Genomic DNA, 96009 nt, shown 5'->3' with positions numbered 1-96009 from the left:
GACGACGATCTTGGCGGAGGTGGTGGCGCGGCTGGGGGCGGCGGCCGCGTTAGAGCTTGCGAAGTCCACTGAGGACCCTTTCGAGCAGCGTGACGTCAGGCGTACCGCCCGACTCGCCCGCGGCGGCGGGCTGGTGGATGGCGACCAGACCGGCTTCCGCCAGGTCTGCGACGAGGATGCGGGCGACCCCGAGCGGGACGCCCGCCAGCGCGGAGATCTCGGCGACCGACTTGACCTCGCGGCACAGCGACACGATGCGGGCGTGCTCGGGGAGCAGCCCGCCCGGGGCGGCGGTGCTGGTGGTCGAGATCAGCGCCTCGATGGCCAACTGGTAGCGGGGCCGGGTGCGTCCGCCGGTCATCGCGTACGGGCGGACCAGCGGCTGCTGCTCGTAGCCGTCCGACTGCTGGCCGCCGTACCCGCCGGCCTGCTGGCCGCCGTAGCCGTTTCCGTACCCGTTGCCGTACGAGCCGGCGGGTGTCGGGGGCGGGGTCATGCGTCCTCCTTGTGCTGCAGTCGTTCGCGGCCGGAGCCCACTGGGCCGTTGGCTGACGGGCTGTCAGCCACCGTACGACGAAGACCTGGGGTGGGGTGCCGGACCCGGGGGTCGGGTGGGGTCCGGCACGGTGAGGGTGGTGCTGAGGAGTCGGGGTCGGTCGGACCCGACCGTCAGTGCAGGAGACTGCCCTGGAGCTCGGCCCGCAGGGCCGGCGTGAGCACCGCGCCGGCCCGGTCGACCAACAGGGCCATCTCGTAGCCGATCAGGCCGATGTCGGAGTCCGGCGAGGCGAGCACCGCGAGCGCGGAGCCGTCGCTCACCGCCATCAGGAACAGGAAGCCGCGCTCCATCTCCACGACGGTCTGGTTGACCTCGCCGCCCTCGAAGATGCGGCTCGCACCCGAGGTCAGCGAGGTCAGTCCGGAGGCGACGGCGGCCAGCTGGTCGGCACGGTCCCGGGGGAAGCCCTCGGACATGCACAGCAGGAGACCGTCGGCGGAGACCACCACGGTGTGGGACACCCCGGGGGTGTTGTCCACGAAATTGGTGATCAGCCAGTTCAGGTTCTGTGCGGCCTGGCTCATCTGGATCAACTCAACGCTCCTGGTGCTCGGGGCCGAAGCCGTTGTTGCCCTCGACGTCGGACCGTCCGCCCCGGGCGCCCCGGTAGCCCTCGGACGTCCCGCCGAAGTCGAAGCCCGGCCGCTGCTGCGACGCGGGACCGCCGAAGCCCGGCTGCTGCGTCCCCGCCTGCCGGCCCTGCTGGATGCCGCGGCGCAGGTTGGTCAGCCGGCCGCGCACCTCCTCCGGGCTGCGCGAGACCTGGGGACCGGTCAGCGGACTGGCCTCGGCACTGCCGGAGACCAGGTTGGCCTGCGGGGTGCGGCGAGGCAGCCCCGAGGTGGTCAGGCCGTTGGTCTGCGGCTCGCGCATCTGCTCGGCCCGCCGCCAGCGCTCGTCGTTCGCCGACGGGCGCCACGGCGCGTCCGGGTCACCCTGCGGGTCCGCCGCCGGAGCGCCGCCGAACGGCGCCGCCTGCGGCCGGCCCTGACCCGGCTGCTGGCCCTGACCCGGCTGCCCCTGCGGACCGGCCGGACGCTGGGGCGCGGCCGGACGCTGCGGAGCCGCCGGACGCTGCGGGGCGCCCTGCGGCGCACCGCCCTGCACCGGACGCGGCGGCAGGCCCTGGCCCTGCGGACCCGGCGCCTGCGGACGCTGCCGCTCGGCCGGATCGGCCTGCGGACGCGCCGCCTGCGGAGCCGGCTGCTGGCCGAAGCCCGGCGCGGAGGTGCCGGGACGCTGCGGCTGGTACCCACGCGGGCGGAGCTGCTCGTGGCCCTGCGCCGGACCGGTCGGCCCGGACGGGCGCTCACCGGCCGTCGGCAGCGCCATCGGCTGCGGACGCTCCGCGAACTGCGACTGCTGCGGCGGCTGCTGAGGCTGCTGCTGGCCCTGCGGCGGCAGCGGCGGCACGCCCTGGCCCACCGGGTCCGGCAGCACCGGCTCCACCAGGCCGAGGCCCAGCGGGTCGCGCGGGTCGATGTCGGACGCCTCGAACCGGGGCCGGGCGAACGCACCGGACTGCTCGGCCGGCTGCGGCTGCTGCGGCAGCGGACGCCGCTGCGGCTGCTCGGCCCGCCCGTGCTGGGTGGGCTCACCGCCCGGACGCTGCTGGCCCTGCTGCGGACCGCCCTGCGGGCCCTGCGGCCCCTGCGGACGGCGCGGCCCCTGCGGACCGCCCTGCGGCGGCTGGCCGGGCTGACCCGGCTGACCCTGCTGCTGCGGACGGCGCGGCGGCAGCCCGCCACCGGGGCCGCCCTGGACGCCCGGCGCACCCGAGGCGCCCGGCACCCGCCGGGGCGGCAGCCCGCCACCGGCCGGCGCACCGGCACCGGCACCCGCGCCCGGACCGGCCGGGGCCGACGGCCCCTGCGCGCCCGGGCCCGCGTTGTCGCGCAGCGACTGGCCCACCGCACGGGTCGGCAGACCGCCGGAGCGGCCGCCCTGGGCCGGTCCGGTGCCGAACGCGCCGCCCGGACCGAAGCCGCCGCCGGCCGGCTGCGCCCCGGGCGCACCCTGGCCCGCACCGGGACCGCCCGGCGCGCGGCGCGGCGCGGACGGGCCGGTGGCACCGGCGGGGGAGAACAGGTCGGGGCTGCCGCCGACCGGGCCCTGGCCCAGCTGCGGACGGCCCGCGGGGTCGTTCGGGCCCGACTGGCCGAGCGCGGTGCGCCCGCCGGGCAGGTCGCCCGCCGGGCGGCCCTGCTGGCGCGGCGTCGGCGCCAGGCCGCGCTGCTGCTTGCCGCCGCCCTGGCCGGCCCCGGCGCCCGCACCGGGCCGGTTGCCGCGCCGTTCGGCGGAGTTGGTGACGTCGACCGGCAGCATGACCAGCGCGGTGGTGCCGCCGGAGTCGGACGGGCGGAGCTGGATCCGGATGCCGTGCCGCAGGGACAGCCGGCCGACCACGAACAGGCCCATCCGGCGGGAGACCGAGACGTCCACGACCGGCGGGTTGGCGAGGCGCTCGTTGATGTCGGCGAGGTCGTCCGGGGAGAGGCCGATGCCGGTGTCGTGGATCTCGATCAGCACCCGGCCGTCCGGCAGGGCGTGGCCGGTGACCCGGACCCGGGTCTGCGGGGAGGAGAACGAGGTGGCGTTCTCCAGCAGCTCGGCGAGCAGGTGGACGAGGTCGTTGACGATCCGGCCGGCCACCTCGGCGGTGGGCACCGAGGCCAGCTCGACGCGCTCGTACTGCTCCACCTCGGAGGCGGCGGCGCGCAGCACGTCGACCAGCGGGACGGGGCGGGTCCAGCGGCGGCCCGGGTCCTCGCCCGCGAGGACGAGGAGGTTCTCGCCGTTGCGGCGCATGCGGGTCGCCAGGTGGTCCAGCTTGAACAGCGAGGCCAGCTGGTCCGGGTCCGCCTCGCGGCTCTCCAGCTCGGAGATCAGCGACAGCTGGCGCTGGATCAGGCCCTGGCTGCGGCGCGAGAGGTTGGTGAACATCGCGTTGATGTTGCCTCGCAGCAGCGCCTGCTCGGCGGCCAGTCGGACCGCCTCGCGGTGCACCATGTCGAAGGCGTGCGCCACGTGGCCGATCTCGTCCGCGGAGTCGACGCCGACCGGTTCGACGGTGACGTCGACGTCGTGCGGGTCGCTCTCGGAGAGGATCTTGACCAGCTCGGGCAGGCGGCGCTCGGCGACGTCCTCGGCGGAGGTCTGCAGGCGGGTCAGCGAGCGCACCATCGAGCGGGCCATCAGGGCGGCGCCGGCGATGGCGACGATGAGCACCAGGGCGACCAGCGAGGCGTTGAGCACCGACTCGGTGTCGGCGTCGGACTGAAGCTTCTGGGCCTTGCCGTCCAGCTCCTCCAGCAGCGCGGTCTCGATCTTCCGCTCGGCGGTGATCTTGGCCGTCGACTTCTCGTACCAGGACTGGTAGCTGGTGCCGTCGTTGAGCCGGATGCCGTTGGTGTTCAGGGCCGCCTTGGCGAACCGGTCGGCCTCGGCGACCACGTTGTTGAAGCTCATCTCGGACTGCTTGCCGCGGGCCGCGGCCTCACCGTAGATGGCGGTGAAGTTCTGCAGCGCGTTGCCCTCGGCGACCATCAGCCGGGAGCCGAAGGTCTCGTCCGAGACGGAGAGCGTGGCACCGCCGGGGTGGGCGAGCGCGGCGGAGAGCAGCGCGCGCTGCATCGAGGTGTTCTCCTTGGACAGCGAGAACTGGTACAGCGAGCGGGTGGCGGTGATCAGCTCGGAGGAGTTCGAGGTGACCGCGATGTCCTGGGCGGCGCCGAGCAGGTCGGTGATGATCACGTCGTAGTTGGTGATCGTCGCCTGGATGTTGTCCAGGTCCTGGTAGGCGCCGGTGCGGGCCCGGGGCAGGCCGTTCAGGTCGCGGCGGACCTGCAGCAGCAGGGTCTTGGAGCCCGCGAGGTCGAGGTCGTCGAACTTGTCGGCCGCGTTGGTGAACTTCTTGGAGAGGGCGTTGGTGTCCTTGTAGGCCTGCTGGATCAGCGGGTCGGTGTCCGCCGTCGAGCTCTGGGCGGCCAGCGGTCCGGCCGCGACGTCGCGCTCGGTCTGCAGGGCGTGCGCGAGGTCGGTGGCGGTCCGGGCCAGTTCGGCCAGGTTGCTCATCTGCGACAGCTCGCGGGAGTTCTCCATCGAGCCCTGCACGCGCAGGCCGCCGAGCAGCAGTGCCACGGCCACCGGCAGGACGAGGAGGGCGATCAGCCGGGTGCGGATCCGCCAGTTGCGCATGGCGAGGCGGCTCAGGCCGGTGGCCCGGCGGCGGGTGAGCGTGCCGCGGAGTCTGGACCGCCTGCTCTTCTTGTCGGCGGCTTCGCCGCCCTGCTCCTGCGGCGCGCCGTTCACGCCCTGCGCACCGCTGTCGGCGGCGGGTTCGGCGGGGGCGCCGTGCTGACGCTCGCCTTGGCCCGTCGTCGCCGGCGCCGCCTGGTGGGGGCCGGCCGCGGGCTCGCGCGACTCCGGGTCACCCGCGGCGCCGCTGCCCCTCTTGAAACGTCCCTGCACTGGCGTCGCAACCTCTGGACCGGGCGCCCTTCCCCGCCGGGCGGAGATAGGGCGGTGTCGAGTTTTTCCGTGGCATTCCAGCACAGCGGGGGAAGTCCAACAAGGGCCGTTACGACACGGTGTCCTGGGCCACCCTCCGCGCGCGGGGCCTCACGTTCCGTCGTGCATCCGCGCCGGAATACGGTCCTTTTCGGACACTCGACGTGTCCGGGTCAAGGGAGGGGAAGATCGGCTTGTGGGTCGAATGTCCGGGATATCCCTAATGGCGCTTTCCGTCATTGGTCCCGAATCTCCGCACCCGCCCCCTTTGTTCCGGAAATTGTGAGCAAACTCACAGCGTGATGTGTAGCTTTGGTCACGGCCGCTGTGGAATGGGCTCCCTAACCTGGCAGGGTTGACCGGAGCCTGCCCAGCGGCGGGCCCGCGCAAAAGTCCGTTCGAGCGAAACAAGGGTGCTGACGCAAATGTCCGAGACGACCACCGGGGCCGCGCGCTCCACGGCCAACCCCCGCCGCACCACCCTGGCCTCCGTCGCGGACTTCCCCCAGCTGCCCGGCCGGACCACCCCCGCGTACGCCGCCGAGCTGCCCCCGGTCACCGCCAACCCGCGCCGCACGGTCCTGATGACCGCCCCGGCCCCCCGCCTGCCGCGGGACTGACCCCCGCACGGATAGCCTGGTGGCACCAGCCGGGCCCGGTACTGCGGGCTCGGCAGCCGCCCGGGAGCGTCCGGGCGGCCGACGAACCGAGAGGTTGCAGGGCTGTGCGTATCGCCAGGTTCTCCGTCCGTGAAGGGAGCCCCGCGGCGGGCTCGGTCTCCTTCGGAATCATCGAGGGGGACGCCGCGCAACCCGACTCGCTGGTGGTCCACGCGCTGGCCGGGCACCCCTTCGGCACCCCCCAGCCGACCGGCGAGACCCACCGCCTGCAGGACGTCCGGCTGCTCGCCCCGATGCTCCCCAGCAAGATCGTCGCGGTCGGCCGCAACTACGCCGCGCACGCCGCCGAGCTGGGCAACGAGGTCCCGGCCGTCCCGCTGACGTTCTTCAAGCCGTCCACCGCCGTGATCGGCCCCACCGAGTCGATCGCCTACCCGCCGTTCTCCTCGGACGTGCAGTACGAGGCCGAACTCGCCGTGGTGATCGGCCGGATGTGCCGCGAGGTGCCGCTGGACCGGGTCTCCGAGGTGGTCTTCGGCTACACCTGCGCCAACGACGTCACCGCCCGCGACGTGCAGCAGCGCGAGGGCCAGTGGGCCCGCGCCAAGGGCTTCGACACCTCCTGCCCGCTCGGCCCGTGGATCGAGACCGACCTCGACCCCGCCGACCTGGCCGTCACCTGCACCGTCAACGGCGAGCTCCGCCAGGCCGGCCGCACCTCCCAGATGGTCCGCTCGGTCGCCGAGCTGATCGTGCACGTCTCCGAGGCGATGACCCTGCTCCCGGGCGACGTCATCCTCACCGGCACCCCCGCGGGCGTCGGTCCCCTGAACATCGGCGACGAGGTCGCCGTCTCCGTCGAAGGCATCGGCACCCTCTCCAACAAGGTGATCAAGCGTGGCTGACAACGTGGCTGACAAGAAGAACCCCGCCGTCCGGGTCCGCTTCTGCCCCTCCCCGACCGGCAACCCGCACGTCGGCCTGGTCCGCACCGCCCTGTTCAACTGGGCCTACGCCCGGCACAACGGCGGCACCCTGGTCTTCCGGATCGAGGACACCGACGCGGCCCGGGACTCCGAGGAGTCGTACGGCCAGCTGCTCGACGCGATGCGCTGGCTCGGCTTCGACTGGAACGAGGGCCCCGAGGTCGGCGGCCCGCACGCCCCCTACCGCCAGTCGCAGCGGATGGACGTCTACGCCGACGTCGCCGAGCGCCTGCGCGCGGCCGGCCACGCCTACCCCTGCTACTGCACCACCGAGGAGCTCGACGCCCGCCGCGAGGCGGCCCGCGCCGCCGGCCGGCCCTCCGGTTACGACGGCCACTGCCGCGACCTGACGGACGGCCAGAAGGAGGCGTACGAGGCCGAGGGCCGCCCGTCGATCCTCCGCTTCCGGATGCCCGACACCACGCTCGCCTTCGACGACCTGGTGCGCGGCCCGATCTCCTTCGACCCGAAGGACGTCCCCGACTACGGCATCGTCCGGGCCAACGGCGCCCCGCTGTACACCCTGGTCAACCCGGTCGACGACGCCCTGATGGAGATCACCCACGTCCTGCGCGGCGAGGACCTGCTCTCCTCGACGCCCCGTCAGATCGCGCTGTACGCCGCCCTGGCGGAGATCGGCGTCGGCAACGGCACCACCCCGCAGTTCGGCCACCTGCCGTACGTGATGGGCGAGGGCAACAAGAAGCTCTCCAAGCGCGACCCGCAGGCCTCGCTCAACCTCTACCGCGAGCGCGGCTTCCTCCCCGAGGGCCTGCTCAACTACCTGGCCCTGCTGGGCTGGTCGCTCGCCGAGGACCGCGACATCTTCGACATCGACGAGATGGTCGCCGCCTTCGACATCGACGACGTCAACGGCAACCCGGCCCGCTTCGACCTCAAGAAGGCCGAGCACATCAACGCCGAGCACGTGCGCCGCCTCGCCCCCGAGGAGTTCGTCAAGCGCCTGGTGCCCTACCTGCAGGCCCCCGGCCTGCTCCCGGCCGAGCCCACCGCCGAGCAGCTCGACCTGCTGGCGAAGGTCGCGCCGCTCACCCAGGAGCGGATGGTGGTCCTCTCCGAGATCGTCACCATGGCCGGCTTCCTGTTCGTCGCCCCCGCCGACTTCGCGGTCGACCCGGAGGACGCCGCCAAGGTCCTCACCGCGGACGCCCGCCCGGTCCTGGAGGCGTCCGTCGAGGCGCTCGGCGGGCTGCCCGACTTCACCCCCGAGCCGATCCAGGCCGTCCTGCGCGAGGCGCTGGTCGAAGGACTGGGCATCAAGCCCAAGTTCGCCTTCACCCCGCTGCGGGTCGCGGTCACCGGACGCCGGGTCTCCCCGCCGCTGTTCGAGTCGATGGAGCTGCTGGGCCGCGAGGAGACGCTGCGCCGCCTGCGGTCCGCGCTGGAGCTGCTCCCGGCCTCCTGAGGCCGGTTCCGGGCGCCTCCCGGGCACCTGCGGGCCGTGTCGCTGACCTGGCCCGCAGGTGTCCGGCGCGCTGCCTGCGGTTATCGATTTTGGAGCGGGGCGGGGCGTCGGGTAATGTTCTTTCTGCGCCGCCCGGGCAGGGGGGCGCAAGACACCGAGGAAGATCCCGCAGAGGGGTTGAACTCTGGTGGGGTATGGTGTAATTGGCAGCACGACTGATTCTGGTTCAGTTAGTCTAGGTTCGAGTCCTGGTACCCCAGCGCAGCACATCACTGCAGTAAGCCCCCGTTGTGTAGTGGCCTAGCACGCCGCCCTCTCAAGGCGGTAGCGCCGGTTCGAATCCGGTCGGGGGTACGCAATTCTTGACAATTGCAGAACGAATGAGTCCCGCCCCCGTTGTGTAGTGGCCTAGCACGCCGCCCTCTCAAGGCGGTAGCGCCGGTTCGAATCCGGTCGGGGGTACTCGCTCATTCGGGCCCCCGTTGTGTAGTGGCCTAGCACGCCGCCCTCTCAAGGCGGTAGCGCCGGTTCGAATCCGGTCGGGGGTACTTATGGGGTATGGTGTAATTGGCAGCACGAGTGATTCTGGTTCATTTAGTCTAGGTTCGAGTCCTGGTACCCCAGCCAAGAAACGCTCCACACAGAACGAGCTCCGGGAGACCGGGGCTCTTTTTGCATGTCCGGACGCGGGCGCGGCGATGTCCCCCCGGCCGGTGGCCGGGGGGACGTCGTGCGGTGCGGGGCGGCTCAGCTGCGGCGCAGCGCCTCGGTGAGGCGGTTGGCGGCCTCGATGATGGCCTGGGCGTGCATCCGGCCGGGGTGCCGGGTGAGGCGCTCGATCGGGCCGGAGACCGAGACCGAGGCCACCACGCGGTTGGAGGGGCCGCGGACCGGCGCGGAGACCGAGGCGACGCCGGGCTCGCGCTCGCCGATGGACTGGGCCCAGCCGCGCCGCCGCACGCCGCTGAGCGCGGTGGCGGTGAACCGGGCGCCCTGGAGGCCGCGGTGCAGGCGCTCGGGCTCCTCCCAGGCGAGCAGCACCTGGGCGGCGGAGCCGGCCTTCATCGGCAGCGTGGAGCCGACCGGCACGGTGTCGCGCAGACCGGAGAGGCGCTCGGCGGCGGCCACGCAGATCCGCATCTCGCCCTGCCGGCGGTAGAGCTGGGCGCTCTCGCCGGTCACGTCCCGCAGGTGGGTCAGCACCGGGCCCGCGGCGGCCAGCAGCCGGTCCTCGCCGGCGGCGGAGGAGAGCTCGGCCAGCCGGGGGCCGAGGATGAAGCGGCCCTGCATGTCCCGGGTGACCAGGCGGTGGTGTTCGAGTGCGACGGCGAGTCGGTGGGCGGTGGGCCGTGCCAGACCGGTGGCGGCGACCAGCCCCGCCAACGTGGCGGGGCCCGACTCCAGTGCGCTGAGCACCAGAGCGGCCTTGTCGAGAACGCCGACGCCGCTAGTGTTGTCCATGTCTCGATACTGCAGTCTCAATCAGCGAGACGCAAGTTCAATCTTCCGAGAAAAGCGCCACTCTTGGAGTCAGCAGCCCGGGAGACAGCCAGGACGGCACCCCACCACGGTGTCCGCATCCTGGACGGTCCGGCGTGCAGGTCGCGACTCCAAGCGAGCCTCACAGGGCGGCACGGGACAAGACCTCGACGATCACGAGAAGGCCGGCAGAGCGGCCGGCTGGAGGGAATCCGATGGGACGGACACTCGCAGAGAAGGTCTGGGACGACCACGTCGTCCGGCGCGCCGAGGGCGAGCCCGACCTGCTCTACATCGACCTGCACCTGCTGCACGAGGTGACCAGCCCGCAGGCGTTCGACGGCCTCCGGCTGGCCGGGCGTCCGGTCCGCCGGACCGATCTGACGATCGCCACCGAGGACCACAACACCCCCACCCTCGACATCGACAAGCCGATCGCCGACCCGGTCTCCCGGGTCCAGCTGGAGACGCTGCGCAAGAACGCCGCCGAGTTCGGCGTGCGCATCCACTCGCTGGGCGACGTCGAGCAGGGCGTGGTGCACGTGGTCGGCCCGCAGCTGGGCCTGACCCAGCCGGGCATGACGGTGGTCTGCGGCGACTCGCACACCTCCACCCACGGCGCCTTCGGCGCGCTGGCCTTCGGCATCGGCACCAGCCAGGTCGAGCACGTGCTGGCCACCCAGACGCTGCCGCTGGCCCCGTTCAAGACCATGGCGATCACCGTCGAGGGCGAGCTGCCCGAGGGCGTCACCGCCAAGGACCTGATCCTGGCCGTGATCACCAAGATCGGCACCGGCGGCGGCCAGGGCTACGTCCTGGAGTACCGCGGCTCGGCGATCCGCAGCCTCTCCATGGAGGCCCGGATGACGATCTGCAACATGTCCATCGAGGCGGGCGCCCGGGCCGGCATGATCGCCCCCGACCGCACCACCTTCGACTACCTGCAGGGCCGCCCGCACGCCCCGCAGGGCGAGGACTGGGACGCCGCGGTCGCCTACTGGGAGACCCTGGCCACCGACGAGGACGCGGTCTTCGACGCCGAGGTGTTCATCGACGCCGCCGAGCTGACCCCGTTCGTCACCTGGGGCACCAACCCGGGCCAGGGCGCGCCGCTGGGCGCGAACGTCCCGAACCCGCAGGACTTCGAGGACCCGCAGGAGCGGATCGCCGCCGAGAACGCCCTGAAGTACATGGGCCTGGAGGCCGGCACCCCGCTGCGCGAGGTCAAGGTCGACGCGGTCTTCGTCGGCTCCTGCACCAACGGCCGGATCGAGGACCTGCGGGCCGCCGCGGCCATCGTCGAGGGCCGGAAGATCGCCGAGGGCGTGCGGATGCTGGTCGTCCCCGGCTCCGTCCGGGTCGCCCTGCAGGCCGTCGAGGAGGGCCTGGACAAGGTCTTCACCGCCGCGGGCGCCGAGTGGCGGCACGCCGGCTGCTCGATGTGCCTGGGCATGAACCCGGACCAGTTGGCCCCGGGCGAGCGCTGCGCCTCCACCTCGAACCGCAACTTCGAGGGCCGTCAGGGCAAGGGCGGCCGCACCCACCTGGTCTCCCCCCAGGTGGCCGCCGCCACCGCGCTGGTGGGCCGGCTGGCCGCACCGTCCGACCTGACCGACAACGTGGCCGTGGAGGTCTGACGCCATGGAGAAGTTCACCACCCACACCGGCCGCGCCGTCCCGCTGCGCCGTTCGAACGTCGACACCGACCAGATCATCCCGGCGCACTGGCTGAAGAAGGTCACCCGCTCCGGCTTCGAGGACGGCCTGTTCGAGGCGTGGCGCAAGGACGAGTCCTTCGTCCTGAACCTGCCCGAGCGCCAGGGCGCCAGCGTCCTGGTCGCCGGCCCCGAGTTCGGCACCGGCTCGTCCCGCGAGCACGCCGTCTGGGCGCTGCAGAACTACGGCTTCCAGGCCGTCATCTCCTCCCGGTTCGCCGACATCTTCCGCGGGAACTCGCTGAAGAACGGCCTGCTCACGGTGGTCCTGCCGCAGGAGACCGTGGAGGCGCTCTGGGCGCTGACCGAGGCCGACCCGACCGCCGAGATCACCGTCGACCTGGAGGCCCGCGAGGTCCGGGCCGAGGGCGTCACCGCGCCGTTCGAACTGGACGACAACGTGCGCTGGCGGCTGCTGAACGGCCTGGACGACATCAGCATCACCCTGCAGAACGAGGCCGACGTCGCCGCGTTCGAGGCGAAGCGGCCCTCCTACAAGCCGCGCACCCAGCCGGTCGCCTGAGACACCGCTTTCTGACGAGCCGACAACAAGACCCGCCCCCCTCCGGGGCGGGTCTTCGTTGTTCGCAGGGGAGTTCGTCAGCCGGGAATAGACCCTGGTGTAGCGCAACTCCGCACAGATGGCACAATCGTTGCATGCACCACAGTCCCGAACCCCCGTACCAGGACGGCGAACCGGCGTCCGCGGACGGCCGGGACGGTGCTGCCGACTCGGAAGTCACCCTGCTCTACGCACTGGTGGCCGAGCGGTTGAAGCAAGCCCACGCCCGCGTTCACGCGCTGAACGTGTCGACGGACGCAAAGACCGCTCTCACCCGACAACTGCTGATCGTCACCGAGACCGCGAAGCGCGATCTCCCGGAGGCGGCACGGCGGTTGAGTCGCTTTGTGCAGGACCTCGACGAGGGGCGGATGCCTCCCCGGTGAGCACCTCCATGCGCAAATCCATTGCGACACTAGGGTGATTCACGCGTTTGGTAATTGAAAGTCCGCAGATACATACCTAACGTGCGAAAAGAACGGATGGAATCATCCGGCGCCCGTTTCCGAAGGGGAAGACGTGAACAAGGCTCAGCTTGTCGAAGCGGTGGCCGAGCAGCTGGGCGGTCGCAAGGCTGCCGCAGAGGCCGTCGACGCAGTGCTCGACACCATGGTGCGTGCCGTCGTGGCGGGTGACCGCGTCTCGGTCACCGGTTTCGGCACCTTCGAGAAGGTGGAGCGCTCGGCGCGCTTCGCCCGCAACCCGCAGACCGGCGAACGGGTCAAGGTCAAGAAGACCGCGGTGCCGCGGTTCCGTCCCGGCCAGGGCTTCAAGGACCTCGTCTCCGGCAGCAAGAAGCTGCCGAAGGAGGGCCCGTCGGTCAAGAAGGCGCCCAAGGGCTCGCTCACCCCGGGCAAGTCCGGCGTGGCCGCCACCCCGGCCGCCAAGCGCGCCGCGACCAAGCGCGCCGCCGCCGCGGGCACCGCCGCGACCAAGAAGACCGCCGCCAAGAAGACCGCCACCACGGCGGCCAAGAAGGCGGCCCCGGCCAAGACCGCGGTCAAGAAGGCCACCACCGCCAAGACCGCGGTGGCCAAGAAGGCCAGCGCGGCGGCCACCAAGAAGGCGACCACCGCGGCCAAGAAGACCACCACCGCGGCCGCCGCCAAGAAGACCACCGCCACCGCCAAGAAGACCGCTCCGGCGAAGAAGACCGCCACGCGGAAGACCACCGCGCGCAAGTCCACCGCCAAGTAGTCGCCCGCCCCCGGCACCGGCCCGTCCGGTGTCCGGGGCGTCGGCCGCGCCGGTCCGGCCCGGAGGTCCCCCGGGTCCGGTCCGGCGCGTCCGCTTTTCCGGCCGGGCCGCCGCCCCCGCCGACCGCTCGTGCCGGCCGCTCCCACCGGCCGCTCCCACCGACCGCTCGTGCCGGCCGGTCACGCTGTCCGTTCGCGCTCTCCGTTCGCGCCGGCCGCGGGGGAAATCGCGGGGCGGGGGAATTACTCCGGTTCTTCCAGTGACAGCTCGTAGCGGATCTCCCAGCGGGAATCCGGAATGACGAGATCCGCGGTCTCCACCGGCCGCCCGGAGTCGTCCAGATAGGTCCGCTCGACCACCGTCACCAGGTCGTTCGGGCCGATTCCGAGCAGCGCGGCCTGCTCCGCCGTGGGCCGCGCCGGGCGCGGCCGTTCCACCGCGCGCACCACCCGGATCCCGAGCGAGGCCATCCGGTTCACCACCGTCCGCCCGTGGAACGGGCCGTAGCTGGGCAGCGTCACGGAGGTGCGGTCGGTGAGCGCCATCGGCTCCCAGGAGTCGGCGAGTTGGACGATCCTCCGCTCCAGCAGGAACTCGTAGAGGGTGTGCACCACCAGTTCGCCGGGCTCGATCCGCAGCCGCTGCGCGACCTCCTCGGTGGCCGGGACGAGGGCCGAGGACTCCGACTCCCACTCGCCGCCGGGCGCCGGGGCGGAGGGGAAGTCCGCCACCGCGCGCGAGCGCACCATCGGCAGCCGCGGCACCGGCGGCCGCAGGTAGGTGCCCGAGCCGGTCTTGCCCTCCAACAGGCCCTCGGAGATGAGGACTTCCTGGGCCCGCTGGATCACGTTCGTCCCCACCTCGTAGCTCTTGGCCATCTTGGCCCGGGACGGCAGCCGCTCGCCGAGCTTCCACTCCCCGCCCAGCACCCGGCGGCGCAGGTGGTCCGCGATGCGGAGGTACGGCGGGTCCTGCTTGGGCATCTGGCTTCTCCCGGTGGAGGACGGGGGCCCGCCGCGGTCGGCGGCGGGCCGGGTGGTTCAGCTTGACAATCTAATGCATCAGGTGCAATCTAATGCTTTAGATTCACCCTGCGTGACAGGCCAACTTCGGGGAGAGGTGCGGCGCGTGCGGAGCACGAGCGTGTTCGACCTTGCGTCCGGGCTCGCGGCGGCCACCGGAGCCGAAGCCAGGATCATCCAGCTGCCCGGCGGTGGTTACCGAGTGGAGGCGGAGCTGCCGGGGGAGCCGGAGACCCACGACCACCGGAGGGTCCTCGACCTCCTCGGCCGGGCCGACCGCTACGGGCACCGCTACCGCGCGCGCACCCACACCGTCTGGGCCGAATTCGACCCACCCCAGGAGTCGTCGTGAAGAACACGCCGCCCGGTTACACCGTGGCCATCGGGGAGATCACCGAACCGACCTCGTTCCCCTCGCTGGCCCCCGCCCTCGGCTCGCTCTGGTGGACGCTGAACGCCCTCCCGCTGGGCTGGACGCAGTTCGAGGCGTACCGCTACTTCTTCGGCCCGGGCGCGGTCGAGCGCACCGAGGCGTTCCTGGCGCGGGACGGCCGGCTCCAGCTCGGCTTCGCGCTGCTCGGGCGCACCCGGCTGATCAGTGTCGTCCCGGGCGGCGGCGGGCTGGCCCAACTGGCCGTGGCCCCGCTCAAGTTGGTCGACTCCCCGGAGGTCGCCGCGCTGCGGCTGGACGGCTCGGGGGCCGGGGGCGGCCCGGTGTCCCGCTACCGGCGGAGCGCCTGAGGGCGGGTCAGCCGAGAGCGGGTCAGTCGGCTGCCGGGGCGGCCAGCTTCAGGGGCGGTCGGCTGCCGGGCCAGTCGGCTTCCGGGTCAGTCGGCTTCCGGGTCCGGGAAGGTCTGCAGGGTGAGGAAGACCACCCGGCGCTCGGCGCCCTCGCCGGCGGTGCGGATCCGGACGCGCTGGCCCGCGCGCAGCAGCCGCAGGCCGCCGGCGTCGAAGGCGGGTGCGTCGAAGGGGACGGGGGTGCCGTCGTCGAGCAGGACCGAGCCGGAGCGGGTCGTGGGGTCGAAGCTGAACGCGGTGGCCTGCATGGCAGCCAGCATAGGGCTTCGGAGCAGGGCGGCGGTGGCCGGGCCGAGGCCCAGCAGGTGGGCGGCGGCCAGGTCCGCCGGGGTGTCGACGTCCCGGCGGACGGAGGGGGCGTCGGCCAGCCGGAGCTCGGTGGCGCCGCCGGCCAGGTGGGCGTCCCGGGAGCCCGGCCCGAACGCGGGGCGCAGCGGTTCGCGCGGCGGCCCGGCCAGCAGCACGGTGCCGGTGCCGGGGGCGTCGGCGAGGAAGGCCCGGCCCCGGGCGGGCACCGCGGCCAGCACCCGGGCGAGTTCGGTCGGCCGCAGGGCCGGCAGGTCCGCGGAGAGGGTGGTGACGGGGGAGCGGGGGAAGCGGCGGTGGGCGGTCGCGGCGCCGTGCGCGAGCGCCGGGTTGAGGCCGCCGGGCTCGTCGTCCAGCACCTCGGCCCCCAGCGCGCGCAGCGCTCCGGCGGCGCGCGGGTCCCGGGTGACCACCAGGACGCGTCCGACCGCGGGGCAGGCCAGCGCGGCGGCGACGGTGTCGAGCGCGAACGCGAGCGCCAGCCTGGGTCGGAGCGCGCCGAGCGCGGCCAGTCGGCTCTTCGCCGCGGCGAGCGGCTTGACCGGGACGACCACCGACCAGCCGGGCCGCGTTCCGGCCCCCTCGGCCCGCGGCCGTACCGGGGCGGTCGACCCGGCGGCGGCGGGGCGTACGGTGTCCTCTGTCATCGGCGCCATTGTGGCGTCGGCCGGGGAGCCCTGGCCAGCGTGTCCCGGCGCCCGGGGCGGCGGGCGGGGACGGGTCGACCGGTGGCGGTGGTGGCTGCTCGACACAGGCTCGGCTCCCGGGCGAGACTGGTCGGCGCCCCGGAGCCGCTGGTCGACCCCGGCGAAGAGAGACCGCGGCGCAGTTACGGGGCGCCGCACGAATGAGGAGGAGCAGGGGTGGCCCGCCGCTCTAACGCCAGGTTCGGAAACGCCGACTACGGGATCTGGTACCGCTTCGCGGCGGTGCTCGTGAAGCCGGTGACCAACGCCCTGGCAAAGGCGGACTGGCGCGGCTGGGAGCACCTGCCCGAGAAGACCGGGTTCATCGCCGCGGTGAACCACAACTCGGTGATCGACCCGGTGTTCTACGCGCACTGGCAGTACAACTCGGGCCGCCCGCCGCGGATCCTCGCGAAGTCCTCGCTGTTCTCGGTGCCGTTCATCGGCTTCATGCTGCGCAAGACCGGCCAGATCCCGGTGTTCCGGGAGTCCACCGACGCCGCCGAGGCGTTCCGGGCCGCGATCGACGCGGTCAACGGCGGCCAGTGCGTGCAGTTCTACCCGGAGGGCACCCTCACCCGGGACCCGGGCCTGTGGCCGATGACCGGCAAGAGCGGCGCGGCCCGGGTCGCGCTGATGACGGGCGCGCCGGTGATCCCGGTGGCGCACTGGGGCGCGCACGAGATCATCCCGCCGTACGGCAAGGGCAAGGGCAAGTACCGGCTGTTCCCCCGGCACCGGGTGATCGTCGCGGCGGGCCCCGCGGTCGACCTGAGCCGGTACCAGGGCCAGGAGATCACCGCCCGGGTGCTCAAGGAGGCCACCGACGACATCATGGCGGCGATCACCGCCGTGCTGGAGGGGATCCGCGGCGAGCAGGCCCCCGAGGAGCGCTACGACATGCGCAAGGCCGCCAGGGACCGGGCCGCGGCGGCCCGGGCCAAGGGCGGGCGCGCCGCCGAGGAGGGCGGCCGGTGACCCGCTGCGCGGTGATGGGGACGGGCTCCTGGGGCACCGTCTTCGCGATGATCCTGGCCGACGCGGGCTGCGAGGTGACCCTGTGGGGCCGCCGCCGGGAGCTGGTCGAGGCGATCGACCGGGAGCACGTGAACCGGGACTACCTGCCGGAGCTGGAGCTGCCCGCGGCCATCCGGGCCACCACCGACGCCGCCGAGGCGCTGGCCGGGGCGGACTTCGCGGTGCTCTCGGTGCCGTCCCAGACGCTGCGCGACAACCTCGCGCTCTGGGCGCCGCTGATCGAGCCGCAGACCGCCCTGGTGAGCCTGATGAAGGGCGTCGAGCTGGGCACCGTGAAGCGGATGAGCGAGGTGATCGCCGAGGTCGCCGGGGTCGGCCCGGAGCGGGTCGTGGTGGTGTCGGGGCCGAACCTGGCCGGCGAGATCGCCAACCGGCAGCCCGCCGCGACGGTGGTGGCCTGCACCGACGAGGAGGTCGCCAAGCGCTTCCAGCGGGCCTGCCACACCCCGTACTTCCGCCCGTACACCAACACCGACGTGGTGGGCTGCGAGCTGGGCGGCGCGGTGAAGAACGTGATCGGCCTGGCGGTCGGCATGGCCAACGGCATGGGCCTGGGCGACAACACCAAGGCGACGCTGATCACCCGCGGGCTGGCCGAGACCACCCGGCTGGGCCTGGCGCTCGGCGCGGACCCGCACACCTTCGCCGGGCTGGCCGGGATGGGCGACCTGGTGGCGACCTGCTCCTCGCCGCTGTCCCGGAACAACACCTTCGGCACCAACCTGGGCCGCGGCATGACGCTGGCCGAGACCATCGCCGCCACCAGCCAGACCGCGGAGGGCGTGAAGTCCTGCGAATCGGTGCTCGACCTGGCCCGGCGCAACGGCGTCGACATGCCGATCGTGGAGGCCGTGGTGGACGTGGTGCACAAGGGGCGGCCGACCCAGGAGGTGCTGAAGGGACTGATGTCCCGTTCGGCCAAGCCTGAGCGCCGCTGACCGGAATCGGACGGTAGTCTCAACGCCGATATGAGCATCGAACAGACCACCCCGAACCAGGCGGCCAAGCCGCGCGTCGCGATCGTCTTCGGCGGCCGCAGCTCCGAGCACGGCGTGTCCGTGGTCACCGCCGCCAGCGTGCTGCGCTCGATCGACCGCAGCAAGTACGAGGTGCTGCCGATCGGCATCACCCACGAGGGCCGCTGGGCCCTGGTCGGCGACGAACCCGCCCGGATGGCCATCACCGACGGCCGGATGCCGGACGTCGACCAGGTCGCCGAGTCCACCGAGGGCCAGGTGGCGCTGCCGCTCGCCCCCGGCGACCGGGACGTGGTGTGGAGCGAGCCCGGTGCCGCGCCGAAGGTCCTCGGCGAGGTCGACGTGGTGCTCCCGCTGCTGCACGGCCCGTGGGGCGAGGACGGCACCCTGCAGGGCCTGCTGGAACTCTCCGGCGTCCCGTACGTCGGCTCCGGCGTGCTGGCCTCCGCGGTCGGCATGGACAAGGAGTTCACCAAGCGGATCATCGAGTCGCTCGGCCTGTACGCGGGCGAGTACACGGTGCTCAAGCCGCGCGAGTGGGAGTCCGAGGCCGGCCGCGCCGCCGCCCGCGAGCGGATCGCCGCGCTCGGCCTGCCGCTGTTCGTCAAGCCCTGCCGGGCCGGCTCCTCGATCGGCATCACCAAGGTCAAGGACCTCGCCGACCTGGACGCCGCGGTCGAGGAGGCCCGCCGCCACGACCCCAAGGTCATCGTGGAGAAGGGCGTCGAGGGCCGCGAGATCGAGTGCGGCGTGCTGGAGTTCGAGGACGGCCCGCGCGCCTCGGTGCCCGCCGAGGTGCTGGTCGACGGGGACTTCGAGTTCTACGACTTCGAGGCCAAGTACATCGACTCCTCCGAGGTCCGGATCCCCGCCGAGCTCACCGACGAGGAGCGGGCCGGGATCCGCCGGCAGGCCGTCGAGGTGTTCGAGGGCCTCGGCTGCGAGGGCCTGGCCCGGGTCGACTTCTTCCTGCTGGCCGACGGCCGGTGGATGGTCAACGAGATCAACACCATGCCCGGCTTCACCCCGATCTCGGCCTACCCCAAGATGTGGGAGGCCACCGGCGTGCCCTACGCCGAACTGATCGACCGCCTGCTGTCCGCCGCGCTGCGCCGCTCCACCGGCCTGCGCTAGGCCCGGCCGGGCCCGGTCAGGACCCGTCCAGGCAGTCCGAGTCGGCCTTCCCGTCGATGGTCGGGACGGTCGACCGGACGGCGTCGGCGAGGTACGCCAGCGGGTCCGCGTAGTTGCCGTACGCCCCCTCGGGAACCTCCACCACCACGTACGCCGCGCGCAGCCCGGTGGCGAACCGGTAGCCGCCCCCGCCGTCCTCGGTCATCCCCCAGCTGACCTCGTTGACGCACGGGCCCTTGCGGGTGCCGTCGTTCAGGAAGTCCGGCCGGTCCCCGCCGCAGGTCAGCACGGTGCGCGGGGAGGACGCCCAGGCGGCGGTGTACGGGGAGGCCGGGGACGGGTCGCGGCGGGCGTGCCCCAGGACGTCGGCGGGCAGCGCGGCGTCCAGCGCCGCGCAGTACCGGGCGGCCCCGGCGTCCGGCACCGGCGGGGTGACGTCCGGCTCGCCGCTCCAGGCGGCGACCAGCCCCGCCGTGACGGCCAGCAGCGCGGCGGGCGGCGCCAGCCAGCGCACCGGGGCGGGCAGGCGGTTCAACAGGTCGCGGTAGGCCACCGCACGATGGTAGGCCGTCTTACAGGCGCACCACCGGACAGGTCAGGGTGCGGGTGATGCCCTCCACCTGCTGCACGTTGGCCACCACCAGGCGGCCCAGTTCGTCGATCGACTCCGCCTCGGCCCGGACGATCACGTCGTACGGCCCCGTCACGTCCTCGGCGGTGACCACTCCGGGAATCCTGGCGACGGACTCGGCCACCGAGGTGGCCTTGCCCACCTCGGTCTGGATCAGGATGTACGCCTGCACCACGGTGGACCTCCAGGCGGCTGGGTGGGGGAGTTGCGACCGGCAGTCTGATCACCACGCTACCGCGCGACCACACGGACGGGGGAGACCCCGGAAGGCCCGGAAGGCGTACGCTGCGGGCGCGGGGGCGGGGGCCCCGCGGCACGGGGCGCACACCTAATCGGACAAACACGGGGAACGCGGAGGACGGGCTGATGCAGGGGACCGTGGGCGAACTCGGCGAGTTCGGGCTCATCCGGGAGCTGACCGCACGGCTGCCGATGACCCCGGCGGTGGAGCTCGGGCCCGGCGACGACGCGGCCGTGGTCAAGGCGCCCGACGGCCGGGTGGTGGCCACCACCGACGTGCTCATCGAGGGCCGGCACTTCCGCCGCGACTGGTCCACCGCGTACGACGTCGGCCGCAAGTGCGCGGCGCAGAACCTCGCCGACATCGCCGCGATGGGCGCCGTCCCGACCGCCCTGCTGCTCGGCCTGGTCACCCCCGCCGACCTGCCCACCACCTGGGCCACCGAGCTGATGGACGGGCTGCGCGACGAGTGCCAGGTGGCCGGCGCCACCGTGGTCGGCGGCGACGTGGTGCGCGGCGACACCATCACGCTGGCCATCACCGCGCTCGGCGACCTGCAGGGTCGGCGCCCGGTGGTGCGCTCCGGCGCGCAGGTCGGGGACGTGGTCGCGGTGACCGGCTGGCTCGGCTGGTCCGCCGCCGGGCTGACCGTCCTGCAGCGCGGCTTCCGCTCCCCGCGCGCCTTCGTCGAGGCCCACCGCCGCCCCGAACCGCCGTACCACGCCGGCCCCGCCGCCAGCGAGCTCGGCGCCACCGCCATGGTCGACGTCTCCGACGGCCTGGTCGCCGACCTCGGCCACGTCGCCCGGGCCAGCGACGTCGACATCGACCTGCGCGCCGCCGACTTCGACGTCCCCGCGCAGATGGCCGACATCGGGCAGGCCGTCGGCGTCGACCCGCTGGTGTGGGTGCTCTCCGGCGGCGAGGACCACGCCATCGTCGCGACCTTCCCCAAGTCGACCGCGCTGCCCGCCCGCTGGCGGGTGATCGGCGAGGTCGTGCGCACCGCCCGCCCCGGCCGCGGCGGCACCGTCACCGTCGACGGCGCCCCCTGGGACCGCACCGCGGGCTGGGACCACTTCGCCGAGCAGTAGCCGCCCCTCCCGGGCGGGGCGCCCCCGAGCGCGTAGTGTTGCGCCTGTCGGGCGGACCGACAGCGTCGACGGTCCGGTCCACCTACGTACGCGGGGGCGCACCCCCAGGAGCAGGAGCACAGCCACCATGCGAATCGGCGTTCTCACCAGCGGCGGCGACTGCCCCGGCCTCAACGCGGTCATCCGCTCCATCGTGCACCGCGGCACCGACGTGCACGGCGACGAGATCCTCGGCATCGAGGACGGCTTCCTCGGCCTGATCGAGGGGCGGGCCCGGCCCATCACGCACGAGGACGTCACCGGCCTGCTCACCCTCGGCGGCACCGTCCTCGGCTCCGCCCGGGTGCAGCGCGAGAAGATCCGCTGGGCCGTCGAGAACTCCCGCGAACTCGCCGCCAAGCTCGGCATCGAGGCGCTGATCGCGATCGGCGGCGAGGGCACCCTCACCGCCGCCAAGCTGTTCAGCGACGCCGGACTGCCCGTGGTCGCCGTCCCCAAGACCATCGACAACGACATCGACGCCACCGACGTCACCTTCGGCTTCGACACCGCCGTGCACGTCGCCACCGAGGCCATCGACCGGCTCAAGACCACCGCCGAGTCCCACCAGCGGGTGATGGTCGTCGAGTTGATGGGCCGCCACACCGGCTGGATCACCCTCACCGCGGGCATGGCCGGCGGCGCCCACGGCATCCTCATCCCGGAGAAGCCCTTCGACATCGAGGCCGTCGCCCGGATGATCGAGGAGCGCTTCCAGCGCGGCAAGAAGTTCGCCATCATCGCCGTCGCCGAGGGCGCCCAGCCGCTGCCCGGCACGCTGCGCTTCGAGCACGGCCAGGTCGACCAGTTCGGCCACCAGACCTTCGGCGGCATCGGCACCCGGCTCGCCATCGAACTGGAGAACCTGCTCGGCAAGGAGGCCCGGCCGGTCATCCTCGGCCACACCCAGCGCGGCGGCACCCCCACCGCGCTCGACCGGGTGCTCGCCACCCGCTTCGGCTGGCACGCCGTCGAGGCCGTCCACAAGGGCGCGTTCGGGCACTTCACCGCACTGCGCGGCACCGAGATCCACCTCACCCCGATCGCCGACGCCGTCGTCCAGCTCAAGACCGTCCCGCAGGACCGCTGGATCGAATCCGAGGCCGTGCTCTGACCCGCCGGGCGGGATCGGTAGGTTGGGGCGCATGAGCACCGAAACCGCCGCCCCGCCCCGAGTCCTCACCGTCGCCGGCTCCGACAGCGGCGGCGGTGCGGGCATCCAGGCCGACCTCAAGGCCATGCTCGCGCTCGGCGTCCACGGCATGAGCGTCATCACCGCCGTCACCGCGCAGAACTCGCTCGGCGTCCAGGGCTACTGGGAACTGCCCGCCGAAGCCGTCCGCGCCCAGTACCGCAGCGTCGTCGACGACATCGGGGTCCAGGCCGTCAAGACCGGCATGCTCGCCTCGGTCGAACTCGTCGAGACCGTCTCCGCACTGCTCGCCGACGCCCCCGCCCCCGTCGTGGTCGACCCCGTCGGCGTCTCCAAGCACGGCGACGCGCTGCTCGCCGCGAACGCCGTCGACACCCTCCGGACCCGGCTGCTGCCGGTCGCCACCCTCGCCACCCCCAACCTGCACGAGGTGACCCAGCTCACCGGGCGCACCGTCACCGGCGAGGACGAGATGCTCGACGCCGCGAAGGCGCTGCGCGACCTCGGCCCCGACTGGGCCCTGATCAAGGGCGGCCACCTGGAGGGCGAGGCCGCCGACCTGCTGCTCGGCCCCGACGGCGAGACCCACTGGTACCGCGCCCCCCGCCACGACAACCGCCACACCCACGGCACCGGCTGCACCCTCGCCAGCGCGATCGCCGCGCGGCTCGCCCTCGGGGACCCGATGCCGCGAGCCGTCGCCCACGCCAAGGCGTACGTCACCGGCGCGATCGCGCACGGCTTCGCGCTCGGTTCCGGCATCGGGCCGGTGGACCACTTCTGGCAGGCCCGGAACTCCTAGGCAGGCGAAGGGGGACACCACCAGGGGCCCGGCGGAGCGCGCACTCAGGGGCTCGGGGAACGGCGAGGCCGTGGCTGCGGGCGGTGCACTGCCGTGGCGCGCGTCTGCTTCGGGTTCCGTTTACTACACGCAGCAGCACGGACACTTCGATGGGCTCCGGCCGTCAGCAGCATCGACCCGCCGTTCCCCGGGCCCCTGACGGGGCCCGTGCGCAGCATCGACCCGCCGTTCCCGAAAGCCGAAAGCCGACCACGGTCCCCCGGAGGGGCGTGGTCGGCTTTCGGGGAAAGCTGGTGACCGGGTTACCGGTCTGCGCGTCAGCGCGAGACCTTACCGGCCTTGATGCACGAGGTGCAGACGTTGAGCCGCTTCGGCGTCCGCCCGATCACAGCGCGCACCGTCTGGATGTTGGGGTTCCAACGACGGGGGGTGCGGCGGTGCGAGTGGGAAATGCTGTTGCCGAAGCCCGGGCCCTTGCCGCAGACGTCACAGTTGGCAGCCACAGGAGTCACTCCAAGACTTCAGATCAGGTACTTGTCACTAGCCCGGGGTGCTCCAGGCAACCGGGAGAGCATACAACGGTGACTCCCGCTCAACGAAACTACCACGATCGCGGGGGTGATCGTTCCCCCGAGCTGGGCACGAGCCTGCGGCGGGCACCCCCGCGGGGGCCGATAACCTGCCAGCATCGCCCCTCGCCACCGCGTCCTGTCGTGTTCCCGTGGCGTTCATCCGGAGGAGACCTGGTGCTGGACACCCTCGACGCCCCGGCCGTCCGCACCTGGTGCCGGCTCGCGCTGGCGGCCCTCGGCCAGGCCCGCGAGGAGATCGACGCGCTGAACGTGTACCCGGTTCCGGACGGCGACACCGGGACGAACCTCTACCTGACGGTGGAGTCCGCCGCCGAGGCACTGGACGCGGTGTTCGCCGCCGCCGAGGAGCCCGGACTGGCCGTCGCCGCGGCCGCCGCCGCCCGCGGCGCGCTGATCGGGGCCCGCGGGAACTCCGGCGTGATCCTGGCGCAGTGGCTGCGCGGCCTGGCCGAGGTGCTGGCCGCCGGCGGCGAACTGGCCGCCGCGCTCGACCACGGCGCCCGCTCGGCGTACCAGGCCGTCGCGGTGCCGGTCGAGGGCACCCTGCTGACGGTCGCCGCCGCCGCCGCGGAGGCGGCCGGCGGCGCGGACGGACTGACCGGACAGGCCCAGGAGGCGTACCGGGCGGCCCGGCAGGCGCTGCTGCTCACCCCCGACCAGCTCTCCGTGCTGGCCGAGGCGGGCGTGGTGGACGCGGGCGGCCGGGGCCTGGTCGCGGTGCTGGGCGCGCTGGTGGACGCCGTCTCCGGGCAGCAGCCGATGGGGCCGGTCGCGCTGCGCCGCGAACTGGACCCGCTGGTGCTGGACGGCTGCGAGAGCTACGAGCGGGCGCCGGGCTCTGGCCACCCCGCGTTCGAGGTGATCTACCTGCTGGAGGCCGAGGACGAACAGCTGCCGGTGCTGCGCGAACGGCTCGGCCGGCTCGGCGACTCGCTGGTGATCGGCGGCGGGGACGGTCTGTGGAACGTCCACGTGCACGTGGACGACGCGGGCGCGGCCGTCGAGGCGGGCGTCGAGGCCGGGCGGCCGCACCGGATCAGGATCACCCACTTCGCCGAGGCCGCGGCCCGCTCCGGCGAGCGGGAGGAGACCGTCTCGCACGGGCGGGCGGTGCTCAGCGTGGTCACCGGCAGCGGGCTGGCGCAGCTGTGCGGGCAGGCCGGCTCGGTGGTGCTGGAGGCCGACCCGGACCGTCCGCCCGTCAGCGCCGAACTGGTCGCCGCCGTGCACCGCTGCGGGGCCCGCGAGGTGGTGCTGCTGCTCAACGACCCCGAACTGCGCCCGGCCGCCGGCGCCGCCGCCGACCAGCTGCGCGAGGAGGGCGTGCGGATCGCCGTGCTGCCCACCCGCTCCCCGGTGCAGGGCCTCGCCGCGCTGGCCGTGCACGACGCCGGACGGCGCTTCGACGAGGACGTGGTGGCGATGACCTCCGCCGCCGGCGCCACCCGGTACGCCGAACTGGCCGTCGCCGAGGGCGAGTCCTGGACGATGGCGGGCGTCTGCCAGGCCGGCGACGTGCTCGGCCTGATCGACGGCGACGTCGCGGTGATCGGCACCGACCTCACCGAGACCGCGCTCACCGTGCTCGACCGGATGATCGCGGCCAGCGGCGAACTGGTCACCCTGGTGCTCGGCGAGGAGGCCCCCGCGGACCTCGCCGACCGGCTGATCGCGCACGCCCGGCGCACCCGCCCCGAGGTCGACACCGTCGCCTACCGGGGCGGCCGGGAGGCCGTGCCGCTGCTCATCGGGGTGGAGTGAGCCGGAGCGTCGGTCCGGTGGTGTGAAATGGGACGCCATGGGCGCTCTCGATGAACCGCTGAAGGAACTGGTCGGCGACCGCACCGCGAAGGTGCTGGCCGACGGTCTCAAGCTGCGCACGGTCGGCGACCTGCTGCACCACTACCCGCGCCGGTACGTCGAGCGCGGGCAGCTCACCAGCCTGGACGAGCTGGAGGTGGACGAGCACGTCACCGTGCTGGCCCGGATCGAGAAGGTCACCCTGATCCCGTTCCGCGGCCGCAAGGGCGACCGGCTGGAGGTGGTGGTCACCGACGGCCGCTCCCGGCTCTCGCTGGTGTTCTTCAACCAGGGCTGGCGGCAGAAGGACCTCCGCCCCGGCCAGCAGGGCCTGTTCGCGGGCAAGGTCGGCCTGTTCAACCGCACCCGCCAACTCGCCTCTCCCGACTACCAGTTGATCGACGACGAGGAGGGCTCCTCGGCGGCGAAGCAGTTCGCCGGCCGGCTCATCCCGGTCTACCCGGCCAGCGCCCAGATGCCCAGCTGGAAGCTCGCGCTCTGCGTCGAGATGGCGCTCACCAAGCACCTGGCCGACGTCGGCGAACCGCTGCCCGCCGAACTGCGCGCCGAGCACGGCCTGATCCCGCTGCCCGAGGCGCTGGAGCTGATCCACCGCCCGCACGACCAGGTGGAGCGGGAGCGCGCCCAGAACCGGCTGCGCTGGGACGAGGCGTTCGTCCTCCAGGTCGCCCTCGCCCAGCGCCGGGCCGCCGACTCCGCGCTGCCCGCCGTCCCGCGCCGCCCCGTCCCCGGCGGCGTGCTGGACGCCTTCGACGCCCGGCTGCCCTTCACCCTCACCGACGGCCAGCGCAAGGTCTGCGCCGAGATCTTCGCCGACCTGGCCACCGAGCACCCGATGCACCGGCTGCTCCAGGGCGAGGTCGGCTCCGGGAAGACGCTGGTCGCGCTGCGCGCCATGCTCGCCGTGGTCGACACCGGCGGGCAGGCCGTGCTGCTCGCCCCCACCGAGGTGCTCGCCCAGCAGCACCACCGCTCGATCACCGAGATGATGGGCGACCTCGCCGAGGCCGGGATGATCGGCGGCTCCGAGACCGGCACCCGGGTCGCCCTGCTCACCGGCTCGATGGGCGCCGCCGCCCGCCGCGGCGCGCTGCTCGACATGGCCTCCGGCAAGGCCGGCATCGCCATCGGCACGCACGCCCTGATCGAGGACAGGGTGCAGTTCGCCGACCTCGGCCTGGTCGTCGTCGACGAGCAGCACCGCTTCGGCGTCGAGCAGCGCGACGCGCTGCGGGCCAAGGGCGAGCAGCCCCCGCACCTGCTGGTGATGACCGCCACGCCGATCCCGCGCACCGTCGCGATGACCGTCTTCGGCGACCTGGAGACCTCCGTCCTGGACCAGCTGCCGTCCGGCCGCTCGCCGATCTCCACCCACGTCGTCCCGGCGCTGGAGAAGCCCAACTTCCTCGTCCGGGCCTGGGAGCGGGTCCGCGAGGAGGTCGGCAAGGGCCACCAGGCGTACGTGGTCTGCCCGCGGATCGGGGACGAGGAGGAGCCGGCGAAGGGGAAGAGGAAGCGCAAGGAGGAGCCCGAGGAGGTCGGAGGCGCCGACGGCGAGGAGCGGCGGCCGCCGCTGGCCGTGGTGGAGACCGCCGAGAAGCTCGCGAAGGGCCCGCTGGCCGGGCTGCGGGTGGAGATCCTGCACGGCCGGCTCGCCCCCGAGGCCAAGGACGACGTGATGCGCCGCTTCGCCGCCGGCGAGGTGGACGTGCTGGTCGCCACCACCGTGATCGAGGTCGGCGTCAACGTGCCGAACTCCACCGTCATGGTGATCATGGACGCCGACCGGTTCGGCGTCTCCCAGCTGCACCAGCTGCGCGGCCGGGTCGGCCGCGGCTCCGCCGCCGGGCTCTGCCTGCTGGTCAGCGACATGCCCGCGGCCAGCGCCGCCCGGGCCCGGCTGGACGCGGTGGCCGGCACCCTGGACGGCTTCGCGCTCTCCCGGATCGACCTCGAACAGCGCCGCGAGGGCGACGTGCTCGGCCAGGCCCAGTCCGGCGTGAAGTCCTCGCTCAAGGTGCTCTCGGTGCTGGAGGACGAGGAGGTCATCGCCACCGCCCGGGCCGAGGCCACCCGGCTGGTCGCCGCCGACCCCGCGCTGGAGGCCCACCCCGAGCTGCGCACCGCGCTGGAGAGCCTGCTCGACGAGGACCGCGCGGAGTACCTGGAGAAGGGCTGAGGCGGGTCGTTCGGACACCCCGACTGTCAGTGCCCCGGGAGAGAATGTAGTTGTTCGGGGCGCACTCCACGGTGCGTCCCCGGCACGAGAATTGGGGGTCATTGCATGGCATTCCGTCACCTCAACGAGCTCCCGCTCGGCGACAAGGTCTTCCGGATCGAGGTCGCCAGCGAGGACGACCGCGAAGTCGCCCTCACCCTGACCGGCTGGCGCGAGGGGGACTCCGCCAACCCGGTCGCCTCCGGCAAGCTCCGCCTCCCGGTGGAGGACGTCGCCTCGCTGCGGATCGCGCTCAACCGCGCCCTGCGCGCGCTGGCCATCGTCGCCGACGTCTCCGAGCCGATCCCCGACCGGGACGTGCTCCGCGAGCTCTACCCCGGCCACGGCTCCCCCTGGGTGCCGCAGCACGAGGAGGAGCTGGTGCGCCGCTTCCACGACGGCGACACCATCGCCCGGATCGCCGCCCGCTACGGCCGCACGCCCGACTCCGTCCGCACCAAGCTGCGCGAGCTCGGCCACGACCCGCGCCGCCCCGAGTACTGCCCGCCGGACGGCTGCCTGTCCTGGTCGCGCTACGCCTCGCCGACGCTGCTCGGCGCCGCGTCCAGCGAGTAGGCCCTGACGGGGGGTGCCGCGCGCCCGGCCGCCGCCGCCGCGGTCGGCTAGGGTCGGGCGCGCAGCACCCCCCACCCGCAAAGGACCCAACGCCATGCCTCGCGTGATCGCCGGCCGTGCCGGAGGCCGCCCGCTCGCCGCGCCGCCCGGCCGGAACACCCGCCCGACGTCCGACAAGGCGCGGGAGGCGATGTTCTCCACCGTCGAGGCGCTGTTCGGCCCGATCGCCGGCGCCCGGATGCTGGACCTGTTCGCGGGCAGCGGCGCGGTCGGGCTGGAGGCACTCTCCCGCGGGGCCGCGCACGCCCTGCTGGTGGAGGCCGACCCGGGCGCGGTCCGCACCGTCCGGGAGAACGTCCGGACGCTGGGCCTGCCCGGCGCCGAGGTGCGGGCCGAGAAGGCCGAGAAGGTGATCGCGGGGGCGCCCCCGGCCGAGCCGTACGACCTGGTGTTCCTGGACCCGCCGTACGCGGTGGAGGACGCCGTGCTGCGCGAGATGTTGGCCACACTCCGCTCGGGGGGCTGGCTGTCCGAGCACGTTCTCGTCACCGTGGAACGCAGCACCCGGGGCGGCGAGTTCGGTTGGCCGGACGGTTTCGAGGGGCTGCGTTCGCGCAAGTACGGCGAGGGCACGCTCTGGTACGGTCGCGCCGCCGACGGGGCTGACCAAGACTCGTAGCAGAACACCCCGCCCCACAAGGGAGCACACGCATGCGCCGCGCCGTCTGTCCGGGGTCCTTCGACCCCATCACCAACGGACACCTCGACATCATCGAGCGGGCCTCCAAGCTGTACGACGTGGTGCACGTGGCGGTGCTGATCAACCGCAACAAGCAGGGCATGTTCTCCGTCGACGAGCGGATCGCCCTGATCGCGGAGACCACCGCGCACCTGGGCAACATCGAGGTGGAGTCGCACAGCGGCCTGCTGGTGGACTTCTGCCGCGAGCGCGGCATCCCGGCGATCATCAAGGGCCTGCGGGCGGCCGGCGACTTCGACTACGAGCTCCAGATGGCCCAGATGAACCACGGGCTGACCGGCGTGGAGACGCTCTTCGTGCCGACCTCGCCGACGTACAGCTTCCTCTCCTCCAGCCTGGTCAAGGAAGTGGCCTCGCTGGGCGGCGACGTCTCCCACCTGCTGCCCCCCGTGGTGCACCGGCGGCTGGTCGAGCGGATCGCCGAACGCCGCAACTGACCCGGGCGTTGCGGGCGGCGGGGTGAGTGGCCGTACAGTCTGTACTCCCGGCCCCGGGGCCGCACCCAGCGGTCTTCGGGCACTGCCTCCGCCGCACCTCGGCGGCACACGGAAAGACTGAAGACGCCCGTGGACGTGCAGCAGAAACTCGACGAGATCATCGCCGTGGTCGAGAGGGCCAAGGCGATGCCGATGTCGTCGTCCTGCGTGGTCAACCGTGCCGAGTTGACCGGACTGCTCCGCGACCTGCGCGAGGCGATGCCCGCCGAACTCGCGCAGGCCCAGTCGGTGGTGGCCGACCACCAGCAGATGGTGGCCGACGCCCAGGCCCAGGCCGACCAGATCATCCGCGGCGCGCACGACGAGCGCGGCTCGCTGATCTCCGACACCGAGGTGGTCCGGCAGGCCCAGGCCGAGGCGGACCGGATCCTCGCCGAGGCGCGGGCCGAGGAGCACACCAAGCGGGCCGAGGCCGACGACTACGTCGACTCCAAGCTGGCCAACTTCGAGGTGGTGCTGACCAAGACGCTCGGCGCGGTCGGCCGCGGCCGGCACAAGCTGCGCGGCGACTCCGGGGTGTACGAGCCGGAGGCGGACGGCGCCGACGACGGCGAGGAGTTCCGGCCCCGGATCAGCCCCAGCCCGGAGGCCGACGAGTACGTCGACGTGAAGCTGGCCACCCTGGAGGCGGTGCTCTCCGCCACCCTGGAGGCGGTCGGCAAGGGCCGCGACAAGCTGCTCGGCAAGGCCCCGATCGACGAGCTGGGCGCCTACCTGGCCGCCGCCGACGAGGCCCAGCAGCTCAAGGACCGCGCCGAGGCGGTGGCGGCCGGCTTCGGCGCCGAGGACGACCAGCAGAACTGGTACGCCGACGTCCCGCAGCAGCAGAGCTGGCCCGAGCAGACCCCGGCCGCGGCCGGCTGGCAGCAGCCCGGCGAGGACCCGTACGCCCAGCCGCAGACCCCGCAGTACGCCGAGGTGTACGGCGGCGGCTACGACCCGGCCGCGGCCCCGCAGACCGACCCGTACGGCCAGTCCTACGGGCACCAGCAGCCGGTCGACCCGTACTACCAGCAGCCGCAGTACCAGCAGCCGCAGGGCTTCGACCAGTGGGGCAACCCGCTGCCCGTCGACCCGTACGGCTACCAGCAGCAGCCCCAGCAGCAGCCCCAGCAGCAGGCCCAGCAGCAGGCCCAGCTGCCCCAGCAGCAGGGCGGGTTGGACGAGACCAGCTTCTTCGACACCAGCATGATCGACATGACCAGGCTGCGGGAGCTGGGCGGCCGCTGAGGGGCGAGTTGGGTTCGGCGCGGACTCTCCGGTAGTCTGACCACTCCGGCCTGTTCGTGCCGGGTTCGCCGTGTGCCCGCTCGCCGGGCCGCCGCAGAAACCGAAACTCCGCGCCGCGCAGGGATGCGCGCCGCCGCCCAGGAAGTCAGGAAACCTTGAACCGCCTCGACCACCGCGACCCCCTCGTGTTCGACACGCACGAGCTCGGCCGTCGCCCCGGATCGCTGCGCAAGGTGACCCGCACCCTGGAGGCCCCGGCGGAGCTCGGCATCGCGGACGTGATCGGCGTTCCCGAGAAGAGCGAGATCGCGCTGGAGCTCCGCATGGAGTCGGTGGTCGAGGGCGTGCTGGTCACCGGCACCGCCGAGGCCCACGTCACCGGCGAGTGCTCCCGCTGCCTGGAGCCGGTGGAGGACGACCTGGAGGTCGACTTCCAGGAGCTCTACTACTACCCGGAGTCCGAGGAGCGTCACCGCGCGATCGCGGGGGACGACTTCGACGAGGAGTCCGAGGACGAGACTTACCGCCTGGAGGGCGACCTGTTCGACCTCCAGCCGGTGCTGCGTGACGCGGTGGTGCTCGCACTGCCGCTGCAGCCGGTGTGCCAGGACGACTGCCTGGGTCTGTGCTCCGAGTGCGGAGCCCGCCTGAGCGACGACCCGGCGCACCACCACGACGCCGCCGACCCCCGGTGGGCGGCTCTGCAGGGACTCTCCGCCGCCCCCGGCGACGAGGGTGACGAGGAATAAGACACAGCGGTACCCGTGAGGGCCCCGCCGTAGAACCAGGAGATTTACCGTGGCTGTTCCGAAGCGGAAGATGTCGCGCAGCAACACGCGTCACCGCCGTTCCAACTGGAAGGCTGTCGTGCCCGCGCTCGTCGCGTGCGACCGCTGCCACGAGCCGAAGCTCGGGCACACCGCGTGCCCGACCTGCGGCACGTACAACCGTCGCCAGGTCCTCTCGGTCTGATCGGCGGGGTGCACGGATCGATGTCGGACACTGGCAGTTCCCCCCGCAAGCCGAACCCCGGGACCAACGGGGGTAGGGGCGGTGGGCCGGCTTCGACCGAATACGACGTCCTGGAAGGGCGCCTCGGGTACTCACTTGAGCGCGCCCTTCTGGTACGCGCCCTGACCCACCGCTCGTACGCCTACGAGAACGGCGGGCTGCCCACCAACGAGCGCCTGGAGTTCCTCGGCGACTCGGTGCTGGGCCTCGTGGTGACCGACACCCTCTACCGCCTCCACCCGGAGGTCGCCGAGGGCACGCTCGCCAAACTCCGCGCCGCGGTGGTCAACTCCCGCGCGCTCGCCGAGGTCGGCCGCGGCCTGGACCTCGGGGCCTTCATCCGCCTGGGCAAGGGCGAGGAGGGCACCGGCGGCCGCGACAAGTCGTCGATCCTCGCGGACACCGTCGAAGCCGTGATCGGCGCGACCTACCTCGACCAGGGCCTGGACGCGGCCACCGAGTTCGTCCACCGCCTGTTCGACCCGCTGATCGCGGAATCCGCGCAGCTCGGCGCCGGACTCGACTGGAAGACCAGCCTCCAGGAGCTCACCGCCTCCGTCGGCCTGGGCGTCCCCGAGTACGTGGTCGCCGAATCCGGCCCGGACCACGAGAAGACCTTCACCGCCGCCGCCCGGGTGGCCGGCCAGGACTACGGCTCCGGCAGCGGACGCTCGAAGAAGGAAGCCGAGCAGAAGGCCGCCGAGTCCGCCTGGCGCTCCATCAAGGCCAAGCACGAGGCCGAACAGGCCGTGCGGCCCGCCGGCGAATCCGCCGCGACGGTCTGAGCGCGGACGCGCCGTGCCCGAGCTGCCCGAGGTAGAGGTCGTCCGCCGCGGTCTGGCCCGCTGGGCCGCCGGACGCACCGTCGGCGACGTCCAGGTGCTGCACCCGCGGGCCGTCCGCCGCCAGGCGGGCGGCTCCGACGAGTTCACCGCGCTGCTGCGCGGCCGCACCCTCGGCGCGCCGCAGCGCCGCGGCAAGTACCTGTGGGTGCCGCTCGGCGACGGCCTCTCGCTGATCGGCCACCTCGGGATGAGCGGCCAACTCCTCGTCCAGGAACCGGAGATGGCCGACTCCGTGCACCTGCGGGCCCGGCTGAGGTTCACCGACGGCGGCACCGAACTGCGCTTCGTCGACCAGCGCACCTTCGGCGGCCTCGCCGTCGAGGAGGCCGAGGCCGGCGACCCCGAGTCCACCCCGCTCTCGCTCGCCCACATCGCCCGCGACCCGCTCGACGCCCGCTTCGACGACGACGCCTTCGCCCGCGCCCTGCGCGCCAAGCGCACCACCGTCAAGCGCGCCCTGCTCGACCAGACCCTGGTCAGCGGCGTCGGCAACATCTACGCCGACGAGGCGCTCTGGCGCAGCCGCCTGCACTTCGACCGCCCCACCGCCACCCTGACCCGCCCCGCCGCGCTCGAACTGCTCGGCCACGCCCGGGACGTCATGACGGCGGCGCTGGCCGTCGGCGGCACCAGCTTCGACTCGATGTACGTCAACGTCAACGGCGAGAGCGGCTACTTCTCCCGCGACCTCGACGCCTACGGCCGCGAGGGGCAGCCCTGCCGCCGCTGCGGCACCGCGATGCGCCGCGACGCCTGGATGAACCGCTCCAGCTACTCCTGCCCCACCTGCCAGCGCCCGCCCCGGGCCTGATCCGCCCGCCCGGCCCTCCCGGTCGCCCCGACCCGGCGGCCGGGCCGGGGCGCCGTCAGTGCGCCCTCCCGGCGGCCGCCTTCTCCTCCTCGGCGGCCGCGTGCAGCGCGCCGCCCTCCTCGCCGAAGTAGGCCACGCCGACGGCACTGGCCACCGCCAGCACGAAGCCGAGCACGGCCAGCCAGCCCAGGCCGTCCCGGGAGGAGTCGCCGAGCCAGAGCACGCCCACCGCGCCCGGGACGACCGTCTCGCCGACCACCAGGGCGGCGGTCGCGCCGTTCACCGAGCCGATCTGCAAGGCCACCGTGTGCAGGTACATCCCGCCCAGGCCGCCGACCAGGACGGCGTACAGCGCGGGGTCGGCGAGCAGCGCGCCGAGGTCGAAGGGCTGCACGCCGTCCAGGACCCGCACGCCGATGCCCAGCGCGCCGAAGCCCAGGCCGGAGAGCAGGCCCGCCACGATCGCCCCGCCCGACCCGAGCCGGCGCACCACCAGCGAACCGCCCGCGACCAGCACCGCGGAGCCGATCAGCAGTGCCCAGTGGAAGGCCCGGGCCGCCTCGTGCCCGCCCTCCGGGCCGGCCGCCACCGCGAGCAGCACCAGCGCGCCGCACAGGATCCCGATCGACAGCCACTCCAACTGCCGCAGCCGCAGGCCCAGCAGCTTCACCGAGAGCACCGCGGTGATCACCAGGTTGGCGCTGATGATGGTCTGCGACAGGAACAGCGGCAGCAGCCGGGCGGCCAGCGCGCCCAGGCCGAAGCCGATGAAGTCCAGCACCGTGCCGAGGATGAACTCCCAGGTGACGGCGGCCTTCGCGGTCGAGGCCAGGCTCGGCCCGCCGTGCTCGGTGACGGTGCCGTCCGCCGCCTCCTGCCGGGCCGAGCGGCGGGCGCCGAGGGCCTGCAGCACCGAGCCGGTGCCGTAGCAGGCGGACGCCGCGACGGCGGTGACGAGGCCGAGGATCACCTGGAGTCTCCTGAGGGGGAACGGGTACGGCTGCGGAAGATCGTCACCACTATGCCCGCTCGGAGCGCCCCGCCGGGCCGCCGGGGAGCAACTCCGGCCGGTCGGCGGGGGTGCGGGCCCCGATACCGTCCTGGGGTAGCGGGTCCGGGGCCATCAGCCGGTCCCGGCAGCCGGCTCAGCGGGCCGACGGTCCCCGGCCCCGGTCCCGCCCCCCGTCCCGCCCGGACGGGACGGGGACCGCTCGCGGGTCCGGGAGCGGGAGGCCGTCGGCGGCCGGCTCGCGGCGGCCCAGCAGCGCCAGCACCGCCGCGCAGGACAGCAGTTGCCAGGCCGCGCCCCAGCCCAGCACCGTCCCCGCGCCGACCGCCGAGGCGAGCGGGCCGGCCAGCGCCAGCCCCACCGGCCCGAACGCGAACGCCCCGAGCGTCACGTACGCGCCGACCCGGCCCAGCGCCCGCGGCGGGACGTGGCGCTGGGTCAGGGCGGCGAACAGGCTGCCGGAGACGATCGAGGTCACCCCGGCCCCGGCGGCCGCCGCCATCACCAGCGGCAGCGGCCAGCCCAGCGCCAGCGCCCCCGAGGGCAGCGCCCAGCCCGCGGTCACCAGCAGCACCGTGCGCAGCGGACGGCGCGGCCGCCGCCCCAGCAGCACCAGCCCGCCGAGCACCGCGCCCGCCCCGTAGGCGCCCAGCACCGCGCCCCAGCCGCCCGCGCCGCCGAGCCGCGCGCGGGCCAGCACCGGGCCGAGCACCAGGAACGGCGCCCACACCAGCAGGTTGAACAGGCAGCCCTGCAGCACGCTCACCCACAGCCACCGCCGGGAGCGGAACTCGTCCCAGCCGTCGCGGAGTTCGGCCAGCAGCCCGGGCGCGGGGCCGTCGGCGGCGGGTGCGGGCGGGAGGCGCAGCAGGGCCAGCGCGGCCAGGCCCGCCGCGTACGAGGCGGCGTCGAGCAGCAGCACCCAGCCCGGGCCCGCGGTGGCGGTCAGCAGCCCCGCCAGGGCCGGGCCGGCCACCGCGGAGCCGTTCCGGGCGATGCCCAGCAGCGCGTTGGCGTCGGCCAGTTCGGCGGGCGGGACGATCCGCGGCAGCAGCGCGTCCTGCGCGGGCAGGAACACCGCCTCGCCCAGTCCCCACAGCACCATCAGCGCGGCCAGCGCCCACACCGTCCCGTGCCCGGCGAACAGCAGCGCCGCGGTGGCGGCCTGGGTCGCGCAGCGCAGGGCGTCCGAGCCGAGCATGGTCCGGCGCGGTCCGAGCCGGTCGGCGGCCGCCCCGCCGAGCACCAGCAGCAGCACGATCGGCACGATCCGGGCCGCCATCACCACGCCCAGCCCGGAGCCGCCGCCCCCGCCGTCCAGCACCGCGAAGGCCACCGCGACGGAGGCGGTGGAGGAGCCGAACAGGGAGACCGCGTACCCGGTGAAGAAGAGGCGGAAGGGCCGCCCGCGCAGGACGGCGAGCCGCCGTGGAGTCGGTGTCACAACCGGCAGGCTGCCCGGCCGCCGGGCCGCCCGGCAAGGGGTCGCGCCGGAAAACCTGAGCGGATCCGCCTCAATTTTCCCGGGGTCGGGGTCCGGCGCAGTAAATCGCCGATTTACCGCAGTCGGGGCGGGTGTTGACGGTTTCCGGCCAGGAGGATTTACTGCGGGAATGACACCCGTGGAGTTCGCCGTCGCGGCCGAGCACTACCTGGCGGGGGCGCCGCTCGCGGACGGCTCCCGGCGGGTCTACCGGATCGCCCTGCACACCTGGGCCTGGCTGCTGGTCGGCCGCACCCCGCCGTCCGGCCCCGAGCGGCGGCGGGCCGCCCCGCCGGTGCTGCCGCTCACCCTGCTGGACGGGCCGGGCGCGCCCGAGCGGCTGGCCGCCGCCTTCGCCGCCCGGGCCGGGGCGGTGGGCGCGCGCACCGCCAACCGCGAACTGTCCGCGCTGCGGGCCGCCCTGCGCTGGTGGTGCGCGCGGGGCTGGCTGTCCGCCGACCCGGCCGGGGAGCTGCGGCCGCTGCCGGTCCGTCCCGCCGCCGCGGGGGCGCCGGGGGAGGAGCGGCTGCGGGCGGTGCTCGCGCTGCGGGTGCCGCTGCGCGAGAAGGTGCTGTGGCACCTGGTCCGGGAGACCGGCGCGCCGATCGAGCGGCTGCTCGCGCTGGACGTGGACCGGCTCGACCTGCCGAACCGCCAGGCCCGCACGGCGGCCGGCGAGCGCCCGCTGCGCTGGCGCGGCGGCACCGCCCGGCTGCTGCCGCTGCTGGTGGCCGGCCGCACCGCGGGGCCGCTGTTCCTCACCGGCCGGCGCGCCCCGGCCGGCACCCCGGAGCGCGACCGCTGCCCGCTCACCGGCCGCGGCCGGCTCTCCTACCGGCGGGCGGCCGAGCTGTTCACCGCCGCCACCGCCCCGCTGGACCCGGCCGGCCGGGGCTGGACGCTGCACTCGCTGGCCGAGCACCACCGCTGAGGGCCGGGCGCGGGGTCGGCGGCGGGGAGGTTCGCGCGGGGATGGTCGTGCGGGAGAGGAGGGGCCGTGCTGGGGTGGGGAGGGTCGGTGGAAGGGGCGTGAAGCCCGTTCCGAGCGCCCCCGAAGTGCCCGACTATGGTCGGACACATGCAAGGTCACGACAGCCACCGATCCGTCCGCGCCACCGTCTGGGTGCGCGGCCGCGTCCAGCAGGTGGGGTTCCGCTGGTGGACCAGGGCCAGGGCCCTGGAGATCGGGCTGACGGGCTACACGAGCAACCTCGGGGACGGCCGGGTCCAGGTGGTCGCCGAGGGGTCGCGCGCCGACTGCGAGCGGCTGCTCGCCGCGCTGCGCGGGCCCGGAACGCCTGGTCAGGTCAGCGGAGTCACCGAGATCTGGACCGCCGTGGGCGAGGGGTACGAGGGCTTCGCGATCCGATGAGCACACCGCGGTTGCCGGCGGGAGGAGAGCCCCCGGCAACTGCCGGTGTCATAGGGTTGCCTTCGGGCCGGAGTCATGGTTGACTCCGCAGACGTAGTGATCCACTAGCCCGGCCGATGGTGTGAGGTTCCCGCCATGCAGGTGACAGGGGCGCGGTAGCGTGCGGTGATCGTGTTGACCCGTACGGTCTTTGGTGAGACGCTGGAAACCCGCGCACAGGTTTGCGTTTAACCGGCGGGGCCACGCCTGTGAGTGTGTCACTCACCAGCGGATGCCCTCGTAGTGCCCAGCCAGCACGTCCGGCGCGCAGGCGCGTGCGTATCCCTTCCCCCAAAGACCCACCGTACACGGTTCGGTCACTCAGCGTGGAGGACCACACATCATGGCAAAGGCGCTTCTCGGGTACGTCGGCGGCCCCGACCCGCGAATGCTCTCCGAGATGCGACGGCTGCAGCAGCGCGTCCAGGACCTGGAGAACGAGCTCATGAAGCTCCAGGCCGAGAACGACGCGCTGTCCGCCGTCGCCGACGAGCACTCGCTGCTCAGCAGCATCGACCTGGACCAGCGCGAGCCGGCCCTGACCTGATCGCTCGTGGTCCTCACGATCGACGCAGTCGTGCACTGAGCTTCCCCGACGAGGGGATGGCAGCCTGCGAGGGACGTCCGATGCGGACGTCCCTTCGTCGTGTCCACGCCGGTCCGCTCGCCGAGAGACTGCCCGACCCGCCGCACGGCCAAACCCCCGCCTGGAGCCCCGGCGGCGGTGCGGCCGGATACAGTCGCAGGCGGCGGGCCGTCCCGGAGGGGACGGCAGGTGACGGGGCGCGCCGCCGCGGTCCGCGGCGCGGGGTTCGGCGGTCCGGCGGTTCGCGGCGGTCCGCGGCGAGGAGGACGGTCGGGTGCACCTCAAGAGCCTGACCCTGCGCGGGTTCAAGTCCTTCGCCTCGGCGACCACCCTGCGCTTCGAACCCGGCATCACCTGCGTGGTCGGCCCCAACGGCTCCGGCAAGTCCAACGTCGTCGACGCGCTCTCCTGGGTGATGGGCGAACAGGGCGCCAAGTCGCTGCGCGGCGGCAAGATGGAGGACGTCATCTTCGCCGGCACCAGCGGCCGCCCGCCGCTCGGCCGCGCCGAGGTCAGCCTCACCATCGACAACACCGACGGCGCCCTGCCGATCGACTACTCCGAAGTCACCATCACCCGGACGATGTTCCGCAACGGCGGCAGCGAGTACGCGCTCAACGGCACCACCTGCCGGCTGCTCGACATCCAGGAACTCCTCTCCGACTCCGGCATCGGCCGCGAGATGCACGTCATCGTCGGCCAGGGCCAGCTCGACTCCGTGCTGCACGCCGACCCGATGGGGCGGCGCGCCTTCATCGAGGAGGCGGCCGGCGTCCTCAAGCACCGCAAGCGCAAGGAGAAGGCGCTGCGGAAGCTCGACGCGATGCAGACCAACCTCAACCGGGTCCAGGACCTGGTCGCCGAACTGCGCCGCCAGCTCGGCCCGCTGGGCCGCCAGGCCAGGATCGCCCGGCGCGCCGCCGGCATCCAGGCCGAACTGCGCGACGCCCGGCTGCGACTGCTCGCCGACGACCTGCTCACCCTGCGCCGCGCCGTCGAGGCCGAGGTCGCCGACGAACTCGCCCTGGGACTGCGCCGCACCACCGTCGAACAGCAACTCGCCGCCGCCCTCCAGCGCGAAGCCGTCCTGGAGGCCCAGGTCGAACAGCTCGGGCCCGCCCTGGAAGCCGCCCGGCAGACCTGGTACCGGCTCTCCTCGCTCGCCGAACGCACCCGCGGCACCATCGGCCTCGCCGAGGCCCGGGTGCGCGCCGCCGCCACCGCCGGACAGCTGGAGGAACGCCCCGGCCGCGACCCCGAGGACCTCGAACGCGAGGCCGCCCGGGTCCGCGAGGAGGAGGCCGCCCTCGAAGAGGCCCTGGAACAGGCCCGGTACGCGCTGGCCGAGGCCGTCGAGGAACGCGCCGACCTCGAACGCGCCCTCGCCGAGGAGGAGACCCGGCTGCGCGCCGCCGCCCGGGCCATCGCCGACCGGCGCGAAGGACTCGCCCGCCTGCAGGGCAGCGCCGCCGCCGCCCGCTCCCGGGCCGCCGCCGCCGGGGCCGAGGCCCAGCGGCTCGCCACCGCCCGCGACGAGGCCCGGCTGCGGGCCGCCGCCGCCCAGCGGGAGTACGAGGAACTCCTCGAACGGAACCGGGAGTTCAGCGCGGAGGAGGAACTCGGCGAGGAACTCCACGAGCAGGCCCGGGACGCCCTGCGGGCCGCCGAACGAGCCCTCTCGGCGGCCCGCGAGGCACTCACCGCCGCCGAGAAGGAACGTGCCGCGCTCACCGCCCGGCACGACGCGCTCGCCCTCGGCCTGCGCCGCAAGGACGGCAGCGCCGCCCTGCTCGGCCTCCCCGGCGTCCTCGGCCCGGCCGCCGAACTCCTCACCGTCACCCCCGGGTTCGAACTCGCCGTGGCCGCCGCGCTCGGCGCCGCCGCCGAAGCCGTCGCCGTCCCCGACGCGGCCACCGCCGCCGCCGCCCTCGCCCGGCTGCGCGCCGAGGACGCCGGCCGGGCCGCCCTGCTGATCGCCGACGGGACGCGGCCCGCGGTCCCGGACCCGCCGGCCGGCGCCCGCTGGGCCGGCGCCCTGGTCGACGGCCCGGCCGCGGTGGCCGACGCCGCCCGCCGACTGCTGGAACGCACCGCCGTGGTCGAGGACCTCGACGCGGCACGGCGGTTGACCGCCGCCCACCCGCACTGGAACGCCGTCACCCCGGACGGCGACCTGCTCTCCGCCGCCCTCGCCCACGGCGGATCGCCCGGCGCGCCCAGCCCGTTGGAGACCCGCGCCGCCGTCACCGAAGCCGCCCGCGGCATCGCGGAACTCGACGCCCGCTGCGAGCGGCTGGCCGGAGAACTCGCCGCCGCCCGCGAACGGCGCGCCGAACTCACCGCCGAGGTCGAGCGGTCGACCGCCCGCCGGCGGCAGGGCGAACAGCGCCGGGCCGAACTCGCCGGCACCCTCGGCCGCTCCGGCGGCGCCGCCCGCGCCGCCGCCGACGAGGCCGACGGCACCGCCGTCGCCGCCGCCGGGGCCGACCGCGGCCTCGCCGGGGCCCGGGCCGCCGCCGAGGAACTCGCCGCCCGGCTCGCCACCGCCGAGGAACTCGCCGACGGCGGCGAGGACGAACCCGACCCCGCCGAACGCGACCGGCTCGCCACCGCCGCCTCCGCCGCCCGGCAGACCGAGATGGAGTCCCGGCTCGCCGTCCGCACCCACGAGGAGCGGGTCCGCGGCCTGAGCGGCCGCGCCGACCGGCTCGACCGCGCCGCCCGCACCGAGCGCGAGGCCCGCGCCCGCGCCGCCGAACGCCGCGAACGCGCCCGCCACGAGGGCGCCGTCGCCACCGCCGTCGCCGCCGGCGCCCGCCACCTGCTCGGCCGGATCGAGGGGACGCTCGCCACCGCCGAGACCGAACGCGCCGCCGTCGAGGCCGACCGCGCCGCCCGCGAGGCCGAACTGCGGCAGTTCCGCGAGCACGGCCGCGAACTCAAGGCCGAACTCGACCGCCTGGTCGACGCCGGGCACCGCGACGAGGTGCTGCGCGCCGAGAAGCGGCTGCGGATCGAACAGCTGGAGTCCAGGGCGCTGGAGGAGTTCGGCATCGAGGCCGGCGAACTGCTCGCCGGCTACGGCCCCGACCGGCCCGTCCCCGCCCCGCCCGCCGAGGACGCCCCGCCCGCCGGGGACGGCCGGGAACCCGCCGGCGAGCCCCGCCCCTACGTCCGGGCCGAGGTCGAGCAGCGGCTCAAGGCCGCCGAACGCGCCCACCAGCAGCTCGGCAAGGTCAACCCGCTCGCGCTGGAGGAGTTCGCCGCGCTGGAGGCCCGGCACCGGTTCCTCGGCGAGCAGCTCGACGACCTGCGCAAGAGCCGCCGCGACCTGATGGACATCGTCCGCGACGTCGACACCCGGGTCGAGCAGCTGTTCACCGCCGCCTACCACGACACCGCCGCCCAGTTCGAGGGCGTCTTCGCCCGGCTCTTCCCCGGCGGCGAGGGCCGGTTGCTGCTCACCGACCCGGAGAACATGCTCACCACCGGCGTCGAGGTCGAGGCCCGGCCGCCCGGCAAGAAGGTCAAGCGGCTCTCGCTGCTCTCCGGCGGCGAACGCTCGCTCACCGCCGTCGCGCTGCTGGTGTCCATCTTCAAGGCCCGGCCCAGCCCGTTCTACGTCATGGACGAGGTGGAGGCCGCGCTCGACGAGACCAACCTGCGGCGGCTGGTCGGGATCATGGAGGAGCTGCGGGCGAGCTCCCAACTGATCGTCATCACCCACCAGAAGCTCACCATGGAGTCCGCCGACGCCCTGTACGGCGTCACCATGAAGGGCGACGGCATCTCGCAGGTGATCAGCCAGCGGTTGCGGGTACCCGGGCAGGAACGCCAGGACGAGCACAGGACAGCGCTGGAGCCCGCACAGCCGGGCCCGGCATAGGCGCTAAGTGATACTGGACGGGTTATGGAATACGTGATCCTTGCCGTTGTCATCGCGGTGGTCGCCATCGGCGCGATCACCGGACTCGTCGTCTCCGGCAGACGACGCAAAGAACTGGACAAGCCGGGCCAGGCGCCGACCATCACCGCGCCAGCCCCGGCCAAGCCCTCGCCGGCCAAGCCCGCGGAGGGGGCCGCCGAGCCCACCGCGCCGCCCACGGCGACCGGGGCCACCGAGGCCACCGAGGCGCCGGAGGCTCCCGGGGCCCCCGGGGCACCGGTCGAGGAGCCGGCCGCCGAGGAGGTGCGGGCCGAGGAGGCCGAGGCCGCGCCCGCGATCGAGGTGCCCGAGCCCACCGCCGGACGCCTGGTCCGGCTGCGCTCCCGGCTCTCCCGCTCGCAGTCCACCCTCGGCAAGGGACTGCTCACCCTGCTCTCCCGCGACCGCCTCGACGAGGACACCTGGGAGGAGGTCGAGGAGACCCTCCTCACCGCCGACGTCGGCGTCGCCGCCACCCAGGAGCTGGTCGACAACCTGCGCACCCGGGTCAAGGTGCTCGGCACCCGCACCCCCGACGAGCTGCGCGGCCTGCTCCGCGAGGAACTCGTCAAGCTGATCGGCACCGAGGCCGACCGCACCGTCCGCTCGGTCAAGCCGGGCGACGGCCCGGCCGTGGTGCTGGTGGTCGGCGTCAACGGCGTCGGCAAGACCACCACCACCGGCAAGCTGGCCCGGGTCCTGGTCGCCGACGGCCGGAAGGTCGTGCTCGGCGCCGCCGACACCTTCCGCGCCGCCGCCGCCGACCAGCTGCAGACCTGGGGCGAGCGGGTCGGCGCGCACACCGTGCGCGGCCCCGAGGGCGGCGACCCGGCCTCGGTCGCGTTCGACGCGGTCAAGCAGGGCATCGCCGACGGCGTCGACACCGTCCTGATCGACACCGCCGGCCGGCTGCACACCAAGACCGGCCTGATGGACGAGCTCGGCAAGGTCAAGCGGGTCGTCGAGAAGCACGGCCCGGTCGACGAGGTGCTGCTGGTGCTGGACGCCACCACCGGACAGAACGGCCTGGTCCAGGCCCGGGTGTTCGCCGAGGTGGTCGACATCACCGGCATCGTGCTCACCAAGCTCGACGGCACCGCGAAGGGCGGCATCGTCATCTCGGTGCAGCGCGAACTCGGCGTGCCGGTCAAGCTGATCGGCCTCGGCGAGGGCGCGGACGACCTCGCGCCGTTCGAGCCGGGCGCCTTCGTGGACGCGCTGCTCGGCTAGCCGCCGCACCACCCGAGGGTCCGTTCGAGGAGGGAGACGCCCTCCCGGGCGGGCCCTCGGCGCGTCAGGGCCCGGGAGCGGCCGGACCGGGGGGCGGCGGGACCGGGCCTAGCTGGCGAGCTCGCTCTGCCGGTCCCGGGTGCGGTGGCAGGCGTAGGCCAGGGTGCCGAGCAGCAGCCGGGCCTCGGGCGGGGTGCCGTCGGCGGTCGGGCGGCGCAGCCAGCGCATCGGGCCGAGCGGGCCGAGCGGGGTGGGCGGGGCGGCCAGGTAGGAGCCGAGGCCGTGGCAGGCGAGGTCGAGCGAGGCGTCGTCCCAGCCCATCCGGTAGAGAAGGTCGGGCAGCCGCTCGGCGGTGCCGGGCGCGACGAAGAGCAGCAGCCGGCCGGCCGGGGAGGCCAGCACCGGGCCGACTTGGGTGCCCATCCGCTCCAGCCGGACCAGGGCCTGCAGGCCGGGCTGCGCCGGGACGTCCAGGACGTCGAACTGGTGGCCGGTGGGGAGCAGCAGCGGAGCGTCGGCCGGACATCGGGCGGCCAGCTCGGCGGGCGCGGCGCCGGGGGCGATCACCGGGCCGACCCGGCGGTGCAGGTTGGGCGCGGCGCAGTGCGGGACGCCACAGTCGCAGGCCGTCCCGGCGCGCTCGGTCGGGTTGCCGACGGCCAGCGTCCAGCCCCAGCGCCCGGAGTACTCGGCGGCGGCCTGCAGCGCGGTGGGCCGGGTGCGGCGGCGGCCGCCGAGGGGGGTGAGCCGCAGGGTGCCGAAGAGCTTGTCCATGCCACCCCCAACCGCTTCCGGTCGCCGCTGGTTACGGGAGGGTGACGGCGCGTCGCCGGTCGGGCGCGTGGTGCGTGGTGCGCCGGAGGCGCGCGCGGACCGGCGTACGCCAATTCGGGTGGCGCGGGCGAGCAAGCGCCTTGCACCGGCGCCTCGGATGCCGGATCGTCGTTGCCGCACGCGTGCCTCCGTCGGGTGCCGTCGGGTCCGGGCATGTGCCGGGGTCATGCCGAGCTGACTCATAGTGAAGCGCGGCCGCCGGTCCGGTAGTTCACCCCTGGGGGTGGCGAAAGGTGGCGTTTCTCCGACGTTGCTCCCCCGGATGGCGGAGGAACGCTACGTTCGGCATACGGAACGCAGCCGACCGGTCACGCGGGCGGCGACGAAAAGGGTCAGGGCGAATGCGGGGCCCCGGGTCGGGGCGGGATGGGGACGGTCCCATGGGTGAGAAGCAGCCGAACGAGAAGCTTGGCTCCTGGTTCGCGCGCAGCGGCTGGTCGAAGGGCGAGCTGGCGCGCCAAGTGAACCGCAGGGCACGGCAGATCGGCGCGCACCACGTCTCCACGGACACCTCGCGGGTGCGCCGCTGGTTGGACGGCGAGCAGCCGCGCGAGCCGATCCCGAAGATCATGTCCGAGCTGTTCTCGGAGCGCTTCGGCTCGGTGGTCTCGGTCGAGGACCTCGGCCTGCGCGCGGTGGTCCAGGTGACCACCGTCGGCAGCGGGGTGGACCTGCCGTGGAGCCCGCAGCAGACCGTGCAGGCGATCAGCGAGTACTCGCGCAGCGACCTGATGCTCAACCGCCGCGGTTTCCTGGGCACTTCGCTGGCGCTGACGGCCGGCGCTGCGCTGATCGAGCCGATGCAGCGCTGGCTGACGCCCGGTCCGAACGGGGCGCCGACCCCGATCCTGGCGGCGGCCAACGGCGGCCAGCAGTTCTCCGGGCGGCTGTCCGAGCCGGAGATGCAGCTGCTGGAGCAGACCACCGAGATGTTCCGGAAGTGGGACGCGCAGAACGGCGGCGGCCTGCGCCGCAAGGCGGTGGTCGGCCAACTCCACGAGGTCACCGACCTGTTGCAGGAGACCTACCCCGAGGCGATCACCAAGCGGCTGTTCCGGATCACCGCCGAACTCGCCCACCTGGCGGGCTTCATGTCGTACGACGTCGGCATGCACCCGAGCGCGCAGAAGTACTACGTGCTGGCGCTGCACGCGGCCAAGGAGGCCGGTGACCGCCCGTTCGGGGCGCACGTGCTGACCGACATGAGCCGGCAGATGATCCACCTCAACCGCGGCGAGGACGCGCTGGAGCTGATCCACCTCGCCCAGTACGGCAGCCGGGACACCGCCACCGCCCGCCAGCAGTCGCTGCTGTACGCGATGGAGGCCCGGGCGTACTCCACCATCGGCGAGCTCAACCGGTGCGCCCGGGCGGTCCGGCTGTCCGAGGACACCTTCACCGACATCAAGGAGAGCAACGAGGAGACGCCGAACTGGCTCAAGTTCTTCTCGTACGCCGAGCTGTGCGCGGAGAACGGGCACTCCTACCGGGACCTGGCCTACACCTCGGACCACGGCGCGGCGATGGCCAAGCCCGCCGAGAAGCTGATCACCGAGGCGGTCGACCGGTTCCGGGAGGACGCCGACCACGTCCGCACCTACGCGTTCAACCTGGTCGGGATGGCCTCGGTGCGGCTGCTGCAGAACGAGCCGGAGGACGCGGCGAAGTACTGCGAGGAGGCGGTCGACATCGCCAAGAAGGTGCGCTCCGAGCGGCTGAACACCCGGGTCCGGAAGACCTCCGAGGCCGCCAGCCGGGACTTCCGCGGCGCCCCCGGGGTGGACCGGCTGGCCGAGCGGGTGGTGCACGACATCCCGGAGTTCGTCTCGGTGGTCTGACCCGCCGCGATCCCGCCACCGACGGCCGTCCGCCCCCCGTCCGGACGGCCGTCGGAGTATGACACGGGCTGTCCAGTACGCGTCACCAGCCGTGGTTCACGTGCCCGTAACGGGCGCGTCAACCGCGTCACTGCGGCGAAACACCGTGCCGCATCGGCCGAAACCCGCCTTCGGCACTCTCCTCTCATCGCCGACACGCCGGGATGGCACGGGACAGGTATCCCGGTCGTGGTGCGGCTCTCATTCGGAGGAGACGCCGATGCCGGACGGCTTCAGCGCGGGCGATACCGCCTTTGTGTTCATCTGTGCGGCCCTGGTCATGTTGATGACCCCGGGTCTGGCCTTCTTCTACGGAGGCATGGTCAGGGTCAAGAGCACCCTCAACATGCTGGTGATGAGCTTCATCTCACTGGCCATCGTCACGGTGCTCTGGGTCCTGTACGGCTACACGCTGGCCTTCGGGCCGGACGCCGGGGCGGGTCTGATCGGCAACCTCGACTACCTGGGCATGCGCGGCATCGACCTGAACGCGCTGACCGGGACGATCCCGGTGACCGGCTTCGCGGCCTTCCAGCTGATGTTCGCGATCATCACCCCGGCGCTGATCAGCGGCGCCATCGCCGACCGGGCGAAGTTCGCCGCCTGGAGCCTGTTCGTGGCGCTCTGGGTGACCATCGTGTACTTCCCGGTCGCGCACTGGGTGTTCTTCTTCGACGGCGGCAACGGCGGCTGGCTCGGTGACCGCAACGGCGTGATCGACTTCGCCGGCGGCACCGCGGTGCACATCAACGCCGGTGCGGCGGGCCTGGCCCTGGCGCTGGTGCTCGGCAAGCGGATCGGCTTCAAGAAGGACCCGATGCGCCCGCACAGCCTGCCGCTGGTGATGCTCGGCTCCGGCCTGCTGTGGTTCGGCTGGTTCGGCTTCAACGCCGGTTCGGCGCTGGCCGCCAACGGCGTCGCGGGCATGGCCTTCGTCAACACCCAGGTCGCCACCGCCGCCGCCGTCCTCGGCTGGCTCGCCTACGAGAAGATCCGGCACGGCGCGTTCACCACCCTCGGCGCCGCCTCCGGCGCGGTGGCCGGCCTGGTCGCCATCACCCCGGCCTGCGGCTCGGTCTCCCCGCTCGGCTCGATCGCGATCGGCCTGATCGCCGGCGCGCTGTGCGCCGCGGCGATCAGCCTGAAGTACAAGTTCGGCTTCGACGACTCGCTCGACGTGGTCGGCGTCCACCTGGTCGGCGGCATCGTCGGCTCGCTGCTGATCGGCTTCTTCGCCACCGGCCACGTCGGCCAGACCGCGTCCGGCCTGTTCTACGGCGGCGGCCTGGGCCAGCTCGGCAAGCAGGCGCTCGGCGTGGTCGTCGTCCTGGTCTACTCCTTCGTGCTCTCCTGGCTGCTGGGCCAGGCGATCCAGAAGACCATCGGCTTCCGGGTCGCCGAGGACGTCGAGGTGTCCGGCATCGACCAGGCCGAGCACGCCGAGTCCGCCTACGACTTCACCGCCGTCGGCGCCAGCCTCGCCCGCACCCCGGCCGCTCCGGTGGCCGTCCCCGCCGAGAAGACCGAGGTCGACGCCCGATGAAGCTGATCACCGCCGTCATCAAGCCGCACCGCCTGGACGAGGTCAAGGACGCCCTGCAGGCGTTCGGGGTGCACGGCCTGACCGTCACCGAGGCCAGCGGGTACGGCCGGCAGCGCGGCCACACCGAGGTCTACCGCGGCGCCGAGTACACCGTCGACCTGGTGCCGAAGGTCCGGATCGAGATACTGGTCGACGACGAGGACGCCGAGCAGCTGATCGACGTGGTGGTCAAGGCCGCCCGCACCGGCAAGATCGGCGACGGCAAGGTCTGGTCCGTCCCGGTCGAGACCGCGGTCCGGGTCCGCACCGGCGAACGCGGCCCGGACGCCCTCTGACCCCTCCTCCGACCCACCCGATCCACTCTGATCCACCGCCGTGAACCCTCCTGGCGGACCTGCCCGTGCGGCAGGTCCGCCGAAGGCGTATCCGGCACCAGCACGCACCGGGAGCAGACGTGAGCAGCACCGACCCCGCCGAGTACGGCTACCCGGCCGAACGGGCCCGCCTGCTGGCCGACCCCGGCGCCACCGGCCCGCAGCGCCGCGCCGCCCTCGCCCGGCTCACCGACGACTGGCTGGCCGCCCTCTACCGGGCCGCCGGCGCCCCCGCCCGCACCGCGCTGGTCGCGGTCGGCGGCTACGGCCGGGCCGAACTCTCCCCGCGCAGCGACCTGGACGTGCTGCTGCTGCACGAGGGCCCGCTCGCCGACGGCCTGGCCGAACGCGTCTGGTACCCGGTCTGGGACAGCGGCGTCGCCCTCGACCACGCCGTCCGCACCCCGGCCGGCGCCCGCGAGGTCGCCGCCGCCGACCTCAAGGCCCAGCTCGGCCTGCTCGACGCCCGCCACCTGGCCGGCGACCCGCAGCTCACCGCCGACCTGCGCTCCGCCGTCCTCGCCGACTGGCGCGCCACCGCCCCCGAACGGCTCCCCGAGCTCCGCGAGCTCGGCCGCGCCCGGGCCGAACGCCACGGCGAGCTGTCCTTCCTGCTCGAACCCGACCTCAAGGAGGCCCGCGGCGGCCTGCGCGACCTGGTCGCGCTGAACGCGGTGGCCGCCACCTGGCTCGCCGACGCCCCCCGCGACGGCCTGGACGAGGCCGCCCGCACCCTCGCCGACGTCCGCGACGCGCTGCACCTGTCCACCGGGCGGGCCACCGAACGGCTCTCCCTGCAGGACCAGGACCAGGTCGCCGAACGCCTCGGCGTGCTCGACGCGGACACCCTGCTGCGGCAGGTCTACCGGGCCGCCCGCACCGTCGCGTACGCCTGTGACGTCACCTGGCGCTCGGTCGACCGGGTGCTGGCCGCCCGCCGCCACCCGGTGCCGCGCCGCGCCGTCCGGTTCGGCTTCCCGTTCAACGGCGCCCGGCGCGCCCCGGTCGGCCCGGTCGCGCCCGAGCGCCGCCCGCTCGCCGAGGGCGTGGTCGAGCAGGACGGCGAGGCGGTGCTCGCCCAGGCCGCCCGGCCCGCCACCGACCCGGTGCTGCCGCTGCGGGCCGCCGCCGCGGCCGCCCAGGCCGGGCTCGCCGTCGGCTACGCCACCGTCCGCCGGCTGGCCGCCGAGAGCGGGCCGCTGCCGGTGCCCTGGCCCGACGAGGCCCGCGAGCAGCTGGTCACCCTGCTCGGCGCCGGCGAGGCGTGCCTGCCGGTCTGGGAGGCGCTGGAGGCCGAGGGGCTGATCAGCCGGATGCTGCCGGACTGGGAGCGGGTCCGCTGCCGGCCGCAGCGCAACGCCGTGCACCGCTGGACCGTCGACCGGCACCTGATCGAGACCGCCGTCCGGGCCGCCGCGATGACCCGCCGCACCGCCCGCCCCGACCTGCTGCTGGTCGCCGCGCTGCTGCACGACCTGGGCAAGGGCTGGCCCGGCGACCACTCCGAGGCCGGCGAGGTGATCGTCCGCGACGTGGCCGTCCGGATGGGCTTCGGCAAGCGCGACACCGACACCCTGGCGCTGCTGGTGCGCCACCACCTGACGCTGGTCGACACCGCCACCCGCCGCGACCCCGACGACCCGGCCACCGCCGACCTGATCGCCAAGGCCGTCGGCACCCAGACCCACCTGGAACTGCTGCACGCCCTCACCGAGGCCGACGCCACCGCCACCGGCCCGGCCGCCTGGTCGAGCTGGCGGGCCTCGCTGGTCGCCACCCTGGTCGAGCGCACCGCCGCCCGGCTGGCCGGCGACACCCGGCCGCCCGCCGCCGACCCCGAGGTCACCGCCGACCAGGAGCGGCTCGCCGTGGAGGCGGCCCGCACCGGCGCCCCCGCGCTGGCCTTCACCGCCCACGCCGAGCCCGGCACGGACGGCGGCGAGCCGATGGGCGTCGAGCTGACCCTGGCCATCCCCGACCGCCCCGGCCTGCTCGGCACCGTCGCCGGGGTGCTCGCCGTGCACCGGCTCGCCGTCCGCAAGGCCGGCCTGCGCGAGCTCGACCCGGTCGGGGCCGGCCCGGTCCTGCTGCTGTCCTGGACGGTCGCCGCCGAGTACGGCGACCTGCCCGACGCCGCCCGGCTCCGCGCCGACCTGCGCCGCGCCCTGGACGGCTCGCTGGACGTCACCCGCAAGCTCGCCGAGCGCGACGCCGCCGCGCCCCGCCGGCGCGGCATCAGCACCCCGCCGCCGGTGGTCACCGTCGCCCCGCACGACGCCTCGCGCTCGGCCACCGTGCTGGAGGTCCGCGCGCACGACGCGCCCGGCCTGCTGCACCGGATCGGCCGGGCCCTGGACGCCTCGGGCGTGCGGGTCCGCACCGCGCACGTCTCCACCCTCGGCGCGGAGGCCGTGGACGCCTTCTACCTCACCTCCGCCGACGGCGGACCGCTGGCGGCGGGCCGGGCCGAGGAGGTCGTGCGGGCGGTCCGGGCCGCCCTGGAGCCGCACTGACCCGCTGTTCGCGCAGGGGCGCAGACCGCCCGCCGGGGTGCGGCTACCCTTGGGGGCGACGACAGTACCCGTACTCGATGCCGCAAGGGACCCGCGACCGACGTGTTCGACACTCTCTCCGACCGCCTCGCAGCGACGTTCAAGAACCTCCGGGGCAAGGGCCGTCTCAGCGAGGCGGACATCGACGCCACCGCGCGCGAGATCCGGATCGCCCTGCTGGAGGCGGACGTCGCGCTCCCCGTGGTCCGCGCCTTCATCAAGCAGGTCAAGGACCGTGCCCTCGGTTCCGAGGTCTCCGGCGCGCTGAACCCGGCCCAGCAGATCATCAAGATCGTCAACGAGGAGCTGATCAGCATCCTCGGTGGCGAGACCCGCCGCCTGCAGTACGCCAAGACCGGCCCGACCGTGATCATGCTGGCCGGCCTCCAGGGCGCCGGCAAGACCACGCTGGCCGGAAAGCTCGGCCACTGGCTCAAGAGCCAGAAGCACACCCCGCTGCTGGTCGCCTGCGACCTCCAGCGCCCCAACGCCGTCACCCAGCTCGGCGTGGTCGCCGAACGGGCCGGCGTCGCCTTCTACGGCCCGCAGCCCGGCAACGGCGTCGGCGACCCGGTGCAGGTCGCCCGCGACTCGATCGAGTACGCCAAGCAGAAGCAGTACGACGTCGTCATCGTCGACACCGCCGGCCGGCTCGGCATCGACGCCGAACTGATGCAGCAGGCCGCCGACATCCGGGCCGCGGTCAACCCGAACGAGGTCCTGTTCGTGGTCGACGCCATGGTCGGCCAGGACGCGGTCACCACCGCCCAGGCCTTCCTCGAAGGCGTCGACTTCACCGGCGTGGTGCTCTCCAAGCTCGACGGCGACGCCCGCGGCGGCGCGGCGCTCTCGGTCGCGCACGTGACCGGCCGCCAGATCATGTTCGCCTCCAACGGCGAGAAGGTCGACGACTTCGACGCCTTCCACCCGGACCGGATGGCCTCGCGCATCCTCGGCATGGGCGACGTCCTCTCGCTGATCGAGAAGGCCGAGCAGACCTTCTCCCAGGCCGAGGCCGAGAAGATGGCCGCCAAGCTCCAGGGCGGCGGCAAGGACTTCACGCTCGACGACTTCCTGTCGCAGCTGGAGCAGGTCCAGAAGATGGGCTCGATCTCCAAGCTGCTCGGCATGCTCCCCGGGATGGGCCAGATCCGGGAGCAGATCAACAACCTGGACGACAAGGACGTCAACCGGGTCGGCGCGATCATCAAGTCGATGACCCCGGCCGAGCGTTCCGACCCCAAGCTCATCAACGGCTCGCGCCGGCTGCGCATCGCCAAGGGCTCCGGCGTCCAGGTCGGCGAGGTCTCCAGCCTGGTCGAGCGGTTCTTCGAGGCCCGCAAGATGATGTCCGCGATGGCCTCCGGCAAGGGCATCCCCGGCATGCCCGGCATCCCCGGGATGGGCGGCGGCGCCAAGCGCTCCGGCAAGAAGGCCCCGGTCGCCAAGGGCAAGCGCAAGAGCGGCAACCCGCTCAAGCGGGCCCAGGAGGAGGCCGCCGCCGCCGAGCGCAAGGCCCTCGGCCCCGGCCAGTCGGCCCAGCCGGGCGGTGCGTTCGGCCTCCAGCCGGGCAAGGGCCCGGCGGACTTCGAACTCCCCAAGGAGTTCAAGGACCTGATGTAGGCGCGAGCCTGCCGACGGGGGCGGGGCGGGTCGCGCGCAGCGGCTCCCCCGCCCCCGTCGCCGTTCTGGCCGCGCCCCGTCGCCCCCGTTGCTCCGGCGCCCCGTTCCCGCGGGCGGGTGCGCGATGATGTCCGGTATGCGCGTGACGATCCGAGCCCCCCGCCCCGATGACGTCGTCCCCTACGCCGAGGCGGTGCGCCGCTCCGCCGCGCACATCGGCCGGTGGAACCCGGTGGAGCCGGACGCCATGCCGGACCTGTTGAGCCGTCAGGGCGCGGGCCTGCGGACGTTCATGATCGTCGACGTCGAGACCGGCGGCCTGGTCGGCAAGTGCAACGTGGCCAACATCGTGATGGCGCGGTTCTGCAACGGCGTGCTGGGCTACGACTCGTACCTGCCGTTCGTCGGGACCGGCCGGATGACCGAGGGCATGCGGCTGGTGGTGGAGCGCTGCCTCACCTCGCCGGAGCTGGGCGGGCTCGGGCTGCACCGGCTGGAGATCAACGTGCAGCCGGACAACGAGCGGTCGATCGCGCTGGCCCGCCGGCTGGGCTTCCGGCACGAGGGCTTCACGCCGCGGATGCTGTTCCTGCAGGACGCCTGGCGCGACCACGAGCGGTTCGCGCTGACGGCGGAGGAGTGGCCGACGCCGGTGCGCTGACGGCGGGGGAGCGGTGGGCGGCGGTGGGCTGACGGCGGGGGAGCGGTGGGCGGCGGTGGGCTGACGGCGGGGGAGCGGTGGGCGGCGGTGGGCTGACGGCGGGGGAGCGGTGGGCGGCGGTGCGCTGACCGGGGCGGGTCGCGGCGTTGCGTGCCGTCCGACGTGCACGGTGTCCGTATTGTCCGACGGGTGAGCAACCCCGTGCCGCCGCGCCAGACCCCCGACCAGCCCTGGCGGTCCGAGGGGGCCCCGCCCCCGCCGCCGCCGAAGAAGAAGATGCCGGGCGGCTGGACGGGCCTGATCCTCACCGCGCTGGTGGTGTTCCTGCTGTCGGACGTCCTGCTGAGCTTCTTCGGCAACGGCGGCTCGACCACGATCTCGTACACCGAGTTCACCAAGCAGCTCAACAGCGGGAACATCACCAAGATCTACTCCAAGGGCGACGCCATCGAGGGCACGCTCAAGGACAAGCAGCCCAAGCCGGACGGCGGCAAGGGCGACTACACCGAGTTCACCACCCAGCGCCCGGCGTTCGCCAGCGACAACCTCTGGGGCACCCTGCAGTCGCAGAACGTCGAGGTGACGGCCCGCCCGGTGGTGCAGCAGCGCAGCTTCCTGGCGAACCTGCTGATCTCGCTGGCGCCGATGCTGCTGCTGATCGGCGTCTGGGTGCTGATCGCCCGTCGGATGGCCGGCGGGATGGGCGGCGGCGCGTTCGGCCGCAAGGCCCCGCCGAAGCCGGTGGACACCAGCCAGGGCGAGCGCACCACCTTCCAGGACGTGGCCGGCATCGACGAGGTCGAGGCCGAACTCAGCGAGGTGGTCGACTTCCTGAAGAACCCGCAGGCGTACCGGAGGCTCGGTGCCAAGATGCCGCGCGGCGTCCTGCTGTCCGGCCCGCCCGGCACCGGCAAGACCCTGCTGGCCCGCGCCGTCGCCGGCGAGGCCGACGTGCCGTTCTTCTCCGCCTCGGCCTCCGAGTTCATCGAGATGATCGTCGGCGTCGGCGCCAGCCGGGTCCGCGAACTGTTCTCCGAGGCCCGCAAGGTCGCCCCCGCGATCGTGTTCATCGACGAGATCGACACCATCGGCCGGCAGCGCGGCGGCGGTGGCGGCATGGGCGGCCACGACGAGCGCGAGCAGACCCTCAACCAGATCCTCACCGAGATGGACGGGTTCTCCGGCTCCGAGGGCGTCATCGTGATCGCCGCGACCAACCGCGCCGAGGTCCTCGACCCGGCGCTGCTGCGCCCCGGCCGGTTCGACCGCCGGATCACCGTCAGCCCGCCCGACCGGGCCGGCCGCGAGCAGATCCTGAAGATCCACACCCGCCGGGTGCCGCTCGCCGAGGGCACCGACCTGGACACCGTCGCCCGCACCACGCCCGGCATGACCGGCGCCGACCTGGCCAACCTGGTCAACGAGGCCGCGCTGATCGCCGTCAAGCGCAAGCAGGACGCCGTCGACCAGGAGAACCTCTCCGAAGCCCTGGAGAAGGTCCAGCTCGGCGCCGTCCGCCCGCTGGTGATGCCCCAGGAGGAACGCGAGCGGACCGCCTTCCACGAGTCCGGCCACGCCCTGCTCGGCATGCTGCAGCCCGGCGCCGACCCGGTCCGCAAGATCACCATCGTGCCGCGCGGCCGCGCCCTAGGCGTCACCCTCTCCACCCCCGACACCGACCGCTACTCCTACACCGAGCCCTACCTGCGCGGCCGGATCATCGGCGCGCTCGGCGGGATGGCCGCCGAGCAGGTGGTCTACGGCGTGGTCACCACCGGCGCCGAGAGCGACCTCGAACAGCTCACCACCATCGCCCGCTCGATGGCCGGCCGCTGGGGCATGAGCGACCGGGTCGGCCGGGTCACCGCCGTCCCCAACGACAGCCAGTCCCCGTACGGCCTGGCCGCCGCCCCCACCACGCTGGACGCCGTCGACGAGGAGGCCCGCCGGATCGTCGCCGAGTGCTGGGAGGAGGCCGTCGCCCTGCTGCACCGGCACCGCGACCGGCTCGACGCGCTGGCCGCCGCCCTGCTGGAGGCCGAGACCCTGGACGAGGACGCGGCGTACGCCGCCGCCGGACTCGGCCGGTCCTGACGTATCCGGCGCTGTCGGCGCGCTTGGCGCTTCTGGCGCTTCTGGCGCTTCTGGCGCTCCTGGCGCTCCTGGCGTTCTTGTCGTTTTTGGCGTTCTCGGCGGGTCCGGTGTTCCCGGTGTTCCCGGTGTTCCCGGCGATCCGGTGCGCGGGCCCGGCCGTCAGCCGCGGGGCCTCGTCCCGACCGCCCAGCGGAACTCGTTCGCCATCCGCACCGAACCGTCCGGGCGCAGGAACGGGTGCAGCGCCTCCTCCAGTTCCTTGGCCACCAGCGCCGCGCCAGCGGCCTCCTCGGCCCGGTCGAACAGGCCGGTCGACAGCAGGCCCCGGACCGCCGAGTCCAGGCCCGCGTAGGCGAACGGGCAGCCCACCCGGCCGCTCCCGGACGGCCGGGTCCCCGCCCCGGCGAGCAGCGACTCCAGCGCGCCCGGACCGGCCGCGGCGAACGGGTCCGGCGCACCGGACGGGGCGTGCCGCCGGGCCACCTCCAGCACCGCGGCGCTCTCGCAGCGCTCCGCCGGACCCCACGAGGCCACCACCAGCTGCCCGCCGGGCAGCGTGCGCTCCGCCGCCCGGGCGACCAGCGCGGGCACCGGCGGCTGCTCGAAAACCGTCACCAGGGAGTGCGCCGGGCGGGGGACGGGGTGCGCCGAACGGGCGACCCCCTCCGCCCGGCCGCCGGGCGACACCTGCAGCCCGCGGGCCGCCGCGAGCTCCCGCAGCCCGCCGTCCGGCTCCACCCCCGCGACCTGCGCGCCGCGCCCGGCGGCGAGCAGCAGCGCCAGCCCCGACCGGCACCCGACGCCCAGCAGACTGGTGGCCGCGCCGACCTCAAGCCGCCGGTAAACGTCCTGGTAGAGGGGGACGAGCATGCGCTCCTGGATCTCCGCCCAGTCCCGCGCCCGACCGCTGCGCCCCGCCGGAGAGTCCGTCCGGACCCGGTCCACGGTGCTGCCGGTCACCTGCGCTGAAGCCATCGCGGCCTCCCAATCGGTCCTCGGAATCGGCTGCGGCCCCCGCAGCCCTGCCCCCCGGCCCCCCTCCCAGCGAACAGCGGGCGGCCCCCGCCGTCCAGAGGGGTGCGAGCAGGTATCCGTGCGCCGCGGGTGTGCGCCCCGGGGTGTGCGCGGGCGCGGCGCAGTCCGGCCGCCCCGGCCCCGGAGGTTTGCGGACGGCGACGCCGGCGCGGGCGGCGGTGCGGTCCGGGTCGGGCGGCCGCACAGGTACGGGCGCGGTCGGGCGGCCGTCCGGTGAACCGGATTCACGGTCCGGCCCGGGTTTTCCGTACCATTCGGCGCATGGCTAAGGCACCCGTTCTCACCCCCCAGGCGGAAGACTTCCCCCGCTGGTACCAGGACCTCATCAACAAGGCCGAGCTGGCCGACAACGGTCCGGTGCGCGGCACCATGGTCATCCGACCGTACGGCTACGGCCTGTGGGAGCGGATGCAGCAGGAGATGGACGCGCGGATCAAGCGGGCCGGCGCGCAGAACGCGTACTTCCCGATGTTCATCCCGCAGTCCTACCTGACCAAGGAGGCGGAGCACGTCGAGGGCTTCGCCCCCGAGCTCGCGGTGGTCACCCACGGCGGCGGCAAGGAGCTGGAGGAGCCGGTCGTCGTCCGGCCCACCTCCGAGACCATCATCAACGAGTACTTCTCCAAGTGGGTGCAGAGCCACCGCGACCTGCCGCTGCTGATCAACCAGTGGGCCAACGTGGTCCGCTGGGAGCTGCGCCCGCGCGTCTTCCTGCGCACCACCGAGTTCCTCTGGCAGGAGGGCCACACCGCCCACGCCACCTACGAGGACGCCCGCGCGTACGCCTCGCGGATCCACACCGACGTCTACGGCGACTTCATGACCAACGTGCTGGGCATCGACGTGGTGCTCGGCCGGAAGACCGCCAAGGAGCGCTTCGCCGGCGCCATCAACACCCTCACCCTCGAAGGCATGATGGGCGACGGCAAGGCGCTGCAGATGGGCACCAGCCACGAGCTGGGCCAGAACTTCGCCAAGGCGTTCAACACCACCTACCAGCTGCAGGGCGCCGAGCGCGAGCACGTCTGGCAGACCTCCTGGGGCGTCTCCACCCGCATGGTCGGCGGCCTGATCATGTCCCACGGCGACGACAACGGCCTGCGGGTGCCGCCGCGGCTGGCCGCCGTGCAGGCCGTGGTGCTCGCCATCAAGGGCGAGGACGCGGTGCTGGCGAAGGTCCGCGAGATCGGCGCCCAGCTGGAGGCCGCGGGCGTCCGGGTGGTCGTCGACGACCGCACCGACACCCCGTTCGGCCGCCGCGCCGTGGACTGGGAGCTCAAGGGCGTCCCGCTGCGCATCGAGGTCGGCCCGCGCGACCTGGAGGCCGGCACCGCGATGCTGGTCCGCCGGATCGCCGGCGGCAAGGAGCCGGTCTCGGTCGACTCCCTGGCCGCGATCGTCCCCGGCATCCTGGAGGAGGACCAGGCGCAGCTGCTGCGCGAGTCCCGCGAGCGCCGCGAGGCCCGCACCGTGGACGTCAAGACCATCGAGGAGGCCGCCGAGGCCGCCGGCACCGGCTGGGGCCGGATCTCCTGGGCCGACCTCGGCCCCGAGGGCGAGGCCAAGCTGGCCGAGCAGGGCGTCTCGGTGCGCTGCCTGATCGCCGAGGACGGCTCGGTGCCGGCCGCCGACGACCAGCCCGGCAACCTCGCCCTGGTCGCCCGCGCCTACTGATGCGCGCCTACTGATCCGCACCGCGGGCCGGGGCCGGGAATTCCGGAACCCCGGTCCGCGTGCTGGCAGTTGAGACTACTGACCAGTCAACTCCCCGAGGTACCCCACAAGCGGTACGGTGTACGGCCCGTGGCCCTGTCAATTTTCGGACAGGACGCGGGCCGTCCGTCGTGGGGATGTTGGGCTCCGCGGCGGGTGTCGAGAACCCGGCGAAGCCCGCCGGGTCCACACGTGCAGGGGGTTGGTCTTGCGTCAGTCCGGAGTCGCGCAATTCGCGCGCGAAAGTGCATTCCTGAGAGTCCGCTGGGAATTCCCGAACACGGGTGCCCGCCGGAACATCGGCTCTCTCCCCATCGTTGGTACAGCGTGAGCACGACACAGCCCCTCGTCCTCGCGGCCGAACTGGCCGCCGCCTGGAGTGACATCCAGGCCCACCACCGCGACCTGCCCGACCTGGCGTCGCCCGAGGCGCTGATCGGCGAGTCCTCGTCCGCCTGCGGCACCCAGCTCAACTTCGAGCGACTGCTGCACGAGGCCGCCCACGGCCTGGCCGCCGCCCGGGAGATCCGCGACACCTCGCGGGCCGGCCGCTACCACAACCGCCGCTTCCTGCTGCTCGCCTCCGAGCTGGGCCTGGCCCATCCGGTCGAGCCGCACGCCAGCAGCGGCTTCTCCCAGGTGACGATGGGGCACGAGACCAGGGACCGTTACGCCGGGACCATCGAGCGCCTCGACCGCGCGCTCGGGGCGCACCAGCTGGCCGTGGCCGGCGAGGGCAACCACCGCGCCTTCCGCGGCCCGGCCGCGCGGCACGGTTCCTCCGGCGGCGGCGTCCGGGTCAAGGCGGTGTGCGGCTGCGGTCGCAACGTCCGCGTCGTCCCGTCCGTGCTGGCCCAGGCCGCGATCGTCTGCGGCGCCTGCCAGCAGCCGTTCAAGATCGCCTGATCCCTCCGCGATCCCCTGCGCCCCCCGCAGCTCCCCGTACGACGCCTGACCGAACGGTGCCCGCCGGCGGACGCCGTTTGGCCGGAACGGGTGCTCGACGCAGGTGCTCGGAGCGGGTGCCGGGAACGGGACGCGGGCGGGGTGCCCGCGGCCCGTCGGGAGTGCCGCTGTCGCCGGGGCCGGGGGCCGACGACGCCAGGAGGTCCTGCCGTACCGCGCGGGGGCGCGGTCCGGGGGGCCTCGGCGTTGTGGCAGAATGGATGGCTGAGTACTCGGCAGCCGAGCAGGACCCTCTCTCCTAAAGGCTGGCGTGTCCCCTGAACGGCACCTCGCGCCGCAGCCCCACGCGGCGGAGCGCTGCTCACCCACGTCAAAACCAGGAGAATCCACACCCGTGGCTGTCAAGATCAAGCTGAAGCGTCTGGGCAAGATCCGCTCCCCGCACTACCGCATCGTCGTCGCCGACTCGCGCACCAAGCGTGACGGCCGCGCCATCGAGGAGATCGGCATCTACCAGCCGACCTACAACCCCTCGAAGATCGAGGTCGACGGCGAGCGCGCCCAGTACTGGCTGTCCGTCGGCGCCCAGCCGACCGAGCCGGTGCTCGCCATCCTCAAGCTGACCGGCGACTGGCAGAAGTTCAAGGGCCTGCCGGCTCCGGAGCCGCTGAAGGTGGCCGAGCCCAAGGTCGAGGACTTCTCGCACCTGTTCGCCAAGGCCGTCGCCGGCTTCGAGGACGCCACCACCGGTGTCGCCATCACCCCGAAGGCCAAGAAGTCGGACAAGGCTGACGAGGCCGAGGCCGCTTCCACCGAGGCCTGAGCATGATCGAGGAAGCCCTCGACCACCTGGTGAAGGGCATCGTCGAGCACCCCGACGAGGTGCAGGTCCGCTCGCGCAACCTGCGCCGCGGCCACACCATCGAGGTGCGAGTGCACCCCGACGACCTCGGCAAGGTGATCGGCCGGGGCGGCCGCACGGCGCGCGCACTGCGCACCGTCGTCGGCGCCCTGGGCGGCCGCAACGTCCGGGTCGACCTGGTCGACGTGGACAGCCTCCGCTGACCTCAGCTCGACCGCCGAGGGCGCCGACCACCAGGTCGGCCACCGGGTTTCAGGACCGGCCGGGACGCATCGTCCCGGCCGGTCCTTTCCCGTTCCCGGCCCCTCCGCTTCCCGGGGCGCCCGCCTCGGGCTCCCCGTTCCTTCCCCGTGCCACCACCTCTCAGGAGAACGATCACCGTGCAGCTCGTCGTCGGCAGGATCGGCCGCGCCCACGGAATCCGGGGGGACGTCAGCGTGGAAGTCCGCACCGACGAGCCGGAACTGCGGCTCGGGCCCGGCGCGGTCCTCCTCACCGACCCCGCCGCCACCGGACCGCTGACCGTCGAGACCGGCCGGGTGCACAGCGGACGCCTGCTGCTGCGCTTCGTCGGCGTCAAGGACCGCACCGCCGCCGAGGCCCTGCGCGGCACCATGCTGATCGCCGAGGTCGACCCGGAGGAGACCCCCGAGGACCCGGACGAGTACTACGACCACCAACTCATCGGCCTGGACGTGGTGCTGGCCGACGGCACCCCGGTCGGCGAACTCACCGAGGTGCTCCACCTCCCGTACCAGGACCTGCTCACCGTCCAGCGCCCCGACGGCACCGAGGTGCTGGTCCCGTTCGTCGAGCAGATCGTCCCCACCATCGACCTGGACGAGCAGCGCGTCGTCATCACCCCGCCGCCCGGCCTGATCGACTCCGAGGCCGGCCCGGGCTCGGGCTCGACCGCTGGTGCCGGCTCTGGATCTGGATCTGAGGCTGGATCCGGGGCTGTGGTGGACGAGGCTGCGGGTGCGGGTGCGGGTGCGGGTTCGGGTGACGGTCCGGACGGCGAGCCGGGCAGCGGTTCGGACCAGAACGGGGGCGGCGCGTGAGCGAGATGCGGATCGACGTCGTCACGATCTTCCCCGAGTACCTGGAGCCGCTGAACGTCTCGCTGGTCGGCAAGGCGCGGGCCCGCGGGCAGCTGGACGTGCACCTGCACGACCTGCGGTCGTGGACCACCGACATCCACCGGACCGTGGACGACACCCCCTACGGCGGCGGCCCCGGCATGGTGATGAAGCCCGAGCCGTGGGGCGCCGCGCTGGACGCCGTGCTGGCCGCCGGCCCCGAGGGCGAGGTGCCCACCCTGGTGGTGCCCACCCCCAGCGGACGCCCCTTCACCCAGGACCTCGCCCAGGACCTCGCCGCCCGCCCCTGGCTGGCCTTCGCACCCGCCCGCTACGAGGGCATCGACCGGCGGGTCATCGAGGAGGCCGCGACCCGGATGCCGGTGGTCGAGGTATCGATCGGCGACTACGTGCTGGCCGGTGGCGAGGTCGCCGTGCTGGTGATGGTCGAGGCCGTCGCCCGACTGCTGCCCGGCGTGCTGGGCAACGCCGAGTCGCACCGCGACGACTCCTTCGCCCCCGGCGCCATGGCCGACCTGCTGGAGGGCCCGGTGTACACCAAGCCCGCCGAGTGGCGCGGCCGGGAGGTGCCGGAGATCCTGCTCAGCGGCCACCACGGCAAGATCGCCCAGTGGCGGCGCGAGCAGGCGTTCGCCCGCACCCTCGCCAACCGGCCCGACCTGGTGGCCCGCTGGCAGCGCGAGGCGTTCAGCAAGAAGGAGCGCGAGGCGCTGAGCGTGCTCGGCCTGGCCTGGGACGAGGCCGACGGCCGATTTCGGTCCGTGGCCGACCCTGTGGAAGAATAGGCGACTGTTGTCTGCCGCCCGGCTCCCCCTGCGGGGAGTCAGTGGACCGGTGCCCCCGCCACGGGGGGATCACCGCCAGCCGAAGCGGCCCGCAACACCACCCGGTTGAATCGAACTTCCGTGGGCGGCCCGTGGCGCCTGCGATGGAGAGCAACGATGAGCAACAAGCTCGCTGCTGTCGACGCGGCCTCGCTGCGCACCGACATCCCCGCCTTCCGCCCCGGCGACACCCTCAAGGTGCACGTCCGAGTCATCGAAGGCAACCGCTCGCGCGTCCAGGTCTTCCAGGGCGTCGTCATCCGCCGCCACGGTGCGGGCATCGGTGAGACCTTCACCGTCCGCAAGGTCAGCTTCAACGTCGGCGTCGAGCGCACCTTCCCGGTGCACACCCCGGTCGTCGAGAAGATCGAGGTCGTGACCCGCGGTGCGGTCCGCCGCGCCAAGCTGTACTACCTGCGTGACCTCCGCGGCAAGGCCGCGAAGATCAAGGAGAAGCGCGACGCGTGATCGCGCAGGCTCAACGGGGGTCGGCCCTCCTGCCGGTGTAGACCGGGGGGATAAGCTCACCCCCGATGAGCACGCACGAGCCACCGACGGACCGCGACGGCAGTCCCGCACCCACGGGTGCGGCCTCGCCGGCGCGGTCCGCCGTCGTTTCCGCCCCCGGAACCTCCTCCGGCGCCGACAGCGGGACGGACGGCAGTGACGGCTCCGGCGACGGTGGCGGTGGCCGTGTCGACGGTGTCGGCGGCGACGAGGTCGGCACCGGGCGGCGGTGGTCGCGGGACCTGCTGTGGATCGGCGCGGTGTGCGTGGTCGTGCTGCTGCTGGTGAACGCCTTCGTGGCGCGGCCGTTCGCGGTGCCGTCCGGCTCGATGGAGGGGACGCTGGAGCCGGGTGACCGAGTGCTGGTCAACCAGCTCGCGTACGCCTTCGGCGGGCACCCCCAGCGGGGCGACGTGGTGGTCTTCGACGGCATCGGCTCCTTCCTGCCCTACCAGGACGAACCGTCCGGGTTGAAGCGGCTGTTGGTCGGGGCGGGCCTCGCCCCGGCGGGTGACACGGTCTACGTGAAGCGGGTCATCGGTGTCGGCGGGGACCGGATCACCTGCTGCGGGACGGACGGCCGGCTGCAGGTCAACGGGGTGGCGCTGGACGAGGGCGCGTACCTGTTCCCCGGTGACGCGCCCTCGGCGGCACCGTTCGACATCGTGGTTCCCGACGGCAAGTTGTGGGTGATGGGCGATCACCGCAGTGCCTCCCGCGACTCCCGCGACCACCTCGGTGAGCCCGGCGGCGGTGCCGTGCCCGAGGACAAGGTGATCGGCCGCGCCGACTGGGTGATGTTCCCCCTCGGCCGTGCCACCTCCCTCGACCGACCGGCGGCGTTCGCCGCGATTGAGGGGACCGGTGGCCATGGGGAGCAGAGGTAGACCCAGGACCGCCGCCGACGGCCCGTCCGGCCCCGCCCGCCCGGGTGGCGCCCCCCGCACCGGCGCCGCGTCCGATCCCGGGGCCGAGCCCGATCCCCTGGCCGCGTCCGTGTACCTGGCCCCCACCGGCGGGGCCGAGGACCCGGGCGACCGGGACGGCGCCGATGCCGGTGCCGGTGCCGGTGCCGCCGGTGTCGGTGGCTGTGGCGGGGTCGGTGGCGATGACGGGGACGGGGGCTGGAGCGGCGGGGACGACGCGGAGGCCCGCCCCGTCCGGGGACGCGCCGAGCGCCGTCGCACCGCCAAGCGCGCCGCGCGCCGCAGTCGGCGCTCCTTCCTGCGCGAGCTTCCAGTGATCGTGCTGGTCGCCCTGGTGATCGCACTGGTGATGAAGACGTTCCTGCTCCAGGTGTTCGTGATCCCCTCCGGTTCGATGGAACAGACCCTGCAGATCGGTGACCGGGTCGTCGTGGACAAGTTCACCCCGTGGTTCGGCGCCGAGCCGGAGCGCGGCGAGGTGGTGGTCTTCAAGGACCCGGGCGGCTGGCTGGAGAACGACCACAAGCCGTCCACGGACGGGCCCGTGCTGCGGAACGTGAAGTCGCTGTTCTCCGCGGTGGGGCTCCTTCCCTCCGACGACGAGCGGGACTTGATCAAGCGGGTGATCGGTGTCGGTGGTGACACCGTGGAGTGCTGCGACGAGCACGGCCGGGTCAGCGTGAACGGCACGCCGCTGGACGAGCCGTACATCGCGGCCGGGAACTCGCCCTCGCGGATCACCTTCAAGGTGACGGTGCCTCAGGGCCGGCTCTGGGTGATGGGCGACCACCGAGACCTGTCCGCCGACTCCCGCTACCACATGGGCAATCCGGGCTCCGGGACGATCCCGGTGGAGAACGTGGTGGGGCGCGCCTTCGTGGTCGCCTGGCCGCTCTCCCACTTCGGTCAACTGGACGTTCCCGATTCACTCTCCTCCTTGCCGGGGCGGGCCGCCGGATCGGCGGCCGTCGAGCCGGTTCCTGCGGAACCCCCACTCGTTATGGGTGTGTTGGGCGTGCTTCCGCTCCTCGTCCGGTACCGCGGGACGCGTCGGAGGGACGGGCCGGTGGCCGACTGACAGGGTGGTCGGCGCGTGGGAACACGGGCGCGTCGACCGGGAGTGATAGAGAAGTGTGAAGTGCTCGGTTCCGGCCTGGTGTCGGGTCTGCCTCCGTAGGGCAAGCCAGAGACGGGTTCCCGACCGACTGCAGAGTGTGGTGCCCGCTGTGCGGCACTGGTGAGCGCGGACGCGCAGGCGTCCGCACAGCAGGGAGGAGAAGTCGTGGGGGATCTGGTGATCGGTGCCCGCTCAGGTGCTCCGGAGCCCGACGGGGAACCCGTGGGCAACCAGGAGGGGGCGCACGCCGGGGACGGCGAAGCGCTCCGGGACGCCGAGGCCGGGGCGGAGGCCGACGGAAGTTCGGCCGCACCGCCCAAGAAGGCGCCCAAGCAGCGTTCCTTCTGGAAGGAACTGCCGATCCTGATCGGCATCGCGCTGATCCTGGCCCTGGTGATCAAGACCTTCTTCGTCCAGGCGTTCTCGATCCCCTCGGGGTCGATGGAGAACACCCTCCAGGTCGGCGACCGCGTCCTGGTCGACAAGCTCACCCCCTGGTTCGGCTCCGAGCCGGAGCGCGGCGAGGTCGTGGTCTTCAAGGACCCGGGCGGCTGGCTGAACGACGAGCCGACCCAGCGCAGCGACAACTCCTTCGTGCGCGGCGTGCAGGACGTGTTCAGCTTCATCGGGCTGATGCCGTCCAGCGACGAGAAGGACCTGATCAAGCGCGTCATCGCGGTCGGCGGTGACACCGTGGAGTGCCAGGGCTCCGGCCCGGTCAAGGTGAACGGCGTGGCACTGGACGAGCCGTACATCTTCCCCGGGAACACCCCGTGCGGAGAGAAGCCGTTCGGGCCGGTGAACGTGCCCAAGGGCCGGATCTGGGTGATGGGCGACCACCGAGGCAACTCCCTGGACTCGCGGTACCACATGGACCAGCCCGGTGGCGGCACCGTGCCGGTCGACAACGTGGTCGGCCGCGCGTTCGTGGTGGCCTGGCCGATCGGCGACTGGGCGACGCTGCCCGTTCCGGACACCTTCGACCAGAAGGGGCTCGCGTCCGGACCGCTCGTTCCGACGACGGCCGGCGCGGCACTGGCCGTCCCCGCCGTGTGGTGGGTGCGTCGGCGCCGCCGCTGACCGGGCACCGACCTGCCGGGAACGCCTCTTGCGCGGGCCGTGGTACTGGCGAGTAATCTGCTCGCACGTGCCGCGGCCCGCAGCGCTGTCCGGACCGGGACGGCCGGTCGCGGACCGGCCTCCGCCGTGCGGGCGGAGCTGCCGGGAGGCGGGAGAGGGCGGAGCCGATGAGCAGCGTCGCGGAGCGGACACCGCGCACCGGGGCGGGGCCGGCCCGCCGCCGGAGCACCGCGTCGATCGTGCAGGGCGCGGCGATCGCGCTCGGCTTCGTGATGCTGGTCGGGGGCTTCGCGGTGCTGGCCCTCCAGTACCGGCCCTACCGGATCCCGACCAGTTCGATGAGCCCGACCCTGGAGGTCGGCGACACCGTCCTGGCCCGGACCGGCGGAGCGGTCGGCCGCGGTGACATCGTGGTCTTCCAGGACCAGGACTGGGGTACCGCGACCCTGGTCAAGCGCGTGGTCGCGGTCGGCGGGGACACCGTCTCCGGTGACGCGGAGGGGCGGATCACCGTCAACGGGCACCAGGTGTCCGAGCCCTACCTGGCCGCCCTCGGGACGGGTGGGACGGCGTTCTCGGTCACCGTGCCGGAGGGGCGGCTGTTCCTGCTCGGCGACTTCCGGGGGAACTCCCTGGACTCGCGCAGCCACCTCGACGTGGCGTTCGGCTCGGTGCCCGTCTCCGGGGTGAGGGCACGGGTGGAGGCGGTGATCCGGCCGCTGTCCCGGCTCGGGCTCGAGCCGCGCGCCACGGCCTTCGACGGACTGGGCGGCCCCCGGGCCCACCAGGCCGGCCCGCTGGTGCCCGCCGCCTGGACGTCGGCCGGCGGGGCGGTGCTGATCGTGGCCGCCTCCGCGGCGGGCTGGGCGGTCTCGCTGACCCGCCGGGTACGGGGGCGGGGCAAGGTCTGAGCCCGCCGCGGACGACGGGCCGGCGCCGGTGCCGGTCCCGCTGAGGAGGCGCGCCCAGCGCCTCAGGACGGAGCCGAGCCAGGTGGTGGAACGTCGCAGGGCCGTGCGGGTGCTGTTGCTGGACCCGGACGACCGCGTCCTGCTGCTGCGCGGAACGGACCCGGCGCAGCCCGGTACCACCTGGTGGATCACACCCGGCGGCGGCATCGAACCGGGCGAGGGGCCGGACGCGGCCGCCCGGCGCGAGCTGGCCGAGGAGACCGGGCTGACGGACGTGGACTGGGGACCGCTGGTCGGGTACGGCACGGCGGAGTTCTCCTTCCGGGGCAGGGAGTACCGACAGGAGCAGTGGTTCCGGCTGGCCCGCACCGAGCGGACCGAGGTGTCACTGCCGCGCGGCGGGACGGACGAGCACGCGTTGCTGCTGGCCTTCCGCTGGTGGACGCTGGGTGAGTTGAGGACCACCGGGGAGACCGTCCACCCGCGCGGACTGGCCGGACTGGTGGCACGGGTTCTGACGGAAGGGCCGCCAGAACCGCCAGTAAGGCTCTGAGCACGGGCTCGGTGGTCCACAATGGGGTGGACGTGACGAGTGAGGGGACGCTTGGAATGAGTGCCGAAGACCTCGAGAAGTACGAGACCGAGATGGAGCTCAAGCTCTACCGGGAGTACCGGGATGTCGTCGGCCTGTTCAAGTACGTGATCGAGACCGAGCGGCGCTTCTACCTGACGAATGACTACGACCTCCAGGTGCACTCGGTGCAGGGTGAGGTGTTCTTCGAAGTGTCGATGGCTGACGCATGGGTCTGGGACATGTACCGACCGGCCCGATTCGTCCGGAAGGTCCGTGTGTTGACGTTCAAGGACGTGAACATCGAGGAACTGGCCAAGAGCGACCTCGAACTGCCCTCGGACGACTCCGCCTTCGGGAACTGACCACACCGCGGCTGAGCGGTCGGCGCCCGGCCGAAGCCGGTGCCCGGCGGGGACGGCGCGGCCGACCGCGCCCTCCTGCCAGGCCCCCGCACGCCTCCGTGAGCTGCGGCGGTGCCCGGGTCACCGAGATTGACCGCGCCGGTCGGGCGCTGTCCAGCGCCTTTTTCGATTTGTCGCTCGAACGGGTGAGCTGAGTTATCCACAGGCCCGGGTTATCCACAGCCCGGACCATTCCACTGGCCCGCTCCCGGCGCGTGACGGCAACCTTCCGGCCGGAGGTGATTGCCGTGCAGAACCCCAACAAGACGACCACCAACGGCCTCGGACGCTACGGCGAGGAGGTCGCCGCCCGACGGCTCGCCGAACGCGGGCTGCGCATCCTGGAACGCAACTGGCGCTGCGCCGAGGGCGAGCTCGACATCGTCGCCCTCGACGGGGACGTCCTCGCGATCTGCGAGGTGAAGACCCGCTCCGAACACGGCTTCCAACAGCCGGCCGAGGCGATCGACCAGACCAAGGCGGACCGGCTGCGCCGCCTCGCCGAGCGCTGGCTCGCCGAACGCTGGCCGGTGCACTTCTCCCGGCTCGTCCTCGCCGCCGAGCGGGCCTGGGGCGGCGAACCGCAGCCCGACGCGCAGGGCGGCGGTCCGGCCCCGCCACCTCCCGGCGGAGTCCGCATCGACCTGGTCGCCGTGGTCAATCCCCGCAGGGGCGCCGCCGCGGTCGAGCACCTGCGCGGGGCGGTGTGAGATGGCGTTCGCCCGCACCTGCTCAGTGGCCCTGGTCGGAGTGGACGGCGTCGTGGTCGAGGTCCAGGCCGACCTCGAACCCGGCCTCGCGGCCTTCAGCCTGGTGGGCCTCGCCGACAAGGCCCTCCTGGAAGCCCGCGACCGGGTGCGGGCCGCGGTCTCCAACAGCGGGGAGAAGTGGCCGCTGCGCAAACTCACCGTGGGCCTCACCCCGGCCTCCGTGCCCAAGAGCGGCAGCGGCTACGACCTGGCGGTGGCCTGCGCCGTCCTGGCGGCCGCGGAACGGCTCGACCCCGCGTCGATCGACGGCCTGCTGATCATCGGCGAGCTGGGGCTGGACGGCCGGGTGCGCCCGGTGCGCGGGGTCCTGCCCTCGGTCCTGGCCGCGGCCGACGCCGGCTACCGGCAGGTGGTGGTCGCCGAACAGACCGCCGCCGAAGCGAGACTGGTGCCCGGCGTCTCCGTCCTCGGCGTGCGCAGCCTGCGCCAGCTCATCGCGATCCTCACCAACGCCCCCGTCCCCGACGAACCACCGGACCCGTCCACCGGCCGCCCCGACTCCTCGTTCGCCGGACTGCTGCTGCCCGGCCTCGGCGTCCGCGACCTCAGCTCCGAGCCGGCCGTCCGACCCGACCTCGCCGACGTGGCCGGGCAGTACGAGGCCCGCAGAGCCCTGGAGATCGCCGCCGCGGGTGGCCACCACATCTACCTGAAGGGCCCGCCCGGGGCCGGCAAGACGATGCTGGCCGAACGGCTGCCGGCCCTGCTCCCGCCGCTCACACCCACCGAAGCCCTCGAAGTGACCGCGATCCACTCCGTGGCCGGCCTGCTCCCGCCCGACCGGCCCCTGATCGACAACCCGCCCTACTGCGCGCCGCACCACTCGACGACCATGCCCGCCATCGTCGGCGGCGGCACGGGACTGCCCAGGCCCGGAGCCGTCTCCCTCGCCCACCGCGGTGTGCTGTTCCTCGACGAGGCACCCGAATTCCCGGTTCGGGTCCTCGACGCGCTGCGCCAACCCCTGGAATCGGGGGAGGTGATGATCGCCAGAGCCGCGGGCTCGATGCGGCTGCCCGCCCGCTTCCTGCTCTGCCTGGCGGCCAATCCCTGTCCCTGCGGCCGCTACTCACTGAGAGGAGAAGGGTGCGAATGCACACCTGTCATGGTCAACCGCTATCAGGCCCGACTGTCCGGGCCGCTGCTGGACCGGGTGGACCTCCAGGTGCAGGTCGCCGGAGTCACCAAGGCCGAACTGATGCAGCAGGGCGTAAAGGCCGAGAGCACGGCGACGGTCGCCGCACGCGTGCGGGAGGCCCGGGCGCGGGCCGCCGCTCGCCTCGTCGACACCCCGTGGCGGACCAACGCCGAAGTGCCCGGGCACGAACTGCGCACGCGCTGGCAACTCGCACCCGGTGCGCTGGCCGACGCCGAACGTGACCTCGACCGGGGGCTGCTCACCGCACGCGGCCTCGACCGCGTCCTGCGGGTCGCCTGGACGGTGGCCGACCTCGCGGGCCGGGACCGCCCGCACCGGACCGACGTCCAGAGCGCACTCACCCTCCGCACCGGCGTCCAACGGGCCGCCCGCCCGACGGACCGCAGGAACGACCCGCCCTACCCCTACGACGACACCGGCGTCGAGCCGGGCCCCGAGCAGACCAAAGAGTTCTGAGCGCCCCTCACCTCTCGCGGCGTCAGGAAGCCAACGGGCCAACTCCGTCGCACCTCCGGCCCCCGTCCACCGCCGCCGTCCACCGCCATACGTAGCCGACCGCGGCCACCGACCGCACCCCAGGAACAGGCAGCAGAAGGAGCACCGATGACCACGCACCCCGTATCCCGCACGCACGCCGACCTGTCCGGCAGCTCGCGCCCACCGCTCCCGCCCGGCGCTCCCGAGCCGGACGACGCCCCTGCGGCGTGCGACGGCGAACGGCTCCGCCACCCGGGCCGCGGCGTCGGACCACCGGCCGTGCACCGCTCACGCCACGGGCCGGCGGGGCCGGCCCGGACCGCTCCAGGCGAGCAGCGCGTCATCCGCCCCACCGCGTGGGCCGCGCCGACCGTCCCACCGGATCCGCCCGAGCCCGAACGGATCTCCCGGGCGGCGCTCACCAGGCTGATCGAACCGGGCGACGCCGCGATCGGCCGGGCGGTCCAACGGCTCGGCGTGGTCCGGTTGCTGCAGGGGTTCTACGAGGGAGCACCCGCCGGCCACCTGGGGCTCGGAGCCGACCGGATCGCCGCCTACCAGGAGAGACTGCGAAAGTTCAACCCGGCCGCCGACCTGGAACGGATCGCCAAGCTCGGTGGGAAGTTCATCATTCCGGGCGACAGCGAGTGGCCCTCGCAGCTCGACGACCTCGGCGACAGCCGCCCGGTCGGGCTGTGGATCCGCGGCCTCCCGTCGCAACGACTGCCGTCGCTGCGCCTGCTCGCCCTGCGCTCGGTGGCCGTCGTCGGCTCGCGGGCCTGCACCGCGTACGGACGGCACGTCGCAGGGCAGCTCGGGTCCGAACTGGCCGAGCGGGGCTGGGTGGTGGTGTCCGGCGCGGCGTACGGGGTGGACACCGCCGCGCACCTCGGAGCGCTGGCGGTCAACGGGATGACGATCGCGGTGCTCGCCAGTGGAGTCGACATCTGCTACCCGCGCGGGAACGAGGCCCTGATGGAGAGGATCGGGCGTGACGGGCTGCTGGTGAGCGAGCTGGCGCTGGGGATGAACCCGACCAGGTTCAGGTTCGTGCTGCGGAACCGGGTGATAGCCGCGCTCACCCGCGGCACGGTGGTGGTCGAGGCCGCGTCCCGCAGCGGCGCGCTCAGCACCGCGCGGCGGGCGCGGGACCTCAACCGGCACACCATGGGCATCCCCGGTCCGATCACCTCCGAACTCTCGGCGGGCGTGCACGCGTTGATCAGGGCCGGCGCGGCCAGCATGGTCACCAGCGGTGCCGAGGTGGGCGAGCTGATCGGCTCGATCGGAGCCGACCTGGCGCCGGAGCGGGTCGGCCCGATCCTGCCGAGGGACGCGCTGGAGCCGCCGGTGGCCAGGGTCCTGGAGGCGGTGCCCGCCAGCGCGGACGGCGCGCCGGTCCGGCGACTCGCCCACTACGCGGCGCTCTCCGAGAGCGCGACGGTCCAGCACCTCCACGAACTGAGTTCGCTCGGCTTCGTCGAACGCCACGGAGCGCACTGGAGGTTGGTGCGTCGCAAGTGATCACATTCGGGCAGAGTCGGACAGGCTGATGGGTTCCGGGTGGGTCAACCGGTCAACAGGAGGTGAGGCCAGCCGAGTTGAGGGACGATGGCAGCCTGTGGGTTCGGCCGGGGCGCTGCGGTGAGGGGCCGGGCCGAACCGCCCGGAGGTGCTCGCGGGTCCGCGCTGGTCGGCGGGCCGGCCGGGCAGGAGCGTCCGGGGGCGGCCCGGGCGCCCGGATGCGACGCGCCGACGCCGCCCTTTGCTGCCACCGGATCGGGCGACGCCCGAGTGGCGGTAGCACTGTGCAGCGACTCGGTCACGCTACGCTCGCTCATGGCGTCCCTATCAGCACATGACTCGGCAGAACGGCGCAGACCAACGCATGCCCACTCACATTCCCGGACACAGGGTGACCGGTGACGGTCGGTCCCCGGACGGGACGGGGGCCGAGACCCACAACGCCGCGGAACTGCGGGCCAGATCCGGGGGAGTCGTGGGAATGACGCGACCGGGCGGCTCCCCGGCCGCGCCCCCGCAGTCCCCGCCCCGCTCCGTCCCCGCCTCGCCCCTTCCCCGTCCACCCGCCCCGTCGGGATCCGCCCCCCGGCCGGCCCCGGCCCGCCCCCCGGCCGACCGGCCCGGCCAGGTGCTGCCCTGCCCGCAGGCGACACCGCCCGGCGGGGCGGCGAAGCCTCTGCCGCGTGACGAGGAAGGCGCCGGTGCGGGCACGGGCATCCGACCGGGCGGTCGGAGCGGCGCCGATCCGGTGGGCGGTCGCGGCGAGCAGGACGCCGACGGTCGACGGGCGGGAGCGGCCGGTGCCGGGCCCCAGCCCCCGACGGCGTCCGCCGGTGCGCGGCCGGTGCGCGGTCAGTCCAAGCGGGGCGCCCGGTCGAAGGCGAAGGATCCTTCCGCCCGGAGCGCCCAGGTCCGCAGGCAGGCGGGCGGACCGCCGCCCGCCCGCACCCCGGAGCGGTCGGAGGCGTCGAGGTCGTCGGGGCCGGAAACGGGCGGGGACCCGGTCGCGCAGCAGAGCGCACCGTTCCCGGTGCCGCTGCCCAGCCCCGGCCCCGGATCCGTCCCCGGCCCCGGATCCGTCCCCGGACCGGGGCAGTCGGCACCGGAGCAGTCCGCGCCGGGGGTGGTGCCGCGCCCCGGTGCGGGTGCGCCCGCGAAGCCGACCGGCCGCAGCGGCGCGCCGGACGGGGCATCGGGCAGCGGGCCGGGCAGCGCGCCGGACGGGGCCCCGGGCGGTGGTGCGGGCGCGGACACGGTGGGGCGCGCCGGTGCGACGGTGCCCGCACCGGCGTCAGCGCCCGGGGCGGGCGTCGGCGCGGAGGGTGCGAGCAGGGCGGGGGAGCGCGCGAAGGGCGCCGACCAGTCGGCGCTGCAGGCGCTGTGGCGCTCGTACAAGGAGACCGGGGACCACGGGCTCCGGGACCAGCTGATCCTGCACTACTCGCCGCTGGTGAAGTACGTGGCGGGCCGGGTCGGGGTCGGGCTGCCCGCCAACGTGGAGCAGGCGGACTTCGTGTCCTCCGGGGTCTTCGGGCTGATCGACGCCATCGAGAAGTTCGACATCGACCGGGCGATCAAGTTCGAGACCTACGCGATCAGCCGGATCCGCGGTGCGATCATCGACGAACTGCGGGCGCTGGACTGGATCCCCCGGTCGGTCCGGCAGAAGGCCAAGGCGGTCGAGCGGGCCTACGCCACGTTGGAGGCCCGGCTGCGGCGGTCGCCGCACGACCCCGAGGTGGCGGCGGAGATGGGCATCTCGCTCGACGAGCTGCACACCATCTTCAGCCAGTTGTCGCTGGCCAACGTGGTGGCGCTGGACGAGCTGCTGCACTCGGCGGGTGAGGGCGGTGACCGGCTGACCCTGATGGAGACGCTCCCGGACAGCGGTGCGGACAACCCGGTCGAGATCGCCGAGGACCGCGAACTGCGGCGGCTGCTCGCCTCGGCGGTCAACACCCTGCCCGAGCGGGAGAAGACCGTGGTGACGCTCTACTACTACGAGGGCCTGACCCTGGCGGAGATCGGCCAGGTGCTCGGGGTGACGGAGAGCAGGGTCAGCCAGATCCACACCAAGTCGGTGCTGCAACTGCGGGCGAAGATGTCCGACGCCCGGTAGCTCCCCACCCGTCCGTCCGTCGGCCCGCGTCCGTCCGTCGGCCCCGCGTCCGTCCGTCGGCCTCGTGCCCGGTCGGCGGACCGGGCACGGCGGGGGCGCGGTGGCCGGTGGGAGGCCGATCTCGTGCCCACCGGTCGTCGGCGTCCGTAGAGTTGGGCCGTGCCGAAAATCCGGGCGGCCACTGTGGCCGAGCATCGACAGTTGCAGCAGACAGCGCTGCTGGACGCCGCACGCGTCCTGTTGGCGGAGGGCGGCCGGGAGGCGCTGAGCTTCGGCGCGCTCGCGGCGCGCACCGGCCTCGCCAGGTCCTCGGTGTACGAATACTTCCGTTCCAAGTCCGAACTGGTGGAAGCGCTCTGCACGGTCGACCTCCCGCTCTGGGCCGCCGAGATCGAGGCGGGCATGGCGGTCCGGGACGGCGCGGTCGAGCGGATCGAGGCGTACGTCCGCGGCCAGGTCTCGCTGGCCACCGACCCGGTGCACCGCGCCGTGGTGGCCGTCGCCGAGTACGAACTCGACGACGCCGCCCGGGCCAGGATCAGGGCGGCCCACGCCGGGCTGACCGCGATGGTGGTCCGCACCCTGGAGGACCTCGGCCACGCCCGGCCCGGTGTCGCGGCCTCACTGCTCCAGGGCGTGGTGGAGGCGGCGGTCCGCCAGGTCGAGCGGATCCGCGGCGAGGACGGCGCGCCCGGGGCCGGTGCGGTCGAGGAGATCGCCGACACCGCGGTGCGCTTCGCCCTCGACGGCCTGCGCCCGGTGGACCGTCCGGCGGACAACCCCGTGGACAGCGCGGACGGAGCGGGCGACGGAGACGGGACGGACGGCGCGAAAGCGCGCTGACGCCGGATCAGGGCGGGGAGAGCGGTAGCAGCCGGGCCCGGCCGGAGCCGAGCAGGGCGAGCGGGTCGAGGTAGCGGTCACCGCGGACCAGGCCCCAGTGCAGGCAGTCGACCGGGCAGTGGCCCGCGTCGCCGGTCACCACCCCGACCGGGTCGCCCGCCGCGACGGCGGTGCCGACCGGTGCGGAGGCTGCCACCGGCAGGTAGGTGGTCCGCAGCGGGGGAACGGCCGCCCCGGGGTGGGTCACCACGACCACCGGGCGCCCGCCCACCTGCCCGGCGAAGGTCACCACTCCGGGCGCCGCCGCCCGCACCACCGTGCCCGGTGCGGCCGCCAGGTCCACCCCCCGGTGCCCGGCGGCCCAGCGGGTCGGGGGCGGGTCGAAGCGTCGCAGCAGTCCCGACCGGTCGCCCACCGGCCACACCCGTCCCGCCCCGGGCCCGACCGCGCGCGGCCGTCCGGCCGGGAACCCCGCCGCCGTCGCGGGAGAGCGCGCCGCGACCGGCCGCGGGAGCGCAGCCGCCCCCGCCGCCGGCACGGCCCCGCCGAGCGCCACCGGCACCGGCACCGGCACCAGCACCAGCACCGACAGCAGTACCGCCGCCCGCAGCGGCGCACGCGCCACCCGCTTCCGGGCCCCGCCCTTCGCGCGCCGCACCGCACGGCACCGCGCCGTACCGCACCACCCCGCCCACCCCCGACGAACCCGGTGCCCCCGACGTACCCGCCTCACTCCGCGCACCTCCCCACCGCCTCCCGAACCGGCCGCCGACCGAACCGGCCGACCGGAACCGGTCGATCCCGCACTCCCGGACGCCCCGCGGAGCCGGTGGCGCCAGCGGGAAGCGTTCACCGGTGCCGTCCACCAGGGTGGGGTCGGCGGCGGCCGTCGCGCGTGCCGGTTCCACGGGCTGTGGACAGACCGGGGGCTGTGGACAACCGCCGTCCCCCGCAGGGGTGAACGGTCGGCGGTAGGCCGTCCGGGACGGTGCCGAACAGGCCATCGGGGACGCGGGGAGTCGCCCGTCGCTCGGGGCTTCCCGTACACTTCACACGCGACCCGGTCTGCCGGGTCGACTTCGCACGCCCCGCCACCGGCGGTCCGCCCCCTCGGGGGAGCGGTCGTCACGGTGCGAGTGCCGCTCGGTCCGCCGAGCCTGCCGAGGCCGCAAGCCTCGTACAGGCCGAGCGGCTTGGCACGTCGGGGCGTCAGGCGTGACGGTCGCCCGACCGGCACGGACAAAACCGAGTACCCCGGCACCCCACAGGATGCAACTGCCTCACGGCGCGCCGGGCAACACACGAGGAGTACGGCACATGGCCGTCGTCACGATGCGGGAGCTGCTGGAGAGCGGCGTCCACTTCGGTCACCAGACCCGTCGTTGGAACCCGAAGATGAAGCGCTTCATCTTCACGGAGCGCAACGGCATCTACATCATCGACCTCCTGCAGTCGCTGAACTACATCGACCGCGCCTTCGAGTTCGTCAAGGAGACCGTTGCCCACGGCGGCAGCGTCCTCTTCGTCGGCACCAAGAAGCAGGCCCAGGAGGCCATCGCCGAGCAGGCGACCCGCGTGGGCATGCCGTACGTCAACCAGCGCTGGCTGGGTGGCATGCTGACCAACTTCTCGACCGTCTACAAGCGCCTGCAGCGCCTCAAGGAGCTCGGCGAGATCGACTTCACGGACGTGGCCGGCTCCGGCCTCACCAAGAAGGAGCTCCTGGTCCTCCAGCGCGAGTACGACAAGCTGGAGAAGACCCTCGGCGGTATCCGCGACATGCAGCGCGTGCCCAGCGCCGTCTGGATCGTGGACACCAAGAAGGAGCACATCGCGGTCGGCGAGGCCCGGAAGCTCAACATCCCGGTCGTCGCGATCCTCGACACCAACTGCGACCCGGACGAGGTCGACTACAAGATCCCGGGCAACGACGACGCCATCCGCTCCGTCACCCTGCTGACCCGCGTGATCGCCGACGCCGTCGCCGAGGGCCTGAAGTCCCGCGCCGGTGTCGCCAAGGGCGACGCCAAGGCCGAGCCGGGCGCCGACCAGCCGCTGGCCGCCTGGGAGAAGGAGATCCTCGAGGGCGAGAAGGCCGCCGAGGCCCCCGCCGCTGAGGCCGCCACCGAGGCCCCCGCCGCTGAGGCCGCCACCGAGGCTCCGGCCGAGGCCGCCGCCGAGGCTGTCGAGGCTCCGGCCGCCGAGGCCGAGCAGGCCTGACGCACCACCAGGGCGAGGGGCACCGGCCGGGCTGAGCCGGTGGGTGCCCCTCTCTCCCGTGCCGGGGGTCCGCACCCCGGACCCCGGCACTTTCCCACGCAGACACGCGAGACGTGAGAAGAGATCACAACCATGGCGAACTTCACCGCCGCGGACGTCAAGAAGCTCCGTGAGCTCACCGGCGCCGGCATGATGGACTGCAAGAAGGCCCTGGACGAGGCCGAGGGCGACGTCCAGAAGGCCGTCGAGCTCCTGCGCATCAAGGGCCAGAAGGGCGTTGCCAAGCGCGAGGGCCGCGACGCCTCCAACGGCGCCGTCGCCGCGCTGATCGCCGAGGACAAGAAGTCCGGCGTCCTGGTCGAGCTGAACTGCGAGACCGACTTCGTCGCCAAGGGCGGCAAGTTCGTCGAGGTCGCCGACGCGATCGCCGCCCACGTGGCCGCCACCTCCCCGGCCGACCTGGACGCCGCCCTGGCCTCCGAGATCAACCCGGGCCAGACCGTCCAGCAGTTCGTGGACGAGGCCAACGCGACCCTCGGCGAGAAGATCGTGTTCCGCCGCTTCGCGCAGTTCGACGGCGACGGCTTCGTCGGCGTCTACCTGCACAAGTCGGACCCGGACCTGCCGCCGACCATCGGTGTCCTCGTCGAGCTCGACCAGGAGAACGCCGAGACCGCCAAGGACGTCGCGCAGCACATCGCCGCCTTCGCGCCGAAGTACCTCTCCCGCGAGGAGATCCCGGCCGAGGAGCTCGAGAACGAGCGCCGCGTCGCCGAGGCCACCGCCCGCGAGGAGGGCAAGCCCGAGGCCGCCCTGCCGAAGATCGTCGAGGGTCGGGTCACCGGCTTCGTCAAGGAGAACGCCGTCCTGGAGCAGGCGTTCGCCAAGGACAACAAGAAGTCCGTCGCCAAGGTCCTCGACGAGGCCGGCGTCACCCTCAAGCGCTTCGTCCGCTTCCGCGTCGGCGCCTGAGACCCGTTCCCGCGGTCCGTCCCGCCCCTGCCGGCCCGTGCCGGACATAAAGTAGGAGGACCGCACCCGTCCGCGAGGACGGAGGAGCGCGCCGGCCGAGCCCCCAGCACCCCGGGGGCGGTGTCGGCACCATGAACGACGAGGAGGCCATTGCCGTGCAGGAGACCGTACCGGTTCCCGCGGCAGTGGCCTCCTCTCGTGTACACGGCGCCGGGTCCGCACACCCGGCACCGTGACCAGCACTTTGCAGATCTGCTGACCAGCAGGCGGAGAAGGAGAAAGTCCATGCAGGAGACGCAGGAGACCGCGCCGGGCGGTGCACGCCGCCGGGTACTGCTCAAGCTGTCCGGCGAGGCGTTCGCCGGCGGAGGCGGCCTCGGCGTCGACCCGGACGTGGTGCACGCCATCGCCCGCGAGATCGCCACGGTGGTCCGGGCCGGCACGGAGGTCGCCATCGTCATCGGCGGCGGCAACTTCTTCCGCGGCGCCGAGCTCCAGCAGCGCGGCATGGACCGGGCCCGCTCCGACTACATGGGCATGCTCGGCACGGTGATGAACTGCCTCGCGCTCCAGGACTTCCTGATCAAGGAGGGCATGGAGACCCGGGTGCAGACCGCCATCACCATGGGCCAGGTCGCCGAGCCGTACCTGCCGCTGCGCGCCATCCGGCACCTGGAGAAGGGTCGCGTGGTGATCTTCGGCGCCGGGATGGGCATGCCGTACTTCTCCACCGACACCACCGCCGTGCAGCGCGCCCTGGAGATCCACGCCGACGTCCTGCTGATGGGCAAGAACGGCGTGGACGGCGTCTACGACGCCGACCCGCGCACCAACCCCGCCGCGGTCCGGTTCGACGCGCTGGACTACACCGAGGTGATCTCCCGCGACCTCAAGGTCGCCGACCTCACCGCGATCACCCTGTGCAAGGACAACGGGCTGCCGATCCTGGTCTTCGAGCTGCTCGCCGAGGGCAATATCGCCCGTGCGGTCAAGGGTGAGAAGATCGGCACACTCATCAGCGAGGATTCCGCCCGGGCCTAGGCGTCGGGGCTCCGAGCAGCAACAGCCGTCCGGGGCACCGGGACGGGACAACAGCAGATGAACCGGACAGGGAGCAGACAGTGATCGATGAGACCCTCCTCGAAGCCGAGGAGAAGATGGAGAAGGCCGTGGGCGTCGCCAAGGACGACCTCGCCGCCATCCGCACCGGGCGCGCGCACCCGGCGATGTTCGCCAAGATCGTCGCGGAGTACTACGGTGCCCTGACGCCGATCAACCAGCTGGCCTCGTTCTCCGTTCCGGAGCCGCGGATGGCCATGGTCACCCCGTTCGACAAGACCGCGCTGAAGGCCATCGAGACCGCGATCCGCGACTCGGACCTGGGCGTCAACCCGTCGAACGACGGCTCCGTCATCCGGGTGGTGCTCCCGCAGCTCACCGAGGAGCGCCGCCGCGAGTACATCAAGCAGGCCCGCGGCAAGGGCGAGGACGCCAAGGTCTCGGTCCGCTCGATCCGCCGCAAGGCGAAGGACGCGATCGACAAGCTGGTCAAGGACAAGGAGATCGGCGAGGACGACGGCCGCCGCGGCGAGAAGGAGCTCGACGACCTGACCGCCAAGTTCGTGGCGCAGGTCGACGAGCTGCTCAAGCACAAGGAAGCCGAGCTGCTCGAGGTCTGATCCGGACCCAGCCCGCAGCGCCCCGGACCGGCGGCTCGACCGCCCGGCCCGGGGCGCGGTTCCACCCGGGCCCGAACCCGCTCCGACCGGGACGGCACCGGTGGCCCGACCCGGCCGACACCAAACGGGTCACGCGCGGCGGCCCCCGGCATGGCGAGGGGGCGGCGCGGCACAGACTCAGTTCATGCCCCCCGCCCAGGAGAGCCCCGTGGCCCAGACCGACCAGCAGCCCCGCAAGCCGCGCGGCGGCCGCAACCTGCCCGCCGCGATAGGCGTGGGCGTCGGACTCGGGGCGGTCATCGCGGCCTCGCTGTTCGTGGTCAAGGCGGTCTTCATGGTGGTCGTCGCGGCCGCCGTGGCCGTCGGCATCTGGGAGCTCACCAGTCGGCTGGCCGAGCGCAAGGACGTCCGCGTCCCGCAGGTCCCGCTGCTGATCGGCGGCGTCGGCATGGTCGTCACCGGCTACTTCGAGGGCGGCCAGTGGGCCGCCGCGATCCTCGCGGTGACCGGCCTGGCGATGATGGTCGCCCGGATGGCGACCCCGCCGGAGAACTACCTGCGCGACATAACGGCCGGTGTCTTCACCGCCTTCTACGTGCCGTTCCTGGCCACCTTCGTCGCGCTGATCCTGGCCGCGGACGACGGCGCCTGGCGGATCCTGCTGTTCCTGGTGGTCACCGTCTGCTCCGACACCGGCGCGTACGCCGTGGGCTACAAGTTCGGCCGCAACAAGCTCGCGCCGTCCATCAGCCCCGGCAAGACCCGCGAGGGCCTGGCCGGCGGCATCGGCCTGTCGATGATCGCGGGCGCGCTGCTGATGGAGTACCTGATCGACGACGGCAGCTGGTGGCAGGGCCTGATCCTGGGCGGCTGCGCCGCCGTCACCGCGACCCTGGGCGACCTCGCCGAGTCGATGATCAAGCGTGACCTCGGCATCAAGGACATGGGCACCCTGCTCCCCGGCCACGGCGGCATCATGGACCGGCTGGACTCCCTGCTGCCCACCGCCCCGGTGGTCTGGCTGCTGCTCGCGGTCTTCGTCGGCAGCTGAGCACCGGACGAGTCGGTTCGGACGGCCCCCGTGACGCCACCGCGTCCGGGGGCCGTCCGCGTCACCGGAGGGCGGGCCGCCGACGGGGCCGGGAGCAGCGCTTCCGCAGGTCCCGGAGGCAGGACGGGGCCCACCCGAGGAGCAGACCGGCGGCCAGCGGCAGCACGGCGAACGCCGCGAGCCCCATTCCGGCGGGCACCCCCTTCGAGATCGCGACGCCGATGTCGTCGATCGGCCCGGTGAGGCAGACCGCCTCCACGATGAGGAGGAGCGCGGCGGCGTCCACCGCGAGGAGCGAGGGCAGCCACGCCCTACGGTGCCCGAGGTGGGCGCCGTACAGGAGGCTGCCGCTGCCGCCCAGCAGGATCGCCCCCCAGGAGAGCGGGGACCCGGCGAAGGCGAGGACCGCGAGCCAGGGGGTGGGCGTCGTGCAGGCGGCCCAGGCCACGGAGCACCGCCAGAGGTGCACCGGGTGGCCCGCCCGCGTCCTCGCTCCGGCCGCCTGCTCCTCGTCGTCCGGCATCGGGACCCCCAGTCCTCTTCGGCGGACGGAGCGCCCGTCCCTCGCCGGAGATGATCGTCCCAGATGATTTGAACGCGTTCAACTCCATGGGCCGCCCAGGGGACGCGGACCGGTTCCCCGGATCTGAGACACTGGACGGACCATGCCTAAGCCCGGAGAACTGACCTTTGTCGCGCCGCGTGGCGCCAAGCCCCCGCGACACCTCGCCGACCTCAGCCCTGCCGAGCGCAAGGAGGCCGTCGCCGAGCTGGGCGAACAGCCGTTCCGCGCGAAGCAACTGTCGAACCACTACTTCGGGCGGATGTCCGCGGACCCGGAGACCTGGACGGACATTCCGGCGGCGAGCCGGACGAAGCTGACCGAGGCGCTGCTGCCCGAGCTGATGTCCGTGGTGCGGCACGTGTCCTGCGACGACGACGCCACCCGCAAGACGCTGTGGAAGCTGTTCGACGGCACGCTGGTCGAGTCGGTGCTGATGCGCTACCCGGACCGCGTCACGATGTGCATCAGCTCGCAGGCCGGCTGCGGCATGAACTGCCCGTTCTGCGCGACCGGGCAGGCGGGGCTGACCCGCAACCTGTCCACCGGGGAGATCGTCGAGCAGATCGCGTCCGGCATGCGCGACCTGAAGTCCGGGGCCGTCCCCGGCGGCGAGGCCCGGCTGTCGAACGTGGTGTTCATGGGCATGGGCGAGCCGCTGGCCAACTACAACCGGGTGCTGTCGGCGATCCGCCGCCTCACCGACCCGGCGCCGGACGGCTTCGGCCTCTCCCAGCGCGGCATCACCGTCTCCACCGTCGGCCTGGTCCCGGCCATGCACCGCTTCGCGGACGAGGGCCTGAGCTGCCGCCTCGCGCTGTCGCTGCACGCGCCGGACGACGAACTGCGCGACGAGCTGGTGCCGGTCAACACCCGCTGGAAGGTCGACGAGGTGCTGGACGCCGCGTGGAACTACGCGGAGAAGTCCGGCCGCCGGGTGTCCATCGAGTACGCGCTGATCAAGGACATCAACGACCAGGCGTGGCGCGCGGACCTGCTCGGCCGGCTGATCAAGAACCGCCGGGTGCACGTGAACCTGATCCCGCTCAACCCGACGCCGGGTTCGAAGTGGACGGCCTCCCGCCCGGAGGACGAGCGCGAGTTCGTCCGCCGCCTGCAGGCGCACGGCGTGCCCACCACCGTCCGCGACACCCGCGGCCAGGAGATCGACGGCGCCTGCGGGCAGCTGGCCGCCGCGGGCTGAGCGCTGCGGGAACGACCGGGGCCCGGGGAGGACGCGTCCTCCCCGGGCCCCGTCGCGTCGCCCGCCGTCACAGCAGCGGGCAGAGCAGCACGGTCAGCCCGCCGGTCAGCAGCAGCACGCCGCCCGCGGCGAGCGCGCGCAGGGCGGCCGTGCCGGCGAGCAGGCCGGTCGGGGTGCCGAGGCGGTCGAGCGCGTCGAGGGCCGGGCGGCGGTCGGCGCGCAGTTCGTGCAGCCGGGCGGCGAGGGCCGCGACCGCGCAGGCGAGGACGAGGGCGCCCTCGACCAGGGTGAGGACGGGCACCTCGGTGTCGGTCCGGGCCCAGTTGCGCCAGGCGACCAGCAGCAGCGCGAGGAGCGCGGTGAGGACGGCCAGCGGGGTGCCGAGGCCGCGGGCCCGGGCGGTGAGGCCGCGGCCGGCCAGCAGGCGCAGCGGCTCGGGCCGGCGCAGCGCGAGCAGCCGTCCGGCGAGGGCCAGCAGCGGGCCGGTCCACAGGCCGAGGGCGACGGCGGTGAGCGCCCAGCCGATGAGCAGCGCGGGGCTGGTGGCGGGGAGCCCGCCGGGGAGGGCGAGGGTGCGTTCGGCGTCGGTCGCGTCGGGGCGCAGCCCGTAGAGCTCCAGGCCGAGCCCGGCGAGCAGCACCGGCACGGGCAGCAGCAGCCGCAGCGGGGCGTACCGGGTGCGGACGGGCTCGGCGGGCCGGCCCGGGAGGCTCTCCGGGAAGCGGATCGCGCAGGCGGCGGAGACGCCGGCGACCAGCGGGAGGACCGCGAGCAGGGCGACCGGGGCGGCGGGGGGCAACGGGACGCCCATGCCGAGGTCGGGGGCGAGCGAGGGCCCGGCGATGTCGTTGCGCAGGATCAGGAACAGCAGCAGGGTGAACGCGGAGCCGAGCGCGCAGGCGAGCGCGATCTCACCGGCCACCAGCAGCCGGATCCGGGCCGGACCGGCGCCGGCGGCGGTGAGGCCGGTGATCCGCTCGGGGTGCTGGGCCGGGACGGCGCGGGCCGCCGCGGCGGCGAACCAGGCGACGGCGGCCAGCGGCGGCAGGCACCAGAGCAGCCGTTCGAGGTTGCCCCCGGTGCCGTTCAGCGCGCGGCCCAGGGCGCGCAGCAGGAAGGCGGCGACCACGGCGGCGGCGGTCGCGGTGAGCAGCCAGCGGGCGAGGTCGAGGGCGCGGTAGCCGCGGGCGAGTCTGAGGTAGTACACGGCAACCTCTCAGTGCCCGGTGGCGGCGACGGGCTCGGCGGATTCGGCGGCCCGGCCGGTCGCGAGCAGGCCGTCGACCAGCCGCACGGTGCGGTCGGCGTGCCGGGCGAGCGCCGGGTCGTGGGTGGCCAGGACGAGGGTCAGCCGGTGGGAGCGGGCGGCGCTGGTCAGTATCCGCATGACCTGCTCGCGGGCGTCGTGGTGCAGCGGGGCGGTGGGGTCGTCGGCGAAGACCACCGGCGGCTGGGGGGCCAGGGCGCGGGCGACCGCGATCCGCTGGCGGAGGTCCTGCCGCAGGTCGGCGGGCCGCAGCTTGGCGCACTCGGCGACGTCGAGGCGCTCCAGCCACTCGCCGGCGGCCCGGTACGCGGCCCGGTGGCCGGCGCCGGCCAGCAGCAGCGGGAGGGCGACGTTCTCCCGGGCCGTCAGCTCCGGCACCAGGTGCGGTTCGGGGCCGACGTAGCCGAAGCGCTCGCGGCGGAGCTTCTCGCGCCCGGCCCGGCCCAGGGTGTGCACGGGGGAGCTGTGGAACCAGACCTCGCCCTCGTCGACCGGGAGCTGCGCGGACAGGCAGCCGAGCAGGGTGGACTTGCCGGAGCCGCGCGGGCCGGTGACGGCGAGCATCTCGCCCTCGCGGACGCCCAGCGAGACGCCGCGCAGGGCGGGTGTGCCGTGGTGGGACTTGACGATCCCTCGGGCCCAGAGCACGTCGTTGTCGGGCGGGGCCGCTGACATGAGATCCATCCAGGTGCCGACGGGGATATGACAGTCGTCAGATTAGAACGATCGGGCGGTGGCGCGGGCGCGCCGCACTGCTCCGATCAGGACGAACCACCGCGAAAACGGCGTGTCGGACGGCAGATTCACCCCGCCGGCGGCCGGGTGCGCCGAAGGGCGGTCCCGGCGGTGAGGTGCCGGGGCCGCCCTTCGGTGGAGGGTGGGGAAGGAGGATCAGATCTTCTGCCACGCGTCGGAGAGGCTGGTCCGCAGGATCTGCTCGATCTCGTCGAAGGTCGACTGGTCGGAGATCAGCGGCGGGGCCAGCTGGACGACCGGGTCGCCGCGGTCGTCGGCGCGGCAGTACAGGCCGTTGTCGAACAGGGCCTTGGACAGGAAGCCGTACAGGACGCGCTCGACCTCGTCGTCGTTGAACGACTCCTTGGTGACCTTGTCCTTGACGAGCTCGATGCCGTAGAAGTACCCGTTGCCGCGGACGTCGCCGACGATCGGCAGGTCGCGCAGCTTGTTCAGGGTGGCCAGGAACTTCGACTCGTTGTCGAGGACGTGCTGGTTCAGGCCCTCGCGCTCGAAGATGTCGAGGTTGGCCAGCGCCACCGCGGAGGAGACCGGGTGGCCGCCGAAGGTGTAGCCGTGCAGGAAGGTGTTGTCGCCCTTGTAGAACGGCTCGGCGATGCGGTCCGAGATGATCGTGGCGCCGATCGGGGAGTAGCCCGAGGTCATGCCCTTGGCGCAGGTGATCATGTCCGGAACGTAGCCGAACTTGTCGGCGCCGAACATGGTGCCGAGGCGGCCGAAGGCGCAGATGACCTCGTCCGAGACCAGCAGCACGTCGTGGCGGTCGCAGATCTCGCGCAGGCGCTGGAAGTACCCGGGCGGCGGCGGGAAGCAGCCGCCGGCGTTCTGCACCGGCTCGACGAAGACGGCGGCGACGGTCTCGGGGCCCTCGAAGAGGATGGCCTGCTCGATCTCGTCGGCGGCCCAGCGGCCGTACGCCTCCGGGTCGACGGTGCCGTCGGGGCCGGCCAGGAACGCCGGGGCGCGGTAGATGTTGGTGTTCGGGGCCTTGTGGGTGCCCGGCACCAGCGGCTCGAACGGGGCCTTCAGGCCCGGCAGGCCGGTGATCGACAGCGCGCCCTGCGGGGTGCCGTGGTAGGCGACGGCGCGGGAGATGACCTTGTACTTGGTCGGCTTGCCGGTCAGCTTGAAGTACTGCTTGGCCAGCTTCCACGCGGTCTCGACGGCCTCGCCGCCACCGGTGGAGAAGAACACCTTGTTCAGGTCGCCCGGGGCGTAGTTCGCCAGGCGCTCCGCCAGCTCGACGGCCTTGGGGTGGGCGTAGCTCCACACCGGGAAGAAGGCCAGTTCCTTGGCCTGCTTGGCGGCGGCCTCGGCGAGCTCCTCGCGGCCGTGGCCCGCCTGCACCACGAACAGGCCGGCCAGGCCGTCGAGGTACTTGCGGCCCTTGTCGTCCCAGACGTAGGTGCCCTCGCCCCTGACGATCGTCGGCACGGGGGAGTTCTCGTACGACGACATGCGGGTGAAGTGCATCCACAGGTGGTCGTAGGCGGTCTTGGAAAGGTCCTTCTGGGCCGGGTCGGCTGTCATCGGGTGCCCCAGGTGTAGGTCTGTTTCCGGAGCTTCAGGTAAACGAAGCTCTCGGTGCTCCGCACGCCGGGAAGCGAGCGGATGCGCTTGTTGATCAGTTCGAGAAGGTGCTCGTCGTCCTCGCACACCAGCTCGGCGAGGAGGTCGAACGAACCCGCGGTGCACACCACGTAGTCGACCTCGTCGAAGGCGGCCAGCGCGTCGGCGACCGGTTCGATGTCGCCCTCCACGCGGATGCCCACCATCGCCTGGCGGGTGAACCCGACGGTGAGGGGGTCGGTCACGGCGACGATCTGCATCACGCCCTGGTCGAGCAGCTTCTGGACGCGCTGCCGGACGGCCGCCTCGGACAGGCCCACGGCCTTGCCGATGGCGGCGTACGGACGGCGCCCGTCCTCCTGGAGCTGCTCGATGATCGCCTTGGAGGAGGCGTCGAGGGGAACGCTGGCGTTCCGGTCGCGGTTGGCCACGCCGCCACTGTGCCTGACGGGCGGCGCAATCGCAAGCGGCCGTGCTGCTGATTTCGTCGCCGATCCGAAGATCGGGCGCGGAAAGCGTGGTGTCGGAAGCAAGCCCCTGTCGATACCGAAAGCCGAGTGGGTACCCTGGCTACGTACACGCGCGAGCCTGCACGCCGTCGATCGTGGCTTGTCGCTGACATGCCGTGGCCACCTGGACCCGGGAGTAACCTGACGCCCGGGGCTGCAACGACGCAGGCCCAGACCGAGGAGAGACCGTGAGCGAGCTTCGTACGCTGCGCAACTACATCAACGGCGAGTTCGTCGACGCGGCGGACGGCCGCACGCTCGACGTCGTCGACCCGACCACGGGCGAGGTCTACGCGACCTCCCCGCTCTCCGGCGCGGCCGACGTGGACGCCGCGATGGCCGCCGCGGCCGCCGCGTTCCCCCTCTGGCGGGACTCCACCCCCTCCACCCGGCAGAAGCTGCTGCTCAAGGTCGCCGACGCGGTCGAGGCGCGGGCCGACGAGATCGTCGACGCCGAGGTCCGCAACACCGGCAAGCCGCGCGCGCTGACCCTCTCCGAGGAGATCGGCCCGATGGTCGACCAGCTGCGCTTCTTCGCCGGCGCCGCCCGCCTGCTGGAGGGCAAGGCCGCGGGCGAGTACATGGACGGGATGACCTCGATCGTCCGCCGCGAGCCGGTCGGCGTCTGCGCGCAGGTCGCCCCGTGGAACTACCCGATGATGATGGCGGTGTGGAAGTTCGCCCCGGCGATCGCCGCGGGCAACGCCGTGGTGCTCAAGCCCTCCGACACCACCCCCGCCTCCACCGTGCTGCTGGCCGAGATCATCGGCGGCGTGCTGAAGGACCTCGACCTGCCGGCCGGCGTCTTCAACGTGATCTGCGGCGACCGGGAGACCGGCCGCCTGATGGTCGAGCACCGCACCCCGGCGATGGCCTCCATCACCGGCTCGGTCCGGGCCGGCATGCAGGTCGCCGAGTCCGCCGCGAAGGACGTCAAGCGGGTCCACCTGGAGCTCGGCGGCAAGGCCCCGGTCGTGGTCTTCGAGGACGCCGACATCGCCGAGGCCGTCGAGGGCATCTCGGTGGCGGGCTACTTCAACGCCGGCCAGGACTGCACCGCCGCCACCCGCGTCCTGGTGCACGAGTCGATCCACGACGCCTTCGTCGAGGCCCTCGCCAAGGCCGCCGCCGACACCAGGACCGGCGGCGTCGACGACGAGGACGTGCTCTACGGCCCGCTCAACAACGCCAACCAGCTCCAGCAGGTGGCCGGCTTCATCGAGCGCCTGCCCGCGCACGCCAAGGTCGAGGCCGGCGGCCACCGGGTCGGCGACAAGGGCTACTTCTGGGCGGCCACCGTGGTCTCCGGCCTGCAGCAGGACGACGAGATCATCCAGAACGAGGTCTTCGGCCCGGTCATCACCGTGCAGAAGTTCACCGACGAGGAGCAGGCCGTCGAGTACGCCAACGGCGTCGAGTACGCGCTCGCCTCCTCGGTGTGGACCAAGGACCACGCCCGCGCGATGCGGATGTCCCGCCGGCTGGACTTCGGCTGCGTGTGGATCAACACCCACATCCCGCTGGTCGCCGAGATGCCGCACGGCGGCTTCAAGAAGTCCGGTTACGGCAAGGACCTGTCGTCCTACGGCTTCGAGGACTACACCCGGATCAAGCACGTCATGACCGCGATCTGATCCGAGTCGCGGACGTTCGCCGGGGCGCGGGGAGGGTCTCCCCGCGCCCCGGCCTTCCACCCTGTCAGGGCGGCGCGCGACTCGCGTGACAGGATGAAGCTGCCCGGTGCGGGGTGCCCTCCCTACCCTGGTCGCATGAGCACTCCCACCGCTGACCCGGCAGCCGGGCGGGCCGTCAAGGCCGCCGACCGCGCGCACGTCTTCCACTCGTGGTCCGCCCAGGCACTGATCGACCCCCTCGCGGTGGCCGGTGCCGAGGGCTCCTACTTCTGGGACTACGACGGCAACCGCTACCTGGACTTCTCCTCGCAACTGGTGAACACCAACATCGGCCACCAGCACCCGAAGGTGGTCGCCGCGATCCAGGCGAAGGCCGCGCAACTGTGCACCATCGCCCCGGGCTTCGCCGAGGAGTCGCGCAGCGAGGCCGCCCGGCTGATCGCCGAGCGCACCCCGGGCGACCTGGACAAGATCTTCTTCACCAACGGCGGCGCCGAGGCGAACGAGAACGCGATCCGGATGGCCCGGCTGCACACCGGCCGGCACAAGGTGCTCTCCACCTACCGCTCGTACCACGGCGCCACCGCCAACGCGATCGCCCTGACCGGTGACCCGCGCCGCTGGGCGAACGAGGCGGGCGTCTCGGGCATCGTGCACTTCTGGGGCCCGTACCCGTACCGCTCGAACTTCCACGCCGAGAACGAGGCCCAGGAGTGCGAGCGCGCGCTCGCGCACCTGGAGCAGACCCTCGCGTTCGAGGGCCCGGGCACCGTCGCGGCGATCATCCTGGAGACCGTGGTCGGCACCGCGGGCGTCCTGGTGCCGCCGGCCGGGTACCTGGCGGGCGTGCGGGAGATCTGCGACCGCTACGGGATCGTGTTCATCCTGGACGAGGTGATGGCCGGGTTCGGCCGCACCGGCGAGTGGTTCGCCGCCGACCACTGGGGGATCACGCCCGACCTGCTGACCTTCGCCAAGGGCGTCAACTCCGGCTACCTGCCGCTGGGCGGCGTGGCGATCTCCGGCGCGATCGCGGAGACCTTCGCGCAGAAGGCGTTCCCGGGCGGCCTGACCTACTCGGGCCACCCGCTGGCCTGCGCCTCCGCGGTGGCGACGATCAACACGATGGCCGAGGAGGGCATCGTGGAGAACGCCAAGCTGATCGGCGAGAGCGTGCTCGGCCCCGGCCTGCGCGAGCTGGCCGAGCGCCACCCCTCGATCGGCGAGGTGCGCGGCCTGGGCGTGTTCTGGGCGCTGGACCTGGTGAAGGACCGGGAGACCCGCGAGCCGCTGGTGCCGTACAACGCGGCCGGCGCCGACAACGCGCCGATGGCGCAGCTCGCGGCGGCCTGCAAGCAGCGCGGCCTGTGGCCGTTCACCAACATGAACCGCTTCCACGTGGTGCCGCCGTGCAACGTCAGCGCGGAGGAGGCCAAGGCGGGCCTGGCGGTGCTGGACGAGGTGCTCACCCTCACCGACGCCCACACCGGCTGACCCCGCGTCGGCAGCGCGGGCCCCGGACCGCCGTCCGGGGCCCGCGGCGTTACCGGGAGCCGCCGGCGCACCCGGCCGGGATCTGTACGATGACCGGCTGAATCTCGGTACGAAGGTGGGGACGCCGTGGGGGAACGGGTTTTTCACGTCCGGTCAGGGCGGCGGGAGCGGCCCGCGGCGGTCCGCGCCCGCGCCGGGGAGGCGACCCGATGAGCCACCCCCCGTACGGCGCACCGCAGTTCCAGGGCGCCCTCCCGTACGGCGGCGAGCACCTGCCCGAGGTGGCCCACCTGCCGGTCCCCGGCGAACGGGTGCACGGCATCGTGGACGCCGACCTGTCCGACCTGATCCGCCGGCCCCCGCGCCGCTACCGCAAGGAGCGCTTCGGCCGGGCCGCCGACGCCGGGATCGGCTGCCTCTCCCTGGTGTTCGACTTCGGCGAGTCCGTCTCCGACCTGCTGGAGGACTGCACCTGGGGCCTGATCCGCACCTTCCGCCGGCTCCTCCGCGGCCGCGGCCTCACCCGCGGCTGGGAGAGCCAGGCCGGAGGGTTCGCCCGCGCGGTGCGCGCCGCCGACAACGACCACGAGAACGACGACGTGCTGCTGGTCTTCACCGACCGGCGGATCCTGCTCGCCGGCAGCGGCACCAACACCCCCGGCCGCACCCTCGCCGACCGCCGCGGCGCGCGGGTGCTCGGCGAACTGCCCCACGCCCACCTGGTCCGGGTCGAACCCCGGCACACCTGGATCTCCTCGCGCGTCGACCTGCACTTCGCGGACGGCTCGCTGGCCGCGCTGGAGGTCCACCCGAAGGAGCTCGCCGCGCTGGTCGCCCTCGGCCCGCGCTGACCCGCCGCCCGGACGCGCCGCCGACCCCGGGTCAGCGGCGCACCGCGTCCAGCGCCAGCAGCGCCACGTGCAGCGACAGGCAGGACTCCACCTGGTCGAGGTCCACACCCAGGATCCGCTCCACCTTGTGCAGCCGGTCGTAGAAGGACGGACGCGACAGGTGCGCGGCGTCCGCCGCCGCCGACTTGTTGCGCCCCTGCTCCAGGTAGATCCGCAGCATCTGCACCAACTGCCCGCCGTGCTCCGCGTCGTACGCCAGCAGCGGCCCCAACTCCCGCTCCACGTACGTCTGCAAGCGCTCGTCGTCGCGCAGCAGGTGCAGCAGGCCGCGCAGCCGGACGTCCGGCAGGCGGTAGTACGCGGCCCGGCCGCCCGGCGCGTCGTGCAGCGCCGCGTCCGCGACCTGGGTGGCCTCCAGCAGGGTGCGCCGGGCGTCCCGGACCGAACCCACCGAGGAACCCACCGCCACCACCGGCCCGTCCGCCGAACCGTCCCGGCCCGCCTCCGCCGACAGCCGGCGCAGCGCCGCCGCGAACGACTCCAGCGCGACGTGCTCGTCCTGCTGCGAACCGAGCGCCACCAGCAGGCCCACCCCCTCGTCGTCCAGCGCGCCCACCAGCGCCGACAGCCGCGAGGTGCGGATCGCGGTCGCCGCCAGCTCGGTGAAGTCCCGCAGCCGGGCCTGCGCCTCCAGCGCCGCCGGCAGCGGACCCTGCCGCTGCCGCAGCACCACGCCCACCAGCCGGCGGCCCTCCAGCGGCACGCCCAGCGCCTGCGCCCGCAGCGCCACCTCGGAGACCGTCAGCGCGTGCGTCAGGATGCCCGACAGCAGGGTGCGGTGGGTCTGCCGCTCCAGCGACTCCCGGTCGCGCACCACCAGCCGGTTCAGCGCCAGCGTCGCCGCGCCGCGCTCCAGCAGCATCGCGTGCGGGTGCGGCACGTCCCGGGGGAGCGGCACCGGCTCGTCCACCAGCACCAGCCGCCCCCAGTCCTGGCCGCGCGCGCCCACCGTGGTCACCAGCCAGCCCGAACGCGGGTCGTAGCCGGTGCGGCCCGGCGGGTGGACGCCGCGCGAACGGTGCTCCCAGTTCTCCAGCAGCTCCTGCTCGCCGCGCCCCGCCGGGTCGTGCGCCAGCACCTGGTGCGCCAGGTTCTCCAGCACCACCGGCGCGCCCGCCATCCGGGCCACCTGCCGCACCACCTCGGCGGGCTCCGCCCCCTCCGTCGCCAGCTCGTTGAACACCTGGTGCACCGCCTCCGACACCCGCAACTGCTCCAGCTGCGCGTTCACCACCAGCGCGTGCACCGCCTCGGTCACCGCGACGAACCTCAGCTCCCGGCGCAGCACCACCAGCGGCAGGCCGTGCCGCTCCGCCGCCGCCACCAGCGCCCGCGGCAGCGAGTCGAAGTACCGGCGGCCGAACTCGATCACCAGCCCCGCCACCCCGACCTCGGCCAGCTCCCGCACGTACCGGGCCAGCCCGTCCCGGTCCTCCGGCAACGCGATGCCGGTCGACAGCACCAGCTCGCCGCCGCGCAGCACCCCCGCCACGTCCGGCAGCTCGCTCACGTGCACCCAGCGCACCGGGCGCTCCAGCGCCCCCGCCCCGGCCACCACCTGGGGCAGACCGCGCCGCATCACGTCGAGGTCGAGCACGCGGGCGACGGTGGGGAGCATCGCGGGTACCTCCGGGGGGTTCTCAGGGTGTCAGGTCAATCATGCTCGACGGCGACGCCCTGTCACCCACGGGCGACCTTGCAGCGTGTAAGGCCCTTCGGTCGGCCCGTTGCTGAGTGACGCTTGCCCCGGGCACCCGAACCGAGGCATCGTCGGCCGGGTCGAGTAGGCAATGGAGGCAACTCATGGACCTGACCAGCTTCAACGACGGCGCGCAGCACATCGCGGGCCGCCCGACCCGGGGCTCCGGCGGTGAACCCTTCGCCGTGGTCAACCCCGCGAACGGCGCCACCGTCCAGCAGGTCGAGCTCGCCACCACCGCCGACGTCGACACCGCCGTCGCTGCCGCCCGCGCCGCCCTCCCCGAGTGGTCCGGCGCCACCCCCGGCACCCGCTCCGAGGCGCTGAACCGGCTCGCCGGCATCCTCGCCGAGCACGCCGGGGACTTCGCCCGGGTGGAGACCGCGCAGACCGGCAAGCCGATCAAGCTCTCCACCGAGTTCGACGTCCCCGGCACCGTCGACAACACCGCGTTCTTCGCCGGCGCCGCCCGCAACCTGGAGGGCAAGGCGGCCGGCGAGTACAGCGGCGACCACACCTCGTACGTGCGCCGCGAGGCCGTCGGCGTGGTCGGCAGCATCGCGCCCTGGAACTACCCGCTGCAGATGGCCGCCTGGAAGATCCTCCCGGCGATCGCCGCGGGCAACACCATCGTCCTCAAGCCCGCCGAGATCACCCCGCTGACCTCGCTGATGTTCGCCCGCGCCTGCACCGCCGCGGGCATCCCCGACGGCGTCGTCAACGTCGTCACCGGCGCCGGACGCACCGCCGGCGAGCACCTGATCGGCCACCCCGACGTCGCCATGGTGTCCTTCACCGGCTCCACCGCCGTCGGCCGGCGGGTCGCCGAGATCGCCACCGCCACCGTCAAGCGCACCCACCTCGAACTCGGCGGCAAGGCCCCCTTCGTGGTCTTCGACGACGCCGACCTCGACGCCGCCGTGCACGGCGCCGTCGCCGCCTCCCTGATCAACAGCGGCCAGGACTGCACCGCCGCCACCCGCGCCTACGTCCAGCGCCCGCTGTACGACGCCTTCGTGGCCGGCGTCGCCGAGCTGTACCGGGGCATCCGGCTCGGCGACCCGCTGAACCCGCAGACCGACATGGGCCCGCTGGTCTCCTTCACCCACCGCGACCGCGTCGCCGGCTTCGTCGAGCGCGCCCGCTCCTACGCCACCGTCGTCACCGGCGGCGCCGCCACCGGCAAGGGCCACGACGGCACCGACCTCTCGCTCGGCGCCTACCACCGCCCCACCCTGATCACCGGCGCCGCCCAGGACAGCGAGGTCGTCCAGGGCGAGATCTTCGGCCCCGTGCTCGTCGTGCTGCCCTTCGACGGCGACGAGGAGGGCCTGCGCCTCGCCAACGACACCCCCTACGGCCTGGCCGCCTCCGCCTGGACCCGCGACGTCCACCGCTCGCTGCGCGCCACCCGCGAGATCGCGGCCGGCTGCGTCTGGGTGAACGACCACATCCCGATCATCAGCGAGATGCCGCACGGCGGTTACAAGGCGTCCGGCTACGGCAAGGACATGTCGCAGTACTCGCTCGACGAGTACACCCAGGTCAAGCACGTCATGTTCGACACCACCGCCGTCGCCCGCAAGGACTGGCACCGCACGATCTTCGGCGACCGCTGACCGCGGCCGCCGACCGCGGCCCCGCCGGGCGACTCCCCGGGCCCGCCCGCGATCCCGTGTAAGAGAACCCCGGTACCCCGCTCTCCCGGGTGACGACAGCAGGCACCCGCCCGCCGCCCGCCACCCGGGAGAGACGAGGAACCGCACGTGAGCACCACCCGCCACCCCAGCGCCCTGCACTGGCTGGCCGCCGCCGCCCCCGACCCCGACGCCTGCCGCACCGCCTGGGAACGCACCCGCTTCGGCCTCGCCCTGCTCCCCGCTGGCCGCCGCTGGGACGTCCTGCACGCCCCCGGCCCGCTCGGCCGCCCCGCCGCCGCCCTGCTCGACCGGATCGGCGGCGGACCCGTCCTGGAGGACCCCGACGGCGACACCGTCGGCTTCCTCGTCCCCGTCGGCACCGCCGAACGCTGGACCGGCACCGGCATCCGCGCCTCCGGCGACGGCACCTGGATCGCCGTCCCGCACCCCACCCGCCCCACCCGCGGCCCGCACTGGCTGATCCCCCCGCACCCCGGCGGACGGCTCGTCGACCCCCGCGCCCTCGAACTCGCCCTGCACGACGCCGCCGCGCACCTGCGCAGGCCGCAACAGGGCTGAAGGGAAGCGGACGGGACAGACTGTCGCCATGGACGACACCAGTACCGCTACCGCCGACACTGCCGTCGACCCCGCTGCCGGGCGCGCTGCCGACCGGGAGGCCGATCGTGCCGCCGACCGGGACGCGGAACGGGACGTCGACCGCGAGGCCGACCGGGCCCGGGCCGTACTGCTCGCCGACGCCCAGTCGTACTGCCTGGCGCACGCCCTCGCCCTGGCCGGCCCCGACGCGCTGCGCCTGTACGGACTGGCCGCTCCCGTCCGCGGCACCGACCTGCTGCTGGTCAGCGCCGGCGGCCCCCCGCTCGCCGACCTCGCCGCCGGGCTCGCCGAAACCCTGCGCGCCGCCGGACACCGCGTCCAGGAACCGCCCGGCAGCGCGCGCCGGTGCCAGCTCACCGCCACCACGGGCGAACCGCCCCTCGACGGGGCGGCGGTCCCGGCGCACCTCGGCGTCGAACTGCGCCGCGAACCGCTGCACCACCTGCCGACCCTCCCGCCCGGGGCCCCCGTCCCCGTCGCCGCGCTGGACGACACCGCCGCGCTCGCCGTCCTCACCCTCTGCGAGCGCGCCCTGCCCGCCGACCTGCGCGGCCTGCACGCCCTCACCGCGCACCGCAGCGAAGGCGAACTCCTCGCCCTGACAAGCGCGTTCGATTCCGAAGCGGACTTCACCACCCGCACGCTCGCCGACCGGCTGGAGAGCGCCGCCGCCCTGCTGCAACCCGAGACCGACGCCGCCGGCACCCGGCAGTGGGCCGAGTCCTGGGCCCAGGACCTGCGCCTCGACCTGCTGGAGACCACCGAACTCGCCGACGGCCTGCACGACCCCTACCTGGACCGCGTCGAGTCGGAGTCCGAGCCCGGGTTCGAGCCCGGCGTCGAACCCGGGGCCGGGGCCGGACGCGGATCGGACCCCGCCGACGACCTGTAAGGGTGAATCGCGCTTCTCCGTCAGGGTGCTCGTTGAGCGGGCCCGTCCTCCCGCGCAGACTGGAGAACGAGCGCGGGACATCCGTGGACATCGGAGGCAGAGACCTTGAGCAGCAAGCACATCACCCACTGGATCGGCGGCCAGTACGTCGCCACCGCCGGAACCGCGCCCCGCCGCGGCGACATCCACGACCCGGCCACCGGCCAGGTCACCGGCCAGGTCGACTTCGCCGAGATCGCCGAGGTCGACCAGGCGGTCGCCGCCGCCGCGCAGGCGTTCACCGGCTGGCGCAAGGCGTCCATCGCCAAGCGCACCCAGGTGCTGTTCAACTTCCGCGAGCTGTTCAACGCCCGCAAGGACGAGCTCGCCTCGATCATCGTCTCCGAGCACGGCAAGGTGCACTCCGACGCCCTCGGCGAGCTGGCCCGCGGCCAGGAGGTCGTCGAGTACGCCTGCGGCATCCCGCAGCTGATCAAGGGCGGCTTCACCGAGCAGGCGTCCACCGGCGTCGACGTCTACTCGATCCGCCAGCCGCTCGGCCCGGTCGCCATCATCTCGCCGTTCAACTTCCCGGCCATGGTGCCGATGTGGTTCTTCCCGATCGCGATCGCGGCCGGCAACACGGTCATCCTCAAGCCGTCGGAGAAGGACCCGTCCGCCGCCAACTTCATCGCCGAACTGTGGAAGGAGGCTGGCCTCCCCGACGGCGTCTTCAACGTCGTCCACGGCGACAAGGTCTCCGTCGACCGCCTCCTGGAGCACCCCGACGTCAAGTCGGTCTCCTTCGTCGGCTCCACCCCCATCGCCCGCTACGTGTACGAGACCGGCACCCGCTACGGCAAGCGCGTGCAGGCCCTCGGCGGTGCCAAGAACCACATGCTGGTGCTCCCCGACGCCGACCTCGACCTGGCCGCCGACGCCGCCATCAACGCCGGCTTCGGCGCGGCCGGCGAGCGCTGCATGGCCGTCTCCGTCCTGGTCGCCGTCGACCCGATCGGCGACGAGCTGGTCGCCAAGATCAAGGAGCGGATGGCCACCCTCAAGGTCGGCCCCGGCTGCAACGGCGACTCCGAGATGGGCCCGCTGGTCACCGGCCAGCACCGCGACAAGGTCACCTCCTACGTCGAGTCCGGCGTCGCCGACGGTGCCGAGCTCGCCGTCGACGGCCGCAAGCACGCCATCGCCGCCGAGGACGCCAGCGGCGCCCCCACCACCGACGGCTTCTGGCTCGGCCCCACCCTGTTCGACCACGTCAAGCCGGGCATGTCCGTCTACAACGACGAGATCTTCGGCCCGATCCTGTCCGTCGTCCGGGTCCCCTCCTACGACGAGGGCCTGGAGCTCATCAACGCCAACCCCTACGGCAACGGCACCGCCATCTTCACCAACGACGGCGGCGCGGCCCGGCGCTTCCAGAACGAGGTGGAGGTCGGCATGGTCGGCATCAACGTGCCGATCCCCGTCCCCGTCGCCTACTACTCCTTCGGCGGCTGGAAGGCCTCGCTGTTCGGCGACAGCCACGCCTACGGCGCCGACGGCGTCCAGTTCTTCACCCGCGGCAAGGCCGTCACCCAGCGCTGGCTCGACCCCTCGCACGGCGGCATCAACCTGGGCTTCCCGACCAACAGCTGAGCAGCCCACCGCGCCCCGGCGTGACGGAAGGCCGGCCCCCACCCGGGGCCGGCCTTCCGGCTGTCCGGCCGTTGTTTGCACCCGGCGCGGATCCGGCGTAGTGTTGACTGGTCGCTCGACAGGGAGCACCGAGCACGCGTCTGCGTGGACGGTCCCGGGGCGGCCAATCCCCTGAGAAACCAGTTCGATGATCCGTGACGGGTCGCGTTCCTTTTCGCGTCCCCGTTCGCTTTTTCGGCGTGCGCTTTTCCGGAGATTGCGGCCGATTCGCTTTACGGAGCGGGGATCGGCTAGAGTTTGAAACGTCG

The 96009-nt window shown here is 73.5% G+C and carries 88 protein-coding genes, 5 tRNA genes and 1 pseudogene; 73 read left to right on the top strand and 21 right to left on the bottom strand.

The window, feature by feature from the left end:
* Window positions 1–49: 49 nt before the first annotated feature.
* From ABD345_RS23650 to ABD345_RS23640, 3 genes are all read right to left on the bottom strand, one after another.
* Window positions 50–496 carry a DUF742 domain-containing protein gene (locus ABD345_RS23650; protein WP_033252722.1) on the bottom strand — a complete coding sequence of 149 codons (447 nt, stop codon included), beginning with the start codon at window positions 494–496 and terminating at the stop codon, window positions 50–52.
* A gap of 173 nt (window positions 497–669) precedes the next feature.
* Window positions 670–1083, bottom strand: coding sequence for a roadblock/LC7 domain-containing protein (locus ABD345_RS23645; RefSeq protein ID WP_176192842.1), 414 nt, complete (start codon window positions 1081–1083; stop codon window positions 670–672).
* Window positions 1084–1093: 10 nt separating this feature from the next.
* Window positions 1094–5029 carry a sensor histidine kinase gene (locus ABD345_RS23640; RefSeq protein WP_344554593.1) on the bottom strand — a complete coding sequence of 1312 codons (3936 nt, stop codon included), beginning with the start codon at window positions 5027–5029 and terminating at the stop codon, window positions 1094–1096.
* Between the two features lie 464 nt (window positions 5030–5493).
* On the opposite strand from ABD345_RS23640, the gene ABD345_RS23635 reads away from it, so the two are divergent.
* From ABD345_RS23635 to ABD345_RS23600, 8 genes are all read left to right on the top strand, one after another.
* Complete coding sequence (locus tag ABD345_RS23635) at window positions 5494–5688, top strand: hypothetical protein (RefSeq protein ID WP_344554592.1); 195 nt, start codon at window positions 5494–5496, stop codon at window positions 5686–5688.
* A 104-nt stretch (window positions 5689–5792) separates the two neighbouring features.
* Window positions 5793–6593 (top strand): fumarylacetoacetate hydrolase family protein, encoded by an 801-nt coding sequence (locus ABD345_RS23630; RefSeq protein WP_344554591.1) that lies wholly within the window; start codon window positions 5793–5795, stop codon window positions 6591–6593.
* Window positions 6586–8100 carry a glutamate--tRNA ligase gene (gene gltX / locus ABD345_RS23625; RefSeq protein ID WP_344554590.1) on the top strand — a complete coding sequence of 505 codons (1515 nt, stop codon included), beginning with the start codon at window positions 6586–6588 and terminating at the stop codon, window positions 8098–8100. Before ABD345_RS23630 ends, gltX begins: the two co-directional genes overlap by 8 nt.
* 188 nt (window positions 8101–8288) lie before the next feature.
* A tRNA-Gln gene (locus tag ABD345_RS23620) sits at window positions 8289–8360 on the top strand.
* A gap of 21 nt (window positions 8361–8381) precedes the next feature.
* Window positions 8382–8454, top strand: a tRNA-Glu gene (locus ABD345_RS23615).
* 35 nt (window positions 8455–8489) lie between these two features.
* Window positions 8490–8562, top strand: a tRNA-Glu gene (locus ABD345_RS23610).
* 13 nt (window positions 8563–8575) lie between these two features.
* Window positions 8576–8648 (top strand) — tRNA-Glu (locus ABD345_RS23605).
* Window positions 8649–8652: 4 nt separating this feature from the next.
* A tRNA-Gln gene (locus ABD345_RS23600) sits at window positions 8653–8727 on the top strand.
* A gap of 120 nt (window positions 8728–8847) precedes the next feature.
* On the opposite strand, the gene ABD345_RS23595 is transcribed toward ABD345_RS23600, so the two are convergent.
* On the bottom strand, window positions 8848–9561 hold the full coding sequence (locus ABD345_RS23595; RefSeq protein WP_344554589.1) for an IclR family transcriptional regulator: 714 nt from the start codon (window positions 9559–9561) through the stop codon (window positions 8848–8850).
* Between the two features lie 233 nt (window positions 9562–9794).
* Here ABD345_RS23595 and leuC point away from each other — a divergent pair, with 233 nt between their 5' ends.
* The 4 genes from leuC to ABD345_RS23575 all read left to right on the top strand — a co-directional run bounded on the left by leuC (window position 9795) and on the right by ABD345_RS23575 (window position 13053).
* Window positions 9795–11216, top strand: a complete 1422-nt coding sequence (gene leuC / locus ABD345_RS23590; RefSeq protein ID WP_344554588.1) for a 3-isopropylmalate dehydratase large subunit — start codon at window positions 9795–9797, stop codon at window positions 11214–11216.
* Between the two features lie 4 nt (window positions 11217–11220).
* A complete protein-coding gene (gene leuD / locus ABD345_RS23585; protein ID WP_344554587.1) occupies window positions 11221–11817 on the top strand; it encodes a 3-isopropylmalate dehydratase small subunit in 597 nt (198 codons plus the stop codon).
* Between the two features lie 134 nt (window positions 11818–11951).
* Window positions 11952–12242, top strand: coding sequence for an SCO5555 family protein (locus tag ABD345_RS23580; protein WP_380274669.1), 291 nt, complete (start codon window positions 11952–11954; stop codon window positions 12240–12242).
* A gap of 133 nt (window positions 12243–12375) precedes the next feature.
* Complete coding sequence (locus ABD345_RS23575; RefSeq protein WP_344554586.1) at window positions 12376–13053, top strand: HU family DNA-binding protein; 678 nt, start codon at window positions 12376–12378, stop codon at window positions 13051–13053.
* A 242-nt stretch (window positions 13054–13295) separates the two neighbouring features.
* Here the strand turns inward: ABD345_RS23575 and ABD345_RS23570 are convergent, their stop codons facing one another.
* A complete protein-coding gene (locus ABD345_RS23570) occupies window positions 13296–14036 on the bottom strand; it encodes a GntR family transcriptional regulator (RefSeq protein ID WP_344554585.1) in 741 nt (246 codons plus the stop codon).
* 145 nt (window positions 14037–14181) lie between these two features.
* Here ABD345_RS23570 and ABD345_RS23565 point away from each other — a divergent pair, with 145 nt between their 5' ends.
* Window positions 14182–14427: a hypothetical protein gene (locus tag ABD345_RS23565; RefSeq protein WP_344554584.1), complete on the top strand. Its 246-nt coding sequence runs from the start codon at window positions 14182–14184 to the stop codon at window positions 14425–14427.
* Window positions 14424–14816 carry a hypothetical protein gene (locus ABD345_RS23560; protein WP_344554583.1) on the top strand — a complete coding sequence of 131 codons (393 nt, stop codon included), beginning with the start codon at window positions 14424–14426 and terminating at the stop codon, window positions 14814–14816. Before ABD345_RS23565 ends, ABD345_RS23560 begins: the two co-directional genes overlap by 4 nt.
* Before the next feature lie 335 nt (window positions 14817–15151).
* Here ABD345_RS23560 and cofC read toward each other — a convergent pair.
* Window positions 15152–15829, bottom strand: a pseudogene (cofC, locus tag ABD345_RS23555) (2-phospho-L-lactate guanylyltransferase); the annotation flags it as partial.
* Between the two features lie 216 nt (window positions 15830–16045).
* On the opposite strand from cofC, the gene ABD345_RS23550 reads away from it, so the two are divergent.
* The 3 genes from ABD345_RS23550 to ABD345_RS23540 are packed head-to-tail and all read left to right on the top strand — an operon-like array spanning window position 16046 to window position 19017.
* Window positions 16046–16846 carry a lysophospholipid acyltransferase family protein gene (locus ABD345_RS23550; protein ID WP_344554582.1) on the top strand — a complete coding sequence of 267 codons (801 nt, stop codon included), beginning with the start codon at window positions 16046–16048 and terminating at the stop codon, window positions 16844–16846.
* A gap of 14 nt (window positions 16847–16860) precedes the next feature.
* Window positions 16861–17844, top strand: a complete 984-nt coding sequence (locus ABD345_RS23545; protein WP_344554596.1) for an NAD(P)H-dependent glycerol-3-phosphate dehydrogenase — start codon at window positions 16861–16863, stop codon at window positions 17842–17844.
* A 30-nt stretch (window positions 17845–17874) separates the two neighbouring features.
* Entirely contained in the window at window positions 17875–19017 is a 1143-nt protein-coding gene (locus ABD345_RS23540) for a D-alanine--D-alanine ligase family protein (protein WP_344554581.1), read from the top strand.
* A gap of 16 nt (window positions 19018–19033) precedes the next feature.
* Here the strand turns inward: ABD345_RS23540 and ABD345_RS23535 are convergent, their stop codons facing one another.
* Both ABD345_RS23535 and ABD345_RS23530 read right to left on the bottom strand, forming a co-directional pair.
* The gene (locus ABD345_RS23535; protein ID WP_344554580.1) at window positions 19034–19570 is read right to left on the bottom strand and encodes a DUF3515 family protein; all 537 of its coding nucleotides are present in this window, start codon (window positions 19568–19570) and stop codon (window positions 19034–19036) included.
* 19 nt (window positions 19571–19589) lie between these two features.
* Window positions 19590–19823 carry an Lrp/AsnC family transcriptional regulator gene (locus tag ABD345_RS23530; RefSeq protein WP_344554579.1) on the bottom strand — a complete coding sequence of 78 codons (234 nt, stop codon included), beginning with the start codon at window positions 19821–19823 and terminating at the stop codon, window positions 19590–19592.
* A 191-nt stretch (window positions 19824–20014) separates the two neighbouring features.
* Between ABD345_RS23530 and ABD345_RS23525 the strand changes: the two genes are divergently transcribed.
* From ABD345_RS23525 to thiD, 3 genes are all read left to right on the top strand, one after another.
* Complete coding sequence (locus ABD345_RS23525; protein ID WP_344554578.1) at window positions 20015–20983, top strand: thiamine-phosphate kinase; 969 nt, start codon at window positions 20015–20017, stop codon at window positions 20981–20983.
* Window positions 20984–21110: 127 nt separating this feature from the next.
* Window positions 21111–22136 carry a 6-phosphofructokinase gene (locus ABD345_RS23520; protein WP_344554577.1) on the top strand — a complete coding sequence of 342 codons (1026 nt, stop codon included), beginning with the start codon at window positions 21111–21113 and terminating at the stop codon, window positions 22134–22136.
* Between the two features lie 31 nt (window positions 22137–22167).
* Entirely contained in the window at window positions 22168–22977 is an 810-nt protein-coding gene (gene thiD / locus ABD345_RS23515) for a bifunctional hydroxymethylpyrimidine kinase/phosphomethylpyrimidine kinase (protein WP_344554576.1), read from the top strand.
* A 317-nt stretch (window positions 22978–23294) separates the two neighbouring features.
* Here thiD and rpmB read toward each other — a convergent pair whose 3' ends face one another.
* Window positions 23295–23480, bottom strand: coding sequence for a 50S ribosomal protein L28 (gene rpmB, locus ABD345_RS23510; protein WP_014138233.1), 186 nt, complete (start codon window positions 23478–23480; stop codon window positions 23295–23297).
* Window positions 23481–23723: 243 nt separating this feature from the next.
* On the opposite strand from rpmB, the gene ABD345_RS23505 reads away from it, so the two are divergent.
* From ABD345_RS23505 to mutM, 10 genes are all read left to right on the top strand, one after another.
* The gene (locus ABD345_RS23505) at window positions 23724–25331 is read left to right on the top strand and encodes a DAK2 domain-containing protein (protein WP_344554575.1); all 1608 of its coding nucleotides are present in this window, start codon (window positions 23724–23726) and stop codon (window positions 25329–25331) included.
* A gap of 37 nt (window positions 25332–25368) precedes the next feature.
* The gene (recG, locus tag ABD345_RS23500; protein WP_344554574.1) at window positions 25369–27570 is read left to right on the top strand and encodes an ATP-dependent DNA helicase RecG; all 2202 of its coding nucleotides are present in this window, start codon (window positions 25369–25371) and stop codon (window positions 27568–27570) included.
* A 105-nt stretch (window positions 27571–27675) separates the two neighbouring features.
* Window positions 27676–28185: a hypothetical protein gene (locus ABD345_RS23495; protein ID WP_344554573.1), complete on the top strand. Its 510-nt coding sequence runs from the start codon at window positions 27676–27678 to the stop codon at window positions 28183–28185.
* Window positions 28186–28279: 94 nt separating this feature from the next.
* Window positions 28280–28864: a 16S rRNA (guanine(966)-N(2))-methyltransferase RsmD gene (gene rsmD, locus ABD345_RS23490; RefSeq protein ID WP_344554572.1), complete on the top strand. Its 585-nt coding sequence runs from the start codon at window positions 28280–28282 to the stop codon at window positions 28862–28864.
* A gap of 32 nt (window positions 28865–28896) precedes the next feature.
* Entirely contained in the window at window positions 28897–29382 is a 486-nt protein-coding gene (gene coaD, locus ABD345_RS23485) for a pantetheine-phosphate adenylyltransferase (RefSeq protein ID WP_344554571.1), read from the top strand.
* 129 nt (window positions 29383–29511) lie between these two features.
* Complete coding sequence (locus tag ABD345_RS23480) at window positions 29512–30672, top strand: F0F1 ATP synthase subunit B (protein ID WP_344554570.1); 1161 nt, start codon at window positions 29512–29514, stop codon at window positions 30670–30672.
* Between the two features lie 155 nt (window positions 30673–30827).
* Window positions 30828–31421: a YceD family protein gene (locus ABD345_RS23475; RefSeq protein ID WP_344554569.1), complete on the top strand. Its 594-nt coding sequence runs from the start codon at window positions 30828–30830 to the stop codon at window positions 31419–31421.
* A 49-nt stretch (window positions 31422–31470) separates the two neighbouring features.
* A complete protein-coding gene (gene rpmF / locus ABD345_RS23470) occupies window positions 31471–31644 on the top strand; it encodes a 50S ribosomal protein L32 (protein ID WP_033252700.1) in 174 nt (57 codons plus the stop codon).
* A 20-nt stretch (window positions 31645–31664) separates the two neighbouring features.
* Entirely contained in the window at window positions 31665–32468 is an 804-nt protein-coding gene (gene rnc / locus ABD345_RS23465; protein WP_344554568.1) for a ribonuclease III, read from the top strand.
* A gap of 13 nt (window positions 32469–32481) precedes the next feature.
* Window positions 32482–33339, top strand: a complete 858-nt coding sequence (mutM, locus tag ABD345_RS23460; protein WP_344554567.1) for a bifunctional DNA-formamidopyrimidine glycosylase/DNA-(apurinic or apyrimidinic site) lyase — start codon at window positions 32482–32484, stop codon at window positions 33337–33339.
* Window positions 33340–33394: 55 nt separating this feature from the next.
* Here mutM and ABD345_RS23455 read toward each other — a convergent pair whose 3' ends face one another.
* Together ABD345_RS23455 and ABD345_RS23450 are read right to left on the bottom strand one after the other, a co-directional pair.
* On the bottom strand, window positions 33395–34309 hold the full coding sequence (locus ABD345_RS23455; protein ID WP_344554566.1) for a DMT family protein: 915 nt from the start codon (window positions 34307–34309) through the stop codon (window positions 33395–33397).
* A 175-nt stretch (window positions 34310–34484) separates the two neighbouring features.
* The gene (locus ABD345_RS23450; protein WP_344554565.1) at window positions 34485–35792 is read right to left on the bottom strand and encodes an MFS transporter; all 1308 of its coding nucleotides are present in this window, start codon (window positions 35790–35792) and stop codon (window positions 34485–34487) included.
* A 169-nt stretch (window positions 35793–35961) separates the two neighbouring features.
* Here ABD345_RS23450 and ABD345_RS23445 point away from each other — a divergent pair, with 169 nt between their 5' ends.
* The 5 genes from ABD345_RS23445 to ftsY all read left to right on the top strand — a co-directional run bounded on the left by ABD345_RS23445 (window position 35962) and on the right by ftsY (window position 42983).
* Entirely contained in the window at window positions 35962–36762 is an 801-nt protein-coding gene (locus ABD345_RS23445) for a hypothetical protein (RefSeq protein WP_344554564.1), read from the top strand.
* Window positions 36763–36909: 147 nt separating this feature from the next.
* A complete protein-coding gene (locus tag ABD345_RS23440; RefSeq protein WP_344554563.1) occupies window positions 36910–37203 on the top strand; it encodes an acylphosphatase in 294 nt (97 codons plus the stop codon).
* Between the two features lie 382 nt (window positions 37204–37585).
* Window positions 37586–37789, top strand: coding sequence for a hypothetical protein (locus ABD345_RS23435; RefSeq protein WP_344554562.1), 204 nt, complete (start codon window positions 37586–37588; stop codon window positions 37787–37789).
* Window positions 37790–38102: 313 nt separating this feature from the next.
* Window positions 38103–41714, top strand: a complete 3612-nt coding sequence (smc, locus tag ABD345_RS23430; protein WP_344554561.1) for a chromosome segregation protein SMC — start codon at window positions 38103–38105, stop codon at window positions 41712–41714.
* Window positions 41715–41738: 24 nt separating this feature from the next.
* Window positions 41739–42983 (top strand): signal recognition particle-docking protein FtsY, encoded by a 1245-nt coding sequence (gene ftsY / locus ABD345_RS23425; RefSeq protein WP_344554560.1) that lies wholly within the window; start codon window positions 41739–41741, stop codon window positions 42981–42983.
* Between the two features lie 108 nt (window positions 42984–43091).
* Here ftsY and ABD345_RS23420 read toward each other — a convergent pair whose 3' ends face one another.
* On the bottom strand, window positions 43092–43757 hold the full coding sequence (locus ABD345_RS23420; RefSeq protein ID WP_344554559.1) for a bifunctional DNA primase/polymerase: 666 nt from the start codon (window positions 43755–43757) through the stop codon (window positions 43092–43094).
* 440 nt (window positions 43758–44197) lie between these two features.
* Here ABD345_RS23420 and nsdA point away from each other — a divergent pair, with 440 nt between their 5' ends.
* From nsdA to ftsH, 7 genes are all read left to right on the top strand, one after another.
* Window positions 44198–45655 (top strand): transcriptional repressor NsdA, encoded by a 1458-nt coding sequence (gene nsdA, locus ABD345_RS23415; protein ID WP_344554558.1) that lies wholly within the window; start codon window positions 44198–44200, stop codon window positions 45653–45655.
* 259 nt (window positions 45656–45914) lie between these two features.
* Window positions 45915–47237: an ammonium transporter gene (locus tag ABD345_RS23410; RefSeq protein ID WP_344554557.1), complete on the top strand. Its 1323-nt coding sequence runs from the start codon at window positions 45915–45917 to the stop codon at window positions 47235–47237.
* Window positions 47234–47572, top strand: coding sequence for a P-II family nitrogen regulator (locus tag ABD345_RS23405; protein ID WP_014138256.1), 339 nt, complete (start codon window positions 47234–47236; stop codon window positions 47570–47572). The genes ABD345_RS23410 and ABD345_RS23405 overlap by 4 nt, the downstream gene beginning before the upstream one ends.
* A gap of 119 nt (window positions 47573–47691) precedes the next feature.
* Window positions 47692–50124, top strand: a complete 2433-nt coding sequence (locus ABD345_RS23400) for a [protein-PII] uridylyltransferase (protein ID WP_344554556.1) — start codon at window positions 47692–47694, stop codon at window positions 50122–50124.
* Window positions 50125–50226: 102 nt separating this feature from the next.
* Entirely contained in the window at window positions 50227–51786 is a 1560-nt protein-coding gene (gene ffh, locus ABD345_RS23395) for a signal recognition particle protein (RefSeq protein ID WP_344554555.1), read from the top strand.
* 136 nt (window positions 51787–51922) lie between these two features.
* A complete protein-coding gene (locus ABD345_RS23390; RefSeq protein WP_344554554.1) occupies window positions 51923–52447 on the top strand; it encodes a GNAT family N-acetyltransferase in 525 nt (174 codons plus the stop codon).
* Between the two features lie 189 nt (window positions 52448–52636).
* Window positions 52637–54541, top strand: a complete 1905-nt coding sequence (ftsH, locus tag ABD345_RS23385) for an ATP-dependent zinc metalloprotease FtsH (RefSeq protein WP_344554553.1) — start codon at window positions 52637–52639, stop codon at window positions 54539–54541.
* A 159-nt stretch (window positions 54542–54700) separates the two neighbouring features.
* On the opposite strand, the gene ABD345_RS23380 is transcribed toward ftsH, so the two are convergent.
* Window positions 54701–55516 carry a class I SAM-dependent methyltransferase gene (locus ABD345_RS23380; protein ID WP_344554552.1) on the bottom strand — a complete coding sequence of 272 codons (816 nt, stop codon included), beginning with the start codon at window positions 55514–55516 and terminating at the stop codon, window positions 54701–54703.
* A gap of 321 nt (window positions 55517–55837) precedes the next feature.
* Here ABD345_RS23380 and proS point away from each other — a divergent pair, with 321 nt between their 5' ends.
* The 16 genes from proS to dprA all read left to right on the top strand — a co-directional run bounded on the left by proS (window position 55838) and on the right by dprA (window position 70427).
* Window positions 55838–57250 (top strand): proline--tRNA ligase, encoded by a 1413-nt coding sequence (proS, locus tag ABD345_RS23375; protein WP_344554551.1) that lies wholly within the window; start codon window positions 55838–55840, stop codon window positions 57248–57250.
* Window positions 57251–57616: 366 nt separating this feature from the next.
* The gene (locus tag ABD345_RS23370; RefSeq protein WP_033252683.1) at window positions 57617–58195 is read left to right on the top strand and encodes a hypothetical protein; all 579 of its coding nucleotides are present in this window, start codon (window positions 57617–57619) and stop codon (window positions 58193–58195) included.
* A 394-nt stretch (window positions 58196–58589) separates the two neighbouring features.
* The gene (rpsP, locus tag ABD345_RS23365; protein ID WP_014138264.1) at window positions 58590–59018 is read left to right on the top strand and encodes a 30S ribosomal protein S16; all 429 of its coding nucleotides are present in this window, start codon (window positions 58590–58592) and stop codon (window positions 59016–59018) included.
* 2 nt (window positions 59019–59020) lie between these two features.
* Window positions 59021–59260, top strand: coding sequence for an RNA-binding protein (locus ABD345_RS23360; RefSeq protein ID WP_014138265.1), 240 nt, complete (start codon window positions 59021–59023; stop codon window positions 59258–59260).
* A 177-nt stretch (window positions 59261–59437) separates the two neighbouring features.
* A complete protein-coding gene (gene rimM, locus ABD345_RS23355) occupies window positions 59438–60118 on the top strand; it encodes a ribosome maturation factor RimM (protein WP_344554550.1) in 681 nt (226 codons plus the stop codon).
* Between the two features lie 5 nt (window positions 60119–60123).
* Window positions 60124–60942 (top strand): tRNA (guanosine(37)-N1)-methyltransferase TrmD, encoded by an 819-nt coding sequence (gene trmD / locus ABD345_RS23350; protein WP_344554595.1) that lies wholly within the window; start codon window positions 60124–60126, stop codon window positions 60940–60942.
* 156 nt (window positions 60943–61098) lie between these two features.
* A complete protein-coding gene (rplS, locus tag ABD345_RS23345) occupies window positions 61099–61449 on the top strand; it encodes a 50S ribosomal protein L19 (RefSeq protein ID WP_030458810.1) in 351 nt (116 codons plus the stop codon).
* 65 nt (window positions 61450–61514) lie between these two features.
* Complete coding sequence (gene lepB, locus ABD345_RS23340) at window positions 61515–62375, top strand: signal peptidase I (RefSeq protein ID WP_344554549.1); 861 nt, start codon at window positions 61515–61517, stop codon at window positions 62373–62375.
* 109 nt (window positions 62376–62484) lie between these two features.
* Window positions 62485–63492 (top strand): signal peptidase I, encoded by a 1008-nt coding sequence (gene lepB, locus ABD345_RS23335; RefSeq protein ID WP_344554548.1) that lies wholly within the window; start codon window positions 62485–62487, stop codon window positions 63490–63492.
* A 204-nt stretch (window positions 63493–63696) separates the two neighbouring features.
* Window positions 63697–64611, top strand: a complete 915-nt coding sequence (lepB, locus tag ABD345_RS23330) for a signal peptidase I (protein ID WP_344554547.1) — start codon at window positions 63697–63699, stop codon at window positions 64609–64611.
* Window positions 64612–64778: 167 nt separating this feature from the next.
* On the top strand, window positions 64779–65522 hold the full coding sequence (lepB, locus tag ABD345_RS23325) for a signal peptidase I (protein ID WP_344554546.1): 744 nt from the start codon (window positions 64779–64781) through the stop codon (window positions 65520–65522).
* A gap of 85 nt (window positions 65523–65607) precedes the next feature.
* Entirely contained in the window at window positions 65608–66075 is a 468-nt protein-coding gene (locus ABD345_RS23320) for an NUDIX hydrolase (protein ID WP_344554545.1), read from the top strand.
* Window positions 66076–66131: 56 nt separating this feature from the next.
* Complete coding sequence (locus tag ABD345_RS23315; RefSeq protein WP_030458804.1) at window positions 66132–66458, top strand: DUF2469 domain-containing protein; 327 nt, start codon at window positions 66132–66134, stop codon at window positions 66456–66458.
* 278 nt (window positions 66459–66736) lie between these two features.
* Window positions 66737–67207 carry a YraN family protein gene (locus ABD345_RS23310; RefSeq protein WP_344554594.1) on the top strand — a complete coding sequence of 157 codons (471 nt, stop codon included), beginning with the start codon at window positions 66737–66739 and terminating at the stop codon, window positions 67205–67207.
* Window position 67208: 1 nt separating this feature from the next.
* Window positions 67209–68882 carry a YifB family Mg chelatase-like AAA ATPase gene (locus ABD345_RS23305; protein ID WP_344554544.1) on the top strand — a complete coding sequence of 558 codons (1674 nt, stop codon included), beginning with the start codon at window positions 67209–67211 and terminating at the stop codon, window positions 68880–68882.
* A 147-nt stretch (window positions 68883–69029) separates the two neighbouring features.
* Window positions 69030–70427: a DNA-processing protein DprA gene (gene dprA / locus ABD345_RS23300; protein ID WP_344554543.1), complete on the top strand. Its 1398-nt coding sequence runs from the start codon at window positions 69030–69032 to the stop codon at window positions 70425–70427.
* Between the two features lie 852 nt (window positions 70428–71279).
* Here the strand turns inward: dprA and ABD345_RS23295 are convergent.
* A complete protein-coding gene (locus tag ABD345_RS23295; protein WP_344554542.1) occupies window positions 71280–71681 on the bottom strand; it encodes a hypothetical protein in 402 nt (133 codons plus the stop codon).
* A 22-nt stretch (window positions 71682–71703) separates the two neighbouring features.
* On the opposite strand from ABD345_RS23295, the gene whiG reads away from it, so the two are divergent.
* Together whiG and ABD345_RS23285 are read left to right on the top strand one after the other, a co-directional pair.
* A complete protein-coding gene (whiG, locus tag ABD345_RS23290) occupies window positions 71704–72546 on the top strand; it encodes an RNA polymerase sigma factor WhiG (RefSeq protein ID WP_344554541.1) in 843 nt (280 codons plus the stop codon).
* A 183-nt stretch (window positions 72547–72729) separates the two neighbouring features.
* Entirely contained in the window at window positions 72730–73389 is a 660-nt protein-coding gene (locus ABD345_RS23285; RefSeq protein WP_344554540.1) for a TetR/AcrR family transcriptional regulator, read from the top strand.
* A gap of 7 nt (window positions 73390–73396) precedes the next feature.
* Here ABD345_RS23285 and ABD345_RS23280 read toward each other — a convergent pair whose 3' ends face one another.
* The gene (locus ABD345_RS23280; protein ID WP_344554539.1) at window positions 73397–74014 is read right to left on the bottom strand and encodes a murein hydrolase activator EnvC family protein; all 618 of its coding nucleotides are present in this window, start codon (window positions 74012–74014) and stop codon (window positions 73397–73399) included.
* A 692-nt stretch (window positions 74015–74706) separates the two neighbouring features.
* Here ABD345_RS23280 and rpsB point away from each other — a divergent pair.
* The 5 genes from rpsB (at window position 74707) to ABD345_RS23255 (ending at window position 79311) form a co-directional block, all read left to right on the top strand.
* Window positions 74707–75609: a 30S ribosomal protein S2 gene (gene rpsB / locus ABD345_RS23275; protein WP_344554538.1), complete on the top strand. Its 903-nt coding sequence runs from the start codon at window positions 74707–74709 to the stop codon at window positions 75607–75609.
* A 132-nt stretch (window positions 75610–75741) separates the two neighbouring features.
* Complete coding sequence (gene tsf, locus ABD345_RS23270) at window positions 75742–76581, top strand: translation elongation factor Ts (RefSeq protein WP_344554537.1); 840 nt, start codon at window positions 75742–75744, stop codon at window positions 76579–76581.
* A 285-nt stretch (window positions 76582–76866) separates the two neighbouring features.
* Window positions 76867–77622 (top strand): UMP kinase, encoded by a 756-nt coding sequence (gene pyrH, locus ABD345_RS23265; RefSeq protein WP_344554536.1) that lies wholly within the window; start codon window positions 76867–76869, stop codon window positions 77620–77622.
* An 80-nt stretch (window positions 77623–77702) separates the two neighbouring features.
* On the top strand, window positions 77703–78260 hold the full coding sequence (gene frr / locus ABD345_RS23260; protein ID WP_344554535.1) for a ribosome recycling factor: 558 nt from the start codon (window positions 77703–77705) through the stop codon (window positions 78258–78260).
* Window positions 78261–78360: 100 nt separating this feature from the next.
* Window positions 78361–79311 (top strand): phosphatidate cytidylyltransferase, encoded by a 951-nt coding sequence (locus tag ABD345_RS23255; RefSeq protein ID WP_344554534.1) that lies wholly within the window; start codon window positions 78361–78363, stop codon window positions 79309–79311.
* Between the two features lie 61 nt (window positions 79312–79372).
* Here ABD345_RS23255 and ABD345_RS23250 read toward each other — a convergent pair whose 3' ends face one another.
* Window positions 79373–79834, bottom strand: coding sequence for a hypothetical protein (locus ABD345_RS23250; RefSeq protein ID WP_344554533.1), 462 nt, complete (start codon window positions 79832–79834; stop codon window positions 79373–79375).
* A 142-nt stretch (window positions 79835–79976) separates the two neighbouring features.
* Between ABD345_RS23250 and rlmN the strand changes: the two genes are divergently transcribed.
* Entirely contained in the window at window positions 79977–81077 is a 1101-nt protein-coding gene (gene rlmN / locus ABD345_RS23245) for a dual-specificity RNA methyltransferase RlmN (RefSeq protein WP_344554532.1), read from the top strand.
* Between the two features lie 67 nt (window positions 81078–81144).
* Here rlmN and ABD345_RS23240 read toward each other — a convergent pair whose 3' ends face one another.
* The 4 genes from ABD345_RS23240 to ABD345_RS23225 form a co-directional block, all read right to left on the bottom strand.
* Complete coding sequence (locus ABD345_RS23240; protein WP_344554531.1) at window positions 81145–82284, bottom strand: hypothetical protein; 1140 nt, start codon at window positions 82282–82284, stop codon at window positions 81145–81147.
* A gap of 9 nt (window positions 82285–82293) precedes the next feature.
* Entirely contained in the window at window positions 82294–83019 is a 726-nt protein-coding gene (locus ABD345_RS23235) for an ABC transporter ATP-binding protein (RefSeq protein WP_344554530.1), read from the bottom strand.
* Between the two features lie 216 nt (window positions 83020–83235).
* A complete protein-coding gene (locus tag ABD345_RS23230; RefSeq protein WP_344554529.1) occupies window positions 83236–84630 on the bottom strand; it encodes an aspartate aminotransferase family protein in 1395 nt (464 codons plus the stop codon).
* Window positions 84627–85100, bottom strand: coding sequence for an Lrp/AsnC family transcriptional regulator (locus ABD345_RS23225; protein WP_033256304.1), 474 nt, complete (start codon window positions 85098–85100; stop codon window positions 84627–84629). The genes ABD345_RS23230 and ABD345_RS23225 overlap by 4 nt, the downstream gene beginning before the upstream one ends.
* 266 nt (window positions 85101–85366) lie before the next feature.
* Here ABD345_RS23225 and ABD345_RS23220 point away from each other — a divergent pair, with 266 nt between their 5' ends.
* The 3 genes from ABD345_RS23220 to ABD345_RS23210 all read left to right on the top strand — a co-directional run bounded on the left by ABD345_RS23220 (window position 85367) and on the right by ABD345_RS23210 (window position 89157).
* Window positions 85367–86812, top strand: coding sequence for a gamma-aminobutyraldehyde dehydrogenase (locus tag ABD345_RS23220; RefSeq protein WP_344554528.1), 1446 nt, complete (start codon window positions 85367–85369; stop codon window positions 86810–86812).
* A gap of 135 nt (window positions 86813–86947) precedes the next feature.
* On the top strand, window positions 86948–88306 hold the full coding sequence (locus ABD345_RS23215; RefSeq protein WP_344554527.1) for an aspartate aminotransferase family protein: 1359 nt from the start codon (window positions 86948–86950) through the stop codon (window positions 88304–88306).
* Window positions 88307–88515: 209 nt separating this feature from the next.
* Window positions 88516–89157: a hypothetical protein gene (locus ABD345_RS23210; RefSeq protein ID WP_344554526.1), complete on the top strand. Its 642-nt coding sequence runs from the start codon at window positions 88516–88518 to the stop codon at window positions 89155–89157.
* A gap of 31 nt (window positions 89158–89188) precedes the next feature.
* Here ABD345_RS23210 and ABD345_RS23205 read toward each other — a convergent pair whose 3' ends face one another.
* Complete coding sequence (locus tag ABD345_RS23205) at window positions 89189–90835, bottom strand: PucR family transcriptional regulator (RefSeq protein ID WP_344554525.1); 1647 nt, start codon at window positions 90833–90835, stop codon at window positions 89189–89191.
* A 185-nt stretch (window positions 90836–91020) separates the two neighbouring features.
* Between ABD345_RS23205 and ABD345_RS23200 the strand changes: the two genes are divergently transcribed.
* The 4 genes from ABD345_RS23200 (at window position 91021) to ABD345_RS23185 (ending at window position 95701) form a co-directional block, all read left to right on the top strand.
* Window positions 91021–92535 carry a gamma-aminobutyraldehyde dehydrogenase gene (locus tag ABD345_RS23200; RefSeq protein ID WP_344554524.1) on the top strand — a complete coding sequence of 505 codons (1515 nt, stop codon included), beginning with the start codon at window positions 91021–91023 and terminating at the stop codon, window positions 92533–92535.
* Window positions 92536–92682: 147 nt separating this feature from the next.
* Window positions 92683–93135, top strand: a complete 453-nt coding sequence (locus ABD345_RS23195; protein WP_344554523.1) for a hypothetical protein — start codon at window positions 92683–92685, stop codon at window positions 93133–93135.
* A gap of 28 nt (window positions 93136–93163) precedes the next feature.
* The gene (locus ABD345_RS23190) at window positions 93164–94069 is read left to right on the top strand and encodes a hypothetical protein (protein ID WP_344554522.1); all 906 of its coding nucleotides are present in this window, start codon (window positions 93164–93166) and stop codon (window positions 94067–94069) included.
* A gap of 105 nt (window positions 94070–94174) precedes the next feature.
* The gene (locus ABD345_RS23185) at window positions 94175–95701 is read left to right on the top strand and encodes a CoA-acylating methylmalonate-semialdehyde dehydrogenase (protein ID WP_344554521.1); all 1527 of its coding nucleotides are present in this window, start codon (window positions 94175–94177) and stop codon (window positions 95699–95701) included.
* Window positions 95702–96009 lie beyond the last annotated feature (308 nt).

It is taken from the genome of Kitasatospora saccharophila (genome assembly GCF_039529925.1).
Lineage (GTDB): Bacteria > Actinomycetota > Actinomycetes > Streptomycetales > Streptomycetaceae > Kitasatospora > Kitasatospora saccharophila.
This window is presented reverse-complemented; position numbering and strand designations above follow the sequence as displayed.

Bases quoted from the DNA above. Each gene is read 5' to 3' on its own strand.
- thiD (WP_344554576.1), top strand. From the start codon at position 22,168: ATGAGCACCGAAACCGCCGCCCCGCCCCGAGTCCTCACCGTCGCCGGC.
- ABD345_RS23440 (WP_344554563.1), top strand. From the start codon at position 36,910: ATGCAAGGTCACGACAGCCACCGATCCGTCCGCGCCACCGTCTGGGTG.
- recG (WP_344554574.1), top strand. From the start codon at position 25,369: ATGGGCGCTCTCGATGAACCGCTGAAGGAACTGGTCGGCGACCGCACC.
- rpsB (WP_344554538.1), top strand. From the start codon at position 74,707: ATGGCCGTCGTCACGATGCGGGAGCTGCTGGAGAGCGGCGTCCACTTC.
- ABD345_RS23380 (WP_344554552.1), bottom strand. From the start codon at position 55,516: ATGGCTTCAGCGCAGGTGACCGGCAGCACCGTGGACCGGGTCCGGACG.
- ABD345_RS23305 (WP_344554544.1), top strand. From the start codon at position 67,209: ATGGCGTTCGCCCGCACCTGCTCAGTGGCCCTGGTCGGAGTGGACGGC.
- leuD (WP_344554587.1), top strand. From the start codon at position 11,221: ATGGAGAAGTTCACCACCCACACCGGCCGCGCCGTCCCGCTGCGCCGT.
- ABD345_RS23635 (WP_344554592.1), top strand. From the start codon at position 5,494: ATGTCCGAGACGACCACCGGGGCCGCGCGCTCCACGGCCAACCCCCGC.
- ABD345_RS23410 (WP_344554557.1), top strand. From the start codon at position 45,915: ATGCCGGACGGCTTCAGCGCGGGCGATACCGCCTTTGTGTTCATCTGT.
- rlmN (WP_344554532.1), top strand. From the start codon at position 79,977: ATGCCTAAGCCCGGAGAACTGACCTTTGTCGCGCCGCGTGGCGCCAAG.
- coaD (WP_344554571.1), top strand. From the start codon at position 28,897: ATGCGCCGCGCCGTCTGTCCGGGGTCCTTCGACCCCATCACCAACGGA.
- ABD345_RS23570 (WP_344554585.1), bottom strand. From the start codon at position 14,036: ATGCCCAAGCAGGACCCGCCGTACCTCCGCATCGCGGACCACCTGCGC.
- ABD345_RS23190 (WP_344554522.1), top strand. From the start codon at position 93,164: ATGGACGACACCAGTACCGCTACCGCCGACACTGCCGTCGACCCCGCT.
- pyrH (WP_344554536.1), top strand. From the start codon at position 76,867: ATGCAGGAGACGCAGGAGACCGCGCCGGGCGGTGCACGCCGCCGGGTA.
- ABD345_RS23435 (WP_344554562.1), top strand. From the start codon at position 37,586: ATGGCAAAGGCGCTTCTCGGGTACGTCGGCGGCCCCGACCCGCGAATG.
- tsf (WP_344554537.1), top strand. From the start codon at position 75,742: ATGGCGAACTTCACCGCCGCGGACGTCAAGAAGCTCCGTGAGCTCACC.
- ABD345_RS23250 (WP_344554533.1), bottom strand. From the start codon at position 79,834: ATGCCGGACGACGAGGAGCAGGCGGCCGGAGCGAGGACGCGGGCGGGC.
- proS (WP_344554551.1), top strand. From the start codon at position 55,838: ATGGCTAAGGCACCCGTTCTCACCCCCCAGGCGGAAGACTTCCCCCGC.
- ABD345_RS23390 (WP_344554554.1), top strand. From the start codon at position 51,923: ATGCGCGTGACGATCCGAGCCCCCCGCCCCGATGACGTCGTCCCCTAC.
- ABD345_RS23315 (WP_030458804.1), top strand. From the start codon at position 66,132: ATGAGTGCCGAAGACCTCGAGAAGTACGAGACCGAGATGGAGCTCAAG.
- trmD (WP_344554595.1), top strand. From the start codon at position 60,124: ATGCGGATCGACGTCGTCACGATCTTCCCCGAGTACCTGGAGCCGCTG.
- ABD345_RS23360 (WP_014138265.1), top strand. From the start codon at position 59,021: ATGATCGAGGAAGCCCTCGACCACCTGGTGAAGGGCATCGTCGAGCAC.
- nsdA (WP_344554558.1), top strand. From the start codon at position 44,198: ATGGGTGAGAAGCAGCCGAACGAGAAGCTTGGCTCCTGGTTCGCGCGC.
- ABD345_RS23215 (WP_344554527.1), top strand. From the start codon at position 86,948: ATGAGCACTCCCACCGCTGACCCGGCAGCCGGGCGGGCCGTCAAGGCC.
- ABD345_RS23540 (WP_344554581.1), top strand. From the start codon at position 17,875: ATGAGCATCGAACAGACCACCCCGAACCAGGCGGCCAAGCCGCGCGTC.
- ABD345_RS23210 (WP_344554526.1), top strand. From the start codon at position 88,516: ATGAGCCACCCCCCGTACGGCGCACCGCAGTTCCAGGGCGCCCTCCCG.
- ABD345_RS23580 (WP_380274669.1), top strand. From the start codon at position 11,952: ATGCACCACAGTCCCGAACCCCCGTACCAGGACGGCGAACCGGCGTCC.
- ABD345_RS23445 (WP_344554564.1), top strand. From the start codon at position 35,962: ATGACACCCGTGGAGTTCGCCGTCGCGGCCGAGCACTACCTGGCGGGG.
- ABD345_RS23230 (WP_344554529.1), bottom strand. From the start codon at position 84,630: ATGACAGCCGACCCGGCCCAGAAGGACCTTTCCAAGACCGCCTACGAC.
- leuC (WP_344554588.1), top strand. From the start codon at position 9,795: ATGGGACGGACACTCGCAGAGAAGGTCTGGGACGACCACGTCGTCCGG.
- ABD345_RS23595 (WP_344554589.1), bottom strand. From the start codon at position 9,561: ATGGACAACACTAGCGGCGTCGGCGTTCTCGACAAGGCCGCTCTGGTG.
- dprA (WP_344554543.1), top strand. From the start codon at position 69,030: ATGACCACGCACCCCGTATCCCGCACGCACGCCGACCTGTCCGGCAGC.
- ABD345_RS23405 (WP_014138256.1), top strand. From the start codon at position 47,234: ATGAAGCTGATCACCGCCGTCATCAAGCCGCACCGCCTGGACGAGGTC.
- ftsY (WP_344554560.1), top strand. From the start codon at position 41,739: ATGGAATACGTGATCCTTGCCGTTGTCATCGCGGTGGTCGCCATCGGC.
- lepB (WP_344554546.1), top strand. From the start codon at position 64,779: ATGAGCAGCGTCGCGGAGCGGACACCGCGCACCGGGGCGGGGCCGGCC.
- ABD345_RS23235 (WP_344554530.1), bottom strand. From the start codon at position 83,019: ATGTCAGCGGCCCCGCCCGACAACGACGTGCTCTGGGCCCGAGGGATC.
- rsmD (WP_344554572.1), top strand. From the start codon at position 28,280: ATGCCTCGCGTGATCGCCGGCCGTGCCGGAGGCCGCCCGCTCGCCGCG.
- lepB (WP_344554549.1), top strand. From the start codon at position 61,515: ATGAGCACGCACGAGCCACCGACGGACCGCGACGGCAGTCCCGCACCC.
- ABD345_RS23205 (WP_344554525.1), bottom strand. From the start codon at position 90,835: ATGCTCCCCACCGTCGCCCGCGTGCTCGACCTCGACGTGATGCGGCGC.
- ABD345_RS23545 (WP_344554596.1), top strand. From the start codon at position 16,861: ATGGGGACGGGCTCCTGGGGCACCGTCTTCGCGATGATCCTGGCCGAC.
- ABD345_RS23520 (WP_344554577.1), top strand. From the start codon at position 21,111: ATGCGAATCGGCGTTCTCACCAGCGGCGGCGACTGCCCCGGCCTCAAC.
- ABD345_RS23645 (WP_176192842.1), bottom strand. From the start codon at position 1,083: ATGAGCCAGGCCGCACAGAACCTGAACTGGCTGATCACCAATTTCGTG.
- ABD345_RS23650 (WP_033252722.1), bottom strand. From the start codon at position 496: ATGACCCCGCCCCCGACACCCGCCGGCTCGTACGGCAACGGGTACGGA.
- ABD345_RS23525 (WP_344554578.1), top strand. From the start codon at position 20,015: ATGCAGGGGACCGTGGGCGAACTCGGCGAGTTCGGGCTCATCCGGGAG.
- ABD345_RS23495 (WP_344554573.1), top strand. From the start codon at position 27,676: ATGGCATTCCGTCACCTCAACGAGCTCCCGCTCGGCGACAAGGTCTTC.
- rnc (WP_344554568.1), top strand. From the start codon at position 31,665: ATGTCGGACACTGGCAGTTCCCCCCGCAAGCCGAACCCCGGGACCAAC.
- ABD345_RS23420 (WP_344554559.1), bottom strand. From the start codon at position 43,757: ATGGACAAGCTCTTCGGCACCCTGCGGCTCACCCCCCTCGGCGGCCGC.
- ABD345_RS23200 (WP_344554524.1), top strand. From the start codon at position 91,021: ATGGACCTGACCAGCTTCAACGACGGCGCGCAGCACATCGCGGGCCGC.
- rplS (WP_030458810.1), top strand. From the start codon at position 61,099: ATGAGCAACAAGCTCGCTGCTGTCGACGCGGCCTCGCTGCGCACCGAC.